Source organism: Mesorhizobium sp. WSM4884, from assembly GCF_029625675.1.
Lineage (GTDB): Bacteria > Pseudomonadota > Alphaproteobacteria > Rhizobiales > Rhizobiaceae > Mesorhizobium.
The window spans coordinates 1-113678 of the sequence record NZ_JARTVO010000003.1 but is presented as its reverse complement, the minus strand read 5'-3'; the positions used below and the strand labels follow the sequence as shown (position 1 = coordinate 113678).

Here is a 113678-nt window from a genome sequence, read left to right as displayed (position 1 = left end):
GAGCGTAGGACTCGCGCGAACCTTTGCGGGACTGGATGGCCTTGACCGTGGGCGTGAAGGCAACATCGCTGGTGAAAGCGTTCATGGCGGCACTCCTCGGACGAAGTAGCACCTTATCTAATCCCTTCCGAAATCCGGAGGAAGAAGGCATATCTGCAATCTAAGCTTCCATTTTCTGGAAGAATGGATGGACCGCCTCGACGCCATGTCCCTGTTCGTCGCTACGGTGGAAGCCGGCAGTCTTTCCGCTGCGGCGCGGTATGCCGGCGTGCCGCTGCTCGAGCCGCCCTGACCGGTCAGCCTCGTTCATGCCGGCCGGGGCCTGCTGCCGGTGAAATTGCGCGCCTTCCTCGATTTCACCGCGCCGCGCCTGGAGGAGCGGCGCGGTTCGACCACGGCGCCGTTTTCTTTTTGGCCGCGCTTGGTGTAACCAACGCACACCTCCACACCGGGCCCTTTCCCGCATGCTCTATATCCGCTCACTGGCGTTCAACCTTGCCTTCTATCTCAGCCTGGTCGTCCAGATGATCTTCTGGACACCCTTCTATTTCCTGTCGCCGCGTCACCGCGCCTGGTTCGTGCCGAAATTCTGGTCGCGCACCTCGATGTGGCTCTACGACAAGATCGCCGGCACCAGGAGCGAGATCACGGGCGTCGAAAACCTGCCGGAAGGGTCGTTCATCCTGGCGCCCAAGCATCAGTCTTTCTGGGACGCGATCGCCTTTTTTCCTTATCTCGATGACGCCTTGTATATTCTGAAGCGGGAGCTGACCTGGATCCCCTTCTTCGGCTGGTACATCATGAAGATGCGCATGATCCCGGTCGACCGCGGCAGCCGCTCGAAAGCGTTGAAAGCGGTCGTCGCCGCGACCAGGCAGGAGATGGCGCGCAATCCTCGTCAGCTCATCATCTATCCGGAAGGCACGCGCCGCCCGCCGGGCGCCGAGCCGTCCTACAAATACGGCATCGTCGAGCTTTATACCCAGCTTGGCGTTCCCGTGGTGCCGGTCGCCCACGTCGCCGGCCTCTACTGGCCGCGCCGCAAATTCATGCGCTATCCCGGCACCATCAAGGCCCGCTTCCTGCCGCCCATTCCTCCGGGCCTCGGCAAGGACGAATTCATGCAGCGGCTGATCGGCGAGACGGAAGCCTCCTGCGACGAGCTGCTCGTCGAGGCAGCGCGCGCGCCGAACCCGCCGCCTCTGCCGCCGACGGCGATGAAGCGGCTAGCGGAGCTCGGCGCTGCGTCAACGACAAAGGCTTGATCCTGCTCACGGCAGTGCCGCGAGCGCGGTGGTCAGCACCAGCGTCGCCGCGAAAACCAGGTTGATGATCCGCGACGCCAGCGGATTGCCCAGCAATCGCGCGAAAACAGTGCCGGCGAGAAGCCAGATCGCATGGATGGCAACGATCATCGCTGCCAGCACCAGCAGCCTGGTTGGCACGCCGAGCGCATCGGCCTGTGCCGAGGCGCCGGCAAACACGGCGCCGATCGCCACATAGGCCTTCGGATTGGCGACGGCGAGCATCAAGCCGCCGAGAAAAGTAGGGCGCGCCGCCTTGTTCTCGTTTTCCGCAAGAGGCGGCGCCGTCGCGATCCTGAAGGCGAGGTAGAGGATGTAGGCGGCCGAAGCGACCGTCAGCAGCGGCGCCAGCCCCGGCATCGAGGCGAGCACAGCGACCAGGCCGGCGGCCACCACCAGAAGCACGACGGTCGTTCCAAGCACGACGCCCAAAGTATAGCCCAACGAAGGCCGCAGCCCGAAGGCGGCGCCGATTGCTGTGACGCTGATCGTCGCCGGACCGGGACTGCCCATGACGACGGCCGCCGCCATGACCAGCGCCAGCAATTGCTGCCAGGACTGCGCGCCAATTCCTCCGGCCATGCCGAACCTCAATTCCTGCCGCGATGCGGCTAGGAACTATCGCGGGGCACCAACAAGGTCTTGGACGATCGTGCGCCGCCTTAGACGCCTAGGCGCTGGCCCGGTCCAGGGCTGCCATATCGTCGGCGGAAAGCTTGAGCGAGGCGGCGCGGATCAGGCTGTCCATATGAGCGGGCGTCGTGGCACTTGCGATCGGCGCGGTGATGCCCGGCCGCGCCATGATCCAGGCGAGCGCCACTTCCGCCTGCTTGGCCGAATGGCGCGCAGCCGCGGCATCGAGCGCGGAGAGGATGCGCATGCCGCGCTCATTGAGATACTCGGCCACATCTTCACCGCGTTCGCTCTGGCCGAGATCGGCCTTGCCGCGGTATTTGCCGCTCAAGAATCCCTTGGCGAGGCTGAAATAGGTGATGACGCCAAGGCCCTCCGCCTTGCAGAGATCGAGCAGCGGGCCGTCCAGCGAAGCGCGGTCGTACAAATTGTATTCCGGCTGCAGAACCTCGTACCGTGGCAGGCTTCGCAGGCTGGCGACATCGAGAGCAGCGCGCAATTGCCCGGCATCGAGATTGGAGCAGCCCGGATAGCGGATCTTGCCTTTCTCGAGCAGGCGCTGATAGGCGCCGAGCGTCTCCTCGTAAGGCGTGGTCGGGTCCGGCCAATGTGACAGATAGAGGTCAATGACGTCGGTCTGCAGCCGCTTCAGCGATTGATCGACCGCCTTTTCGATATAGGCCGCGGAGAGGTCTTTCTTTCCCTGGCCCATATCGGAGCCGACCTTGGTGATGACGACGATCCTGTCGCGGTTGCCGCGGCTTTTCATCCAGTTGCCGATGATGGTTTCGGATTCGCCGCCCTTGTTGCCCGGAGCCCAGCGTGAATAGGCATCGGCGGTGTCGACGGAATTGAAGCCGGCTTCGACAAACCGGTCGAGCAGGTCGAAGGAGGTCTTCTCGTCGGCGGTCCAGCCGAAGACGTTGCCCCCCAGAACCAGCGGCGCGATGGAAAGGTCGGTGCGACCGAGACGGCGTTTCTGCAAGATTGATCTCCGTGATGCTGGGATGGGCCGCGACGCCCGGGAATGGATTGCCGGTAAGCTAGGTCGTGCCTTGCCGAGGTTAAAGGCATGGTTTTGCTTTTTGATCGGGCCAGGCCGTCACGAAGGCGCGACCTGCCGCCCCACCTGTTCCAGCCAATGGTCGCGGATGCCGAGCGCCTTCAGGTGCTCGAGCGTGCTGAGCACATAATCCTCGTTCCTGCCCGACTGGCCGACGGCGCCGCGAACGACTGCCGCGGCATGGCCGGCGTCGAGCCCGCCGGCATATTGCTCATGCGCGCGGTCGACGATGTAGGCGACCGCCTCGACCGTTCGGTCCCCTCCCGCCCCGTTTCCGTCGAGCCGGACATCGAGCATGCGTTCGAGATAGACGTTGGTCACCAGCTCGCGCTCGCGCAGATAGGAAAGCACTTCGTCCCGCAAATCGCCTGGCACGCGGAAGGCAAGGCCGATGCATGAGCCGCCGCGGTCGAGGCCGAGCACCAGTCCCGGCCGCTCTCGTGTGCCGCGATGCACGAAAGAATAGACGCAAAGCGACCGGCGATAGCCGTAAAGACGGGCTCGCCGCGTCTCGACATGTGCGAATCCCGGCCGCCAGATCAGCGACCCGTAGCCAAAAACCCAAAAATCGCCCATATCGCCAAGCCTGATCGCGCTCGAGTGACGACGTCGCACCGTAAGGTGTTTCTTCCGTCCCCGCTTGTTGTGCGTGAGATTAACAGCCCGCTCGCCGCAGCGGGTTAACGAGAGCCGCAGCATGACGTCAAGTGACGAGCCATCGCGCAAACCTAGCCGCCGGCTGTTCTGGCTTGCCGCGTTCATTGTCGCGCTGTTTGCCATCTATAGCGCCGGCTGGTTCTATCTAGCCGGCCGCCTCAAGACGGAGGCCGACCAGGCCGTGGCCAACCTCGGCACCAAAGGCATCGCCGCCGGCTGCGCCAACCTTACCGTCAGCGGCTATCCGCTGAGCTTCGCCGTTTCCTGCGACAGCCTGGCCTATCAGGATGACGCCAAGAGCATTGCCGCCTCCACCGGCAGCTTCAACGCCGTCGCAGGGATCACACAGCCTCTGTCGCCGGTGGCCGATGTGCGGGGCCCGCTCCGAACCTCGGTGCCGGGCATGCCGCCGCTTTGGGTCGACTGGGACAGGCTGAGCGCGACGGTCAAACTATCCTGGCCTTTGCCGCGGCGCGTTTTGCTGCAAGCCGAAGGCCTGTCAGGCCAGACCGATCCGGCTGACGATTCCGATCCGGCTGAATTGTTCTACGCGGCAAACGCGGCTGGGCAGTTGGAACCCAAGGAGCAGGACGTCGTCTATACCGGCAGCGTCGGCGATCTCGAGATCAACGCCAACGCGATCGGCGGCCGCGAGCTGCCGGCGCTGGACGGCGGCGGCGAGGCCACGGTGAAGAACGGTGTCGCGCTGATCGCGGCGCCGCCGAAAAGCCTGCGCGGCCAATCGATCGATATCGCCAAGCTCGACCTGTCGGCGGGAACGGCGCGCGTGACCGTGTCCGGACCGATCTCGGTCGACGCGGACGGCCTGGTCGACGCCAATCTGACGATCAAGCTCAAGGATCCGAAGGCGGTGGCGGCCATCCTTGGCGGCGCCATTCCCGAGCACAAAAGCGAGATCGAGCAGGGTTTTGCCGGCCTGGCCATGCTCGGCAACGAGCCGTCCATGCCGCTCAGGATCGTCAAGGGCAAGGCTTCGCTCGGCTTCATCCCACTGGGCAAGATCAAGCCGGTCGATTAAGAGCAGGGTCCCGAACCGGGAGGTCAGCGCAGCAAAAAGTGGGAGCCGATTTTCGGACAAGACCATGCTCACCCAAAAAGACGGCTGCCATTAGATGTCGGAGCCGGTCAGGCTGCTCAGCGTCGGCGCGTTCACCCTCGACACGATCCTGCGTGTCGACACGCTGCCCACGCATCAGGGCAAGTTCATCGCCGGCGACGGCGTCCAGATCGCCTCGGGCATGGCGACGAGTGCGGCCTGCGCCGCGCACCGCCTCGGCGCTGAGGTATCGCTTTGGGCAAGCGCGGGAGACGACGCGGTCGGCGACCGGCTCATCGCCGAGATCGAGGCGGAAGGCGTCGATTGCAACCTGATCCGCCGCGTCGCCGGCGCGCGCTCGGCGCTGGCCGCGATCCTGGTGGACGCTCATGGCGAGCGCGTCATCGTACCGTTCTATGACAGACAAGCGCAGGCCGATCCCGAGACGCTGCCGCTTGCCGATCTTTCCGCCTTTGACGCCGTGCTGGTGGACGTGCGCTGGCCAGGCGCCGCCGCGCTCGCCTTGACGGCCGCCCGAGACGCGGGTCGCCCGGCGATCCTCGACGCCGACACCGCACCGGTCGAGGTGCTGGAGCGGCTTTTGCCTTTAGCCTCGCATATCGTAGCCTCGGAGCCGGCGGCGCGTATCGTCTGCGGTCATGCGCTCGACCCGGAAAGCGCCTGCGCCGACCTCGCTTCGCGCACCGACGCCTTTGTCGCGGTGACGGGAGGCGCCGCCGGAACCTGGTGGCGCGACCGGGAAACAGGCCGCATCCGCCATGTCGAGGCGCCGAAGGTCAAGGCGGTGGACACGCTGGCGGCCGGCGACGTCTTCCACGGCGCCTTTGCCGTTGGTCTTGCCGAAGCCATGCCGCCCGAGCAGGCGCTGCGTTTTGCCAGTGCCGCCGCCGCGCTCAAATGCCTGCGCTTCGGCGGCCGGCTCGGCGCGCCGAACAGGGCCGAGACGCTGGCGATGATGGCGGCCCACTGGCCGTCGTCGTAACGGCCACGCGAATGGCTTAGGATTTGACTCCGGGATGCTCGACCGCCTGACGTCCGAAATCCGGCACGTCGATGTCCTGGCCGGCCTCGATGATCGAGCGGCGGATGGCGCGTGTGCGGGTGAAGAGGTCGAACAGCTTTTCGCCGTCGCCCCAGCGGATCGCCCGCTGCAGCGAGGCAAGATCCTCCGAGAAGCGCGCCAGCATCTCCAGGATCGCGTCCTTGTTATGCAGGCACACGTCGCGCCACATGGTCGGGTCGGAGGCAGCCAGTCGGGTGAAGTCGCGAAAGCCGGAAGCGGAGTATTTGATGACTTCCGTCTTGGTCACCGATTCCAGGTCGTCGGCGGTGCCGACGATGTTGTAGGCGATGATATGCGGCAGGTGGGAGACGATGGCCAGCGTCATGTCGTGATGCTGCGGGTCCATCGTATCGATGTTCGAGCCGCAGCGCCGCCAAAATTCGGACAGCTTCTCCAGCGCTTGCGGATCGGTGCCCGGCAGCGGCGTGAAGATGCACCAGCGGTTGTCGAAAAGATCGGCGAAGCCGGCATCGGGGCCCGATTTTTCCGTGCCCGCCAGCGGGTGGCCGGGGATGAAATGCACACCCTCCGGCACGTGCGGCAGCATTTGCGCGATGACGGAGGCCTTGGTCGAGCCAACATCGGTGAGGATGGCGCCCGTCTTCAGTGTCGGCGCGATCTCGGCGGCGACCTCGCCGGACGAGCCGACCGGAACCGAGACGATGACGAGATCCGCATCGCGCACCGCTTCCTTGGCCTCGGTCGTGTAGGAATCGCCCAGACCGAGTTCCTCGGCCCGCTTCAGCGTCGATGTGCTGCGCGTCGCTATGGCGATATGACGCGCCAGGCGCTCGCGGCGGATGACGCGGGCGAGCGACGAGCCGATCAGGCCGATGCCGACCAGCGCTATTTTCTCGAACATCGGTGACGTCATGGTGCTCTAGCTTTTCAGGAAACTCGTCAGCGCTTCGATGACGCCGCGATTGGCCTCTTCGGTGCCGATGCTCATACGCAGCGCATTTGGGAAGCCGTAGCCGGTGACGCGACGCAGGATGTAGCCGCGTGCACTCAAATAGTCGTCCGCGGCCGCCGCCGAATGCCGCTTGTCATCGGGAAAATGGATCAGCACGAAATTGCCAACGCTGGGCGTGACGCGCAGCCCGAGCAGGGTCACCTGCTCGCTGACCCAGGCCAGCCATTTCTCGTTGTGCGCCACGCTGCGCTCGACATGGGCGCGGTCGCGAATGGCCGCGATGCCCGCCTCGATCGCGGTTGCGTTGACGTTGAAGGGACCGCGCACCCGGTTGATGGCATCGACGATATGCGCCGGCCCGTACATCCAGCCGACGCGCGCCCCGCCGAGGCCGAGCTTGGAGAAGGTGCGCGTCATGACGACGTTCTCGGAACTGCCCGCCAGCTCGATGCCGGCCTCGTAGTCGTTACGGCGTACATATTCGGCATAGGCGGCGTCGAGCACCAGAAGCACGTTCTTCGGCAGTCCGGCATGCAGCCGGCGCACCTCCTGGAACGGCACGTAGGTGCCCGTCGGATTGTTGGGATTGGCAAGGAACACGATCCGCGTCGCCGGCGTCACAGCGGCGAGGATCGCGTCGATGTCGGCGCGCTCGTCAGTTTCCTTGACCGCCACCGGCCTCGCGCCGGCCGCCTGGATGTAGATCTTGTAGACCATGAAGGCGTGTTCGGTGAACACGGCCTCGTCTCCCGGCGCAAGATAGGTCTGCGCCAAGAGCCCCAGGATCTCGTCGGAGCCGTTGGAGCAAACGATGTTTGCCGGGTTGAGGCCGTGCACTTCGGCGATCGCCTCGCGCAGCCGGCGGGCGCTGCCGTCGGGATAGACGTCGAGCCTGGCAGCCACGTCCCGCGCGGCCTCGATCGCTTTCGGCGAGGGCCCGAGCGGATTCTCGTTGGACGACAGCTTATAGACCTTCGTCACGCCGGCCGGCGCCGTGCTCTTGCCCGGCACGTATGCCTCGATGTCCATGATGCCCGCGCGAGGTGTTGGACGTGCCTGATCCTGCTTCATATTACAAATCCGTCGAGAAGGCCTTCGAGGCCGCAGCGGAAATACAGGCCGTGGCCCCGAATGTCGAGTGCCGGTGCTTGCGCTACGATGCCGATCTCAGGTTGCTGCCCGTTGACGAAGCGCGGCGCTGGTCCTAGAAGAGCAGCCGGACTTCCCGTGGTGATTTGGCCGGTCGGCTTGCAGCCACGTTAAACAATTCGCTAAAGGGCCGTTTGCAACCTGTAACCGGCTTTGCGAAGGCAGGCCGGTTTTTTGTTGTCCGCCGCCGGCCGGACTGGATGGGGAATGCAAATGTCCGCTCAGCGCGTTGCAAGGACCAACAACGAGGCCGACCATCCGTCGAGCCCGGTGCTGCAGTTCGGTCCCGACAAGCCGCTGAAGCTCGATGCCGGCACGATCCTGTCGCCGTTTCAGGTCGCCTACCAGACCTACGGCACCCTCAACGACGCCCGCTCCAACGCGATCCTCGTCTGCCATGCGCTGACCGGCGACCAGCATGTCGCCAACACCAATCCGGTGACCGGCAAGCCGGGCTGGTGGGAGGTGCTGATCGGCCCCGGCAAGATCATCGACACCAGCCGCTTTTTCGTCATCTGCGCCAACGTCGTCGGCGGCTGTCTCGGCTCCACCGGTCCGGCCTCGACCAATCCGGCGACAGGCCGGCCCTATGGCCTCGACCTGCCGATCATCACCATCCGCGACATGGTGCGCGCGCAGCTGATGCTGGTCGACCATTTCGGCATCGAGAAGCTGTTTTGCGTGATCGGCGGCTCAATGGGCGGCATGCAGGTGCTGGAATGGGCCGCAAGCCACTCGGAGCGCGTCTTCTGCGCGCTGCCGATCGCCACCGGCGCCCGCCATTCCTCGCAGAACATCGCCTTCCACGAGGTCGGACGGCAGGCCGTCATGGCAGATCCGGACTGGCACGGCGGTAAATATCTCGATTTCGGCCGGCGTCCGGAAAAGGGGCTCGCGGTGGCCCGCATGGCCGCCCATATCACCTATCTGTCGGAGGCGGCCCTTCACCGCAAGTTCGGCCGCAACCTGCAGGACCGCGAGGCGCTCACCTTCGGCTTCGATGCCGATTTCCAGATCGAAAGCTACCTGCGCCACCAAGGCATGACTTTCGTCGATCGCTTCGACGCCAACTCCTACCTCTATCTGACCCGCGCGATGGATTATTTCGACCTCGCCGCCGACCATGGCGGACGGCTGGCCGATGCCTTCGCCGGAACCAGGACGCGTTTCTGCCTGGTGTCCTTCACAAGCGACTGGCTGTTCCCGACGGAGGAAAGCCGCTCGATCGTGCATGCGCTCAATGCCGCCGGCGCCTCCGTCTCCTTCGTCGAGATCGAGACCGATCGCGGCCATGACGCCTTCCTGCTCGACGAGCCGGAACTGTTCGCAGCCATCAACGGCTTCATTGCCTCTGCCGCCCGCGCCAGGGGGCTCAGCCTATGAGTGGCTCGCGATCTCTGAGACCCGAGGTATGCGCATGAGCGTCAACCGCGCCCAGCGTGTCGACCTCGAGGTCGTCACCGATCTCATCCCTTCGCATTCGCGCGTGCTCGATGTCGGCTCGGGCGATGGCGTGCTTTTGGAACTGCTGCAGGAGACCAAGCAGGTCGACGGCCGCGGCCTGGAATTGTCGCAGCGCGGCGTCAACGAATGCGTGGCGCGCGGCCTCTCCGTCGTCCAGGGCGATGCCGACAAGGACCTCGAGTTCTATCCCGACAAGGGTTTCGACTTCGTCGTGCTGTCGCAGACCCTGCAGGCGACCCGCAATCCGAAGCTGGTGCTCGACGAGCTGCTTCGGATCGGCAACCGCGCCATCGTCTCTTTCCCCAATTTCGGCCATTGGCGGGTGCGCTTCTCGCTGCTGATCAAGGGCAGGATGCCGGTCACCAAGGACTTGCCCTATTCCTGGTACGACACGCCGAACATCCACTTCTGCACCATCCGCGACTTCGTCAATCTGTGCGAGGAGCTCGGCGCGACGGTCGAGAAGGCGACCGCGCTCGACGCCAACGGCCAGAAGATCGGCCTGTCGATGCCGTGGTGGTTCTGGAACTTCTTCGGCCAGCAAGCGGTGTTCTTGCTGCGGCGATAGTAGCGCTCGAATCTGTTCTCCTCGCTCGCAGCACAGCCGCGAACGTCGGTGAGCACCAAATATTTGCATTGTTGTTTCTCTCATTTGACAGCGAATTGAGACGGCTATACTGACCTCAATCAGGCAACATGGTGGGTGAACAGTGATGGTCGGCGATCTCCCGACTTATTCAGTCGTCGTGGAAATGGAAAATGCCAAGTCGATCGACTGGGACGAGATCGGCGTTGGGCTGACCATCCTGGCGGATGAAATCGCCTCGGTTTCGGCGGCCGGTCTCGCAAGCCCGAAAGTCGTCATCTCGCACGCTGGGCACGACGCGGACACCCCGTCGCTGCAGGACCACGTCAATAGGGAAGCACCACGGCTGAAAGAGGTGGCCGAGCTTCGCTTCGCCGCCTGTCCCGGCGGCCGCTATTACGAACTCAAGAACAACGGAGTCTTGGCAACCGACACGGACATCGTGATCTTCATGGACTCAGACACGGTTCCGGAGCCGGGCTGGCTCTCGATCCTGCTCGGCCCGTTTCAGAAACCGGGGACCGTTTGCGTCAACGGCTATACCTACCTTTTCTACGATGATTTCTTCTCGCGAACCTTTGCGCTGATCTGGTTCTTCCCTATGGCTCGGGGAGACGAGAAATTCGCCGCGAAACGGGCGATCAACGCCAACAACGTCGCCTTCCGGCGCGACTGGATTGCCAGCCATCCCTTCCCGCAGAACAACGGTTTCAAGGTTTCCTGCACGCTGCTAATGCATCAGCTTCGCCGCGAGGGTCACGAAATCGTCCATGCCGGCGCACGCGTCTATCACTATCCCCCGCGCGGTTGGCGTTTCTTCTTGTGGCGCGCACTGGTGACCGGCAGGGATGCCGACAGGAAGTTCGTCGAGATCAAGTCCCCCAGTCGCTCTCGACGCATCGCCAAGTCGTTCAGCCGATGGGTGACCAGTTCGTGGCGCGTGGTACGACGGGTGATACGCCATGCGCCGCAGACAGGCATGTCGCTCTGGCAAATCCCGTTGTCACTGATTGTCGGGCTGGCCTTCTACACTCTGGCGTTTTTCGGTCATTTCGGCCTGGCGACGGGCCTCGTTCGCGACGAGATCGAAATCTTGCCCGACTATGTCGACCGCAGTTAGCCTATCTGCAATTGTAGCCACGATCGCTCGGACTCGCCGCTAATCGTCCGCATCCTCGCCGCCTCATTCAGCCCAGCACATCGGTAGCCTTGTGCGGATGCTCGACGCCGTCGACGAAGATGACGTCGGATTCGGAATTGCCGGTGCGCAACGGGAGGATCTGTTGATATGCGGGCGACCGGTACCAGTCGCGCACATGCTGCCTGTCCGGGAATTCGATGACGATCACATGGCCCGGCCAGCTGTTTTCGACCACCTCGACTTCACCGCCATGGACGACGAAGCGCCCGCCGAAAGGCGCCAGCGTGGCGTCGATCCTTTCGAGGTACTCGACCATCCACGGGCCGGGCGTGACGTGGCGCATGTGGGCAACGGCGTAAGCGGTCATGATGTGCTCCTTCCTTTGATCGAAGCCGGCCGGCCGGCTTCTTGGAGCAGTTTGCACAAGGATAGGTATTCCGGTCGATTACCTTCGAGGTCATCAAGGAACGTCGCCGATGGCTTGCGCCGCGAGGCGTGGGTTGACCGGCCAGCGAACTGCCTGGCAAGACGGACAGACGCTGGTGTTGCCTTCAGACCGCAATGGCGCGGAAACCGACCGGAATCCGTCTCCTCTCCCGCTGCGCTTGGGTGACACGGAGACCGCTTTTTAGTAGCTTGGCTGCGATTCCGGGGGGAATGGTAGGTAGCCATCAGACCCTTAGAACAAACGCCGGGCGCGACCGGTGGCAGCGGCAGCCGGATGTCGAGCGAAATCGCTCCGTTGATTAGCGTGATCACGCCGACGCACAATCGGCGCCATCAGGTTGTGCGTGCGGTAGAAAGCGTTCTTGCCCAGACACTTACCCGCTTCGAGCACATCGTGGTCGATGACGGTTCGACCGATGGAACGGCCCTGGCCCTGGCCGAGATTCGCGATCCCAGGCTGATCTATGTCGGAGCGAAATGGCGAGGCGCCAATGCCGCGCGCAACGCGGGCATCGAGCGCGCGCGGGCGCCGATCGTGACCTTCCTTGATTCGGACGATGTTTATCTGCCGGACCGGTTGGAGCGGACGCTGGCGCGGTTCGACAAGAACCCGTCGCTCGAAGTGCTGATCAGTTCCTACGTCTCGGTGAAAGGCCAGCGCAGCACTAAATGCATCAACCGCGAGGCCTTGCTCGACAAGAGCACGCTGCAGCGCGCCCTGGTCTCGCAAACGATCTTCATTGCCGGCTCGGCGATCACCGCCCGGCACGAATCGCTGCTTGCGATCGGCGGCTATGACAGCGACATCACGCGCATGCAGGATCGCGAATTGCTGCTGCGTTTTGCCCGCCGCAGCGGTGCCTTGCTGTCGGAGGATATCGACTGGAAGAAGTACAATTCGGAGAATTCGATCTCCGGTCGTCGCGACGGCTATGTCGAGGCCTATGCCAACCTGATCGGCAAACACCCTTATATAGCCGACCGCTATCCCGACGTTCCGCCCTATATGATCGCCCGGCAGATTATCGCCGATATACTGAAGGGCAGGCTGCCGCAGGCTTTTTCCGGCTATCTCGCCAACCGGTCGTCCAAGGCGCTCGGCTACTCGCTGCCCGAATTGCTGCGCGGTTACGTCGTCGGGCGCCGCTGGCGTCGTGACTGTTATGGCGAGTTCCGCGCCAAATATGGCGCCCGGGCGGTCTGAGACGGACTGCTATCTGTCGAGTTCCGGAAAATAGGGATCGGAAAACCGCTGCCGAAGGCGTTCGCCCAGCAGGCAATCGACGGGCGCCGCATCCTCGACGCGGATGGATCTGGCGTCGGTGAGGCCGCTCACCTCCTGGATCAGCTTGCGGCGGATCGCGGTCGAGAATTCGGACGCCGCATAGATCGGCAGCACGAACGAGCCGGGACCGCCGGTGACACAGTCGGCATAGTAGCGATCGAGACGGCTGACGCTCGGCGAGGGACTGATCAGGATCGGCAGGCCGTTGATGACTATGCCCTTGGCCAAAGCCGCGTCGCGGGTCATAGCGACAGGTAGTCCTGCGTTGTTCGGCCCGTCCCCCGATATGTCGATGACCCGGCGCGGCGCCGAAAAGCCGTTTTTCTCCAAAAGCCCCGCACCGAAGCCGAGAGCGCCCGAGATCGACGTGCCGCGAAAGCTCCGGAACGGCCGGCCGGCGATCTTGTCGGCAAAGGCGTTGGCGCTGTCCGCGCCGTCGATGAGCTGCCAGGCAATCACGCCGTCGTCGCGCACGACCCCCGCCCATTCGAAATAGGCGAGCGCGATGCGGCCTTTCGGGCCCGAGCGCACAGCACTGATGAAGTCGCGATGGCGCAGCGCCTCGACATAGCCGGCACGCTGCAGGGCGAACTCCTCTTCGTCCATCGATTGCGAGATGTCGACGGCTAGCACGAGTTCGACATCGACAGGGGTGCCGTCGCCGATTGCAGGCATTGGCGCTGCCACGGCGCAGGCAAGGCATGCAAGCAGGCTGAGCAGCTTGAGCATGGCAGGCTCCGACTGATGCATGTCGCCCAAAAGTGCGCAGCGGTTTTGGGGAACGACATGCATCAAGACAAAGATTTAAAGCGCGTCGCCTGAATGCGTTTCAGCGCGACACGCTTTAGGCCGAGATTCTTCCCGGCGATCGCGGCGAAATAAAGCTATTTCTTGGCGCGCACCGCACGCGGTGGCGGTTCGATCGCCCCGGCGCGGAGACGGGCCGGCTTAAGCGCCGATCGGCCGCTGTCCTTGACGATGGTGAGAGCGCGCGGGAAGAACTGGATGTTGTGCAGGCCGCGCCCGATATTGAGGATGGCTGCATCCGGCAGCCTGGCCTGCAGCATCGCCAGCACGCGCCGCAGCGTGGCGCCGTCAAAGGTGTCCAGCGCTTCGTCGATGATCACCCATTTCGGCTTTCGCAGCGCCAGCCGGGCAAAGGCGAGCAGCCGCTGTTCGTCGTCGGCCAGCTCGTGCTCCCAGCGCGCCGAGCGGTCGAGCTGCGACGACAGGCGCTCCAGCCCGACTTCGCCGAGCACCGCGGAAATCTCGGCGTCCTCGATTTTACCGCCTTCGGTATGGTTGAGCACATCGCGCAGCGTGCCGAGCGGGAAATAAGGCATGCGCGGCACGAAGAACGGCTTCTCCCCGGCCGGCATGCCGATGCGCCCGCCTCCCCACGGCCAGAGGCCGGCGATGGCGCGGAAGAACAGCGTCTTGCCGGCACGCGGATCGCCGGTGATCATGACGCGCTCGCCGGCCTTTATCTCGACATCTGTCTCGGCAAGCCTCGTGCACCCATCGGGCGATGCGACTTCGAGCTTTTCGAATGTCAGCGTGCCATTCGCGTTCTCGCTCAACTCGATGCGCCTTTCCTTGGCATGCAGGATGTCGGTTTCGCCAAGCGCGATGCGGAAGTCGGCGACGCGCATCAGCGTTGCCCGCCAATCGGCGATGGCGCCGATATTGTTGATGAACCAGCGCAGCGAGGAATTCACCTGGTTGAAGGCGCCGACCGCCATCATCAACCCGCCGAAGCTGATATCGCCCGCGAAATAGACCGGCGCGGCGACAAGGATCGGCGCCACCACGGTGATCCAGCCATAGGCATCGGTGACCCAGGACAGGTTGATCTGGGCGCCGTAGATGCGCCGCATGGCGCCGAGCACGTTGCCGAGGTCGAACTCCAGCTGCCGCCGAGCGTCCGCCTCGCCATGGGCGAGCGCGATGGCGTCGACATTCTCGTTGACGCGGACCATGGAGAAGCGCAGCTCCGCCTCGCGCGTGTAGCGATCGCTGTTGAAGAGGATCAGCGGCCGGCCCACCAGCCAGCTCAGCCAGGAGGCGATGCCGGCATAGAGGAGCGCCGCCCAGACCATGTAGCCCGGTATTTCCAAGGAGCGGCCGCCGACATGGAAGACGAAGCCGGAGGAGAGCTCCCACAGCACGCCGATGAAGGACACAAGCAGAATGAAGGATTGCAGCAGGCCGACGGCGAGATCGGTCGACAGGTCGGAAAGATGCCCCGCGTCCTGCTGCATGCGCTGGTCGGGATTGACGCCGATGGCGCCGGCGTGGGTGAGCCGGAAGGCGCGCGCCGGCCGCATCCATTCATCGATCAGGTCCAGCGTCAGCGCCTCTCGCAGCTTCAGCCGGATCGTCTGGTTGAGCCAGGTCTGGCCGATATTGAGCACCAGCAGGCTGCCGGCGATCACGGCAAACACCATCAGCTGGTGCAGGAATCCCTGCAGGTCGCGCCGCGCCAGAGCGTCGTAGAACGGCTGGTTCCAGCGGTTGAGCAGCACCTGCCCGATCGAGGTCGCGACGATGACGCCGACAATGCCGATCGAGACCCACAGAAGCTGCCTGCGCACCGGCGACGTCTTCAGCGCCAGCCTGATCGTCGTCACCTGGTCCGAGAGGCTGCTCGACTCGATCGAGAACGCGGCCTGTTCTATGCTGGGCGTGTCATCCATACGCTAGATCCCTGCTGCCGGGAACGGTCATCGACGACGATGCCGCATCCCGCCGCCCCTGAGATAGGGTGACGATCGCCATGCGGCGCAAGGCTTGTCCCCGATCACGAACGCGTCATCCGCCTGGCCGGCGTCACCGGGCTGGCGGCGCGGCGCCCGAGCGTTGTCGCGCCCTGCGGCGAGAAGACCGGGACGAAGACCCGGCGCGACGCGCGCTGCGCGACTGGCACGCCCTGGTAGAGCCGCTTCTGCGCCTCGACGACGATAACGCCGGAAAAGATCGGCCAGAGGCGCCGGCCGGCGCGCTCCAGCACGTTGTGGAACTGCATCATGAAGCGTCGCGGCGATGGCGGGAAGAACAGCGCGTCCGACCATGCGGCGGGCGTGAAATTGGCCTCGCGCAGCAGTTCGGTGAGCTGCCCGCGCGAGAACGGCCGGCCGTTGCCGAAGGGCGTGTGCTCGAAGCGTGCCCAGACGCCGCGCCGGTTGGGCACGACGATGACAACCCTGCCTGCAGGCGACAGCACGCGCCAGATCTCGTTCAGCGTCTCGCGCGGATTTTCGACATGTTCGAGCGAATGCACGAGCAACATGCGGTCGATGCAGGAATCGACCAGCGGCAGTTCCTCGTCGAAGACGAGCGCCGTCGCCGTCGGCCCGGTCGCCGGCCACACGACCGCCCCCTGCGTCGCCGGCATGAACGCAAAGACCCGCTCGGCATCGCTGCCGAACCGCTCCAGCCAGGGCAGCGTATAGCCGAGGCCGACCAGACGTTCGTTCGGAACGGTTGCCCATATCGACGACAGCGCCATGGTGATCGCGCGTTCGGCCAGGCGGCCAAGTGTGGTCGAATAGAAGGAGCGGAGGTCGACGATATCCGAATGCATGCGCCGGACGGTAGCCGCGATAAATGTCGAGTTCAACAAAGGCGGATGACATCGGCGGCTGGCCGCCCTATGTCTGCGGTGATAACGGAGAGCGACGAGATGCCGGTCGAAATCGAACAGTTCATGTGCCGCACCGACAATTTCGGCGTGCTGGTCCATGACCCCGAAAGCGGTCAGACCGCGATCATCGACGCTCCGGAGGAAGCTCCGATCCTGGCCGCGATCAAGCGCACCGGCTGGACGCCGACCATGATCCTGACCACGCATCATCATGGCGACCATGTCGAGGCCAATCTGGCCCTGAAGGAGCGCTTCAAGCTCACCATCATCGGGCCGGAGGCGGAAAAGGCAAAGATCCCGGGCATCGACGAGACCGTCAAGCAAGGCTCCGTCATCCGCCTTGGCGAGGAAAGGATCGACGTCATCGAAACGCCCGGCCACACCGCCGGCCACGTCTCCTACCATCTGCCGGCCTCGAAAGTGGCCTTCACCGCCGACACGCTGTTCGCGTTGGGCTGCGGCCGGATCTTCGAGTGCAAGCCGCCCGTGATGTATGAATCGCTGAAGAAGCTCGCTGCTCTTCCAGCCGAGACGGTGATCTATTGCGGCCACGAATATACTTTAGCCAATGCCCGCTTCGCGCTGACCGTCGACCCCACGAATTCGGCCTTGAAGGAGCGCGCCGCCAGGATCGAGGCGCTGCGCGCCGACAACAAGCCGACCCTGCCGACGACGATCGGCGAGGAACTGTCGACGAATCCGTTCCTGCGCTGGCATGACCCGGCGATCCGCAAGCATCTCGGCATGGAGAGAGCGAGCGACGCAGAGGTGTTCGCCGAGGTTCGCAAGCGCAAGGACCATTTCTGATGCATGTCGCCCAAAAGTGTGCAGCGGTTTTGGGACAACGACATGCATCAAGCTCAATGCATGTCGCCCAAAAGTGCATGGCGGTTTTGGGCAACGGCATGCATCAAAATAGAGATTTCCCTGCATGACCGGCGCCGCTGAAATCATCGCAACGTTGGGTCTCCAGCCGCATCCCGAAGGCGGCTGGTATGCCGAGACTTTTCGCGACGGCTCAGGAGGCCCGCGCGGCCATTCGACCGCGATCTATTTCCTTTTGGAGCATGGCCAGCTTTCGGCCTGGCACCGGGTGAAGGACGCGGCTGAGGTCTGGCATTTCTATGCCGGCGCGCCGCTGGCGCTCGCCATGCATGAGGAAGGCGCCGGCGCCGTCATCGAACAGGTGCTGGGCACGGCCCTTGCCGCGGGCGAGCGGCCGCAGATCGTCGTGCCGGCCGGCTGGTGGCAGTCGGCGCGCAGCCTCGGCGAATGGACGCTGGTCGGCTGCACGGTGGCGCCTGGCTTCGACTTCGCCGCTTTCGAGCTGGCCGAGCCCGGCTGGCAGCCGAAAACCGCTTAACTCAAGAGAAAACCAAGCGTGATCGCCAGCTGGGCCGCATAATAGAGCACCCAGACCGCGTAACGCATCCAGACGCGATGCGGCGAGATCGCGGCAAGCAGGAAGCGCTCGGCCGCCAGCAGCCCGTCCGAGGCCATGAACAGCACCGCGCCGGCAACGACCCAGGGATGGAAGGTGGTGAGCGCCGCAATGCCCATGGCAAGGATCGCCGCGACATAGACGGCGATCGGAACGCGCAAGGCGGGACCGACGCGACGCCACAGCGTGGCGAGCATCACGACAGCGAACACAGCCATCGCCAGCGCGACCGCGCCGCGCCACGGCTCGGCGGCGAGCAGCCCGATCCCGCCACCCACCTCCAGGAACAGGGCGACGTAGGCGACATGCGCGACGAGGAAGCTCGCCAACCCGCCAAGGAAGGCCTTCTCGCCGTCGCGCGACAGGAACGCGTCACCGACCGAGCTGAGCGCCAGCGCCGCGACGAGCAGCAGCGGACCGCCCTGCATGACGGCGAGCGCCGCCAGCAAGCCTACGGCCAGAGTCTTGGCGGCGGAGCGGGCGATGCGGGGCGACAGCTCGAGCGCCAGGGCATAGATCGCGGCGGCGGCGACCGAGAACAGAAGCGTCGCATTCGGGTTGGCGTCGATGCCGCCCGGAAACGGCATCATGCGCTTGCTCCGCCGGTCGCCGGCTTGTGCAGCAAGAGCGACTTCGCGGCGAGCGCCGCCCCGCCGGTTATGAGCACGCAGGCCGCGAGGATGCGCAATGACGGCTCGGCCACGCCCGCGGCGATCAGCACCAGCGTCGACAAAAGCGGTGCGGCATAGCTTGCCGCCCCCAGGACCTGGATGTTGCCGCGCTTGACGCCAACATCCCAGGCGTAGAAGGCGGCGCCGACCGGCATCAGGCCGAGCCCGACGACCGCCAGCCACTGGCCCGGACCATCCGGCAGCACGGTCTTTTCGAGCAACAGGTGGCAGACGAACGAGAGCACCGACGTCGCGGCGCAGAACCATGTGACGATCGAGGTCGGCACCGATGGGAAGCGCCGCGACAAGAGCGAGTAGGACGACCACAAAAGTGCGCAGACGCCCGCCATCGCATAGCCGAAGGCGTAGCGCGCGTCGAAGGCGAGCCCGCCGCCCTTGGTGACGATGAGGACGGTGCCGGCAAGACCGAGCAGCGCGCCGACGACATGGTTCCAGGCCAGCCGCTCGCCCGGCATCAGCGCCGAGCCGAGCACTATCAAGAGCGGCCACAGATAGGCGATCAGGCTTGCCTCGACCGCCGGCGCGTTGCGCAGCGCCGTGAAGTAGAAGAAATGGTAGCCGAACAGGCCGGCAATCCCGATCAGCCACACCTGCGGCGGAATCTTCTGGTTGTTGTCTGGCGAAGGCATCACCAGCCTGGCGACAAGCCCGACGCAGGTGCCGATGGCGAAGGTGATGGCCGACAAAAGGAACGGCGGCACCTGCCCGGAGGCGTCGGTGAGCAGTGCAAGCAGCGCCCACATGGCGACCGCCGAGAAACCGATCAGTGTTGCGCGCCCCATACCTGTCCCCGGCGGCGCGCCGTGCGCCTAGTCTACTGCTTCGAAACGTCTCGCGCTGATGGTCAGCGGACCGATCTGAGTCCCGACCGTGGCGCGGATCGGCGCATATACGCCGGATTGGCCGAGCGGTGCAAATGTCACCATCATGCGGCTCTTGTTCTTGAGGAACTCCAGCGCCTTGCGCCCCTTGCGGTAGCCCGCCACCGGCTCGAAGCCCATCTTGCAGGTGACGGTGTCGCCCTTGTAGCCGGGCACCGAGATCGAGCCTTTCGAGGCGTAGGTCAGCGACAGGTTGGCGCGCATCTCGCCGTCGTAGAACTTGACGGTCCGCCCGCAGACCTTGTCCAGGCTGTCGGCGTGGACGACGGTCGCCGCCATCGGATCGAGCACCGATTTCAGATCGCCGTCGCCGACCGGCACCCAGCTCTTCGGATCGCGCTTGCCTGGCTCCGGGACGACCTTCGTCGAAGCGACCCCGCCATTGGCGAAGCGTATGTCGACCGCCGAGGCCTTCTTGCCGGAAATGTAATCGGCCCGGAAGGCCTGGGGCCGCATCTGCTGGCCCGAAATCGTGCCTTTCGATGAGATCGTGCCTTTCGTGTCGTCGAACAGCTTGGCGATGCCGGCGGCCGAGACCGTGCCGTTGATGGCATAGGTGTCGCCGTCGTAACGGCTCGAAAACGTCGCCTTGGCGACCGAAAGGCCAAGGAAGGAGACGGTATATTCGCCTTTGAAGGCTTGCGGCGCGGCCGCGGCGAAGCCTGTCGAGGGCACGGCGACGACGAGAAGCGCGGCAAGGGCGTAGGATGATCGAAGCATGGCGGCGGCGAATCCTTGATACTGGCCGGAAATGCAATGGTTCCAGCCTGGCAATCCCTTCGCGAAGGGCTTATAGGGCGAAATCCGACCTTTATATGGAGCGCGCCATGTCGCAGCGCACGTGCCGGAGCTTGACGTAGTGGCGAAATGCAACTATGGAACGCCAACTTTTCCAAAGGCCGCCTGACCGAGACCGCGCGCCGCCTGGCGCGAGCAGAATGGTTTGGCAGGTTTAGAACTGAAGGTTAGACAAGATGTCCCGTACCTGCGAGCTCACTGCCAAGGCAGTCCAGACCGGCAACAATGTGAGCCATGCCAACAACAAGACCAAGCGTCGCTTCCTGCCGAACCTGGTCAATGTGACGTTGATTTCCGAAGTGCTGAACCAGAACGTGCGCCTGCGCATTTCGGCCAACGCGCTGCGTTCGGTCGAGCATCGCGGCGGTCTCGACGCGTTCCTGGCCAAGGCCGACGCTAAGGAACTGTCGCAGCGCGCCCGCCTCCTGAAGAAGCAGATCGCCAAGAAGCTGGCCGAGCAGTCGGCCGCCTGAAGCGCCTTTGAGGCGGGGGACGACCGCCTCGAGCACCGGACCGAAAGCCGCGATGCGGCTTTGGGATCAATCCGGTTCTCGAACAGAGCGAGCGTCCGCTTGGACGCTCAGCTGGTTCCATTACCCAGGATAAAAAAATGAACTTCCTTACGCGATACCTGCCCTTCGTGGCCGCCATGGCGCTTGTTGTCGTGGCGTCGAACATCCTCGTCCAGTTCCCGATGCAAGGTCAGATCGGCGGCCTGTCGCTGGCCGACCTGCTCACCTGGGGCGCCTTCACCTATCCCTTCTCCTTCCTGGTCACCGACCTTGCCAACCGCCGCTACGGTCCCGCCGTGGCGCGCAAGGTGGTGTTCGTCGGCTTCATGACGGCGGTGACCTGCTCGATCCTCGTTCCGCCCTTCCTGTTCCGTCACGGCCTGATCGAATTCGAGACCGCCGCGGACCGGCTGGTGCGCATAGCGGCCGCTTCCGGCGCCGCTTTCCTCATCGCGCAACTGCTCGACGTGACCGTGTTCAACCGGCTGCGCCGGCAAAGCTGGTGGCGTGCGCCGATCGTCGGCACCCTGGCCGGTTCTATCTTCGATACCGTCGTTTTCTTCGGCGTCGCCTTCTCCACCGCCTTCGCCTTTGTCGGGCCGAACGACAGCTTCGCGCTGGAGACGGCGCCGCTGATGGGCGTGCTGCCGGTCGAGACGATGCGTTGGGTCTCCTGGGCACTGGGCGATCTGTCGGTCAAGCTGATCATTGCGGTGGTGGCGCTGATCCCCTACCGGCTGCTCGCCGCCCGCTGGAGCCAGCCGGCACTCGCGGTCTGAAAGCATGATCCCAAAAAGTGGGAACCGGTTTTTGGAACAGATCATGCTCCAACAAAAAGAGAGAGCATGATCCCCTGGGTTCAGCTTGCTTCAGCCCGCACGCCCGATGGCGCTCAGGAACTTCGCCTGAAACGGCGCGGCAATGAATTCTCGATCATGCTGGGCACCAATGAGCTGATGAACAGCCGCCTGAGCGGCTCCGAGGAGGCACTCGCCAGACTTTCCTGCGAACGGATCGCTGGCCGCAAGCAGCCAAGACTCCTTATCGGTGGGCTCGGCATGGGCTTCACCTTGCGCGCCGCTCTCGCGGCGCTTGATGGAGACGCGGCCGTCACCGTCGCAGAACTTGTCCCAGAAGTCGTCGCCTGGGCACGCGGCCCGATGGCCGGGATTTTCGACGGCTGCCTCGACGATCCCCGCGTCACCATTCGCGAGGCTGATATCGGTCAACTGATAAAGGCGGACGCAGCCGCCTGGGACGCCATCCTGCTCGACGTCGACAATGGTCCCGAAGGCATCGTCTACAAGGGCAATGACTCGCTCTATAGCGCGGCCGGCCTCGCAGCCGCGCGTGCCGCGTTGAGACCCGGCGGCGTGCTGGCGGTCTGGTCGCAGGGACCGAACAGCGGCTTCACGCGGCGGCTGAAGCAGGCCAGCTTCGTGGTCGAGGAGATCAACACGCGCGCCAACGGCAAGCGCGGTGCCCGCCACGTGATCTGGATCGCGGCCAGCGAACGCTGATCCCCCAATGCGTGTCGCCCAAAAGTGCGCAGCGGTTTTGGGAGAACGACTGCATCAAAACAGAGACTTGAGCGCATCGCTTGAATCCGTTCCAACGCGACGCGCTTTAACGCCGGCCATCGCCAGCGGCTTTACGCTTTGTTACGGCCGATGATGCAGGATTGCGAAAACGATCCAGGACATCGCGACGGCATGGCCATCCAGGGCACCGGTTGGAAACATGATCTCCTGCTCGCGCTCTGCGCGATGCTGGTCGTGTTTGCGATCAATGCGGTCTCCGGCTTCCCGACGATCGCGGACCTTGGCGCCGACAACGACAGCATGCTGAGGCTGGTCGAGGTTCGCGACCTCTTGGCGGGGCAGAGCTGGTTCGATCTTCACCAATACCGGATGGGCCTGACCGGCGGCTTCGTCATGCACTGGTCGCGGCTGGTCGACACGCCGATCGCGCTGATCATCCTTGCCTTCCAGGCGGTGGGCACCAGCACGGCAGCCGCTGAAAAAGCCGCGCAGATCATCTGGCCGCTCTCGCTTTATGGACTAACCATATTCGTCATCGTGCGTGCCTCGCGGCGTTTCGCCGGCGCGGACGTGGCGATGCCGTCGGTGGTGCTGGCGACTGCGGCGCTGTTCTTTCTCGGCATTTTCAACCCCGGCACGCTCGACCACCACAATGTCCAGCTCCTTTTGACGGCGGCCAGCCTTTACCTTTTGATGGAGGCTCCCTTCTGGCGGCCCGCGGCCCTCCTGTCCGGCCTGTGCGCTGGCCTCACCCTTGCCGTCGGCATGGAGACCGCGCCTTATGTGGCCACACTTGGCGCCTGTGCTGCCGTGCTCTTCATCCTTGACGAAAGGGAGCGCCAGACCGCGCACGGCTTCGGCATCGGATTTGCTGCAATGGCCTCGGTCGTCCTTGTCGCCACTATACCGCCATCGGCATGGGGCGTAACCCAGTGCGATGCCTTCTCGGCCTTCCAATTTGTCATAGCGGCGCTGTCGGGCTTCGGCGTGGCGGCGGTTGCGGGCCTGTCCAGACCGTCGACGGCTAGGAAGCGGTTTGTCTGGATGTCGGCTTTGGCATTGGCGGTCGCGGCCGTTGCGATCGTCTTCTTCCCGCAATGCCTGGCATCGCCCTATGCCGGCATGGACGAGCGCGTCCGCACCTATTGGCTGAACGACGTCGTCGAGGCGCAGCCCTTCCTCAGCGTCGCCGTCAATCAGCCGAAGCTGATGGCGGCGCGCTATGTGACGCCTTTCATCGCGATCCTCTTGATCGGCCTTCAGCTGCGCGGCCGCCGCCTGCGCCGCGAGGAAGTCCTTGCCGCTGCATTGCTGATCGTCGCTTTCGTCGTCAGCCTCTGGCAGGTGCGCGGCTCGACCTTCTCGGTCGCCTTCGCGGTGCTGCCTCTCTCGACCTGGATCGCCGGGATTCGCCTGCAGGCAAACGCCGCCCAGTCATGGCGCGTCTCCACCCGCATCGCGGCGGCATGGCTGGTGTCGCTCAACGCGACCTGGGCCGGCGTCGCGGTCGCGGCGCAGTCCGTGGTCCAGCGGGCGCCCACGGGCATCAATTCCGACGCGGATCATGCGCTGACCTGCGGTAAGGCCGAAGACTTCAGCGATCTTGCCGCCATGCCGGCGACGACGGTGCTTGCGTCTTCCAATCTCGGCTCCGCCATAGTGATGTTTACCGGCCACCGGGCATTGGCCGGCCCCTATCATCGCAATGTCGGCGGCAATCTCGCCATGCTTGACGCCTTCATGGGAACGCCGGACGCGGCCCGCGCCATCGTCCAGCGCGAACATGTCGGGCTGGTCGCCATATGCCGCGGCAATTCGGAAGAGCTGTCGCTCGCCGTCGAGGCTCCCACGGGCCTGGCCGCGCGGCTGCTGAAGCGAGACGTCCCAGACTGGCTGGAATTGGACGGCACGACGGCGAACAAGCCGGTCGAGATTTACAAAGTCCGCTGAGGATCAATTCCAGGAAAACTGTGTAACGGTTTTTGCGTCCGCCTCAAAAAGAAGCTGAGCGCTGGTCAGTCCTGATGCAGGATGAATTCCAGATAAGCTACGCCGAAATCTCTATTGCCTCGACCGGAGCTCGCTGGTCCGCAATCGCCGCCCCGCGAAAAGATCATCCGGCGCGCCGCAAGCCGCCGCGGCGCATGTCGCGCGCGCTCTCCTCGTCGAACAGCGAGGCCAACTGCTCGGTCATGGCGCCAGCCAATTCCTCGGCATCGACGATGGTGACCGCGCGGCGATAGTAGCGGGTGACGTCATGCCCGATGCCGATGGCCAAAAGCTCGACCGGCGAGCGCGTCTCGATGAGATCGATCACCGCACGCAGGTGCCGCTCCAGATAGTTGCCGGGATTGACGGACAAGGTGGAATCGTCGACCGGCGCGCCGTCCGAGATCATCATCAGGATCTTGCGTTGCTCCGGCCGGCCGATCAGCCGATTGTGCGCCCACAGCAGCGCCTCGCCGTCGATGTTCTCCTTGAGCAGGCCCTCGCGCATCATCAGGCCGAGATTGCGGCGCGCGCGCCGCCACGGATGGTCGGCGGACTTGTAGATGATGTGGCGCAGATCGTTGAGCCGACCGGGATTCGGCGGCTTGCCGTCCTTCAGCCATTTCTCGCGTGCCTGCCCGCCCTTCCAGGCGCGGGTGGTGAAGCCGAGGATTTCCACCGAAACGCCGCAGCGCTCCAGCGTGCGCGCCAGAATGTCGGCGCAGGTCGCGGCCACCGTGATCGGCCGACCGCGCATCGAGCCCGAATTGTCGAGCACCAGCGACACCACCGTGTCGCGGAACTTGGTGTCGCGCTCCTGTTTGAAGGAGAGCGGCTGCATCGGGTCGATGACGACACGGACCAGCCGCGCCGGATCGAGATAGCCCTCCTCCAGGTCGAAATCCCAGGAGCGGTTCTGCTGCGCCATCAGGCGGCGCTGCAGCCGGTTGGCCAAGCGGCCGACGACGCCCGAGAGATTGGCAAGCTGCTTGTCGAGGAAGGCGCGCAGCCGGTCGAGCTCCTCTTCCTCGCACAGGTCCTCGGCGCCGACCGTCTCATCGAAAGCGGTGGTGAAGACCTTGTAGTCGATCTCCTTCGGCAGGTTGAGGAACGGATTGTCGTTGCGGCGTGCCTCGCCAGGCGTCTCGGCGTCGGAATCGTCCTCGTCGGAGAGGTCGTCCGATGTGGCGTCGGTCGCTTCCGTCTCGGCGGACTCTTCCTCATCGGCCGAAGCTTCGGCGTCCTCCGACTGCGACTGCTCCGAGCCGGAATCGTCCTCGCCGCCTTCCTCGCTCTGCTGCTCGCCTTGCTGCTCGTTCTCTTCGTTGTCCTCGGAGTCCTCCGTCTCCTGGTCGTCGCCGAGCTCCTCGGCCATTTCCATGGAGACGAGCATGTCGCGCACGACGCGCGCGAAAGCCTGCTGGTCGTCGAGCTTGGACGACAGGCCGTCGAGATCGCCGCTAGCCTTTTCCTCGACCCAGGGGCGCCACAGATCGACCAGCCGCTCTCCGCTCTTCGGCACTGGGCGGCCGGTGAGCTTCTCGCGCACCATCAGTGCCACCGCCTCCTCGAGCGGCGCGTCGGCCTTGTCCTTGACGTCGACGAGGTTCGCCCTTGCGTATTTGTCCTCGAGCATGGAGCCTATATTGTCGGCCACGCCCTGCATGGCGCGGCTGCCGATCGCCTCGACGCGCGCCTGCTCGACGGCGTCGAAGATCGCCCGGGCTAGCTTGCCTTCCGGCGCCAGCTTGCTGTGGATGCGTTGGTCATGGCAGGCGCGCTTCAACGCCATGGAATCGCCGATGCCGCGGGTGACCGCGATGTCGTTGCGCGAAGCCTTTTTCGGCAGTTCGGGCAGGCGGGCGCGATTCCCGGCCAGCGCCGGCCGATCCTTGGCGAAGCTTACCTCGAGGTCCTTGTCGCCGGCGACAGCGCGCATGCAGACGGTGACGGCGCGCTTGAAGCTGTCCGCTTCAGACCCGTTCTTCGGCTTGTTGCGCGTGTTGTCGCCCGGACCCGCCATCGATCATTCCCTGCGCGGTTTGGTCCGAAAGGCCAGGCCTTCCGGCACGCGCCTACCCCAGCACCACGTTGGCGGCGCTCTCCGGCAGATCCTCGCCGAAGGCGCGCTGGTAGAATTCGGCGACCACCGAACGCTCCAGCTCGTCGCACTTGTTGAGGAAGGTCAGCCGGAACGCCATGCCGATGTCACCGAAGATCTCGGCATTCTCGGCCCAGGTGATGACGGTACGCGGGCTCATCACCGTCGACAGGTCGCCGTTGATGAAGGCCGAGCGCGTCATGTCGGCGACGCGCACCATCTTGTTGACGATCTCCTTGCCTTTGCTGTCGCGATAGTGCTTGGCCTTGGCCAGCACGATGCTCACCTCGTTGTCATGCGGCAGGTAGTTGAGCGTCGTGACGATCGACCAGCGGTCCATCTGCGCCTGGTTGATCTGCTGCGTGCCGTGATAGAGGCCGGTGGTGTCGCCGAGGCCGACCGTGTTGGCGGTGGCGAACAGCCGGAAGGCCGGATGCGGGCGGATGACCCGGCTCTGGTCCAGCAGCGTCAGCCGGCCCGACGATTCCAGCACGCGCTGGATGACGAACATCACGTCCGGGCGGCCGGCGTCGTATTCGTCGAAGCAGAGCGCCACATTGTGCTGATAGGCCCAGGGCAGGATGCCGTCGCGGAACTCGGTGATCTGCAGGCCTTCCTTGACGACGATGGCGTCCTTGCCGACGAGGTCGATACGGCTGACGTGGCTGTCGAGGTTGACGCGCACGCAGGGCCAGTTGAGCCGCGCGGCGACCTGCTCGATATGGGTCGACTTGCCGGTGCCGTGATAGCCGGACACCATGACGCGGCGGTTGTACGCGAAGCCGGCGAGGATCGCCAATGTCGTCGCCTTGTCGAACAGATAGTCCGGGTCGATGTCGGGCACATGCTCGGTCGAGACCGAATAGGCGGGAACCACCATCTTGGAATCGAAGCCGAATTTCTCCTTCACCGACACCGTCGTGTCCGGCAGGTTGGCGATGTCGCGATCGACCTTGTTCATCACTATCAACGTCTCCACGGGCGAAACGCCGCGTTTCGCCGGCAATCGATTTTGTCCGGGGGCGGTCTTAGAGCCTTTTCCAACCTTATGAAAGTTGGAAAACGACACGGACCGTAGGGCCGCTCAGCACAATCCTGCTTGCTTGAGCACGCGATAGGCCTGCAGCACATCGCGGAACCGGTCTTCCGAACCTCTGTCGCCGCCATTCGCATCCGGATGGTGGCGCTTTACGAGTTCCTTATAGCGCGCCTTGATATCCTTGCCAGTCGCCTTTGTATCAAGGCCAAGCGTTTCCAGCGCCTTGGCCTCAAGCGGCTTTGCCTTGCGCTCGCGCACCTCCCGCGGGCCGCCGCCGAACAGGTTGAAGGGGTCGCGCATGCGATTGTAGTAGCCGGCGCGCCCTGAACGGAGCTGCGCGAAATCGGGCGCCGAACGCATTCCGCCGCCATTGGCGCCCATGCGCCAGGTCGGCCGGTGGCCGGTCAGCGCCTCCTTCTGGAAGCGGGCGATCTCGCTGTCCGACACGCCCGAGAAGTAATTGAAGCTCTTGTTGTATTCACGCACGTGATCGAAGCAGAAGCGGAAATACTCGCCCTCCTTCAGGCGTCCGACCGGCGCGCGATGCGTGCCGGCCTCGCTGCAGCCGTCCCACTGGCAGATCGGGGCGCGCGACTTCAGCTCCGCGTCCTTTTCCGGCCGGATACGGATTTTCTCGAAATATTTGGGATACGGTTTCATCTCACCCATTTATGGGCTGTTCGCTAGTGCGAAACAAGAATTGACATTTCGCCGATGATCGCCCTAACCGCTGAATCGCGGCTTAAAAGCGGTCGAAAATGCAGATTTTGCGGCAGTGCCGCAGATGTGGTGAAGGGAACCCCCGATGTCCATACAGTCGACGATGGAAAACAAGCTGAAGGCGGCATTTTCGCCGGAGAGGCTCTCCGTCATCAACGAAAGTCACCTTCACGCCGGCCATCATCACGTCGAGTCGGGTCACGAGGCCGTCTTCGACGGCACCGGCGAGACGCATTTCCGTGTCCGCATCGTCTCCCCGGAATTTGCCGGCATGAGCCGCATCGACCGCCACCGCGCCGTCAACCAGCTGCTTGCCGACGAACTGAAGGCCGGCGTGCACGCGCTGGCGATCGAGCCGGCCGCGCCCGGCGAGAAGACCCCCTGGTAGCAGCGAACCTTGTCATCGACGCTTCGGGACAGGCGCAGCAAGCTGCGCCGGCCGTTCGATCGTAAAGTACAGCACGATCGACTGGGCAACTGAAAGCACGCAGGGCGGCACCGCCCAGTCAGCACCAGGCTGTTCTTAGGCTCGGCGGCTTCGCCGTAGCCTCCGTCTGGAATTGCTTCAAAAACAAAGGGATAGAGCGGTTCAGCGTTTCCGCGAAACGATGAATCGCCCCAGATCACCGCTTCCCCAGGCGCGGCAGCGCGCTGTCGAGCACCGCCTCGAAGCGTTCGCGTGTGTCGGCGCAGCCGCTTCCACCGAACTTGACGTGATCCAGTTTCGCCGGCGATCAGGCGACCGTTGCCTTCAGGAAGGCCATAACCGCTGCAGTCAGCGCATCGCCGTCCTCACCGACGCGGCGGTTGATCGCCATATGCGAATAGGCGCTGCCGTCGAACAGCGTGACCTTGGTGCCCCCTGCCCGCAGCCGGTCCGCGAGATCATGGGCCATGGCCGCGCGGATCGACGCGTTCGAATAGGCGATGAACACGGGCGGATGCTTGCCCTTGCCGATATAGGTTGCTGGCGACAACGCACGCCATTGGCTCGGATCCGAAAACGCCTGCGCGTAGATCGGCCGCAGCTTGCCGCCCTGCGCCTTGGCCAGGGCCTCGATGTCATAGGCTTCGGTGTCATCGAGCACCAGCCCGGCAACGCCGGGCAAGCCGCCGCGAAACCCCGTCAGTGCCGCGAGATGGCAACCGGCCGAGTGGCCCATCACCACGATGCGGTCGGGATCGCCGCCATATTTGGCGATGTTGGCCCGCACATAGCCGTAGGCCTTCTCGACGTCGCTTGCCTGGGTCGCGACATCGGCCGTGGGCAGCATGCGGTAGTCGATCGAGACGAACAGGAAGCCGTCGGCGAGCAGGAAGCCCGGCTTGGCATTGACATTGGAGCGGTTGCCGATCCGCCAGGCGCCGCCATGGATGAAGAATACGACTGGATTGCCCTTGGCATCCTCCCGCGCGTAGACATCGAGCTTGGCCGGTCCATAGTCGAGCGTCCGTGGCGCCGGCTGGCGCAAGCGCCAGGCTGCCGACGCAGCCATCGGCATGAGCGCGGCAACGGACGCAAGGACAAAGTGGCGCCGATCGATCATCATCATCTCCTGACTGCCCCTCTGCCCCGACCGCCTCGGCCCCACCCAGACAAGGCCAGAGTGCATGCAAGCTCGGCGAGCGTCCAGTTAAGGATTGTTCATCGGCCGCATGGCCGGCTCGTCAGCGGTGGGCCGGCACCCCTTTCGCACCATCAAATGCGCCGGCGCGCAACCCGGCCGCCCGAGCACGACCATGGAACATTTCCCCGGTCCGGCAGTTTGATTGCCGGGCGGATTGCTAGTCAGACCGGAGAGCCGATGCCCTCGGCCGGCGCTTCCGAACGGTGACCACCAATGATGAAGACGTATCGAGTTCCAGCCGCGCACAGCAACGGGCGCCGAGGCGGCTTGCGGCTTCTGCGGCTGCTTGCGGCAATTGCGCTCGCGGCCTTCCTTTCGGCTCCGGCGACCGCGCATCAGTCGCCCAAGGGCTGGCAATACGACAGCTCATGTTGCTCGGGAATGGACTGCTACCAGGCACCCACGTCCGATGTTAAGGAAACGAAGTATGGATACCAGCTCTCTACCGGAGAGCTCATCCCCTACTCCGACAGCCGGATCAAGCGCTCGCGCGACGAGTTCTTTCACGAATGCAAGCCAGGCGGCGACGCGAAGTCGCAGCATTCGTTCTGCCTCTATGTTCCCGATCACGACATGTAAGTTCAAGACCGATCAAGATCCTCCTTGAAGCTCTGGGTGGGCATGCCGTTTGCATCGGTGCTTTGCCAAAACCTCGGGTGCCCGATCGAACCTCCGCATCGTTGGCTCCGGCAGCCGTCAGGCGGTCGATGCGGCAGCAGTCAGCATCGCACCGCTGGCGATCCATAACCAGTTTTCCCCAGGCGCCGCGCGGCGACAATGCACCGCAGCGTCGACGCGTCCGTTATGGGTTGGCAAATGGGTCGACCGAGCGCACACTGATCTTGGCTGTTGATTCGGGTGGGCGATTTTAGTCTGCATCGGGACGCGCAACGCGGCGCTTCTTTCCGGCCACGCGGCGCGGTTCCTCAAACCTCAGTGATCGCAGCTGGCTTATTGCGTTTGTCGGGAACAAACGGCGCTTTCCGACAGTTGAAGGAACGATGAGCCGATTGGCAGCCTATCGGCTCCGAGGCAAAACATCATGCGCGAGAACCAATCAGACGTCTTCGATCTGTTTTCGGAGATTTACGCCAACGCGGCCCAGGAAGAGATCAGCCTCCAACAGTATCTGCTTGGATGCCGAGAGGACAAATCCATGTATGCCTCGGCACCTGAGCGTATGGTCGAGGCTATCGGCGAGCCGAACCTGATCGACACCAGCAAGGACGAGCGACTCGGCCGCATCTTCTCGAACCGCACCGTCAAGATTTACCCCTCCTTCTCAGACTTCTACGGAATGGAGGATACGATCGAGCGCATCGCCGGATATTTCCGCTATGCCTCGCAGGGTCTCGAGGAGCGCAAGCAGATCCTCTACCTCCTCGGCCCGGTCGGCGGCGGCAAATCCTCGCTCGCCGAACGGCTGAAGAAGCTGATGGAGCAGCGTCCTATCTATACGCTGAAGGTCGGCAACCAGATCAGCCCGATTTTCGAATCGCCGCTCGGCCTTTTCCATCCCGACCGGATGGGCGATTTGCTGGAAGATAAATACGGGATAGCCCGCCGTCGCTTGTACGGCCTTATCTCGCCTTGGGCGGCCAAGCGCCTCGACGAGCTTTCCGGCGACATTTCCAAATTCAGCGTGGTCAAGCTGTCGCCGTCGCGTCTGCGTCAGATCGCCATCGCCAAGACAGAGCCTGGCGATGAGAACAATCAGGATGTTTCCGCCCTGGTCGGCAAGGTCGACATCAGGCAATTGGAACACTTCAGCCAGTCCGATCCGGATGCCTATTCCTACAGCGGCGGCTTGAACCGGACCACACAGGGCCTGCTCGAATTCGTCGAAATGTTCAAGGCGCCGATCAAGGTCCTGCACCCGTTGCTGACGGCAACCCAGGAAGGCAGCTACAACGGCACCGAGAATTTCGGCTCCTTCCCCTATCAGGGCATCGTCGTAGCGCACTCCAACGAATCGGAATGGCAGCAATTCAAGAACAACAAGAACAACGAGGCCTTCCTCGACCGTATCCTGGTGGTCAAGGTGCCGTATTGCCTCCGCATCACCGAGGAAAGGCACATCTACGAGAAGCTGCTGCGCGAGAGCGAGTTGGCGAACAGTCCCTGCGCGCCCGAGGTGCTGGACATTCTCAGCCGCTTCACCGTCTCGACCCGCCTTGCCGAGCACGAGAATTCGCCGCTCTACACCAAGATGCGCGCCTATGATGGCGAGAACCTCAAGGAGATCGACCCGAAGGCGAAGTCGGTCCAGGAATATCGCGATGCCGCCGGTGTCGACGAAGGCATGACCGGGGTCAGCACGCGCTTCGCCTTCAAGATCCTGTCCCAGACTTTCAACTACGACACCAAGGAGGTTGCCGCCGATCCCGTGCACCTGATGTACATCCTCGAGGAGGCGATCAAGCGGGAGCAATTCCCGAAGGAAACGGAAGCCGCCTATCTCGAATTCATCAAGTCGGAACTGGCGACACGCTATGCCGAGTTCATCGGTCATGAGATCCAGAAGGCCTATCTGGAATCGTACAGCGAATACGGCCAGAACCTTTTCGACCGCTATATCGCCTACGCCGATGCCTGGATCGAGGATCAGGACTTCAAGGATCCCGATACAGGCCAGATCCTCAATCGCGAGGTCCTGGAAAAGGAATTGTCGCAGGTCGAGAAACCGGCCGGCATCGCCAATCCCAAGGACTTCCGCAACGAAGTGGTCAAATTCACCTTGCGCGCACGCGCGCGCAATCACGGCCGCAACCCGTCCTGGACGAGCTATGAAAAGCTTCGCGAAGTCATCGAGAAGCGCATGTTCGGCCAGGTCGAAGATCTGCTGCCGGTGATCAGCTTCGGTTCCAAGCAGGACAGCGTCACAGAGAAGCGGCACAACGAGTTCGTGCAGCGGATGGTGGAGCGCGGCTATACCCAGCGGCAGGTGCGCCGGCTGGTCGACTGGTACATGCGCGTGAACAAGGCGGGCTGAGCAAGCCCGAACGGTTCCATGCCGATCTTCATCGACCGCCGCCTCAACCCGAAGGACAAAAGCCTGGGCAATCGTCAGCGCTTCCTCAGGCGCGCCCGGGAGGAGCTCAAGCGCAGCATCCGCGATAAGGTTCGCACGGGCGGCATCGCCGAGATCGACCGCGAGCATGCCGTGCCGATGCCTCGGAAGGGCACCGGCGAACCAACCTTCAACAACGCCAAGGACAGCGGACAGCGCCAGCACGTCCTGCCCGGCAACAGGTCGTTCAGCCCCGGCGATCTGATCCCCAAGCCTGGCGGCGGGGGCGCTGGCTCTTCGGGTCCGGGGACCACGGAATCCGAGGACGACTTTCGCTTCATGCTGTCGCGCGAGGAAGTGCTCGACCTCTTCTTCGAGGACCTCGAACTGCCCGATCTGGTCAAGCTCAATCTCAAGCAGATACTTAGTTTCAAGCCAAGACGGGCAGGCTTCACGGCAAGCGGGGCGCCGACCAATATCAATGTCGGACGCACGATGCGAAACAGCCATGGGCGCCGCATCGCGCTCAGGCGTCCCAAGCAGGCGGAGCTGGACGCGATCGCCAAGCAGATTGCCGAGTTGGGATCGAAGCCGCCAAGCCCGGCGATACGAGAACGCCTCGCGGCTCTACGCAAGGAATTTGACTGGCTCGAACGCCGGCGCAAGCGAATTGCCTATGTCGACCCGGTCGATATCCGCTTCAATCGCTTCGATCCTCAGCCGGTGCCGAATGCCAGCGCGGTCATGTTCTGCCTGATGGACGTCTCGGGATCGATGGGAGAGCGCGAGAAGGATTTGGCCAAACGCTTCTTCGTGCTGCTGCATCTGTTCCTGACGCGGCGTTATGAGCGCACCGAGATCGTCTTCATTCGCCACACCCACGAGGCGAAGGAGGTGGACGAGCATACGTTCTTCTACCACACGCAAAGCGGTGGCACCGTGGTCTCCACGGCGCTCGAGGAAATGCACCGCATCATCGAGGAGCGCTACCCGGTCGCGGAATGGAATATCTACGCTGCCCAGGCTTCCGACGGCGATAACTTCGCCACCGACTCCGAGCGCTGCATAGAACTCCTCGACCGCAAGCTCATGCGCCTTTGCCAGTATTTCGCCTATGTGGAGATCATTGACGAACGGGAAAGCCACATTTTCGGCTCGACCGAGAACGGGACATCGCTCTGGCGCGCATACAACGCTGTCGACGGCAAATGGCCGAATTTCCAGATGCGGCGCATCGCTGCTCCGGCCGATATCTATCCGGTCTTTCGTGAGCTGTTCGCCAGGCAGCCCGACCTGCGCAAGAGCGCGTGAAGGCGGACAGCCGATGGTCAGTCAGGCGCGCAAATCCGAGCTGCTGTTTTCCGGGTCGGACTGGGATTTTGCCAAGTTGTCGCGCGTCTACGACGAGATCGAGGCGATCGGCAAGGAAGAGCTTCGCCTCGACATCTATCCGGTGCAGATGGAGGTCATTTCCTCCGAGCAGATGCTCGACGCCTATTCATCGGTCGGCATGCCGCTGATGTATCGACACTGGTCGTTCGGCAAACGCTTCCTCTATGACGAACTTCTCTACCGCAAGGGCGCACGCGGGCTGGCCTATGAATTGGTCATCAATTCCAATCCCTGCATCGTCTACCTGATGGAAGAGAACACCATGGCCCTGCAGGCTCTGGTGACCGCCCATGCCGCGCTTGGGCACAACCATTTCTTCAAGAACAACCATCTTTTCCGGCAATGGACGGACGCCGGGGGAATCCTGAGCTATCTCGATTTTGCCAAGGGCTACATAGCCCGATGCGAGGAACGGCATGGCCTGGCAGCGGTGGAGGCGATCCTCGATTCCGCCCATGCGCTGATGGAGCAGGGCGTCTTCCGCTACCATCGACCCCCGAAGCTGTCGTCGGAGCAGCAGCGCGAGGGGCTCCGCGAGCGCCTCGAATACGAGGAGCGGTCCTATAACGACTTGTGGCGCACGCTGCCGCCTTCGCATGAGGCCGACAAGATCGGAACGCGCGGCGACGGCGTGGCGGAGCGGAAGAAATCGCTCAACTTGCCGGAGGAGAACCTGCTCTATTTCCTCGAGAAGAACAGTCTCGTCCTAGAGCCCTGGCAGCGCGAGATCGTCAGGATCGTCCGCGTCATTGCGCAATATTTTTATCCGCAGCGCCAAACCCAGGTGATGAACGAAGGCTGCGCCACCTTCGTGCACTACACGATCATGAACACGCTTTTCGACCGTGGCCGCATCAGCGAAGGCGCCATGCTCGAGATCCTGCGCAACCATTCGAACGTGGTCTTCCAGCCGGCCTTCGACGACCCGCGCTTCTCCGGCATCAATCCCTATGCCCTCGGGCTCGACATGATGCAGGACATCCAGCGCATGTCGACCGAACCGACGGCGGAGGACCGCGACTGGTTTCCGGACATCGCCGGCCGTGGCGACTGGCGCGACACACTGCTCGATGCCTGGGCCAATCACCGTGACGAATCCTTCATCCGCCAATATCTGAGCCCGGCCCTGATCCGCAAATGGCGGCTCTTCGTGCTGGCCGACGGCGCCGACGAGCCGCACTACGAAGTCGCCTCGATCCATAATGAAAGCGGCTACAGCAAGATACGGTCCGCGCTGGCCCAAAGCTACGACGTGGGAGCGAGCCGGCCCGACGTCCAGGTGGTTGACGTGGACCTCTTGGGCGACCGGCATCTGCGGCTGCAGCACAATGTCAAGAACGGCATCCTGCTCGAAGACGAAAGCCGTGACGCGACCCTGCGCCATATCCGAACCCTGTGGGGCTACGACGTCAGCCTGGCGGCGATCGACACTGAAACGGGTGCGATGCTCAGCGAGCGCTCGACAAAGGATCTCTGATCTCGACCCCTACGGCAATTCCGGGAAAAGCGCGCAGCGGTTTTGGTAGAACGACATGCATCAATACAGAGACTTAAAGCGCGTCGCATGAATCCGTTTCAGCGCGACGCGCTTTAAAGCATGTCTCCCGAAAGTGGGACCGGTTTCGGGACAAAGACATGCGTAGAATCAAAAACCTAAAGCGAAGGGAGCGAATCTGAAAGATCGCGACGCGCTTTAGCCGTCGCCGGCGGGCCGAATCCTCAACCTTGCGATACGGTTTTTGTCGCGCTTCATCACGACGAAGCGCTTGCCGTGGAAGGTAAAGGCCTGCTTCTCCTCGGGGATGGTCTGCGTCTCGTGGATGACGAGGCCGGCGATCGTCGTAGCCTCCTCGTCCGGCAGGTCCCAGTCGAGCGCCCGGTTGAGATCGCGGATCGGCACCGTGCCGTCCACGACGACCGAGCCGTCGGCCTCCTGCTTGACGCCCTGCATGTCGACATCGTGCTCGTCGGCGATCTCGCCGACGATCTCCTCGATGATGTCCTCCAGCGTCACCAGCCCTTCCATCTCGCCATATTCGTCGACGACGATGGCGAAATGCGCCTTGCGGCGCAGGAAGGCGTTGAGCTGCTCCTGCAAGGTGGTGGTGTCGGGCACGAACCATGGCTTCGACGCGATTTTTGTCACGTCGATCTTGGAAAAGTCGTTGCCGACCTCGTTGAGCGCCCTCAGCAGATCCTTGGCGTGCAGCACGCCGACGATGTTGTCCAGCGAGCCTTTCCACAGCGGCATGCGTGTATGCGGGCTCTGCAAGATCTCGCGCACCACCATTTCCGGCGGATCGTCGGCGTTGACCGAGCGCATATTGGTGCGATGGACCATCACGTCCGACACTTCGAGCTCCTCGAGTTCGAAAAGCTCGCCCAGCCGGTTGCGGTCCTCGCGCGTCTGCCCGTTGCGGCGGGTATCGTCGCCGTTCTCGTCCGATTCATCGTCCTCGGGCGCCATCGGCTCGATCGGTTGCAGACGGTAGCCTAGCGCGGCGAGGAGGTGCGTGCGCAAAAGTAACGCCAGCAGGATGACGGCGGCAAGGACGGCTGCGGCGATCCAGCCGGCGTCGATCATCTGGAATGGCTCATCTTGAGCCGTTCGGGATGGCTCGCCTTCAGGAACGCCAGCACTTCCGAGGGCGGTACGTCCTTGGCGATGAAGGCCTGGCCGACGCCGCGCGTCAGGATGAAGGTGAGCGCGCCGCGCGAGACTTTCTTGTCCTGGGTGATAAAGCCGAGCAGCGCTTCGGCGTCCGGCAGATCGCCCGATATGTCGGCCATCCGCCAGGGCAGGCCGACGGCGCGAAGATGCGCTTCCACGCGCTCGGCATCGTCCGGGCTCGCCAGGTTGAGGCGCGCCGAGAAACGGTGCGCCAGCGCCATGCCGATGGCGACGCCCTCGCCATGGACGAGGCGGGTGCCGTCATAATTCGTGGCCGCTTCGAGCGCATGGCCGAATGTGTGTCCGAGGTTGAGCAGGGCGCGGTCGCCGGTCTCGAATTCGTCGCGCGCAACGACGTCGGCCTTGGCGCGGCAGGCCTCGGCGATGGCTTCCGTCCGCTCCTGGCCGCCAGCGAACACTTTTTGCCAGTTCTCCTCCAGCCAGGCAAAGAAGCCGGGCCGGTCGATCAACCCGTATTTGGCAAGCTCGGCATAGCCGGCGCGGAACTCACGGATCGGCAGCGTGTCGAGCACGCCGGTATCGGCCAGCACCAGCTTGGGCTGGTTGAAGACGCCGACCAGGTTCTTGCCGCGGGCGCTGTTGATGCCGGTCTTGCCGCCGACGGAAGAATCGACCTGCGCCAGCAGCGAGGTCGGCACCTGCACGAAGTTCATCCCGCGGCGCACGATGCCGGCGGCGAAGCCGGCAAGGTCGCCGATGACGCCGCCGCCGAGTGCTATCACCACGTCGCGTCGTTCGAGCTTGGCAGCAAGCACGCCGTCGACCACTTCTTCGAGATAGGCGAAACTCTTGGTCTTTTCGCCGGCCGGGAGCGTGATGACGGCTGCCTGGATGCCGCTTTTTTCCAGGCCGAACCTCAGCGTTTCGAGATGCGCGGCGGCGACATTCTCGTCGGTGATGATGGCCGCGCGCGTGCCGGGAAGACGGCCGGCAATTTCCGCTCCGGCGCCGGAGAGCAGGCCAGGCCCGATCAAAATGTCGTAGGCACGGTCGCCAAGTCCGACCTCGACCTTTACCGGTTCGGTCTGGCTCACTGTTCCACCTCGTCGCTGGTCGCGATCGCGGCGACACCGAGATAGGTGCAAACCGCACACACCACCTCGCCGGCGATGACTTCCTTGCGGTCGTCGCGGGTCGGAACCGTGATGTCGGCCGCGGCGTAGACCGGATAGCGCTCGTCCATCAGCTTCTCCAGCACGCCGCGCGGATCGGGATTCTTCAACAGCGGTCGGTTCTGCTTCTTCGAGACCCGCTCCATCAACAGATCGAGATCGGCCTTCAGCCAGACTGAGACGCCGTGAGCGGCGATCGCCTCTCGCGTCTGCGCGTTCATGAAGGCGCCGCCGCCGGTCGACAGCACCTGCGGTCCGTTTTCGAGCAGACGCAGGATCACTCGCTGCTCCAGCGCCCGGAACTCCGGCTCGCCATAGCGGTCGAACAGCTCCGGCACCGTCATGCGCGACACGCTTTCGATCTCCTGGTCGCTGTCGATGAAGGGCAGCGAAAGCATCGTTGCCACCTTGCGGCCGATCGCCGTCTTGCCGGCGCCCATCAGGCCGACAAAGACGATGGAACGGCTGCCGAGCCGCTCGAGCAGAGCGACACGGCCTTCGTCCGGCGGATTTGCTGGCAGCGCGTTCATGCGGAACCCTCTTTGCGCCGTATCGACATCAAAAGCCAGTTTGCGTCAAGCACGGCGCCGCGAGCGGACCGCATCGTACGCTTTTCACCGGGAACCTTTCTCGACCAAATCCTTCGTCCTTGAATTGGCCGGATTGGCGTCCCATAAGGGCACAGGGGTTGGAATCGCAGAACAAGAAGACGGGCGAAGACTTTAATGCCGACATTGTTTCGCTTTGTCGTGACGCTGGCGGTTCTTGCAGGCATTGCCTATGGCGTGATGTTCGCCCTGGCGGTGTTCGTGGAGCCGAAGCAGGCGGAAATGAGCGTGCGTATTCCCGCCGAGAAGCTCAATCCGAAGAAGAACTGATCCCGGCCAGATGAACAGCGCCGCCCGCATCGAAGCCTTTCTGGAGATGATGAGTGCCGAGCGGGGGGCGGCCGAGAACACGCTTTCCTCCTACCGCCGCGACCTCGAGGACGCCTCCGAAGCCATCGGCGGCGGGCTGGCGCGAGCGGGCGCGGCCGACATCCGTGCTTATCTCGACGACATCGCGGCGCGCGGCTTCGCTCCGACCTCGCAGGCGCGCAAACTGTCGGCGATCCGCCAGTTCTTCAAGTTCCTCTATGCGGAAGGCTTGCGCGGCGACGACCCGACCGGGACGCTGGACAGCCCGAGGAAGGGCCGGCCGCTGCCGAAGACCATGACCGAGGCCGAGACCGGCCGCCTGCTCGACCGCGCGGCGGAAGAGGCGGGCGTCACCGCGCCGGATGAGGACCGGCTGGCGGCGCTGCGCCTGCATGCCCTCGTCGAGGTGCTCTACGCCACTGGCTTGCGTGTTTCCGAGCTGGTCGGCCTGCCGGTGACGGTGGCGCAGCGCGACGACCGTTTCTTCATGGTACGCGGCAAGGGTGACAAGGAGCGCATGGTGCCGCTGTCGGCCAAGGCACGCGCCGCGATGCGGGCGTGGCTTGAAGTCAGGGCCGAGCGCCCGGCCTTTGCCGAGAGCTCCTATCTGTTTCCGGCTTCTTCCGAAAGCGGCCATCTCTCCCGGCAGGTCTTTGCCCGCGACCTCAAAGGTCTAGCGGCTCGGGCCGGCATCGCCTCGGCCAAGATCTCGCCGCATGTGCTTCGCCATGCCTTCGCCAGCCATCTGCTGCAGAACGGGGCCGATCTGAGAGCCGTCCAGCAACTGCTTGGCCACGCCGATATCTCCACCACGCAGATCTATACCCATGTGCTGGAGGAGCGGCTGGTGCGGCTGGTCAACGATCATCACCCGCTTGCCGACTAGGCCTCATATCGCTATGTGAGGGCGACGTTCCACCGCCCGGAGCCAGCATTTCCAGGGTTCCGCCAGCCATTGCCTTCCGACGGATCGGTCCGCCCAAGCATGTACAATTACCTCGATTTCGAAAAGCCGGTGCAGGATCTGGAACTCAAGATCCTCGAGCTGAAGAAGCTCGCCGAGAACGGCGAGGCGGTCGATGTCGCCGACGAGATCAGCCGACTGGAAAAGCGGTCGCGCGATGCGTTGCGCGACCTCTACAAGGCGCTCACCCCCTGGCAGAAGGTGCAGGTGGCGCGCCATCCCGACAGGCCGCACTGCGTCGACTACATCAAGGGCCTGTTCAGCGATTTCACGCCTTTGGCCGGCGACCGCAATTTCGGCGACGACCAGGCGATCGTCGGCGGCTTCGCCCGCTTCCGCGGCGAGCCGGTGGCGGTGATCGGCCAGGAGAAGGGCTCGGATACGGCGAGCCGCATCAAGCACAATTTCGGCTCGGTGCGGCCGGAAGGCTACCGCAAGGCGGTGCGCCTTATGGAGCTTGCCGACCGTTTCAAGATCCCGCTTCTGACGCTGGTGGACACCGCCGGCGCCTATCCCGGCGTCGGCGCCGAGGAGCGAGGCCAAGCCGAGGCCATCGCGCGCTCCACTTCCGCCTGCCTGGCGCTCAGGGTGCCGTCGATCTCGGTCGTCATCGGCGAGGGCGGCTCGGGCGGCGCCATCGCCATCGCCACCGCCAACCGCGTCTATATGCTGGAGCATGCCATCTATTCGGTGATTTCGCCGGAGGGCGCCGCCTCGATCCTGTGGCGCGACACCACCCGCTCCAAGGACGCGGCGACGAGCATGAAGATCACCGCCCAGGATCTTCTCGAGATGAAGATCATCGACGCTATCGTTCCCGAGCCGATGGGCGGCGCCCAGCGGGCACCGGAAAAGGTGATCACCGCCACCGGCGACCTCATCGCCAAGACGATGAAGGACTTTGCCGGCGCCAACATCGATTTCCGCGAACAGCGCCGCGAGAAATATCTGGCGATGGGCCGCAGCCTTTAGTGCATGTCGCCCAAAAATGCGCAGCGGTTTTGGGAGAACGACATGCATCAAGACAACAACTTAAAGCGCGTCGCCTGAATCCGTTTCAACGCGGCGCGCCTTAATCGGGTTGCCCGCGGTAAACTGTGGCGGCAATGAACAATTTCGCCACAAAAATGCCGCTGGATTCGGCTCAATGAAAATCGCCGTGAGGGGTTTGTCGAAGCTTGCGGTAAGGAATTTTCAAGGTTAACGGGCTTACGGTCCATTGGTGTTCAGCCTGCGGGGCCGGCCAAGTCGAAGCCGTTGACCCGAGAGAAAAGACATAGCCGTATCGATGTTTGCCAAGCTTGCCCGCACCGGAGTCCTGATCGCCGCGATAGGCGTCGCCGGCTGCAATGATTCGTCGATGAAGGATTTCGCGCCGGAGGCCAACAAGCCGCTGCCGGACAAGATTCTGGCCGACATGAAGGCCAAAGGCATGGTGCGCACCTCCTCGGTGATGGCGCGCATCTTCAAGGAAGAGGGCAAGCTGGAGATCTGGAAGGCCAAGACCAACGGCCGCTACGATCTCGTCGCCACCTACGACATCTGCAAATGGTCGGGCAAGCTCGGCCCCAAATACACCGAGGGCGACCGCCAGGCGCCGGAAGGCTTCTACACGGTGCGTCCGTCGCAGATGAATCCGCGCTCGAACTATCATCTGTCCTTCAATATCGGCTTCCCCAACGCCTATGACCGCGCCAACGGCCGCACCGGCGCCAATCTGATGGTGCATGGCGCCTGTTCGTCTTCCGGCTGCTATTCGATGACCGACGCGCAAATCGAGCAGATCTATGCCTTCGGCCGTGACGCCTTCCAGGGCGGCCAGACCGAGTTCCAGATCCAGGCCTTCCCGTTCCGCATGACCGCCGCCAACATGGCGCGCTATCGCAACGACCCGAACTACGAGTTCTGGAAGATGCTGAAGGTCGGCTATGACAATTTCGAGATCACCAAGGTGCCGCCCAAGGTCGACGTCTGCGAGAAGCGCTACGTCTTCAACCAGGTGGCGCCCGAAGGCACGACCTTCGACCCGACCGGCCCCTGCCCGGCAACGACGCAGCCCGACTCGCTGAAGACGGCCTATGCCAACTATGAGAAGAGCTACGACGCGGCCTTCAGTTCGGCAGTGAAGTCGAGCTCGGTGGCGCCCAAGCCGACCATTGCCGGCATCAAGGAAGCCAGCCTCGTTTCCGATTGGTCGAAGCGCCGCGCACGTGGCGAGCGGGTGCCGATCGAACCGCCGTCGATGAATGCCGACGGCTCGGTGACCGAGACGGTGCGCATGGGCCGCATCGATTCGCCGCTCGGCCGCAAGATGGCGGCGCTCGACGCCGAGAAAGAGGCCAAGCGCAAGGCCGAGGAACAGCGCCTGGCGGCGATCGAGGCGGCCAAGGCCGCCAAGGAGCAAGCCAAGGCGCAGGCTCTGGCCGAGAAGGAAGCCGCCAAGCAGGCAGCCCAGCAGCAGGTGGCCACGGCGGGCGTCGAGGCGGCGCCGACCCAGCCGGCTGAGACACAGGCGGCAAGCGCCGATGAGGGCACGGTCTCGAAGCTGAAGAAGAAGCTGCTCGGCATGTTCGGCGGCTGAGAGCTTTCGCCTTGCCCAGGCCCGTCATTTACGATCTCAAGGGATTGAACTGCCCATTGCCGGTGCTGAAGGCGCGCAAGCGCCTTGCCGCGATGCGGCCCGGCAGCCGGCTGTGGCTCGAAACCACCGACCCGCTGGCCGTGATCGACATTCCGGCCTTCTGTGCCGATGCCGGCCATCGGCTGATCGAGACGGCCGCGGTCGCCGGCGGCCATCGCTTCCTGGTCGAGCGCGGCGGCGCGGCCTGAACCTGCCTGCTTCTTTTGTCTACAGCCCGGCGATCGCCAGCGGATTGGCTTCGAGCGCCGCCCGGTCGGGCGTGTCGATAGACGGCTTGTTGGTGAAGGCGGAAAACAGCCGCTGGATATAGTCTTCCGGCATATCGAGCGTGATCAGCACCAGTCGGGTACCGCGCTGGCCATCCGGCCATGTCGGCAGCCTTGCCGGCGGATGCAGGATCTTCTGCACGCCATGAATCACCAAGGGCCGTGACGGATCTTCCGCGAGCTCGATGACGCCCTTCATGCGCAGCAGCTTGTCGCCGTGCGTCGAGCGTAAGAGATCGAGGAACATCTCGATCGCCGAGAACGGCACCGGTCCGTCGTGGATGAGCGCGTGGGAGCGCACGCGGCTGTCATGGCGGTGGTCGTGGTGATGATGATGATCGTGGTCCTCATCATCGTGGTGATGATGATCGTGATCGTGCGTGGCCTCTTCGCCGAGCCAGCGCCGCACGTCGGCACTCTTGGTTTCGGGATTGTAGAGGCCGCAATTGAACAGTGACCCGGCACCCGTAGCAGGATCGTTGACGTCGAGCAGCACCGCGCCCGGATTGATCTGCCTGAGCCTCGCCCGCAACGCCTCGACATCGTTCGCATCGGCAAGGTCGGTCTTGGTGAGCACGATGCGGTCGGCGACCGCCGCCTGCTTCACCGCCTCGACATGGCCATCGAGCGCAGCCTCGCCGTTGACGGCATCGACCAGCGTGACGACGCCGTCGAGCCGGAAAGCCTCCACCAGCGCCGGATGCGCCATGACCGACTGCAGCACCGGCGCGGGGTCGGCAAGTCCGGTGGTTTCGATCACGACGCGGGCAAGCCTGGCGATACGGCCGGTCTGCAGCCGGTCGACGAGATCGGCCAGCGTATCGACGAGGTCGCCGCGCACGGTGCAGCAGAGGCAGCCGTCGGAAAGCTGGATGATGCCGTCGGAGGCCTGCTCGACCAGCAGGTGGTCGATCGCCACCTCGCCGAACTCGTTGATGATGACCGCCGTGTCGGCAAGCTGCGGATGCTTGAGCAGCCGGTTGAGCAGCGTCGTCTTGCCGGCGCCGAGAAAGCCGGTGAGCACCGAGACGGGAATGGGAAAGCCGCTCATCCGCCCGGTCACCGGCTAGTTGGCGGCCTTGGCCGGCTGGTCGCCCTGCGCGGCGGCGGCGGCCGTCGGGGTCGACGCGGGCGCGGCGCCGGCCGGCAGCGGCATGTCGGGCCGCCAGGTCGGCAGCGGCACGTCGGCGTAATTCTGATCGGTCTGGTCGACGAAAGCCTTGGGCGCCGGTCCGGTGGCGCCGCCGAGGCCGACCGCGATCAGCGTCGGGTGGTCGAGCTTCACCTGATAGGGTGATTTCGGCTTCTCCTTGGCTTCCACGGTGGGTGCGGCCTCGGACTGCTCGTCCTTCGGCTTCTTCTTGCAGATCTCGTCATGCAGGTCGTTGGGCGACAGCGTGTCGCCATAGGGCTTGAGCGCCGCAAGCGTCGTCGAGCCCGCCGCCGGTGTGTCAAAACCCTGGTCGAGCAGCTTCGCCGCCGTTTCGGCGCGGCTGATGGCGGATTTCTCGCCGAGCACCACGGCGACCAGCGTGCGGCCATTGCGCGTCGCCGAGCCGATCATGTTGAAGCCCGACGAACAAACGAAACCGGTCTTCATGCCGTCGGCGCCGGGATAGCGGCCGATGAGCAGGTTGTAGTTCGGGATCGCCTTCTTGCCGACGGCGAGCCCCTCGATGGAGAACCACGGCGCATATTGCGGAAAGTCGTTGCGGAGCGCCGTCACCAGCACCGCGAGGTCGCGCGCGGTCGTGTACTGGTCCGGCGAATAGAGACCGTTCGGATTGACGAAATGCGTTCCGACCATGCCGAGCCTGGCGGCCTCGGCATTCATGCGGTCGGCGAAGGCCGCCTGCGACCCGCCGATGTTCTCGCCGACCGCCATGGCGATGTCGTTGGCCGATTTGACCAGCATCATCTTCAGCGCATTGTCGAGCCGCATCACCGAACCCGGCTTGAAGCCCATCTTGCTCGGCGGCTCGCCGGCCGAATGCTTCGTCATCTTGATCGGCGAATCGAGCGCCACCTCGCCGGCGGCGATCGCCCGGAACGTGACATAGGCCGTCATCAGTTTGCTGAGCGAGGCCGGATACCAGCGCTTGAAGGCATCCTGGTGCTCGAGCACCTTGCCGCTCTTCAGGTCGAAGAGCACGACCGGATTGGCGCGCGCCGCGCCGCAAAACATCGGTAGCGCCAGTGCCCCCGCAAGCAATAGGTTGAGGAAATGCCTTTGCCGCATGATCTATTCCGAAATCGCCTCTTGCCGTAATCGCCGCTGGCTCCGTAAGATTTCGTTACGCGATGGCCAGCATGGTGCGGACCGACCCTCGACCCCGGACCGCATTATGCGGTGCTATTTACCCTATGTGACGCCAAAATGGCAAAACGCCAGGCAATCACAATCGCTGAGCACGCGGGCCTGAACCGCCTGCCCCAACAAAGAAATGGACCGATTATGCCAATTCTCAACCGTGCCGCGGAAATGCAGGAAGAAGTCGCCGGCTGGCGACGCCATCTGCACCAGACGCCGGAACTGAACTTCGACGTCTTCCAGACCGCGGCTTTCGTCACCGGCAAGCTGGAGGCCTTCGGCTGCGACGAGGTTGTGACGGGGCTTGGCAAGACCGGCGTCGTCGGCATCATTCACGGCCGCAAGGGCGAAGGTCCGACCATCGGGCTGCGCGCCGACATGGACGCGTTGCCCATCAACGAGATCACCGGCAAGCCCTATGCGTCGACCGTTGTCGGCAAGATGCATGCCTGCGGTCACGACGGCCACACGGCCATGCTGCTCGGCGCCGCCAAATATCTTGCCGAGACGCGCAATTTCGCCGGCTCCGTGGCGGTGATCTTCCAGCCGGCCGAGGAAGGCGGCGGGGGCGGCAACGAAATGGTCAAGGACGGCATGATGGAGCGCTTCGGCATCTCGAAGGTGTTCGGCATGCACAACATGCCCGGCCTGCCCGTCGGCGAGTTCGCCATCAAGCCCGGCCCGATCATGGCCGCGACCGCCGAATTCACCATCACGGTCACGGGGCATGGCGGCCACGCGGCCATGCCGCACGGCACCATCGACCCGATCGTCATTACCAGCCAGCTGGTGGGCGCCCTGCAGACCATCGCCTCGCGCAGCACCGATCCGGTCGAAGCCGTCGTGGTGTCGGTGACCAAATTCCACGCCGGAGATGCCTACAACGTCATTCCGGAGAAAGCCGAGATCGCCGGCACCGTGCGCACGTTGAAGAAAGAAGTGGCCAGGAAGGCGGAAGAGCGTATCCGCGCCATCTGCGCGGGCCTTGCGTCGGCCTTCGGCGCGACGATCGAGGTCGACTACGACGCTAACTATCCGGTCACCTTCAACCATCCGGAGGAAACGGTCTTCGCCAGCGATATCGCCGCCGCCGTCGCCGGCGACGCCCATGTTCACCGCGCCATCCAGCCGGTGATGGGCGGCGAGGACTTTTCCTACATGCTGGAAGCGCGCCCCGGCGCCTTCATCTTCATCGGCAACGGCGACTCGGCCGGCCTCCATCATCCGGCGTACGACTTCAACGACGAGGTCATCCCGCACGGCATGAGCTACTGGGTGAGGCTGGCGGAGACGGCGCTGGCCGCCTGACCGCCTTTTGCAGCGGCGAGCCTTCGTCTCGCCGCCCCGTCTGGCTAGCGTCGCGCAGCAAGGCGCCGCGCGACCGGGCAGCATCACCCCTTGGCGAACCGGCCCGAAGCGGCTATGTGTCTGGCCGCGTGGTCCCGTAGCTCAGTAGGATAGAGCGGCAGATTCCTAATCTGTAGGTCACAGGTTCGATTCCTGTCGGGATCACCATTCTTTCAATGGCTTAGCGGGCCACCGTTACTTTTTCTGAAGGCTGGTACGGCGAAATTCGCGGATCACGCCGCTCGGGCACAATGGCCGCGAATTAAGCCGACATGAAAGCTTAAAGCCGATCGGCAGCAATTCCGAACGCATGCCGGGGCAACAAGCATCTCGCCAAGTCTCCACGCTGACGTACACGCTTTTGTGCAGGAGCGCTTGGGGAAGGCCTCTTTCCAGAGCCCTGAACTCTTTGACCTAGAGCAAATTCCTGCCCGGGTCTCTGGGATATGATTAGCTTCGAGATGGTGTTCGGCACCACGAGGAGAAGGGTTTGATCGTGGATCGGAATGGCATCCGATCAAGGCTGGGCCGTTCGATGAAGCGCTCGTCAGGATTCGGCGGGCCGCGTTGGCTCGCCGTCTGCCTCGCCCTGCTGATGGCGTTCGGCACGGTCCTTTATGGCCATGCCAACGCGGCAGCGGCTCCGCGTGCCCAGTGGGCCGCGGACCACAACCATGGCTCCGCGGCGATACGACATGATGGTCATCAAGCTCCCTGCAAGGACGTTGGCCAGATGCATCATCAAGGAACATGCGGCATCTCGGCTTCAAGCTGCTCCTTCTGCGTTCCGGTCGACGGCCATCTCTTCGTCGCGGTTTCGGGAAGCCACCCCGTCGCGACCGCGCCGTCCTTCGTATCCTCTCCCGGCGACCTGCCGATCCGGCTGCGTCCTCCCAAGCTTGTCGTGACTGCCTGAGCGCACGCGACATCGCGTCAGTGCGCTTCGTCATCGGCCGTTACGGCCCGAAGTCACGAACATGAGAGCTATGCAATGCAACCTATATCCCGTCGCCAGTTCCTGGCGTCCACGGCGGCTGCCGGCGCTGCGAGCGCTGTCCTGCCGCTAATCATTCCTCATGCCGCGCGAGCGGCCGCCCCCAATATCATCCGGGCCGATACCCGCGTCATCGACGTTGCCGGCCGTGCCGCCAAGGTCTTCGGTCTCGTCCGGCCCGACGGCACGCATGGGCTTGTCATGCCGGCGGCCGACGGCTTCCGGGTCCGGCTCGAAAATGCGCTGGACGCGCCAACCTTGATCCATTGGCACGGCCAGACACCGCCATTCGGACAGGACGGCGTGCCCGACCTGCCGCAGCCGTTGCTGCGGCCAGGCCAAAGCTACGACTACGGCTTCCCCATCTCGACACCCGGCACTCATTGGATGCACGCCCACACGCTGCAGGAGCAGCAGTTGCTTGCCGCACCGCTGATCATCACAGACCCCACGGAAGATAGCGCAGACGAGCAGCCTGTCGTGGTGCTGTTCCACGACTTCAGCTTCAAGACTCCCGAGGAGTTACTTGTCCGACTGACCGGATCAGCGCCTGCATCGGGAAACGGTGGCATGGCCGGACATTCGATGTCGGGCATGTCAGGCATGGACATGCAAGGCATGTCTGGCGGACAGGGCATGGCCATGCCGATGGACGTCAACGACATCCAATACGACGCCTACCTGGCGAACGACCATACGCTGGACGATCCGCAAGTGTTCGCAGTCGAGCGGAACGGCACGGTTCGGCTCCGCCTCATCAACGGAGCGACTGCCACGGCATTCTGGATCGACACCGGATCAATCGAAGGCGAAGCAATCGCCGTCGACGGGAATCCTGTCATTCCCGTGCGCGGCTACCGCTTTCCGCTCGCCATGGGCCAGCGCCTCGACATCCGGCTGCGTATTCCGCACGAGGTGGGAGCCTGGCCGATCCTCGCGCTGCGTGAGGGCAGTGTCGAGCGCACTGGTTTCGTGCTGGCGACCAGGGGCGGCGCGGTAAAGCGCATTGCCCCGGCTGGCGACCAGGCGACAACCGGGTTCGACCTCGCATTCGAGTCCGGCCTCGCCGCCGCCAAACCCCTGGCGATGGCGCCTGCGGACCGCAATCAGCCCGTCGAGATCGGCGGCACGATGCAGGGCTACTCCTGGACGCTCAATGGCAGGACATGGGGCAACCATCAACCGATCTCGGTCAAGAAGGGTGAGCGCATCGAGCTCACGCTGCGCAACACCAGCATGATGGGCCATCCCATGCATCTGCACGGCCACCATTTCCAGGTCGTCGCCATCGACGGCCGCCGCCTCGCGGGAGCCGTGCGCGACACTGTCTGGCTGCCGCCGATGCGCGAAGTGACGGTGGCGTTCGACGCCGTCAACCCAGGGACATGGGCGCTCCACTGCCATCACCTCTATCACATGGCGACCGGCATGATGACCGTCGTCGACTACTCCGCGTGACCAATTTCGAGGATAGCACCATGAGAAACAATCGCAGAAACAGTGCAGTCGCCCTGGCGGTCGAAAACCGCTCGGGCGTCAGCCGACGCACGACATTGTCGGCCCTGATGGCAGCCGCTGCCGTCGCCACTGCTATCCACTTCGTCAGGCCGGTGGGAGCAACAGAGCCCACTGCTTCAGGCTTCGTCTACACTGCCGACGAGCAGGGCGGCTCCATCAGCCAGATCGACCTTTCAACCGGGAAGGTCGACTCCATTCCGGTCGCCGTCATGCCGCACAACGTCCAGTTCGTCCCGAGCACCGGCCGGTTGCTTGTGGTAGGGATCCCGCACTCCGCGCACGATCACGGTGGCACCGACCAGAGCACCGAGCACGGCAAAATGGGCGGCATGGGCAAAACGGGCATGGATGCCGGGGGCAAGCTCATCGTCCTCGACACGGCCAACCTCGCCACGGGGCCGATCGCTTCCATTCCTGCTGGCGCACATCCGGCCCATGTCATCGCCGACCCCGATGGCAGACGGGCCTTCGTGACAGATTCCGAACACAATATCGTTTCCGTGATCGATCTCGAGAACGGCGCGGTTATCGCGACGGTCCCGACCGGCGACTATCCGCATGGGTTGAGAATGAGCCCTGACGGAAAGTTCATCTACGTCGCCAATGTCAAGAGTGGCACCGTGTCCGTCATAGACGCAGCCGAGCTCGAGGAAGTTGCGCGGATCAAAGTCGGCCGAGCTCCCGTGCAGGTCGGCTTCACGCCCGACGGCAGCCGCGTCTATGTTTCGCTGCGGGACGAGAACAAGGTGGCGGTGATCGACACGTCCACCCGCAAGGTGATTGGACGGATCGAGGTCGGGCATTCACCCATCCAAGTCCACGCCACACTCGACGGTCGCTTCGTCTACGTTGCCAACCAGGGCACCGAGGTCGCACCTGACAACACAGTCTCGGTGGTCGACGTCGCTAGCGGCAGGGTCGTCAAGACGATCCACACCGGCGCCGGAGCGCATGGCGTTGCCGTCAGCGATGATGGCACCTTCGTCTTCGTGGCCAACATCGTCGACGGCACCGTGTCACTAATCTCGATCAAAGACCAGTCGGTCCTGAAGTCCTATCAAGTCGGCAAGGGACCGAACGGCGTCACCTTCCGGTCCGCCAGCCCGGCCTTGGGCGGTGCAGGCTGAAGCAAGCGCCAATGAAGTTGCAAGACCAACAAGGAGAAGCAGCCTGAGAACCTCTTCCTAAAGACCTGGCGATCGGAGTTCTCGCCAGCGTGCCGCGCCATGTGCGCGTCGCCCGCAAGGTTCTCTTTCGTTCGCGCCACGTTCCACCATGAGCGACCGCTAATGTTTTTGTTCACGGTCATTTGGATGAGGCCAGGGCTCACTCGAAAGGGGTAGGGAACATTCTTCCTCGTCAAGGTATTCTCTAGCGCCAGCCTGCGCTCCTCCCCTTTGCGCAGGCTGGCCAACTATTTACCCCAAAAGCTGCCCCCAGCTTTGCTGGTGGGCTTTTTTGTTGCCAAACTGGCTCGCGCCTGCTTCCACAAGACGCGAGCCAGCCCGACCCGGTGCTGTAGTGTTGGGTGGGTCCACCAGGGCCTCTGCCGCGTGCCAAGAGAGCATACGGCATGGCTGGCATCGCGCTTCGACTGGATACTTTCGTCAATGCGATAATTTAGCTACAGCTAATCCAAACGAGTTAGGGGCCTGTCAACGTTCCGAAGGAACCGTCATCCGACGGTACTGCCTTGAAAAATGCGGGCCGGCGGTGCCGGGCCGGTCCCGCAATCGGCGCATCGGTCTGGAGGGGCCGATACGCGGCAAAGAGACTCCGCCCTCAAGCAACCTTGCGATCGGACCGGCGCGCGAATATCTCCTGGACCTTAGCGGCTATCGCCTTGCCGAGGTCGTGGTTGTTCTGCGCGGTGAAGTGGATGCCGTCGCAGCCGTCGGTGGTGATGAAATCTCCGGCGTTGAGGAAATCGACCTTCATGAAATCGGCCATGGCGCGATACTCGGCCGCGAGCGCCGCGGTCTTCTCATGGCCGCCCGCGAACATGCCCTGGAAGAAGGGATGAGGCATCGGGGTCAGCGGCGGCGGCGCGACCACCAGCGCTTGCGGCGCCGGGTAAGGCGTGCCGACGCCGCCGGTGCTGGTGAGGATCTGGCCGACGAGCTTGGCCATGCCGTTGGCGACCTCGTAAGGCGTGCGGCGGAAGAACGACTTGGTGTCGTTGGTGCCGAGCATGACGATGACGAGATCGAGCGGCAGGTGGCTGGCAATGGCCGAGGGCAGATAGGCACTGCCGTTGAGGCGCGGATCGTTGGGATCGTCGAGGCTGGTGGTGCGGGCGCTCAAGCCTTCCTCGATCACATGGTATCCGTCGCCAAGATGCGAGGCCATCGCACCCGTCCAGCGGTCCTGATAGGCGTAGCGATGCGTCGGCGATCCCTCGATGACCGGGATCCATCCCCAGGTCAGTGAATCTCCAAAGCACAAAATCGATCTCTTGGTCATGTCTCCAATCCATTTTCCCGTATGCGATTGATCATTGGCCGTTCCGGCCTCGTCCCCTCAACAATGCCGTCACGTCGACCTGCTCCTGATCCCGTAGAGGATCGCCGCAAGCAGGATGATGAGGCCCTGCGCGATCAGCTTGCCGGGCTCGTCGACGCCAAAGGTGGTCATCACGACGAACAGCAGCGCAAACGACAGCACGCCGAAGAAGGGACCCCAGACGCCACCTTCCCCGCGACCGAAGACGACGCCGCCAAGGATAGTTGCGGCGACCGCCAGGATCGGCAGGTCGAGACCGACCCTGACGCTGCCGACCGCGATCGACGCCGTCTGGACCAGCGCCGCAACCCCCGCGAACAGGCCGGCGAGCGTGTGCGCAAGCACCACGGTGCGAGCCACCGGGACGCCGGAGTAATGCGCCGCCTGCACGCTCTCGCCGACCGAGGTCACGTAGCGGCCGAAGACCGTGCGTGACAGGAACAGCGATAGCGCGGCCGAAACCGCCACCCAGAAGATCACGGGCGTCGGCACCGGGCCGAGCTTGGTGTTGTAGATGTCGCCGAACATGCCGGGCACATCGCCGGGCGGCTTGCCGCTGGACAGATACTGCACGATCCCGACGAGAACGATGCCGATCGCAAGCGTGACGATGACGGCCGAGACCCGCCTGACCCCGACCATCAGGCCGTTGAAGAACCCGACGGCGAGGCCGATGGCCAACGCCAGGACAATGAAGAAAATCATGGAAGCACCCGGAAAGACGCCGGACGAGATGGTGTAGTTGATGAGCAGGATGACGCCGCCGCCCGACAGGTCGATGCTTCTCACCCGCATCACCAGCAGCTGGCCGAGCACCAATATGCCGAGGGGCACGATCTGGCGCACGAATATGCCGATGACATTGAGGTTGAGCATGTTCGGCCGCGCGATCCACAAGACCAAAAGCAGCACGGCAAAGACGTAGTAGGCCGGCGGGATGCGAAGCAGGCGGCGCATGACGGGGTTGGCGAGAGCGGCAGCCACTTACAACCCCATTTTCTTGCGCGATTGCAGGGCGACCACCAGAAGCAGGATCGCCCCCTTTATGGTGGTCTGGATGAAGGGCGACACATTCGTCAGGTTCATGCCGTTGGCGAGCAGCGCCATGACGAGCGCGCCGATGACCGTGCCGTGCAGGCTGCCGATGCCGCCGGAAAGCTGGGTGCCGCCGATAGCAACCGCCGTGATAGCGTCGAGCTCGAAGAGCAGCCCGACATTCGGGTCGCCCGAGACGATGCGCCCGGCCAGGAAGACGCCGGCAAGGGCCGCGAAACATGCGCAGATTACATAGGCGAGGATGATGTTGCGCCTGTCGGCAATGCCGAAATTATGCGCCGCATCCTCCACGCCGGACGACACGCCGCCGCCGATCGCGAAAAGGTGCAGCCCGAAGCGCGAGCCGTAGACGAGCTTCCAGGCAACCGCGAGGGCGAAGATCCCCCAGAATACCGGCATCGGCACTCCGAGGAACGAGCCGGCGACGGCGCTGATGACGATATCCGGCACCGTGCCGCCGGACACTGGCCGCAGCACCCGCGTGATGCCGAGCAAAATATACTGCATCGACAGGGTCGCGATGATCGGATGCACGTTGAAGCGCGTGATGATGAAGCCGTTGGTGAAGCCGACCAGCGCGGCCAGCACGAACACGGCCGGGATCAGCAGCCAGGCGGGTCCGCCAAGCGCAAGCACCGCCGTCGTGAAGCTGATCATCGAGCCGACCGAAAGATCGAGCCCGCCGAGCAGGATGACGAACATCTGGCCGACCGCGGTAATGACGAGCGGCATCGCCTGCGGCACCAGATTGAGCAGGTTCTCCCCATTGAGGAACTGCGCGGTCTCGAGGCCCAGCCAGAGCGCGATCGCCAGCGCGATCAGCAAGGGCAGCATCCACATGCCCTGGCGCGATCCCCTTGCGCCCGTCAGGCGTTTGCTGATGGCTGTCATCGGCGCTCCCCTCGTTCACTATTGGCCTCCCCGTTGGCGCTGAGCGCCGCGTCGAGGATGTTGTGCTCCGTGGCGTCGGTCGCAGGCATTTCCCTCACGATCGTGTCGTTGTGGACGACGCAGATGCGGTCGCAGAGCCCGATCAGCTCGACCGTCTCGCGCGACAGCACCAGCACCGCGCCGCCCTTCTGCGCAAAGTCGCGCAGCAGCCGGTAGATCTCGGATTTTGCGCCGATGGCGACGCCGCGCGTCGGCTCCTCGACGAGCAGGATGTCGATGTCGGCGGCGAGGTAGCGGCCGAGCAGAACCTTCTGCTGGTTGCCGCCGGACAGCGTGCCGACGGCTGCGGCCGGGCCGCTCGCCTTCACCGCAAGGCTCGACATCGTGTCGGCGATCAGACGCTGATAGCCGGCGGCGAGCGCCAATTCCGACCGTTTCGAATGGAGCGCGGAGACGATGTTGTGCGCGACGGAGAGGCCGAGGAACAGCCCGTCCTCCTTTCGGTCCTCCGGCACGAAGCCGACGCCCATCGTCTGCAGCCGGCGCACCCCGCCGCCAGGCGGCACCGGCAACGGCAACGACTTGCCCTTGATCGTCACACGGCCGGCGAAAGGATGGTATTGGCCGACCAGCGAGCGCAGCAGGCGCTGCTGGCCCTGCCCCTCCAGGCCGGCCAGCGCGACGATCTCGCTGCGGCTGAGCGACAGCGAGAACGGCCTGGAACGCTCGGTGATACGAAAATCCTCGACCGAGAGCACAACGGGTCCGGGGGCATTGCCGCGTTGCGGGAAGAGGTCGGCGAGCTCGCGGCCGACCATCATCGCGATCAGCGAAGCCGGAGTCATCTCGGCGATCGGCCTGGTGCCGACGAGTTCGCCGTCCTTGAGGACGGTGATGGTATCGCAAATGGCGAAGATCTCGTCCATGCGGTGCGAAATGTAGACCACCGCCTTGCCCTCATCCCTCAGCCTGCGGATGTGGTGGTTCAAAACTTCGACGTCGGCCGCATTCAGCGCCGCCGTCGGCTCGTCGAGGATGAACACGCTGGCATCTGTCATGATGCCGTGCGCGATTTCGACGAATTGCCGTTCGGCGATGCTGAGCCTCGAGACCAGCGTGCCCGGATCGAGCGCGAGGCCGAGCTCGGCAAGCGCCCTGCCCGCCTCGCGCCGCATGCGCCGGCGGTCGACACCGCCGAAGGCAGTGGTCGGCTCACGGCCGAGAAACATGTTCTCGGCGATCGTCAGGTTGGGCAGCAGCGACAGTTCCTGGAACACGGTCGAGATGCCGGCTTCCAGCGCGTCCTTCGGCTTGTGGAAGACGACCTGGCGCCCGTCGCGAACGATGGCGCCGCTGTCCGGCTGATGGACGCCGGCGAGGATTTTCATCAGCGTCGACTTGCCGGCGCCGTTCTCGCCCATAAGCGCGTGCACGGAGCCGGATTGGAGCGTCATCGAGACACCCTTCAGCGCCGCCGTACCGGCGAACGCCTTGCGGATATCGAACATTTCGACGAGGGTTTTCACGAAGCAAGCACCGCTGCATTCAGGAGATTTCCGTGGCGTGGGCGGCATCGCCGCCGTCCACGCCACGATGGCGCCACCCTTTACTTCTTGGCGTAGAACTCCTTGAGCTTGTCTTCCGGCAGCTCCGAGGGCCACCAGACATTGGCCGAGAGATCGTCGCGATAGTATTTCTTGACCTTCTCGAGATCCCAGCCGGGCGGGTTGTAGTCGTAGTGCTTCTTCAACTCCTTGCCTTCGAGCAGGGCAACGGCGGCGCGGATGCCGGCGGCGCCCTGGGCCGGGCTGTATTCCGCCGAGATCGACTTGAAGCCGTCAGCGATCCATTGGCCGAAGAAGCCGTTGTTGCCCTCGCCGGTGATCGGCGGGATCTTGGCGCCGAACTGCTTGAAGACGTCGACGCAGGCGCGCGTCATGTCGGCGCCGGAGGACCAGATGCCGTCCACCTCGGGGTTGTTCAGGTAGAGTGTCTCGCAAAGCTTCTTGGCCTTGTCGTACTGCCAGTCGCCATGCTCCTCGGCGACGATCTTGACGTCAGTTCCCTTCAGCGCCTGCAGCAGGCCGTTGTAGCGGTTGGTGTCCTCCGGATGGCCGGCGAGCCCGCGCAGCACCCAGATGTTGCCCTTGCCGCCGAGGTCCTTGACCAGGAAATCGCCCATCACCTTGCCGAAATGCTCGGCGCCGCCCTGGATCTCGGTCGTGAAGGCGTCGGATTCGATACGGCCGGTGTGCACGATGACAGGAATGCCCGCCGCGACGGCCTTGGCGATGCTGGCGTCCGCCGAAGTGGACGTGACCGGCTGGACGATGATGGCGTCGACCTTCTGCGCGATCAGGTCCTCGATGTCGGCGACCTGCTTCTTCTGGTCGAAGCCGGCATCGAGCAGGATGAACTTGGCGATACGCTTGTCCTTGGCGGCGGCAGCCTCGGCTTCATGCGCGACCTGCACCGTCCAGGTGTTCGCGTTGACGCCGAAATGGCTCATGCCGATGACCCAGGGCGCATCCTTCTTGAACCTGCCGGCCTCGACCGTCGGATTGTCGCCCGCGCGGGCCGTCACGCCATCCAGCAGCGATACCTCGTCGGCGAACGAGGGAGCGCACAACATCGTTGTCGCGATCACCGCCGCTGCGATTGATTGGATAATCCGTCTCACTGAGCCATCCTCCTTCTCAAGCTCCACCGACCCTGGATGTCAGGGTCGCGACTTCCCCTTCGGCGTCCGGCCATGGCCGAACGCCGCATCTGCCGGAGTCTCCGGCACTGCTGCAGTTCATTGCTCAACCTGCGCGCCAGGGCGGCTGGAGACATGGCTCCAGCGTTGCCGCCATGCGTCATGGCGGCCCGTCGGCGCAAAAGGTTCGGGGCATTCCTCCCAGGCTCACTTCAACCATCGATCCGAACGGCTGTCAATAATTATTCAGAGTGATGGATTATCTTTGCGGGTTGCGCTACCTTTCCGCCAAATGGCAGGGTCGCTGAATGACGGACGACGGACCCTCGTCCGATTAACCTCTGCAAATCAGAACCTTGGCAGCATCGGAGGAGGAGCATGCGATCGGTCTTGTGCTACGGCGACTCCAACACGCATGGGCAGGTACCCGGCGGCACGCCGCTGGACCGTTATGGTCTTTCGGAACGTTGGCCCGGCGTCATGGCAAAGGAATTGGGCGCCGGCTGGCATGTCATCGAGGAAGGCCTGAGCGGCCGCACGACCGTGCGCGATGATCCGATCGAGGGTGCCCACAAGAACGGGCGCACCTACCTCAAACCCTGCCTGCAGAGCCACGCCGTTCTCGATCTGGTTATCATCATGCTGGGCACCAACGACCTCAAGGCGCGCTTCAACCAGCCGGCCTCGGAAGTCGCGATGGCCATGGGCTGCCTTGTCTACGACATCAAGGAGCTGAAGCCCGGCCCGGGCGGCAGCGTGCCAGAGATCATGATCGTCTCTCCGCCGCCGATGCTGGACGACATCAAGGAATGGCGGTCGATCTTTGCCGGCGCGCCGGAGAAGTCGCGGCAGCTGGCGCTCGAGTTCGAGATCATCGCTGATTCGCTCGAAGTGCATTTCTTCGACGCGGGTTCGGTCGTCACCTGCGACCCGCTCGACGGGTTCCACATCAACAGGCAGGCGCATGCGTTGCTGGGCAGCGCGCTGGCCCGCGAGGTCGAGGCAATCGGGTGGCCGGATGAGAAGTGACCGCGGCATAGGGGTGTCCCCCACGACCGATTGCGAGAGGACGCACAATGCCTGATATGCGCTTTGCGCCGCCCAACCCGCTTCGCATCGCGGACCGCGCCAGTGGCCTCAATGCCGTCAGCGTGCGCGGCTACAACGAGCGTCTCGTGCTGTCGCTGCTGCTCCAGAGCAAAGGCATCACCCGGCTCGAAATCGGCGAGCGGACCGGCCTGTCGGCGCAGACGGTGTCCGTCATTGTCCGATCGCTCGAGCAGGAAGGGCTGATCGCCAAGGGCGAGGCCCAGCGTGGTCGGGTCGGGCCGCCGACGGTGCCGATCTCCCTCAACCCGGAAGGCGCCTACTCCGTCGGCATCAGCGTCGGCCATCGGCAGGTGGAGGTCGTACTCGTCGACTTCGTCGGCTCGGTCCGCTCGCGCACGGTGCTGCCGTTCTCGGCGGCCGCGCAGGACACCAACCATCCGCAATTCATGAGCGCCATCGCCACGGCCATCGCCAATCTGCCGCAGCACCTTCACCCGCGCATCGCCGGCATCGGCCTTGCCTTGCCCGGCGATCAGGCCGAGCTCGAGCTGACGCCGAAGGCGGCCCGCGAGCGGTTCGACGCCCTGCAGGAGGAGGTCGAAAGGGAAATCGGCTACCCTGTCTATGTCCAGAACGACATCACCGCGGCGGCCGGCGGCGAAAGCATGTTCGGCGTCGCGAAACACCTTTCGGACTACCTTTTCTTCTATCTCGGCGCACGCCTGCACAGCCGCCTGATCCTCAATCATCAGATCTACAACGCCGCCGCCGCGGTGAGCTTCGACGTCGGCATCCTGCGTCTGGAGGAGGAGATCCGGAAGACAGGCGGCTCGCCCTCCGAGCTCTGGGAACGAGGCGCCGACTGGCCGTCGTTTGGCGATGCCGAGACCGCATGGCAACGCGACCTGGTGGAGCAGATGAAGTTGTCGATAGCGGCGCTGAAGCAGTTCGTTCCCGTAACCTCGGTCGTCCTGTCCTCCTACGCGCCGCAGGCGGTCTGCAAGGCGATCTGCCGCGAGCTGGAGCAGGCCATGCCCGGCATAACCGCCATCGCCGGCAACATCGAGCGTTCGCCCAAGGCGGTAGGAGCGGCGAGCCTTCCCTTCAGCTCACGGTTCATGGTCGAATAGACGTCTACAGTGGTCGAAGGCTGCCGACCGGGCGACGCGTCCCTGTCAGGCCGCCGACGCGCACCACCGTCACCTTTCGCTCGGCGGCGTATAGCGAAGATAGCGCGTCCTGCGACACGCCCTCGTCGGTGATCACCTCGTCGATCTCGGAAATGTCCGAAAGCGTGCAGAAACCGGCGTTTTGAAGCCGGTCGCGGCTAGAGCAATTCCAGGAAAAGTGTGTAGCGGTTTTCCGTCCGGAATTGCGTGAATGCTCCACCGCCTACAAGGCGGTGGCTTCAGGTTACGGCTTAAAGCCGGATCAGTCCGCCCGCCGGCGGACTGGCGCCAACTCATGTCACGTTGAAGTTGTCGTCAGGCTCAGGTGGTGTCTGGTTCTTGATGTACTCAACCCACATCTCGTCGGTAACGTTCCCGCTCGTCGCCGCCCAATAGCCCCTCGCCCACAGATGCTGGCCCCAGTAGCGCTTGCGCAATATCCCGAACTCGCTCAGCAGCTTATGCGAACTGCGCCCCTTCAGATATTGCACGGCACGCGATACCGACAGGCCGGGCGGGATCGATACAAGCATGTGCACGTGGTCTCGGTTGATCGACCCGGCGTGCACCACCATCTCGTGCGCTTGCGCCGTCTCGCGCAACAGTTCCCGGCATCGATTTCCAACGTCGCCGCCAAGCACCGCGTAGCGGTACTTCGTCACCCACACCAGGTGATACTTGCAGTCCCAAACCGTATGGCTGCCGCGCTTGTACGCTTCCATCCAGCCAATCTACACTGCAAACGTCGCAATCCCAGCCGCCTAAAGGCGTGGGGTTTCCTGATCCCCTATCGGGGACTCTAAAAACAAATAGTTGGAGCGGTTCAGCGTTTCCGTGAAACGATGAAATGCTCTAACGAGCCGGCCGGGTCAGCCTGAGATAATCTCGTAGTGAAGTATCTGGGCGTCGCCGAGAGACGATCTGCGTCCAGGCGAGATCACGCCGGAGCCGAAGAGGAGAATATCTTCGCGGCGCACGAATACTTCATGGCCGGGTCCCATCGACACAAATGTGCCCGACGAGCTTCGCTCGATAAGCCGGGCCTTGCCATTCGAAATGGTGAAGGTCGCGTGGTGCCTTGAGACCCATGGCCGCTGGACGACGATATCGCATTCCGGAGATCGGCCGATCGTCACGAATTCGTTGTTTCGGCAGGATCCCAACTGATCTCCATAGCGGATGACCAGATTGATCTGCCGCGGCGGCGCGGAGCGCCTTTCGATAATGGTGCCCCGGCTGGCGATGTGCGTGCTGAGGGCCCCATCGTCGCTCCCCAGGGTATAGACATCGAAGAGTTCCTGCTTCCCCTTGAAGGCCATTTTGTCGAGGAGCCGCAAGGCACCGCGGCTGCCCGCGGAAAGCGCTTCGAAGAAGCTCTGGCTGATCAGCACCTCCCCGGGGTTGGCCGTGGTGGACAGCCTTGCGGTGACATTGACAACGTCGCCGAACACCGCGCCCCGCGCGCGGATGACCGCCCCGAAATGCAATCCGATCCGGGCGTTCAACGGCGCTCTCGTCATTTGGCTGTTGATTTGGCAGACGGCCCTCAGCGCCGCCTCCGGACTCTCGAACAGGCTGAGCACGTCATCGCCTTTCGAGTAAATGAAGTCACCGCCGTGCTGGGCGACGATCTCGCGTATCGCGTCGAGGCAATCCGAGACCTGCCGTAGAGCGGCATCGTCGCCGATGCGCTCATAGAGCGGCGTGCTGCCCACGACATCAGCCAAGAGGACTGCGGCTAGAAGTCTTTCCTGATCCATCGCCTCGTATCCGCCCCGAGAACGCAGCGTGTATAACATACCAAAGTCGACCTCGACTTATCTACTTGCGCACCAGGGGGCCGGCGCAACGGGGCAAGTGCTTTGGCGCGATTGTCTCGGACGGACAGGCATCTGCCTTCCCGCCAAACGGTTATGGGCCTCGAAATAGGAGGCGATAAAGAAGTTCCCCTAACCCGGGCTGCCCGCCGCCGGATTGGCGATGATCGCCGCCCGGAAGCGGGCGACGAAGTCGTCGAGCGCCGGGCGTTCGGCATCCGAGATCGCCCAGTAGGAGAAGGCATCGTCGGTCCAGTGGACCAAGAGGAAGCCGCCGGCCGAGAGGTTGTCCGCCACCGGCACGGATTTGGCTTCGTTCTGCCGCGGCGCCGCCACCAGGGTGATCAGGTGCTCGTGATGGCGGTAGACCAGAGCCGGCATCGGTCTGTCGCCAATGACCTCGACCCGTCCGCCGAGCAGCGCATAGCCGTCCTTGGCCATGTCGGGCGCCGGCGGCGATACGCCGATGCGGCCGTCGAGCCACGGCTTCACCGTATGCCGGTCGGATGAGACGATATCGACAGGCGTCGCTGCAAGCAGGCTGCGGCGATGGCCGTTGGCGACGTCGACCGCAAAACTGTCGGTCGCATTCTCCACCATCAGCCATTGCGTCGCGCCGCTGGCGAGAAACGCCGTCAGCACGATCGAGGCCGCCATCTGGCGCCAGTCGAAGGAGTTGAACCAGCGTGACGCGCGCGGCCGCATCTCTACGACATTGCCTTGCTGCTGTTGCCGCGCGGACGGCTGCACTTGCTTCGTCGCTGATTGAGCCTGCGCCGCCTCCGCGACCTCGGGATCCTTCACCTCGGCGATGGCCGCGATGCGCGCCAGGAAGTCGTTGCTGACCGCCGGACGCGGCATGCTGGCGACAGCGTTGCGCAGCGCCACAAGACGCGCATGTTCGGCGGCAAGCTCGGGATCGGCGGCGATACGCCGCTCGACTGCAAGGGCCGCCGCGGCGTCGAGCTCGCCATCGACAAGGGCGTGGATCATCAGCTTCATATCCTGCGGGTCTTCCGGCAATCCGTCCTCGCGCGGGCGATTTTCATGCGGGCTCATCGTGGCGCCCTCCAATATCCGTCATCAGCAGGCTGCGCGCCCGCGCCAGCCGCGACATCACCGTGCCTTGCGGCACGCCGAGCATGGCCGCGATCTCGCGGTAGCTGAGGCCGTTTATGTCGCGCAGCACGAGCGTTTCGCGAAACGCCTCCGGCAGCCTGGCAATCGCCGCCTCTATCGCGGCCGAGTTCGCCTTGGCAATCAGCGCCGCCTCCGGGCTGTCTGAGCTGTCCGGCGGCGACACGTCGTCGAGATCGGCGAGATCGCCGACGGCGACCACGGCGCGCGGGCGGTTGCGTGCCATCCACGTGTAGGAGGCATTGCGCACGATGGTGAGCAGCCAGGCGCGCGGATTGCCCCCGGCGAAACCGGCAATACCGGCATGCGCCTTGAGGCAAGCCTCCTGCACCACGTCCTCGGCGTCGGCGGCATTGCCGGTCAGCCAGCGGGCGAGCGACAGCGCATCGCTAAGATGCGGCAGCACCACCTCGGCAAAACGCGCGGCCAGCATTCTTTCGCTCAACACCGTCCCACCGTCAGGCGCTCCCGCCAGGGCTTTGCGACCACCCTCAACGGGAGGCGATGATCCGTCCCTGCTTGCGCGGGAGAAGATCGCGATCGCAGGCGAAGGCGCCTGCTTTGGTGGAGGTGAAGGCATTGGCGTCACCGGAGTCAAGCGTCTGACAACGGAACGGCGCATCGCCGCGTCAGGCCCGGAGGCATGACGGTGAGGCCAAAAGCATTTTGGTCCGGCTCAATCGCTCCAGGGGCCGGCGGCGGCTTATGCCCTTTCCCTGCCTTCCGGCATTCGCATCGTCACGATAGGTCATCTCGGTCTCCTGCAACGCCGTGAGCGGCATCTGCCCGGAAGACCGGTGGAACCGTCGGTTTATTCCCGAACGATCGCCAGTTTCGATCACGCTAACGTGATCGATGTCGCCTGGCCTTGCCAAGTGGACAATCCGGGACGGCCAAGCGCCGCCCGTCCAGCTTAGAGCGATTCCAGGAAAAGGCTGTAACGGTTTTCCGTCCGGAATTGCGTAAAAACAAATACTTAGAGCGGTTCGGCGATTCCGTGAAACGCTGAACGCTCTGGTCTGCGAGACCGGCCGCGATCACATGCGTTGGCCGGTCTTGGCGTCGAACAGGTGCGCCGAGGCGCGGTCGATTTCGATCCGCACGGCCTCGCCCTGCTTCAATGCAAGCCGCTCGCGGAAAAGGCAGGAGATCATCTCCCCGCCGCAGTCGACGGCGGCGAATATCTCCGAGCCGGTCGCCTCCAGAAGCGTGACGGTGCCGGCAAGGCCTTGGCCGGTCGCGCGGATATGTTCGGGGCGAATGCCGTAGACCAGTTCCCTCCCCGCGGCCTCGGTCGGCTGGATGCCTTCCGGCAGCGGCAGCGTCAGCCCGCCGGCACTGCGAAAGATGCCCTCCTCGATGCGGCCGTGGATGAAGTTCATAGCGGGCGAGCCGATGAAGCCGGCGACGAACAGATTGGCCGGGCGGTCGTAAAGATCGAGCGGCGCGCCGATCTGCTCGACAAGGCCGTCATGCAGCACGACGATCTTGTCGGCCATGGTCATGGCCTCGATCTGGTCATGCGTGACATAGATGGTTGTGGTGCCGAGCCGCTGATGCAGTGCCTTGATCTCGCCGCGCATCTGGACGCGCAATTTCGCGTCGAGATTGGAGAGCGGCTCGTCGAACAGGAACACCTGCGGATCGCGCACGATGGCGCGGCCCATGGCGACGCGCTGGCGCTGGCCGCCCGAAAGCTGGCGCGGATAACGGTCGAGCAGCTTCTCGAGGCCGAGAATGCTTGCTGCCCGTTTGATCCGGCTCGCGGTGTCGGCCGGGTCGGCTTTCTTGATCCTGAGCGCGAAGCCCATATTGTCGGCCACCGTCATATGCGGGTAGAGCGCGTAGTTCTGGAACACCATCGCGATGTTGCGGTCTCGCGCCCTCAGATTGTTGACGACGCGCTCGCCGATCGCGATCTTGCCGGCCGAGATCGTTTCGAGCCCTGCGATCATGCGCAGCAGCGTCGACTTCCCGCAGCCCGACGGTCCGACCAGGATGACGAACTCGCCATCGGCGATGTCGACGCTGACATCGTGAATGATCAGGGTCGCTCCGAAGGCCTTCTGCACATTGTCGATGGTTACCGATGCCATTGCGTCTCTCCAAAGGAATGAGGGCGGATGGGGCGCTCAGCCGCCCTTGACTGCGCCGGCGGTCAGCCCGGCGACGATCTGCCGTTGCGCGAACATGGTCAGGACCAGCACCGGCAGCGTCACCACGAGTGCCGCGGCGGCGAGCGGTCCCCAGCTCACCTGCTCGTAGGACAGCATGTTGTAGACGGCGACCGGCAAGGTGCGCGTCTCGCGGCTGGCGAGCACCACGCCGAAGACGAAGTTGTTCCATGAGAAGATGACCGACAGGATGAAGGCGACGACGATGCCCGGTTTGGCGATCGGCAGCGCCACCAGCCGGAACACCTGCCAGGAGGTGGCGCCGTCGATGTTGGCGGCCTCCTCCAGCTCCATCGGCGTCGTCTCGAAATAGCCGATCATGACCCAGACCACGATCGGCACCGTCACCACCAGATGGATGATGATCTGCGGCCAGAGCGTGCCGAGGATGCCCAGCCACTGGAACAGGAGGAAGAGCGGGATGAGATAGGAGAGCCCCGGCGTCATGCGGGCGATCATGATGACGACCGCCGAGCGCTCCGCCTTGAGCCTGGCGATGCCGTAGCCGGCCGGCACGCCGATCAGCAGCGCCAGCAGCGTCGCCGTGCCGGTCACCAGCACCGAGTTCCAGAGATAGAGCAGGAAATTGTTCTCCTCGAACACTTTCGCGTAGTTCGACCAGGCGAAGCGCTCGGGGATCAGGATCGGCGGGTAGGCGCCGTTGTCGATCTCGAATTTGAGCGACAGCGAGATCATCCAGAGGAAGAACAGGATCGCCGGCGAGACGAGCACCAGTGCCGCGAAGAACAGGCCCAGCTTGTTGAGCAGCCGCGAGCTCATCTATTTGCCCCCCGCGTCGATCCATTGCGAGCGCTGGCGCAGCATCAAGAGGATGAAGGACAGCGCCACGATGACGATGAAGAAGACCACGGCCATGGCCGAGCCATAGCCCATGTCGTAATAGGAGAAGGCGGTGTTGTAGAGATAGATGTTGATCGTTTCCGACGCCGTGCCGGGCCCGCCCTGGGTCATCGCGTAGATGATGTCGAAGCTCTTCAGCGCATCGATCGTGCGGATGATGACCGCGATCATCAGGAACGGCGCGATCATCGGCAAGGTGAGGTAGCGGAACTGCTGCCAGGCGTTGGCGCCGTCGATCTCGGCGCTCTCGAACGGCTCGCGCGGCACGGATGCCAGGCCGCCCAGCACAATCAGCATCACCAGCGGCGTCCACTGCCAGGTCTCGACCGCGACCAGCGAAGGAATGACCGTGTTGGCGTTGAATATCCACTCCTGCGCCGGAATGCCGACCAGCGACAAGAGATAGTTGAGCACGCCGAGCTGCGGATGGAACATCATGGTCCAGACCAATGCCACGGCAACGGGCGTGGCCATCATCGGCATCACGAAGATGCCGCGCAGCAGGCCGCGCAAGACAAACCTGGCGTCGAAGATCAGGGCAGCGACGGTGCCGAGGAACATCGGCGCGACCACCGACAGGAAGGTGTAGGTCAAGGTATGCCAGAGCGATTCCCAGAAGCGCGGATCGCTCGCCAGGCGCAGATAGTTTTCCATCCCGGCGAAGCTTCGCGACTGGCCGAGCGTCCAGCTGTTGACGCTCATCCACAGCGTGAAGGCCCACGGAAAGACGATCACCGCGCCGACGACGACGAGCGCAGGGACGACAAAAGGCCAGTAGTTGGGAGCCAGCCGGACCGGCTGGCTCTCCTCGATGGCTTGCGTCGTCACCCCCGCGCGTTCTGGGGCGATGGCGGACATCAGCCCTGCTCGCTCCTGTCGAGAACCGGCTGGAACTGCTCGGTGGCCTTCTTCAGCTCCGCGGCGGGATCGGCGCCGGCAATCATGTTGGTCAGCGCCACGCCATAGATATCGCGGAACTCGGTGACGGGGATGATGACCGGCAGCGCCAGCCGGCTGATGTTGCCGGAGCCGATCACGGCGTCCAGCCAGCTCGACGGCATCGTGACGCCCTCACGCACCTTGCGGTCTTCGAGCACGGATTTGCGGAACGGCACGCCGGCGCCGGCCTGCAGCAGGCGCGCGCCCATGGCCGGCGATACCGCCCACTGGCAGAACAGATAAGCCGCTTCTTTCTTCGAGCTGGCGGACGTCACGCCGATGCCGTCGCCGAACGTACCCGAGGCATGCGCCTTCGGCCCCTTTGGCATGACGCCGTAGCCGACCTTGCCGACCACCCGCGATTTTTCCGGATTTTCCATGGGCGGCGCGAAGCCGACGCCGTCGAACCACATACCGATCTTGCCCTGCAGGAAGGCGGATTGCGCCTCGGCCCAGTTGAAGCCGGTGACGCCGGGAGGCGCGGCCTTGGTCATCAGCCGCTGGTAGAGGCTGGCGGCTTCGACCGCTTCCGGCGATGTCGTGCGCAGCTTGCCGTCGCTGCCGAGCGGCGTCATGTCATAGCCGAGCATCAGCGACGTCCAGACCGGCGTGTTGGCGTTTTTGAGACCGCGGGCGACGAAGCCGAACGTGTTGCTCGACGGGTCCGTCAGCGCTTCGGCGGCGGCCACCAGCTGCTCGAAGCTCTCGGGATATTTCAGCCCCTTGGCGTCGAACAGCTCCTTGTTCCAGTAAAGGATCCAGTAGTCGACGGAGAACGGCAGCGAGCGCAGCACGCCCTGGCTGTCCTTGGCGAATTGCATGCCGGCCTCGGCGAAGTCGCTTGCGACCAGCCCCGGATCGGTGAGGCCCGGATCGGCAAGATAGCCGGAAATGTCGGCCAGCCAGCCGCCCTTCTCGAACTGCCGCTTCTGCACATGATAGCTCAGATGCACGACATCGAAGCTGGGCTTGCCGGAGCTGAGCTCGATCACGGTCTTCTGGCGCTGCTGCTGTTCGGGCGTGGCCTCGGCATTGACCTTGATGCCGGTCAGATCCTCGAACTCGGCGAGATTCTTCAGGATGGTGTCGCTGCGCGGGCTCTTGACCAGATTGACGTCGAGCGTCGTGCCGGCAAAGCGCTTCCAGTCGACGCCCGCGGCGAGGCCCGGACGAAGACCTGCAAGGCCGGCCGCGGCCAGTGCGGCTGTTCCTTGGAGCAGCTGCCTCCTCGTTGGGCTGAATGGATTGGACGACATTTCTTCCTCCCGGTTGTCGTTGTCGATAGCGCCGCGACGATTGCGGCGCGGGTCTTCCTCAAATCTGGAGCGCCAGCCGGCGCGCATTGTCGATGTGCTGGCTGATAGCCTCGACCGCCTTCTGCGGATCGCGTTTCTCCAGCGCGTCGATCACCGCCAGATGCTCGCGCATGACAGGCACGACGCGACCGTCGATGCGAAACCGCTCCTGGTGGATCAGCCTGATCTTCACCGAATTGACCAGATAGGCCTTGGCGATGATCTCGTTGCCCAGCGCGCTGATGAATGTGTCATGCATGGCCCAGTCGATGCTCTGCGCCTTGGCTTCCATTTCCGGCGTCGGGACCTGCGCCAGCGCCTGCGCGAGCATGTCCTCGTGTTCGCGCCGCAGCCGGGCAATCTCGGCGTCGGAAGCGTTGACGGCAAACAGCGCGACCGCCTCGCGCTCCATGAACAGGCGGAACTGGAAGGCCTCACGGATCAGGCTGATGTCGATATGCGCGATCTGCATGCCGCGCTGCGGAATCGTGGTCAGCAGCCCTTCCGCCTCGAGCCGCGGCACGATCTCGCGGATGGCTCCGAGCGGCAGGCCGGTGAAGGCGACCAGTTCGCGCTGCGACACGAATTGACCCGGCCTGAGATCGCGGGCCAGCAGATGCCGTGTGAAACTGGCATAGGCCTTTTCCCTCAGGGTTGCCGGCTCGCTCGTGTCGTCCATGCCGATCAGCGCCCTCCGCCGCTCATGCCGCTTGCGTCGAGAACAGCCGGTCGTAAGCGGCGCCAAGCTGCTGCCGCTCCGGTGGGGCGACCGGCTCGAGCGGCGGCCGGACCGTCAGCCAGCGTTCGTCGCCGGTCTGGCGCGCCACCATCGCCTTCACCGCCGGGATGACCGGATGCGTGAGCAATTCGAGGACGAAGCCCTCCACGCGGGAATCGTCGCGACCGCTGTCGATCATTGCGCGAAGCTCGCCGGCGGCGAAATTGGCCATGCCGGAAATCGCGCCCTGGCCGCCGATCCGCACCGCCGGCGCCAGATGCCGTTCGTCGCCGATCAGGATTATCAGGTCGCCATGCGCCTTGAGCAGCGCTTCGCTGTACGTCCAGTCTCCGCCGGAATCCTTGACCCCGGCGACCACGTCCGGATACGCCTTGCGCAGCCGACCGATCAGGTCGAGCGACAACTGCACCGTCGTGACCGGGGGGATGTTGTAGAGCAGCATGCCGCGGGCGAGCGGACCGAGCGCGGCGAACACGGCCCCGAACCAGCCGAACAGCCCATCGTCGCCGACATTCTTGAAGTAGCTCGGCGGCGCGAGCAGGATGTTGCGGGCGCCACGCTGCAAGGCCTGTCGGCACTGCTCCGCGGCATCCTCCGCCGCATCGACCAGCACGCCGGCGACAAGCTGGTCGGCCGCAATACCCGCCGCAAGCATGGCATCGATGACCGCCTGCCGTTCCGCCGTGCCGATGGAAGCGCCTTCGCCGGTGGTGCCGAACAGCGTCACGCTGCTGCAGCCGGCATCGAGACAAGCCCGAGCATGCGCGGTCATCAGCGGGACGGCGATCCGACCGAATGCATCAAAGGGCGTTGTGAGCGCAACCGACAGACCAAAGCGCGAAGCCACCTGCAAAGTCTCCAATTCATCAATCTGCAGGCAGCAGTATCATGCTAACATGTTAGTTGTAAACAGAGTCCCTCGATCACGCTTGGCTGCGGCCTGAAACAGTTCACAGTGCTTGCAAGGCCAGTCCCGCCAGCGCCGATGCCGCGAGCGTCGGCAGCATGCCGACTTTCAGCTTCAGCATGGCGACCATCGCCGCCGCCGACAGCAGCGCCGCGCGCCAGTCGAGCGAGGGGACGACCGGGACCTCCACGCCCCAGCCGATACTCGCGACCTTGCCGAACACGACATGCAGCGCGAACCACAGCGCAAGGTTCATCACCACGCCGACGACCGCCGCCGTGATCGCGCCGAGCGCCGCCGACAGCGCCTTGTTCTGCCGCAACTGCTCGATGTAAGGCGCGCCGAGGAATATCCAGAAGAAGCAGGGCGCGAAGGTGGCCCAGAGCGTCAGCGCCGCCCCCAGCGATCCCGCAAGCAACGGGCTGAGCGTGCCGGCATGGCGATAGGCGGCGGCGAAACCGACGAATTGCAGCACCAGGATCAGCGGGCCGGGCGTCGTCTCGGCAAGCCCGAGCCCGTCGACCATTTCGCCGGGCGCCAGCCAGCCGAACGAGGTCACCGCCGCTTGCGCGACATAGGCCAGAACCGCATAGGCGCCGCCGAAGGTGACGACGGCCATCAGACTGAAGAAGCCCCCCATCTGCGCCCACACGCTTCCCGGTCCCGCCAGCGCGGCGATCAGTGCCACCGGTCCGAGCCAGAGCGGCAGCCAGATCGCGATCGTGCGAGCCGCATGCCACCTGGTCGGCACGGTGTGGCCGAGCTCGCCGCGTTCGAACATCAGGTCGACCACGCCCCGGCTGTCGGCGGTGGTTTTGCCCTTGCCGTGCGCCGAGCCGGAAAACAGCCCTGGTGCAAAACGATTGCCGATCCAGCCGACCAGGCCTGCCGCAAGCACGATCAGCGGAAACGGTAACCTCGCAACATAGATGGCGAGGAAGGCCGCCACCGCTATCGCCACCATGACCCGGTTCTTCAGCGCCCGCTTGCCGATGCGGATGACAGCCTCGACGACGACGGCCAGCACCGCCGCCTTGACGCCGAAGAACAACGCCTCGATGACCGGCGCGTCGTTGTAGAGCATGTAGAAGCTGCTCAGGCCGAGCATGACCAGCGCGCCCGGCAGCACGAACAATGTTCCGGCGACGAGGCCACCTGCAGTCCGGTGCAGCAGCCAGCCGACATAGATCGCAAGCTGCTGCGCTTCCGGGCCTGGCAGGAGCATGCAGTAGTTGAGCGCGTGAAGGAAGCGCTCCTCGCCGATCCAGCGTCGCTCCTCCACCAGTTCCTTATGCATCAGCGCGATCTGTCCGGCCGGCCCGCCGAAGGAGAGCAGGCCGATCTTTGCCCAGAGCCGTGTTGCCTCGCCGAAGCTCGGCACGGCGGGAACCTCGGCCGGCCGGCCGGCGCCGTCCTTGGCAAGCACGGTCATTGTGCCTTGCCTCCGACCGGCCAGTTATGCGTCTCGTCCGTGGCGTCGCGGCACCAGCGGAAAAAGGCGTCATAGAGGAGCATGCCGGCTTCGAGCTGCTCGAGATCGTCGCGGAACATGCGCGACAGGCCGAGCGAGGCGGCGAGGAACCCGGCCGCCTGCGGAACGAGGTCGAGCCGCGCCGTATCGGCTCCGCGCACGATCAGCGCCAGGCGGTCGAGCGCATCGACGCGCAGGCCGAACTCCTCGATCATCGTGTCGAAAGTGCAGCGATCGCCGCGATGGCTCCAGAACACGCCCTCGACATCGAAGGGAATCGCCGCGAAGCGGTCCGCCACCAGCGGCACCTCGGCCGGGTCGACGAACAGGAACACCGCATCGGGATCGACGAAGCGGCGGATCAGCCAGGGGCAGGCGATGCGGTCGACCTTCGGCCGGGAACGGGTGACCCACATGGTGCGGCCCTTCTCGTCGCGGGGCGGGACCGCGCCGGCCGCGATCAACGGCGCCTTGGCGGCGGTCCAGGCCTCGAAGCCGCCTTCCAGCGACTCCGCCTGAATACCCTCATGGCGCAGCCACGCGGCGACGCCTTGCGAGAGCTTTTGTCCCTTCTGGCAGATGACGACGACCTTGTATCCGGAGAACTCGGCCGCCCAGGTCGAGACGGTTCTGAAATCGCGCCGGCGGGAAGCCGGCAGCAGCCGCGGATCGGCTTCGTAATCCTCATCGACGCGCACATCGATAAGAACCGGCGCATCCGGCAAGCCGACGAGACGGGAAAGTTGCGGAATGGTGATTGCGGTCGTTGATGGCATGGCGTCCACCTCCTGTACAAAGAGAGCCTGGACGCGATCGTTGGGCTGACGCCTCACGGGGTCGTCGCGGGGAACCCCTTGCAATAATGCTGGAATGATCCCCGCCGATTGTCAAGGAAGAGCTTCTACGTTCGTCCGGTCAGAGCGATGCCGTGATGCCGCCGTCGACATAGAGGACGTGGCCGTTGACAAAGCTTGATGCATCGGAAGCCAGGAAGACCGCCGCCCCGATCAGTTCCTCGACCTCTGCCCAGCGGCCGGCAGGCGTGCGTTTTTCCAGCCAGGCGGTGAAGTTGGCGTCGACGACCAAGGCGGCATTGAGTTCGGTGTTGAAATAGCCTGGACCGATCGCATTGACCTGCAGGCCATATCGCGCCCAGTCGGTCGCCATGCCCTTGGTCAGCATCTTCACGGCACCCTTGGTCGCCGTATAGGGCGCGATGCTCGTGCGTGCCAGCTCGCTCTGCACGGAGGCGATGTTGACGATTTTGCCGTGTCCGCGCGGGATCATGCGGCGTGCCACAGCCTGGCCGACATGGAACACGCTGTCGATATTGGTCGCCTTGAGCCTTTCCCAGGCATCCAGCGGAAATTCCTCGAGCGGCGCGCGAAACTGCGTGCCGGCATTGTTGAAGAGGATCTCGATCGGACCGATTTCGCTCTCGACGGCATCGACCGCTGCCGTCACGGCGGCCGCGTCGGTCACGTCGAAGGCGCGAGCGTGAACCTTATGGCCTTCGGCGGCGAGCCGTGCCCGCGCCTCCTCCAGCACGCTTTCGTTGCGCGCGTTGAGCACCAGCTCCGCGCCTGCTTCGGCCAAGCCGCGGGCGATCGCGAAGCCTATCCCCTTCGAGGATCCGGTAACCAGCGCGAGTCGGCCGGAAAGGTCGAAGCGCTTGATGGCAGTTTCACTCATCGTCACGTGCATCACCCCGGAAAGATCGTGAAGCCGCCGTCCACGCGGATCACCTGGCCGTTGATGAAGCGCGCGCGCGATCCAGCGAGAAAGGCGACAGCCTCGGCAATCTCTTCAGGCTCGGCATAGCGGTTCAGGGAACGCTTCGACGAATCCATCCTTGCCGGATCGACGACGCGTGTCGCCTGGAACCGGGCGGTTTTCGTCGCCCCGGGGCTGACTGCATTGACCCGCACGCCTTCGTCGATCAGTTCCTTGGCGAGGCAACGGGTGTAGTGGACGACAGCAGCCTTGAGCGTCGAATAGACGACCTCCGGCGAGCAGCCGAGGTGAGCGGCCGCCGAGGCGATGTTGATCACCGACCCTGATCCGCGCTTCACCATCGGCGGCACGAAGGCCTGGCAAACCAGCATGGTGCCGATCAGGTTGTTTTCGGTGAGCACCTTTATGTCCTCGTAATCGATGTCGAGGGCATTGTTGGGGTTGGGCTTGGTTCCCTTGGCGCCGATGTCGCCGCCCGCGCAGTTGACGAGCACATGCACATCGCCGAGTTCCGCCTCGATCTTGCGCTTCATCTCGGCAACGGCGGCACGGTCGCCGATATTGCCGGTGACCGCGGTCACCCGGGTGCCGTGTCGTCCCAGGTGCCTTGCCGATTCACCGAGGTCGGCGAACTCGCCGTACTTCGCCGGTTGGGTCCAGTCCAGGTCGTGGATTGCAACGTCCGCCCCGAGTTCCGCCAGCCGGTCCGCCATGACGTGGCCGAGGCCGCGTCCGGAACCGGTGACGAAGGCGGTGACGCCGCTGAGTTCGCGAGTTGTCATGAGGGGTTCTCCAGGGTCATGAGGCCGAGCTCCTTCATGTTGGCGGCGCTACGCCGGATCATGTCGAGCTCGTAGGAAACCAGGACGCCGTCGTCCCCGCGCTCCCAGGGAGTGCGGAAATCGGCATCGTCGGGCAGGCGATTCTTTTGCGCGGCGGCAAGGCAGGCGGCGAATTCTCGCGCGGTTTTCGGCGGATAGCCGTTCCACCAGTCGTCGAGAAGAAAGCGCACATGGCGCGCCTCGAGCGCACCCGGTTCGAGCACGGCGGTGAGTTCGTCGTGCATGTCGCCGAGCAGGGCCGCGAGGTCGCTGAAGGGCACGGCGCCGTCGCCGATGGCGCACCGCACGAGCCGATATCCTTCGCCCGTGAACTGAACGCGGTAGTCCTTCAGGTGGACATGTCGCACATAGGGCGCGATGCGGCGGGTGAAGTCGAGCGGCGCCTCGGCGACGGGAAACGTATTGCCGGTGTCGAACGTGATGCCGACCCCTCGCCCGCCCGTCTCGCAGAACGCCACCAGCTCGGTGCTGCCGAAATCCTGATGGTTCTCGATCGCGAGCACGCGGCCTTCGGCTTCGGCCCGCGGCCCCCATTGCTGAAGCGCCGACCTGATCGAGGCGTTCAGCTCGCCCCATTTGTCGCCCCAGGCATTGCGGTCACCGCACAGAACCGATGTCAGGCCGAGCCGGATGGTCTTCGCGCCGAGCGCGCGGGCGGAACGGAACGCGCTCTCCAGCGGCCCCATCATGTTGAGCCCGGCGCTGACGACGGGCGTCATCCCAAGCCCATCGAGCCGCTCCTTCAGGTCGGTCAGCCCGGAATCGGACATTTCCGCCAGCCATGGATCGTAGATCTCGAGCGTGCGTGCGCCGAGCTCCTCGGCCAGGGCGATGAAGCCTTCGAGCCCCGCGCCCTTGGGGTTGGCGCGCGGCGTACCGCGGCCCTGCAGCCCGAGATGATAGGTAAGTCCATAGGGGTTCAAACCAACGCGGAGCATCAGGCCAGCCGATCAAACGAGGGGAAATGGAGAACCTGCATCAGCGCAGGCCCGCATCGACGGTGATGGATTGCTTGGTGATCATGCGGCTGTCGTCGGCGGCGAGAAAAAGCGCCGTGCGGGCGATCTCGTCGGCCAGCAGAACCCGCCTGATCAACTGGCGCCCGACCATCTGATCGACGGACTCCGGCGTCGTGTACCAAAGACGGCGCTGCCGCTCGGTGATCACGGCGCCCGGCTCGATGGCGTTGACGCGGATATTGTCGGGACCGAAGGCGCGGGCCAGCGACCGCGTCATGCCGATGATCGCGGCCTTGGCCGTAGCATAGGCGGTCATCTGGTCGGCGCCGAAGCGCCAGGAGGTCGAGGAAAGGTTGATGATGGAGCCAAAGCCCAGCGACTTCATCTGCGGATGGACGGCCTGGGCGGCGAAGAACTGATGCTTTAGATTGACGTTTTGGGCATGATCCCAGTAGTCCGGCGTCACTTCAGCGACTGCGTGGCGGTCATCATTGGCGGCGTTGTTCACCAGGACAGCAACCGGCCCGGCCTTTTCCCGCACCTTCTCGATCGCTGCACGTAGGGCCGCGATGTCGGTCACATCGCATGGCAGGAACAGAGGCGCGTGGCGCGCGGCGTCTGCAAGCTCCGCCTTCAGTTCCAGGCCGGCCGCTTCCTGAATGTCGAGAAAGGCCACTCGCGCCGCGTTGGCCGCGAAGGCGCGAACCATTTCGGCGCCGATCCCAGAGGCTCCTCCGGTGATCAGCACGACACGGTCTGCGAGGCTTGGATAGGTGGCGAATGTCAAAGGCTGAGCTTTCAAAGAAGGGATTGGGTCGTCGGATCGAAGAGGCAAGCCCGCGCCATGTCGATGCCGAGCGTCATTGTCTCGCCCATCCGGGGGGCGCCGTCCGGGTCGAAACGGCCGGTGACTTCGAGATCGCCGAAGCGAAGCACCGCCAGGGTCTCGGCACCCGTGGGCTCGACCAGCTCGACCGGGGCCTTCACCGCCGCGATGGCGCGCTTGCGGTTCTTCAAGTCGTCCGAAAAGCGGTAAATATGTTCCGGCCGCACGCCAAGCACGACGTTCCTCGGCGCGCCGGCCGGCACCGGCTGGGCAAGTTCCAACGCTGCGGTGCCGCCATCCGCGGTCCGAACCGTGACGCAGGGCCGGCCCGCCCCGTCGCCGAGCTCGGCGGGAATGAAATTCATCGCCGGCGAGCCCATGAAGCCCGCGACGAACATGTTGGCGGGGCGGCTGTAGATCATCTGCGCAGCGTCGAACTGCTGCACCGACCCCTGATGCATGACGGCAATGCGCGAAGCGAGCGTCATCGCCTCCACCTGGTCGTGGGTGACATAGACCGTGGTCTTGCCGACACGGTTGTGCAGCTTCTTGATCTCGGTGCGCATGTCGACGCGCAGCTTGGCATCGAGGTTGGAAAGCGGCTCGTCGAACAGGAAAAGCTTCGGGTCCCGCACCAGCGCCCGGCCCATGGCGACCCGCTGGCGTTGACCGCCGGAGAGTTGCCCGGGCTTGCGGCCAAGCAGCGCCTCGATCTGCAGCAGCGCCGCGACGCGCTTGACGGCTTCGGCCTGATCGGCCTTCGGCACGCCGCGGCTCTCCATCCCGAAGGTGATGTTCTGGCGCACGGTCATGGTCGGGTAGAGCGCATAGGACTGGAACACCATGGCGATGTCGCGGTCCTTTGGCGGCACGGAATTGACGAGCCGGTTGCCGATCCGGATTTCACCCGACGTCACGCTTTCAAGTCCGGCTATCATGGCAAGCAGGGTGGACTTGCCGCAACCGGAAGGTCCGACGAGAGCGATGAACTCTCCCGGCTGCGCTTCGAGGTTGATGCCCTTCAAGACGTCCACGGCGCCGTAGCTCTTGTAGAGACTGCGAATGGTCAGGGCGGATAGGGATTGGCTCGTCATTTGATGGCGCCCTGTGTCAGACCGCGAACGAAGTATTTGCCGCCAAATAGATAGATCAGGAGCGGCGGCAGCGCGCCGATCAGCACGGCGGCGCTCATCACGTCGTAGCTGCGGGCGGTCGTGCCGCTCGCCGTCAGCGCGACGAGCGCGGCTGTGATCGGCTGCGCCTGGCCGGACGTGAAGACCACGCCGAACAGATACTCGTTCCAGATGCCGGTGAACTGCCAGATCACGGTCACGATCAGAATGGGCGGCGACAGCGGTATCATGATCTTCCAGAAAATCCGCCAGAAGCCGGCGCCGTCGATGCGAGCCGCTTTGATCAGGTCGTCGGGGATGCCGACATAGTAGTTGCGGCAGAACAAGGTGGTGAAGGAAATTCCCTGGACGACATGCACCAGGATCAGGCCGTAGGTCGAGTTGGTCAGACCGAGCTTTCCAAGAACGAATGCCCAGGGCATCAGCGCGATCTGCCCCGGCATGAAGACACCGAGCAGCATCAGGGTGAACAGGACCTCCGAGCCCTTGAAGCGCCATTTGGACAGCACGTAGCCGTTCACGGCGCCGAGCAGCGTGGAAATGATCGTCGCCGGAATGGTCATCCACAGCGAGTTCAGGAAATTCCGTTGCATCCCCTGGCAGGTGCCGGCGATGCAATAAGTGCTCCAGGCCTGCGCCCATGCCTCCAGCCGGAAGGTCTTTGGCAGCGAGATGAGCCCGTCGCGCGCGATCTCCGCCTGCTCGCGGAAGGAATTGAAGACGACCACGAGCAGCGGGATCAGATAGATTGCAGCGAAGACCGTGAGCAGGCCATAGATCGCGAACCGGCTCCAGAAGTGCCTGCGGCTCGCTGCAGCCGCTTCCAGGTCGATGGCGGCGGCAAGTTCAGCCATTTCCTGCCTCCGCCCGGCGGCGCCACACCACCCACAGCGAATAGGGCACCAGCACCACGGCAAGCGCCGCCAGCATCATGACCGCGGCCGCCGCGCCCTCGCCGATCTCGCCACGCTGGAACATCAGATCGTAGACGTAGATGGCGGGGAACGTGGTCGAGATGCCCGGCCCGCCGCGGGTCAGGGCGGCGACGAGATCGAACGTCTTGATGGCGAACTGGATCTGGATGACGGCGACCGCAAGGAAGATCGGCGCGATGGTTGGCAGAATGACCTTCCTGTAGGTGCGCACGACCGATGCGCCGTCGATCTGCGCCGCCTTTACCAGATCCGGATCGACCGAGCGTAGGCCGGCCAGAAAGAGCGCCATGGCGAAACCGGAAGACTGCCAGACGCCGGTGATGATCACCGCATAGATCGCGTGGTTGCGATCGCTGGTGAGCGCGAAGCTGAAGTCGCTCCAGCCCAGCCCGCGCACCAGCGCCTGGATGCCGTCGACCGGATTGTAGAGCCAGCTCCAGACGGTGCCGGTGACGATGAAGGAAACCGCCAGCGGGTAGAGGAAGATCGTCCGCCACACCGCCTCGCCGCGCACGCGCTGGTCGATCAGGATGGCCAGCAGCAGCCCGACTGCCATGGAGCCCACGATATAGAAGCCGCTGAAGAGGAAAAGGTTGGTGTAGGCGATGTTCCAGCGCCGGTTGGACCAGAGCGATACGTAGTTGTCGAGGCCCGTAAGGCCGTAGCTCGGCAAAAGTGTCGAGTCGGACAGCGACAGATAGAGCGTCCAGCCCGTGAACACGAAGACATAGACGAAACTCGCCGCGAGCGAAGGGGCGAGCACGAGGATCGGCACGATCGATCCCAGACGATCCCGCCACGAGCGGGCGGGCACGGCTATCGGAACGGAAAGGTCGTGGATGGACATTGGGCTTCCTGTCGGCCGGGCGCCGGCGCGATGTCGCGCCGGCGCTCTCCGCACGTCATTCCTGCGCTTCGGCGGCGTCGGCCATGGCGTTGGCCGCATCCTTGGCGGGCATGTCCGGCGTCGCGACGAATTCGGTGATCGTGTCCATGATGGCGCCGCGGACCTTTTGCGGGATGGTCATGTTGTGGGCCATCGAGCGGACCAGCGTGCCCGCCTCGATCGAGGCCTGCAGGTCCTTCTGGGACTTCTGCTGGCAGGGATTGAAGCCCTTCGACAGATCGACGTCGAGGCGCGCCGGGATCGAGCCCTTGGCCTGGTTGAAGACGGTCTGGAACTCCGGCGACAGGATGGTGCTGGCGAGCAGTTTCTGGCCCTCCACATAGTCGGGATCCTTCTGCTGGAAGAACACGACGGAATCGGAGTTCAGGATGAAGCCGGGCTTGCCCCAGTCGGTCGGCGCCTGGGCGCAGACATAATCCGTGCCCTCCTTGAAGCCGGCGGCGGTGAGCAAGCCGATCGTCCAGTCGCCCATGATGTGGAACGCCGCCTCGCCGCGCCCGACGAGAGCCGACATCGAATCCCAGTCGCGGCCGTTCATGCCGGGGTCCATGTACTTGGACGTCATGATGCGGAATTGCTCGAAGGCCTTGACCATGCCGTCGCTGCGCATGGCGTCGACGTTGCCTTCGACGAAGGCCTTGCGATAGAGGTCGAGGTCCTGGCCGTAGACGACGACTTCGAAGACGGTAGAATCGGTCCAGTCGGCGGTCGAGTGCGAGATGCAGATCTTGCCGGTAGCCACGATCTTGTCGCAGGCTGCGTTGAATTCCGCCCAGGTCTTCGGAACTTCCGTCACGCCGGCGGCCTGCATGACTTTTGGCGATGCCCATATCCAGTTGATGCGGTGGATGTTCATGGGTGCCGCCACCCACTTGCCGCTCGGCTTCATCACCGGCAGCAATTCCGGCGCCACCACCTTCTCCCAATTCTCCGCCTTCGCGAGATCATCCAGATCGGCGGTCATGCCGGTCTTGTTCCATTCAGCGATCTCGGGACCCTTGAGCTGAACCGCCGGCGGAGCATTGCCTGCGATCACGTCGGCGCGCAGCTTGGCAAGCGTGTTGGCAGTATGGCCGGCGATCGAGGTCTGCTGCCACTTTCCCCCCTTCGCCTCGAACATTTCGCCAAGCTTGGCGATGGCCTGCGCGTCCGATCCGGTCGCCCATTGGTGGAGCAGATTGGTCTTCGGCTCGGCGAGTGCTGTGTTTGCGAGAAAGGCAAATGCCGCCGTAGCGACAAGGGTCGCCCTCAGATATCTCATCGTCTCACTCCCATTTGATTTCAGCACGGTTCATCACGACCGTTTCGTCGAGACCACCCGCGGATCGCAGAAGGTCTCTAGTTTTTTCTAGAATGATCAAATACGATCGGCAGTCAAGGAGTTTTAAGACAAAAATGACAAAAAGCCTGCTCAGATCGCTGCTGGACGGTCAACCTCCGGGCACGCCTGAAAGTCTGATTGTCCGCTGTCTCAGCCAGCGCGGCGCCATTTCCGCCGCGCAGATCGCCCGGCTCACCGGCTTGGCCCGCTCGACCGTCTCGACGGCTTTGACTGGCTTGAGGAAGTCAGGAATCGTGGTGGAACTGGCGGCGGCTGACGAAACGGCCAAAGGCGTCGGTCGGCCGCCGGCAACGCTGACGCTCAATCCTGAAGCCGGCACCTGCGTCGGCGTTCATCTTAGTCTCGACGAGATTCGGGTCGCTGTGGCCGACGTCTCACATTCATTCATTTCTGAAAAAACTATCCCCCTCGGCCTGGATTATCCTCCGGACCGGGCGGCAAAGCTCACCAAGGCGGCGATCGCGCAATGCTACGAGGAGAACAGCTTGTCTGCGTCCGGCCTCCTGGGTGTCGGGGTTTCTGTGTCGGGACCGGTCAGCCCCGAAGGCTTCGTCCAGCGGGCCAGCATCGTTCCCACTTGGGCTGGCGTCAACATCCGACATGTCTTTGGGCCGGTGCTGGAGCAGCCGATCTTCGCAGCCAATGAAAGCAACTGCGCCGCCATTGCCGAGATGATGTGGGGCGCCGCCGTCGGTTACGAGGACTTTGTCCTGTTCAAGATCGACCTCGGGGTCGGCGGCGCGATCGTCCAACACGGACGCGTGGTGACCGGTATTGCCGGCGGCGCGGGCGAATTCGGTCACATGAGCATCGATCCATCGGGCGATCTTTGCCGCTGCGGCAATCGAGGCTGCCTGGAACTCTACGCCAGCTTCAACCGGCCATTGGAGCAGATCGCGCGCGTGACGGGCCGGCGCGTCACGATGGACGACGTGATCCGCATGGCCGAGCAGGGCGATGTCGGAGCATTGCGCATGATCGAGGATACGGCCGAAATGGCGGGCCGCGGCCTGGGCATGATTGGATCCGTTCTGAACCCGCCACTCATCGTCATCGGAGGACGCATGGCGCTCGCCGGCGACATCCTGCTTACGCCGCTCATTGCAGCCTATGAACGGCACACCCTAATCAAGGCGCGGGACGTCGCCCCCGACAGGCGCACGCGAATAATCATCGGCAAGCACACCGAAAACGATGTGCTGCTTGGAGCCGTCGGCCTCGTCCTGAGCCATTACGGGCGACTTCAATAGCCATGGGGACCGGCAAGGACTGCGCCAGGGGAAGGATAGTACGAAGCAGCGAGTTAAGCCTTGCGCCGCGACAGCGCCCCCTTTAAAGCAATTTCATGAAAAGTGTATAACGGTTTTCCCTCCGGAATTGCGTAAAAACAAATAGTTAGAGCAGTTCAGCGTTTCGGTGAAACGCTGAACTGCTCTAGGGAAGCGCGCTTACTGCGCCGTCCAGCCGCCATCCATCGGCAGGGTCGTGCCGGTCATCTGCTTGGCGGCGTCCGAGCACAGGAAGAGCGTCAGCGCCGCGAGTTCCTCGACGGTGACGAATTCCTTGGTCGGCTGCGCGGCTAAAAGCACATCGTGCTTGACCTGCTCCTCGGTCATGCCGCGCGCCTTCATCGTATCAGGGATCTGCTTCTCCACCAGCGGCGTCCAGACATAGCCGGGGGCGATCGCATTGACGGTGATGCCGTCCTGCGCCACTTCCAACGCCACCGTCTTGGTCAGGCCGGCAATGCCGTGCTTGGCCGAGACATAGGCCGATTTGAACGGCGAGGCGACCAGCGCGTGCGCCGAGGCCGTGTTGATGATGCGGCCCCATTTGCGGCGCTTCATGCCGGGCAGCACCGCCTTGATGGCATAGAAGGCGGCGAGCAGGTTGATGCGGATGATGGCTTCCCACTTGTCGTCGGGAAACTCGTCGATCGGCGCGACATGCTGGATGCCGGCATTGTTGACCAGGATGTCGAGGCTGCCGAATGCCTCCTCGGCCTCGTTCACCATGGCGGTGACCGCGGCCCCGTCCATCATATTGGCGCTCGAATAGCGGCATTTCACGCCAAAATCCTTCTCGATGCCGGCGCGCTCCTGCTCGATCGCCGCGGCGTCGCCCAGGCCGTTGATGGTGACGTTGGCGCCCTCGGCGGCAAAGGCGCGGGCGATCGCCAGGCCGATGCCGCTGGTCGAGCCGGTGACGAGCGCATTCTTCGAAGACAGGGAACCCATGGGAGATCTCGCAAGAAGGTGGGAGGGGATTTAAGGCACATAGTTTGTGCGCCGCAGCATGACAATGCCATGGCCATATGTCGTTGCGATTACAATGTTGTGATGCCGTGCGAGTGCCATGAAGCTGGCACTCGGGGACGATGACATGGCACTGTCATGGTGCCGTGCAACATACTCACCTGCGCATCTCGCGCATGTCATTCCTGACCCGATAGGTGAACAGCTTGGAAATCGACGATGTCGTGAAGCGCGCCTATGCGATGCCGCTCACCAACCCTTCCTTCCCGCCTGGTCCCTACCGTTTCTTCGACCGCGAATACATCATCATCACCTACCGCACGACGCGCGAGGCGCTGGAAGCCGTGGTGCCGAAGCCGCTCGAGATCGACGAGCCGCTGGTGAAATACGAGTTCATCCGCATGCCGGATTCGACTGGCTTCGGCGACTATACCGAGACCGGCCAGGTCATCCCCGTGCGTTTCGGCGGTCAGCATGGCGGCTATGTCCATTCCATGTATCTCGACGACGACGCGCCGATCGCCGGCGGCCGCGAGTTGTGGGGTTTTCCGAAGAAGCTCGCTAGCCCCAAGATCGTGCATGAGGGCGAAGTGGTGGTGGGCACGCTTCACTATGGCAGCGTGCTGTGCGCCACCGGCACCATGGGCTACAAGCATCGCGAGGCCGACCACGATTCCGTGCTCGCCTCGCTCGCCGCGCCCAACTTCCTGATCAAGATAATTCCGCATGTCGACGGGAGCCCGCGCATTTGCGAGCTGGTGCGCTACTACTTGACCGACGTGACGCTGAAGGAAGCCTGGACGGCGCCGGCCGCGCTCGACCTTCGGCCCCATGTCATGGCCGACGTGGCCAAGCTGCCGGTGCTCGAGGTCGTCTCGGCCGTCCACTTCACCGCCGACTTGACGCTCGGATTGGGCGAGGTCGTCCACGACTATCTCGCCGATCGCAACTCGACCGCGACCAGCTCACTCCAGCCGGAGAAGGCTCGTGCTTGAACGCACCCGAAACAAGGCTACCGCCGCCACCATCCAGGAAATCTCGCAGCAATATGATCGCGTCGCCCTGGTCTTCCAGGGTGGCGGCGCGCTGGGCGCCTATCAGGCCGGCGTCTATCAGGCGCTTTCCGATGCCGGCTGCGAGCCGACCTGGCTCTCCGGGGTCTCCATCGGCGCCATCAACGCCTCGATCATCGCCGGCAACGAGCCGAGCCGCCGCCTGCAGCGGCTGGAGCAATTCTGGCAGATGATTTCGGGCCGCAAGATCTGGGCCTATACGCCGGAAGGCGACATCTATCGCGACATCCGCAACCGCACCTCGTCATGGATGACGATGATGATGGGCCAGCCCGGCTTCTTCAAGCCGCGCAATCCCAATCCATGGTTCGAGCCGCCCGGCGCCGAAGGAGCCACCAGCTTCTACGACACGGCCGAGCTGAAGGAGACGTTGGAAAGCCTGATCGACTTCGACGTGCTCAACGACGGCAAGAAGCGCTTGAGCGTCGGCGCGGTCAATGTCAGGACCGGCAACTTCGTCTATTTCGACACCGACAAGGTGCGCATCGGGCCGGAGCACATCATGGCGAGCGGCGCGCTGCCGCCGGCCTTCCCGTCGATCCGCATCGAGGGCGAGTATTATTGGGACGGTGGCATCGTCTCCAACACGCCGCTGCAATACCTGCTCGACCAGGAGGAGGACCGTTCGTCGCTGGTGTTCCAGGTCGATCTGTTCAGCGCCCGCGGCGCGCTGCCGCGCGGCATGGCCGACGTGCTATCGCGCCACAAGGACATCATGTATTCGAGCCGCACGCGCCAGAACACCGACAATTTCCAGCGCATCCATGCGCTCAAGATGAAGTTGCTCGATGCGCTCAAGCGCGTTCCGGCAGAACTTTTGAAAGAGGGCGAGCAGGAACTGATGGCCGATTATTCCGATGCCGGCGTGGTCAACATCGTCCACTTGATCTACCAGCACAAAGGCTATGAAGGCCACGCCAAGGACTATGAGTTCTCGGGCACCTCGATGCGCGAGCACTGGGAGATGGGCCTCGAGGACACCGAGCGCACGCTGCGCCACAAGCAGTGGCTGATGCTGCCGACCAATGTCGAGGGCGTCGCCATCCACGACCTGCACCGCGAAGACCCGACCTGACATTTGCGTCCGGCACTGCGAAGGCGAACCCTTCGCCGATTTCTGTCGGACTGACGTCGCGCGTTTCAGCTGCGCCGCCGTGGCAAGATGGAGGTTTCGCGGCGATAGGTGTCCTCGGCAAAAGCCGAACCGCTTCGAGGGCGCACTCGCCGGGAGAAGGCGCCTGCTCGGTTCCTTGAATGGCCTTCCCAGGATTGGCCAAAAAAGAGACGGCGCCGCAAACGGCGCCGCCTCTGATTTTCCGCTCGAACGCTAGAACACCTGGCGGAAGAGCACGAAGAGCACGAAAGACAGCGCGATCGAGCACGGCAGCGTCAGCACCCAGGCGAGCAAAAGGTTGCGCACGGTCGCCCACTGCAGGCCGGAGCCGTTCGCCGCCATCGTGCCGGCAACGCCGGACGACAGGACGTGGGTGGTCGACACCGGCAGGCCGAGACGGTCGGCCGCGCCGATCGTGATCATCGCGACCAGTTCGGCGGCGGCGCCCTGGCCGTAGGTCAGGTGGCTCTTGCCGATCTTCTCGCCGACGGTGACGACGATGCGCTTCCAGCCGACCATGGTGCCGAGGCCGAGCGCCAGAGCCACGGCGATCTTGACCCAGAGTGGGATGAACTTCGTCGCGTTGTCGACCGCCTTGTGATAGTCCGTCACCGCCTTCAGGTCGGCATCCTGCATCGGCAGCAGCTTCTTCTTGTCGATCAGCTTCAGCGCTTCGCCGATCAGATAGATGTCGTTGCGGGCGTTGCTGACCAGATCCGTCGGCACCTTGTCGACGGTGGCGTAAGGCTGCAGCCCGGCCGTCGTGTTGTGGATGTAGCTCTGCAGCGCGACAGTCGTCTGGTCGTTCCAGGTCTTCGAGCGCACCGCCTCCTGAACCGCAGCCTTGGCATCGGCGACGGTGACGCCCGGCTTGACATATTTGCCCAGCGCCTGCTCGACGGAGGCCGAAGCCGACTTGTAGGCCTCGAGATAGTTGATGTCCGGCGTGCGGTTGAGCGCATAGGCGGTCGGCACCACGCCGATCAGGATCAGCATGATCAGGCCCATGCCCTTCTGGCCGTCATTCGAGCCGTGGGCGAAGCTGACGCCGGTGCAGGTGAAGATCAGCAGCGCGCGGATCCACCACGGCGGCGGCGTCTTGCCCTTCGGCGCCTCGTAGAGCGCCGGATTGCGCACCAGAAGCTTCATCGCATAAAGCAGGGCGGCGGCCGCGAAGAAGCCGACGAGCGGCGAAACCAGCAGCGACATGCCGACATTGGTCGCCTGCCCCCACTCGACGCCGCTGGTGGCGCTTCCGGCCGGCGCCATGAACTGGTTGGCGAGGCCGACGCCGATGATCGAGCCGACCATTGTGTGCGAACTGGACGCCGGCAGACCGAGGAACCAGGTGCCCAGGTTCCACAGGATGGCCGCGACCAGCAACGCGAACACCATGGCGAAGCCGGAAGACGAGCCGACCTGCAGGATCAACTCGACCGGCAACAGCGACAGGATACCGAAGGCCACGGCGCCGCTCGAGGTCAAGACGCCGAGGAAATTGAACACGCCCGACCACATGACGGCGAATTCCGCCGGCAGCGAGCGCGTGTAGATAACGGTCGCCACCGCATTGGCGGTATCGTGGAAGCCGTTGACGAACTCGAAGCCCAGCGCAATCAGGAGCGCGATGCCGAGCAGGATCCACGGCACCGTCTTGGCGATCGCCAGATCCTGGCTCAGCGCATAGCCGACATAGATCAGCCCGACCAGGACCAGCACGCCGAATGCCGGCAGGAACCACTTCGCGCTGCTCGATTGCTCCAGCGGATGATCCGGTCTCGGAATCCCCGCCTCACTGGAAACCACGTCCACCATTGTCCCACTCCGTTTGCATTGCAGCAAAGAACCGGGAAGAACGCTATGTCCCCAGGATGAAGCTGGTGTGACGCCCTACAACCTATCCGGCTATCTTTAGAAGCGCGGAAACCAGAAGCTTTTGCTCCTCTGGCGAGAGCACGTCGGAATCGAACAGATTCATGCTGCGGAGGCCTTCGATGGCGAGAAAGCAGATCAGCAGCGAGCCGAGGTCATCCGTTTCCCCCTTCAACCTTTCGAAGAGCTGCCGCTTGAACGCCTTGATCGGCGTCAGGAAATCCGGATCCTCGGCGATCGCGGAGAACATCCAGGAAGCTGAAGGCTTTGGCTTCTCGCAATCATCGGCCGAAAGCTGGATATAGGCCGAGAGCGCGCTTTCGTGACCGCCTTCCGCGATCCGCGTTTCGAGCGCCTGCTCGAACTCCCTGAGGTAATTCTCGACCAAGCCCTGCATCAGCTTGGCCTTGGTAGGGAAATTGTAGAGCAGGCCGCCCTTGGAGACACCGGCGCGGCTGGCAACGGCGTCGAGCGACAGGCTTCCGGGACCCGCCTCACGCGCCACGTCGGCGGCGGCGGCCAATATTCTGTCGCGCGAGTTTGCCCTGCGAGCCTTCATCACGCCTCCCCTTACATTAGCTTATGCAGAATTGACAAGACCGTCCAGACGGTACAGTAAGGCGCCGCCATTTGAAATCGGGATGCGGCATCGATATGTGTCCCGGCATCGATTGTTTTGCCGGTTGCCGGCTTGAGGGGACTGTCCGTGAAACGCTTCTTCATCATCACCGGAATCCTGCTGCTGCTTGTCGTGGCGTGCGTGGGAATCGTCGGTTTCAACCTGTTTCGCGACAATGCGATCAAGCAGTTTTTCGCCACCATGAAGCCGCCGGCCGCGACCGTCTCGACCGTCGAGGTGAAGCCGTCGGACTGGACGCCCGGCATCGAGGCGATCGGCACCGTCAACGCCGTGCGCGGCGTCGACCTGACCGTCGAGACGGCAGGCATCGTCAAGGACATCCTCTTCCACGCCAACCAGAAGGTCGCGGCCGACGCCGTGCTGCTGCAGCTCGACGACGCCGTCGAGAAGGCCGATCTGGTGGCGCAGAAGGCGCAGGCCGCCTCCGACCAGGCGGCGTTGACCCGCGCGCTCGAATTGCAGCGGCGCGGCGTCGGCACCGACGCGACGCTCGATGCCGCGCGCGCGGCGGCGGACGCTTCGGCCGCGCAGGTGAACAAGCTGCAGGCCGTGCTCGACCAGAAGCAATTGGCCGCTCCCTTCAACGGAACGGTCGGCATTCCGAGGATCGACATCGGCCAATATCTGGCCCCAGGCAACTCGGTGGTGACCCTCCAGGATCTGGACACGATGCGGGTCGACTTCACCGTGCCCGAGCAGCAGCTCCCATTGCTGAAGATCGGCCAGACGGTGCGGATCGGCGGCAGCGTGGCCGACATGCCCTTTGCCGGCTCCATTCGCGGCATCGATCCCAAGATCGACCCGGCGAGCCGGCTGGTGTCGATCCGCGGCGAGGTCGCCAATCCGGAGGGCAAGCTGACGCCTGGCCAGTTCGTACAGATCCGTGTCGAGCTGCCGGAGGAGCGTAACGTCATCTCGGTGCCGCAGACGGCGGTGACGTCAAGCCTGTATGGCGACTTTGTTTTCGTCGTCGTGCCGGCGAAGTCTGCCGGCAGCGGCGCTGGCGCGCCGGCGAAACCGGAAGAGCAGAAAGCCGGCGCAGAGAAGCCTGCCGGCGATGCCGCCAAGCCGCAAGCCGATGCCTCCAAGCCGGCCTCCGATGCGGCAAAGCCCGCCGACAACGCCGCAAAACCGGCTGACAACGCCGCCAAGCCAGCCGAAGCCGGGCAGCAGCCGGCGCTCGTTCTGTCGCAGGTGTTCGTCAAGCTCGGCCGCCGCAACAATGGCATGGTCGAGATCGTCGAGGGCCTGAAGGCCGGCGACCAGGTCGTCACCGCCGGCCAGAACCGGCTCTTCAACGGCATGCCCGTTGCCGTCGACAACACCATCGATCCCAGCAAATCGGCGAACAAAGAGGTTCAGCAATGAGCTTCTCCGATATCTTCATTCGCCGCCCCGTCCTCTCGACGGTGCTGGCCTGCATGATTCTGCTCCTGGGCTTCCAGGCCATCTTCAACCTGTCGATCCGCCAATATCCGAAGGTTGACGAGACGGCGATCACCATCACCACGGCCTACCCGGGGGCGAGCGCCGACCTGATCCAGGGCTTTATCTCCGCGCCGATCGCGCGTGCCGTCGCCTCGACCGAGAACATCGACTACGTGACCTCGTCGAGCCGGCCGTCTTCCAGCACCGTGACCGTGCAGATGAAGCTCGGCTCCAATCCCGACGTCGCGCTGACCGAGGTGCTTTCCAAGGTTCAGGGCGTGCGCGGCACCCTGCCGGATGCCGCCAAGGACCCCGTGATCGTCAAGGGCACCGGCCAGCAGTTCGCGATGATGTATATCTCGATGCAGAATCCGAACATGACCAAGGAGCAGCTCACCGAGTATATCGAGCGCGTCATTCGGCCTCGCATTTCGACGGTGGAAGGCGTCGCCGACGTGCAGATCTTCGGCGCCGAGGAATATTCCATGCGCGTCTGGATCGATCCGATCAGGCTTGCCGCCCGCGGCGCGACCGCCGCCGACGTGCTGACCGCGATCAACAACTCCAACTTCCTGTCCGCGCCCGGCAACACCCAGAACGAGTATGTGGTCTCCTCGATCACCGTGCATTCGACCTTGCAGACGCCGGAGGCGTTCTCGCAGCTCCCGATCCGCTCGACCGACGGTCAGGTCGTGCGCCTGCGCGACGTGGCGCGCGTCGAACTCGGCGCCGCAAGCACCGACACCAGGGTGAGCTTCAACGGCAAGCCCGGCACCTTCCTGGCCATCTTCCCGACGCCGGCGGCCAACCCGTTGACGACCGCGGCGGCGGTCACCAAGCTCGTGCCGCAGATCCAGGAGACGCTGCCGAAAGGCATGACGATCGAGGTCGTCTACGACGCCACCGAGCAGATCAGCGCCTCGATCGAAGAGGTGTTCAAGACCATCGGCGAGGCGGTCGCCATCGTCATCGTGGTCATCCTCCTGTTCCTTGGCTCGTTCCGCTCGGTGATGATGCCGATCGTCACCATCCCGCTGTCGCTGATCGGCGTTTGCTTCATCCTTTTTTCGGTCGGCTACTCGATCAACCTCTTGTCGCTGCTCGCCATGGTGCTGGCGATCGGCCTCGTCGTCGACGACGCCATCGTGGTGGTGGAAAACATCCATCGCCACATGGAAGAGGAACACATGTCGCCCATGCAGGCGGCCTTCAACGGCATGCGCGAAATCTTCTCGGCAATCATCGCCATGACCATCACGCTGGCCGCCGTGTTCGCGCCGCTTGCCTTCACCGGCGGCCTGACCGGCGCACTGTTTCGCGAATTCGCGGTCACGCTTGCCGGCTCGGTGGTGCTGTCCGGCCTGATCGCCGTCACCATCACGCCGATGATGTCGGCGCGGCTCCTGAAGGCGGGCGCGCACGGCCGCTTCCAGCGCATCGTCGACGGCACGTTCGGCCGGGTCGAGCGCGTCTATGAGCGCGCGGTCACCGCCTCGCTCAGAAACCGGCCGGTGACGCTGATCATCGTCGTGGCGCTGGTCGCGCTCACCGGCTTCATGTTCACCAAGACCTCCACCGAGTTGGCGCCGGAAGAAGACCAGGGCTTCCTGCTCTCGTTGGTGACGGCGCCGCGCTATGCGACCTCGGACTACACCGAGACCTACGTCAACCAGATCCTCGGCCTCGTGAAGGACATCCCGGAGACCAGGGCGCAGTTCTCGGCCGTCGCCTTCGGCGGCCAGACCAACAGCGCCTTCGTCGGCTTCGCCTTCAAGGATTGGGCCGACCGCAAGCGCGGTTCGAAAGAGCTGCAGGCCGACATTACCGGCCGGCTCGCCAAGGTGGCAGGCGTCCAGGCCTTCGTTTTCGCGCCGCCGACGCTGCCGGGCTCCGGCGGTGGCTTGCCTATCTCCATGGTGGTGCGCTCGACCGGCGATCCCTCCGAGGTCTTCGACGAGGCCGAGAAGATCAAGAACAAGGCGCAGGCTTCCGGTCGCTTCATCGTCGTGCAGAACTCGATGGCCTATGACGCGCCGCAGGTGACCGTGACCATCGACCGTGAGCGCGCGGCGGCGTTGAACCTGCCGATCGCCGATATCGGCAGCACGCTGACCCTTTTGGTCGGCGGCGCCGAGGTGGCGCAGTTCGACCGCGACTCCAACAGCTACGACATCATCCCGCAGGTGCCGCAGGAGTTCCGCGACAATCCGGAGAAGCTAGGCGAATATTTCGTGCGCAGTGTCGACGGCAAGATGGTGCCGCTGTCTGCGGTGGTGAGGATCTCGACCAACGCCTCGCCGGCGGCGATCGAGCAATTCAACCAGTTGAATTCAGCGACGATCACGGCCCTGCCGCTGCCCGGTGTGACCACCGGCGACGGGCTGAAGGTGCTGGAGGACCTTGCCAGGGAAACGCTGCCCGACACCTTCTTCGTCGACTATTCCGGGCAGTCGCGGCAGGAAAAGGAACAGGGTAACACCATCCTGATCGCCTTCGCGGCCGCCGTGATCGTCATCTATCTGGTGCTGGCCGCGCAATTCGAGAGCTTCCGCGATCCACTGATCATCATGATGGCTGTGCCACTCTCGATCTTCGGCGCGATCGTTCCGCTCAACATCGGGCTGGGTACACTCAACATATACACGCAGGTCGGGCTGATCACGCTGATCGGCCTCATCACCAAGCACGGCATCCTTCTTGTGGAATTCGCCAACCAGCAGCGCGAGATCCACGGCATGCGGCGGCGCGATGCCATCATCGCCTCGGCCAAGGTGCGCCTGCGGCCGATCCTGATGACGACGGCGGCGATGGCGCTCGGTGTCGTGCCGCTGATCATCTCCAGCGGCGCCGGCGCCGCGGCCCGCTACTCGATGGGTCTCGTCATCTTCACCGGCATCCTGGTCGGCACCATGTTCACGCTGTTCGTGGTGCCGATGTTCTACACCTTCATCGCCAGCAAGGATCTGCCGCATCTCGCCGAAAAGCCGGATCCGAAGCTGATGCCGGCGCTCCCAACTTAACTCCAATATGGAAAGAGGCCGGAAAAATTCCGGCCTCTTTTTTTGGCGGTCGCCTCACGGCTTCGGCGCCAGAGCAATTCCGGGAAAAGTGTGGAACAGCCTTCCGGGAATTGCGCCAAACCAGCCCGAAGGCGGCAACCCGCCTGCTACTTGATCCAGCCCGTCACTTGACGATGACGATGCTGGTGTTGGCGGGGCCGAAGGCCTCGACGAGCTGGTAGAAATCGGCCGCGGCATCGGGATGCAGGCGCACGCAACCATGCGAGGCAGGCCGGCCGAGGCGGTTGATGGCGTAGGTCGCATGCACGGCATAGCCGCCGCTGAAGAACACCGAATGCGGCATCGGCGCGTTGTCGTACTTTTTCGAGTACCACATCTCGTGCAGGCGGGTCGGCTTGAACGACCCCGTCGGCGTGACATGCGCTCTGTCGCCGGTCGAGACTTTCCAGGCGAAGGTCGGGCGGCCGTCGACCATCACTTCCATGGTCTGCTGCGACAGCGAAACCCGGGCGACGATCTGGTTGGCATGAGCGACGTTGCCGCCGAAAAGCAGTGCCGCGCCAGTGAGCGCGGCGGCGGTGATGTTGATGAGCTTGGCTGAAATGGCGGTATGCATGACGATCCCTCTCTCTGTCCGGTCTGGCCGGCTTCAATTTCGATCGCCGTCTTATCGAGGGCACCTGTTTCAAGTCTATTTCGCTTGGTACTCGTTTCTGTTTCGAATCTGTTTCCCCAAGTTAACGGCTCCGACCGAAGGAACCTGCCCATGGCGTGCGGGATGGTTAACGGCAAAAGCAGGGGAAACAGGCAAGCGAAAGCGCATATGGCCTTGATACGAAAGCCATTCCCACGGCTTCGAAACCAATCTGCAACAAAACGCGGCTCGCGCGGCATGATGCGGATACAGGCGGGCGGCAAGTTTGACGCAACGGGAACAGACATCAGCAAACGAAAATGGGCAGGAAATCGAAACTCCGCCCCTGGCTTCTTAGGATCAGCGTCGCGGCCGTCATCCTCGGTGGCGCCGGCTCGGTCGCCGGCAACCCTGTGGCAACGCTCGGTGCCATGAATTCAGGCGAGGGTTTCGACGCTGCACGCTGCACTGTTCATCGCCACGGTCTGGATTGTTTCCAGCCTGCGCATCAACCGGCTGAGGGCCCTCTGGCGGGTCGGCCTTCGGCTGATGAGGATGCGCGGCCCCTCCGGCTACTTGCTGCCGAGAGGACCGAAGGCCCGCGCCGCAGCGGGGGGCTCCGTCAGCGGCGCGGGCGCTTCGGGAGTTTCCTGAAGTATCGACGACTTAGCGAATTGGGGATTGAGCGATGAAGACGAAATTTGCCGCCTCGGTGCTGTCCGCGCTGCTTTATGCACAAGGGCTGCTTGGCTTTGCCGCGCTTGCAACGGTGCTGCTTAAAGAGCGCGCCCATGCCCAGCTCACTGCCGCCGCCGACGCGCCGTCAGGCCCCTCGGTCCTCGTGGTCCGTTGAGCATCGAGCATCATTGGGCCCGAAAGTGAAGACCGGTTTTGGGAAATCCGATGCAAGAGCAAGGAAAGGACCTGCTGGCTATCGCCTCAGTCGGTGCGCGGCGTCGGCGGATCGAACCGATAGCCGGCACCCCTGATCGTGGTGATGGTCTCGGTATCGAGCTTGCGGCGCAGCCTCACGATGCGCGAATCGATCGAGCGGTCGAAAGCATCGGCATTCTCGGCGGGCGCGGCGGCGATGATGTCGTCGCGCGTCAGCACCTTGCGCGGGCTCGCCAGAAACAGTCTCAACAGCGCCACCTGTCCCGGCGACAGCTGATCCTCGGCGCCGGAGCGATGCATCACCATCGCCGACCTCAGATCGACGGTGGCGTTTTCCAGGACGATCAGTTCCTGGGTATTGCGGCCGCGCCGCGTCAGCAGGCCGCCGATGCGTGCCGCGAGCTCGCGCACGTTGAGGGGGCTTTCCACCACGTCTGCGGCGCCGAGCTCCAGCGCCAGCACCTTGTCGACGAGATCGGCCGGACGGCAGATCAGGATGAAGTCGGAACCGCCCTCGCCGCCATAGCGCTTGAGCAGCTCGCGCCCCTCCGCCTGGCTCACATCGTCTCCGACGACCACGACGTCGATGCCCCCTGCCGAAAGCAGCGACTCCGCCTCCCAGTGCTGGCGCGCCTGGCGCACATCGTGCCCGCGCCGCTCGAGATGGTCGGCAAGGTCACCGGCCACTACCTCGGCAACGGACACAAGCGCGATGACGGATCGTGCTGCCATTTTTCTCCACCTCGCCACAGACAACTCGAGATGAGCGCTGGACATCATGTTTATACCCAATCTACTTTCCGCTGAAAGCGGGAGCGAGACCATTGTGAAGGCACGCATCATCGTCGTCGAGGACGAGCCGGATCTGAGGGAGGCGGTCGCCGAATATCTCGGCGCCAGCGGTTATGACGTCGCCACGGCCGAGAATGCCGCGGCGGCGCGCAGCCTCATCGAGGCGCAGTCCTTCCATCTCGCCGTTCTCGACATCGCCATGCCCGGCGAGGACGGCCTGTCCCTCGGCCGCTGGCTGCGCTCCAAGACCCAGATCGGCATCATCTATGCCACCGCGGCCGGCACCGCGCTCGACCGCATCGTCGGGCTGGAGCTCGGCGCCGACGACTACATCGTCAAGCCCTATGAGTTGCGCGAGGTGCTGGCGAGGGTCCGCAGCGTGCTTCGCCGCGTGCCGCAGCCGGCGGCACCTCAGGCCGCGAAAGCCGAGACCGGCACACGCCGCTTCGTGAATTTCGGTGGCTTCCAGGCCGATTTCGACGGCAGGCTCGTCATTGGCGCCAACGGCGCGGTCATCGAGATGGCCAAGAGCGAATTCGATGTGCTGGAGGTTTTCCTCACCCGCGCCAACCGCCTTCTGACGCGGGCGGCGATCTCGGAAGCGATCGGCTTCGTGGAAGACCCCGAATCGTCGCGCGCGGTCGACATCCGCATCATGCGTCTCAGGAAAAAGATCGAGGCGGACCCCGCCAATCCGAAATTCCTGCGTACGGTGCGCGGCGAAGGCTATATCTTCTCGCTGCCGACCAGCGACAGCAACTGACTCCGGCGCCGCGCATCCTTTCGGATACGCGATAGACGCTGTAGCATTCCATCCAGCGCATGTTCCCCGGAAACCGTGGCCGATTTTCGGGGCTTGTGTGCCGGATTTCATGGTTTACCGATATCGCCCGGGGATGACGTTCGACGATGACAGTTGAGGCCGCACGGATGGACATGCACGGCTCCCGTCAGGGCGCCGCGATGGCGGCCGTCCATGTCGTTCGCCGCCTGCGCGAGGCGGGCGACTGGCAGCGCGAGATGGACGGCATACTGGAGACGCTCTGCCGCTCGATGGATTGCCAACGCGGCATTCTTTTTCGCCTGCGCGAGCTCCCGGGCCAGGGCTTTGCGCAATCCGTTTCAGCCTACTGGATCGACCCCGCCTTCGGCGGCGAGCTCGCATCGCCCACGGTGATCATGCAGTCGATCATCAACTCCGATCCGCTGCTGGAGCGGCTGCAGGAAGACGAGCGCCAGGGCAAGGTCTTTGCCGGCCACACCCGCAACCTGGAGGGTTTCCTGCGGGCCGATTTCGAGAAGCAGAGCATAAAATCCTTCATTTCCGTATCTGTCTTTGCCCATGGCCATCTTTGGGGCACGCTCGCCGTCAACGACTGCGTTGCCGAACGCGAATGGACCGACGAGGAAGAGGCAACGCTGCACATCATCGCGCTCGCCATCGGTGATGCCATTGAGCACTCGCCTTCGGAGGCTCACGCCAGCGAGGTCATCCGCCGCACCATGCTGCAAGCCTCGCTCGACGCCATCATCGTCATCGACGAGGCGGGCTCCATCATCGAGTTCAATCCCGCCGCCGAGAAGATGTTTGGCTTTCAACGCAGCGACATCCTCGGCAAGGACCTGCTCGACACCATCGTGCCAATCTATTACCGCAAGGGCTATGCCTCGGGTGCCGACTATATGGCCGGCCGCGGCGCGCCGATGGTCAACCAGCGGCTGGAGACCGTGACCCAGAACGCAGCCGGCGAGATCTTTCCGATCGAGCTGACCGCGACGGAGATGCGGGTCGCCGACCGCCGGCTGATCTTCGGCTCGATCCGCGACCTGCGCGAAAAGCTGCGCGCCGAGGAAGAGATCAACCGCCAGCGCGAGAAGCTGCATCAGAACGAGAAGATGGCGGCGATGGGCTCGCTGCTCGCCGGCGTCTCGCACGAGCTCAACAATCCGCTCGCGGTGGTGGTAGCGCAATCGACGCTGCTGCATGAATTCGCTGCCGATCCGCAGACCAAGGTACGCGCCGAGAAGGTGCGCGCCGCCGCCGAGCGCTGCGGCCGCATCGTCAAGAGCTTCCTGTCGATGGTGCGCCTGCATCCGACCGAGCAGGCCGAAACCGACCTCAACCAGGTGATGCGCGCGGCGCTCGAGGTCACCGCCTACGGCGCGCGCTCCAGCGGCATCATCATCGATACCGATTTTGCCAACGGTCCGCTGCTCGCCATGGCCGACGCCGATCATGTCACGCAGGTCGCGGCCAACTTCCTCATCAACAGCCAGCACGCGCTGGCCGGCGTCACCGGCGAACGGCGCATCAAGGTGCGGACTTTCCTCAGCGACCGCGGCAACCCCGGCTTTTCGGTCGAGGACAACGGTCCAGGCATTCCCGAGGCGATCCGCTCGCGCATCTTCGAATCCTATTTCACCACCAAGCCGGTCGGCGTTGGCACGGGCATCGGTCTGTCGATCTCCAAGTCGATCGTCGAGCGCCACAACGGCAACATCTGGTTCGAGGAGGCTGAGCCGCACGGCGCGCGCTTCGTCGTGCAGCTGCCGGCGATCACCGGCGATGCCGCGAAAGCCGGCGAAGGCCCGGCGCGCTCCAGCGGGCTGCGCCATGCGCTGATCATCGACGACGAGCCCGACGTCGCCGCTTCGCTCTCCGACATACTGGAGCTGATGGGGGTGAAGTCGCGAATCGTCGTGAGTTGGAGGTCCGCCGGCGAGGTGCTGGGCGGGCACGTGTCGCCCGACATCGTCTTTTCGGACCTGCGCATGCCGGGCACCAGCGGCATATCGATCTATCGTGAATTGCTCGCCGAGCAGCCTGTGCTGGCCAAGCGCTTCGTGCTCGTCACCGGCGACATGATAGGCGCCAAGGCGGAAATCGAGTCCCAGCCGCCGCAGCAGCGCCCGCACATCCTGGAGAAACCGTTTTCGACACTCGACGTGCGGGGCGTGCTCTCAGCTATCGCCGATCAAGCCGTCTCAATCATTTAGCGAATTGGGACCGAGCGACAATATTTGCCAGCCGCCATGTCGTCCTTGCGATGCGCGACAGTCGCGCATGCTCCAAGCGACAGTCGTGCTGGGCCCAAGACACGCCAGCACCCTCCTGTATTTTGTGACCTGCGGTTTTAACGTTGGAGCGGGTACGGCATGCATTTCTCGCACAGGGGTGTCGGTCTCGCCATCGGGATGGCGCTAATCGCGACAGCAGCTCAGGCCGGTGACGACAGATCGAACCCCACCGCTCTCGGGGAGCCGAGCTGGCGCGGCTTTTATCTCGGTGCAAATCTCGGTTACGGCTGGGCCTCAACAAACGCTCACCAGTTCGATATGAACAATCCGGCGCAACCCATCGATGTTGGTGGGGTCACGATATCGCCCCGTGGCGCAACTGTGGGAGTTCAGGCGGGCTACAATTATCAAGTTGGGAATTTTGTCCTTGGTGGCGAAGCCGACTTCGGCTATCTGGCTGCAAGCAAGAAGGACACCGAGCTCTTTCAGGGCTTGGCTACGATCCATCTCGACACGATGTACAAATCGATCGCTACCGCGCGTCTGACGGCCGGATACGCTATCTCCAGCCTTCTGATTTACGCGACAGCCGGTCCGGCTCTTGCCGATATCGAAGACAGCTATCACAACACGAGCGGCTTCATACCAATGGATTTTCGCGCGACTGCATCACGATGGACCCCTGGCGCGGCCTTTGGCGGTGGCCTCCAATACGCGCTCGATGACCATTGGTCGGTCAAGTCTGAATATTTATACGCGAGATTTCGAGATTTGAAGACGCCGTTCACTCTTAGCGGCGAAAGCTCCTCCATCACTTACAAGCACGAGCTTCAGGTCGTGAGAGCAAGCCTCAATTATCGCTTTTAGCGTTCGCGCATTCTTTGAGCGCTCTCCAAGAAAAGCCGGAGGCCCTCGGCACAGAAAGTAATTCAAACAAACCGGGTTTGGCCGAGGCTTGCGCGGCACTGCTGTCACTCAGCTTAACCGCGAGGCCTGCCGTATATCCGACGGAGTCGCCCCGAACCGTCGGCGAAAGCAACGGTTGAAATAGGAGATGTCGCCGAAGCCCGCGTCATAAGCGATCATGCCGATAGGGCTGGCCGGCAGACGTGGGTCGCGGAGCGCTTTGTGGACGCGCAGCAGCCGCTGCTCCAGGATGTAGTCGGCGAAGCTCGTCCCCTCCAGCCGGAACAGCTTGCGGACATAGTCCGGAGAGACACCCTGGCGCTGCGCCACATCCTCGGCGCTGAGCGCGGACAGGTGAAGGTTGGAGCCTATGTCCGCCTTCACTGCCCGCAACCGCGCCGTACGCAGCCCCGGGCCTGCAATCTCGGCCGCCTCCCCTTCGGCTACCAGCGCCAGGAGCAGAAGATCGAGAATATGCGCGGCAACGCCGCGCTGGACCTGCTCGGTCGTGAGCGGCCCGGTTTCCTGAACCAGGCGCACATAGTCGATGAGCAGGCGTAGCGCTTCGTGTTCGCATGGTATGGGCTGCACCAGATGCCGGTCGAGCCCCGGCACGAGCGGCGCGAGCGGCGCCCGCGGAACATAGACGCCGACATAGCGCCCGCCTTCGGTCAGCGTCATGGTGGCGACTTCGCTCGTCAGCATCAGCACGGCCTGGCCCGACCCGATCGTCACCTCGCGGTTCCGCTGCGTCGACCAACAGCGTCCCGCCAGCACAGCGATCAGCATCACCATGTCGCTCGCATGGCTAAGGTGATGCTTGCGGATGCGATAGTGGGTAGCGCTCCGGCTACCCGCCGACAGACTGACGCCAGGCAGGGCTCGCAACGTGACCTCAGCGCGGAACGGCTCGGAGCCGAACGGCTCGATCTCCAGGTTGAAAAGCTTGCGGGCGTAGAGTTCAAGCCACACGCCCATTCGCTCCCGTGCGCCCATGCCCTCCGTTGAAAGATGCAATGGCGCCCCGAGAGCGATCGACTCGATATCCGGCAAATGAACCATGCCCCACCGCAAGCATTTGATGAAGGAGAATGATCCTGCGCAAAGCAGCGCCTTGTCAAATAGGATGGCAAAATGACGCCGTCCCCCCGCAAGCCGCAGGCTGTGTTGCGCTGGCGCAACACCCTCACGCGAGGCGCGGCTAGTCGCGCCAGGTCCAAGTCAAGTCGCGCTCGCTCCAAGCCAAGGCCCGGCCATTCCTACTAGCGTGGGGAAGCCTCTCAAATGGCAGGACATGATGCAGATTCGCTTGCTATCCGCGCTCCTGAGCACAGTCCTCTGCTTCGCGCTTTCACCAACCACGGCGGGAGCCGAGGACAGCGGTTCCCAGCCGGCCGCGCGCCCGGCCACGACCTCTCTCCCATTCGATTGGAGCGGCTCCTACGCGGGCGTGACCGCCGGCGCGGCGTTCGGACGGTCGACGGCGACAGATGTCGGGGACGGCTTGAGCCCGGCATCGGCTTGGTATCTCCTTGGCGGTCAGTTTTCGAACCATGCTGGAAGCTTTTCGGCCGCCGCGCAAGCCGGCTACAATTTCCAGGCAGCCCAGTTCGTTTTCGGCGCTGAGGCCGAAATCGGCTATCTCGGCAAACACCGCGTTGGCAACTACGCGCCGTTAGACGCCGACACACTGATCAAGACACGTGGCGGTCCGTTCGGCACCCTTCGGGGGCGGCTTGGGTTTGCCATGGACCGCGCCCTGTTCTACGGCACCGCCGGCGCAATCGTCGCCGATGTCGGCAGCAACGTGTCGCGTCCATCCACCGATTTCTTTACCAGCAAAACCGGTACTCAATTCGGCTGGACGGCGGGTGTCGGCGTGGAATATGCGATGCGATCCAATTGGTCGATCAAAGCTGAATATTTCCACTACGATCTTGGCAGCACTAGAGTAAAGAGCCCGCCAATGTTTGTCGGCGGTGTCCAAGTCATGGGGCCACAACCTTTCGACATTCGCAACACCGGCGGTATTGCGCGGATCGGCCTGAACTACCGCTTCTAGTTCAAGGCGAGACTTGCATCGGCTCGAATGGAGCGGTGTCCGTAGCTCACCTTTTCGAAAAAAAAGGCTCCCGACCGACGTCGCGGCGGGAGCCTGACTGGAGCGCTGGAGGGAGCGCTCAGGGGAGCTCTAAAAGACGTTCGGCGTGTTGGTGAGCGGCTGGGCGTTGGCGATCATGCGCACCGCGCGGGCCCTGTGCTGGCCCGACTGCTCGGCGATGGCGCGCAGGCATTCGGCGTTCTCGGCGCCCCAGTTCTGGCCCTTGCAGGCAAAATCGATCGCCGGCTCCGGTAGGCGCGCGGTCTTGAGCGTCGTCGGCGCGCCCTCCACGACATTGGCCGGCGGGCTGAGCGAAGCGAAGGCCGGACCGGCTGCCGGAGCGGCCACCATGCTGATGAAAGCGCAGGCGCCGATCAGCATGAACATCGCCATCGGATGGTCGCTGGCGCGCTGGCGCAACGACAGCTTCGGCCGGCGATCATTACGCTCCGGGCCGTGCGCGCGGCGATTGGTGTCGGCGGTCTGGACTTTCGCAAACATCGGGTGCTCCCTTCGTTATCTTTCTTTTCCTTATGAAACGAACATAAACGCGCCACGTAACAAGCGAATGGTCGACTGCGATTGCCTGTGTAACAGGATTGAAACAGGGATTTGGATAGCCACGCCTGTTTCCCTTCTTGCCGCCGGCTGAGGTTCACCGCACTGGTTTGCGGATAAATGCGCCTGTCGGACGCCGGAGACTGTAAGCAACCTCACACAGCCGCCGAATTGGTGTGACTGTTGTGATTGTCGGATGCGCCCCAGACCTGCCGGAACGAAGCTCTCGCAACGCCCGAATCCGCGACCGGAACCGCTGCTCTGCATCCCTGGTTAACGCTCGGATTTTCCGGGATTTTTCTGGCTCAGGCGGCGCTAAACCCGCCGCCATGAAATTTCCATATTCTCACAAGCCATTGCATTTCAATGAAAAATATGATTTTATTGAATGAGTATTCAACAAAAAGAAGAGCATTTTTATGAACCCGCATCTCCGTGACGTGGCGATCCCCAACGATTGGGACCGGCGGGGGTTGCCGGGGTGGAGTTATCACTCCAATGCCCTTCTCGAGCTCGAGAAGGAATACGTTTTCCGCAATCATTGTTCCGACGTGCCGAACCCCGGCGATTATCTGACCATGGACGTCATCGGCGAGCGCGTGCTGATCGTGCGCGGCAAGGATGGCGTCGTGCGCGCCTTCAACAATATGTGCCGTCACCGCGGCAGCCGCGTCGTCGCCGACAGCCAGGGCACCTGCAAGAACGCGCTGGTCTGCCCGTTCCACGGCTGGGTCTACAATCTCGACGGCACCCTGCGGGGCGCGGCGCGGCCGCGCTCTTTCCCCGAGCTCGACAAGACCGAGTTCGGCCTGATGCCGCTCGACCTCGAAATCTGGATGGGCTTCATCTTCATCCGCTTCCGCAAGGGCGGCCCGCAGCCTTCGGTGGCCGAGCTCTTGAAGCCGATCGAGGCCGAGATCGCCAACTACCGCGTCGCCGACATGGTGCCGTCCTGGGGTATCTGGACGCAGAAATCGCCGGTCAACTGGAAGTCGGTGCGCGACGTCGACAATGAAGGCTACCACGTCGCCATGGCGCATCCGGCGCTGCAGGACCTCTATGGCGCGACCTATTTCGACGAGCCCTTCATCAATGGCGTGTCGCGTTCCTTCGCCACTTACAACCCGCATGCCGGGCGGCGCTGGAGCGTCGGCCAATACGTCAAAATAGCGCCCGAGCCCACGCATCTGCCGGAGCACCTGCGCAAGGCCTGGATCTATTACGGCATCTTCCCCAACAACGCGCTGTCGATCATGCCGGAATCGGTGCAGTTCTATCAGGAGTTCCCGCTCTCAACCGGAGAAACGCTGCTGCGCGGCGCAGTCTATCGCTACCCGGACGAGACGAGAGAGCAGGCGGCGGCCCGCTACCTTGCTTATCGCATCGACCGCGACACGATGAATGAGGACGTGCAGCTTTCGGTGTGGTCGAACGAATCCATGCTGTCGGAAGCCTTCGAGGGTTTTTATCTCTCAGACCTCGAATATGGCGTGCGCACCCACCACGACCATCTGCGCAGGCAAGTTCCGGTGCTGAACCTGGAGACGGCGCCCGAGGAAAAGGACATGTGGGGATTGAACGACGCGCTGCGGTCGAGGGGTTAGGCAGGGCGGGGGAGATGCCAATCTCCCCCACAAGGGGAGATCAGCCGTCACCCCCGCCAGACCCCTTCCTTCCTCAGATCATCCATGGTGCGCGAAATCCCCTCGCGCAGGATCGCCACCATGTCGTCGACCTGCTCACGGCTGATGATCAGCGGCGGCGACATCACGCACATGTTGATCAGCGGTCTGACCAGCAGGCCGAGCTCGTGGCAATGCGCGTCGATGCGTTTGCCGACATCCTTGTCGAGCTGCAGCGGGTCCTTGCTCTCGCGATCGGCGACGCATTCGACGCAGGCCATCAGGCCGACGCCGCGCACTTCGCCGACCAGCGGCAGATCCTCCAGCGTCTTCAGCCGCGCCTGGAAATAGGGCGCGATCTCGCGCGCATGCTGAAGCACGCCCTCTTCCAGTAGGTCGAGGTTCTTCAGCGCCACGGCGCAGCCGATCGGATGGCTGGTGTAGGTCAGGCCATGGCCGAACAGCGCGTCGGGATGATTGGAGCGGCGCAGCTGCTCCAGCAGCCGCTCGGAGATGATGACGCCGCCGAGCGGGAAATAGCCTGATGTCACGCCCTTGGCGAAAGTGATCATGTCCGGGTCGATGCCGAAGACGTCGCCCGAGGCAAAGACATGGCCGAGCCGACCGAAACCTGTCACCACCTCGTCCGAAACATAAAGGATGTCGTTCGCGCGGCAGATCTCGCGGATACGCTTAAGATAGCCGTCCGGCGGCACGATGACGCCGCCCGAGGCCTGTACCGGCTCGCCGACAAAGGCGCCGATCCGATCGGCGCCGACGCGCGCGACGGTGTCGCGGAACTGGTCGACCAGAAAGTCGGTGAAGGCGGCGATGCTCATCTCCTTTGGCCGTCGGAACGGATCGGGCGACGAAAGCTTCATCACCAGCTCGTCGGCGCCGTCCATCCAATCGCGGTCGCGCGGGCGGCCGTTGAGGGAGGCCGACAGATAGGTCGAGCCGTGATAGGCGCCGCCGCGGCTGAGGATGAGCTTCTTTTCCGGTCGGCCGCGCACATTGTTGTAGAACTGCATGAAGCGCAACGCCGTCTCCACCGCCGACGAGCCGCCAGTGGTGAAGAAGATATGGTTGAGATCGCCCGGAGCGGCATCCGCGATGCGCCGGGCAAGCTCGGCCGAGGGCGCATTCATCGTGTACCAGGGCGTGTTGTAGGAGAGCGCCATCGCCTGGTCGTACATCACCCTTGCCAGCTCCTCCCGGCGATGGCCGACATTGATGCACCACATGCCGGCCGGACCGTCGATCAGCCGCTTGCCGGAGGCGTCGGTGATGTAAATGCCGTCGCCCTCGCCGATCAGCGCCCGCGCCTCGGTGCCTACCGAGCCGGCATATGGCCAGGGCTGGACGAGATGGCGTTTAGCGAGTTCGACCGCGTCGTCATCGCCGGGCTCGATGAGTTCGCTTGCCTTGGTCTTGCTTTGAGCCGCCATGTTAGCCTCGCGTCGTCCGGTTGCGGAATATTCTTGGACACAGAACGAAGCGAGAAACCGTGGAACTCCGGCTTTTTTTCACTTCATTTTGAATGTCCGTTCAATCAATATTGCAGAAATAGCGCTTGATTTCAATCGGCGGATGCGCTCATGATGAAAGAAAGCCGGCAAGCCAGCGAGCGATGCTCGGGGCATAAAAATCGGGAACAGGCGTCGGCGCCGATCAATGGGAAGGCCGCATGGCGGGACAGTCCGAGCCAGCAACTGAAATCACGCCCGGAGCGCTGCAATGACAGTGGCCGCGGAAGGGTCGCCCCCGCTGCGCGAAGCGGGAGCCAGACGAAGTCCCCTTCTGCAATCGGAAGCCGCTCAAGGCTTCGCGCTGATCAGCCCGACCTTCCTCTACGCGCTCTTCCTTCTCGTCCTGCCGATCCTGGTCGTGATCGCCCATTCCTTCTGGACGCAGGACTACCTCACCATCGACCACACCTTCACGCTGGAGAACTACCGGATCGCGCTGACTGAGCCGATCTACCGCGACCTGCTCTGGCGTTCGCTCTACATCTCGCTGACGGTCAGCCTGCTCACCGTGGCTCTCGCCTATCCGATCGCCTATTTCATTTCCTTCCACGGTGGTCGCCACAAGAGCCTGTGGCTCTTCCTCATTACCATCCCGTTCTGGACGAGCTACCTTTTGCGCGTCATGTCGTGGAAAGTGATCCTCGGCTATAACGGCGTGCTCAATTCCGGCCTGATGGGCCTCGGCATCATCGACGAGCCGTCGACGGCGCTGCTCTACAATTCCAGCGCCGTCATCATCACGCTGACCCACGCCTGGGCGACCTTCGCCGTCCTGCCGATCTTCGTGTCGCTGGAAAAGGTCGACCGTACGCTCGTCGAAGCGGCGACCGACCTCGGCGACGGGCCGCTGCGCTCCTTCCTGCGCGTGACCTTGCCGCTGTCGGCGCCCGGCGTCATCTCGGCCGCGCTTATCGTCATGATCCCGACCGTCGGCGACTACGTCACGCCGAAGCTGGTCGGCGGCAAGGACGGCGTCATGATCGCCAACGCCATCCAGGCACAGTTCGGCAAGGCGTCGAACTGGCCGCTGGGTGCTGCCCTCTCGGTCACCACCATGGTCATCGTCTCGCTGATGGCCGGCGCCACGGTGCTGGTCATCCGCGCCCTGCAGAGGCTGGCGCGATGACAGCGATCAGACGTTTCCTGCCGGGCTGGCTGTCGAGCTACGCCGCCCTCTACATCCTCTTCCTCTACCTGCCGGTGATCTTCCTGCCGATCTTCTCGATCAACACGGCGGCGACGCCGAAATTCCCGCTCTCCGGCGTCACACTGCACTGGTACGGGGACCTGCCGAAAACGCCGGCGCTGATCGATGCCACCTGGAACAGCCTGATCGTCGGCGTCTCCGCCTCGATCCTGTCGACGGTGCTCGGCATCCTCGCCGCCCGCTCGATCACCCGCTACCGCTATCCCGGCCGCCGCACCATCAACGGGCTGATCATGGCGCCGCTTGTGCTGCCCGAGGTGATCGTCGCCATCTCGATGCTGCTGGTGATGCTGCAGCTCGGCCTGAGCCTGTCGCTGTTCACCGTCGTGCTCGGCCATGTGCTGGTCTGCATCCCCTATTCGATGACCGTGCTGACCTCAGGCTTCGAAGGCTTCGACCGCAGTCTCGAGGAGGCCTCCGCCGATCTCGGCGAAAGCGCCTTCGGCACCTTCCGGCGCGTGACGCTGCCGATGGTCGCGCCGGCGATCATCTCCAGCCTGCTCGTCTGCTTCACCATCTCGCTCGACGAGTTCATCATCGCATTCTTCCTCACCGGCACCGAGGCGACATTGCCGATCTACATCTGGGGCCAGCTGCGTTTTGCGGCCAAGCTGCCCGGCGTGCTGGCGCTCGGCACCTTGCTGCTGGTGGCGTCCTTCGTGCTGATGACGATCGCCGAAATCCTGCGCCGCCGCGCGGCGAGACGCACCCAGAACGAGGGAGGCCTCTATGCTTGAGCGGGTCCAATCGGAGCGCACGATGCCGGATCGCACCATGATCGAGATCCGCGACGTCACGCGCAGCTATGGATCGTTCAAGGCGCTGGACAATGCATCGCTGGCGATCAGGGAAGGCGAGTTCTTCTCGCTGCTCGGCCCTTCCGGCTGCGGCAAGACCACGCTTTTGCGCATGATCGCCGGCTTCGACACGCCTACCAGCGGCATGATCGCCGTCGACGGCCAGCCGATGGACGGCATCCCCGCCAATCGGCGTCCGACCAACATGGTCTTCCAGAGCTACGCGATCTTCCCGCACCTCAATGTCGAGCAGAATGTCGCCTATGGGCTGAAGCGGCTGAGGCTCGAAGCCGGTGAGGAAAAACGCCGCGTCGAGGAGGCGCTGGCGCAGGTCTCGCTGACCGGGCTCGGCAAGCGCCGAGCCACCGAGCTTTCCGGCGGCCAGCGCCAGCGCGTGGCGCTCGCCCGCGCGCTAGTGATGCGGCCCAAGGTGCTGCTCCTCGACGAGCCGCTCTCGGCGCTCGACAAGAAGCTGCGCGAGCAGATGCAGGTTGAGCTGCGTCGCCTGCAGCAGGCGGTCGGCATCACCTTCGTGCTGGTCACCCACGATCAGTACGAGGCGCTTGCCATGTCGGACCGTATCGCCGTGATGTTCGGCGGCCGCATCGCGCAGGTCGCTTCGCCGAAGGAAATCTACCAGCGCCCGGTCAATCGGCAGGTCGCCGACTTCCTCGGCGGCATGAATTTCGTGAAAGCTCAGATCATTGAGGAGAACGGCGCTTCACTGGTGCTCGACACGCTGGGTTTCGGCCGCGTCAAGACCGACAAGCCGAAGGCTTTCGTCCGCAATGGCGGCGGCGCGGCGACGCTCGGCATCCGGCCGGAGCGCCTGCGCGTTTTGTGGGACGATGCGACGGCGAAGTTCGAGGTCGCCGGCAAGGTCGTCGAGCGCCATTATTTCGGCGAGATCACGCATCTGATTGTCGAGATACCGGGATTGGAAAAGCCGCTGTCGGTGACCGAGACCAATGATTTCGGCGCCGACGACATCCCGGTCGGCGCGCCGATCCGCCTCGCCTACGATCCCGAAGCGCTGGTGGCGATGGCCGACTGAATTTTCCTGGCGGCGACACGCCCTGCCACGATCGCGCCTTCGACATAGCCTGGAAAAGACGGCGAGAGTTCCGAAGCCGAGAAATAGACCGGCGGCGCGCCGGCAAGGATGGCGCGCTCGGCGTTTCTCGCCGTCACGTCGACGATCAGATCGCTGTAGGCGCCGCCGCTCCAGCGATCATGCGTCCAATCGCGTGAGCTGAAATCGACAATGTCGGCAGCTTCCGGGCCGAGTGCTTGCTCGAGCCTTGCCGTCAGTTCCGCGCGCAACGCCGCATCGCCGAGCCGGTGCCAGCGCAGCGCGAGAGGCCCGCCGATGAAGACGATAAGCGCGGCATGGTCGAGATCCTTGCTGGCGTCGCAGGCAAACAGCCCTGGCTGATCGCGCCACATCACCATGCCGCGCAGACCCCGCTCGCGCCAGAATGGCCTGGCATAGCGCACCAGGATCTTGATCACCGCGCCGCTTTCCCAGACGCCCAGAGCCTTTGCAAGCTCCGCCGGCAAGGCGGGCGCGAATTCGAGCTTTGCCGCCGTCGCCGGCGGCAGAGCGATCAGCGCCTTGCGTGCTTCGATCACACCGCGGGCCGAGACGATACGAACGCCTTGCTGCCCGTGCTCGATCCGTGTCGCCGGTTCGCCCAGCCGCAGCCGATCGCCGAGGTCACACGCCAGATCGTCGGCCAGCGACTGCATTGTATCGCGCAAGAAATACTGCAGCTCGAACACCTCGTTGGTGATGCGGCGATCGTTGTCGATCAGGTACCAGAACGGCACCTTGTCCAACGCCAGGCACCACAGGCCTTCGATCATCGAGCGGAAAGCGGCCTTGGCGTCGGCCGCGTCCTTCTGGCGCTCGAGCCATGTCGCAACGGTCAGCCCGGCGATCGAGGGATCGTCCGGCTCGATCCCGTTCATGCGCTCGCGGATCGCCATCGCGATCTGATAGGTCCGCTCGGCTTCCTTGGCGGGCATCGACGGATGGGTGATGAACTCGCCCTCGACATAGGTCTCGACCAATGTCCTGCCATGCGCCTTTGCCAGCGCCATCACTTCCGGCATGTCATCGCACAGAAACTGGCCGCCGCTGTCGATCAACTCGCCGAGCCCGTTCGGCATGGCCTCCACACGCCCGCCGACACGATCGCGCGCTTCCAGCACAAGGAAATCGACACCCGCGCGCTTCAATTCGAGCGCGGCCGACAGGCCGGTGAAGCCGGCGCCGACGATTGCAACGTCGGTTTTTTCTGATTTTCTGCTCAATAGCCGGCCTTGATCTTCTCGAACTCGGCGACCATGCGCTGCTTGAGCTCAGGCGCGACCGGCTGCTGGAACAGCGTCTTGTCGAGGAACTTGTCGAGATTGTCGAAACCGCGATCGGTGAGCAGCTTCTGGTCCATCGCCGCCATGCCGGCGCTGTTGCCGTGGCCGTAACCGAAGGTCTTCACCATGTATTCCGAAACGTCGGGCGCGTTGACGGCGTTCAGGAAATCATAGGCCTGGTCGAGCTTGCCCGGCGCATCCTTCATCAGCACGTAGCCACACACCCAGGTCGACAGGCCCTCCTTGGTGTTGCGGTTCATCTCGATCGGCAATCCTTGTCCTTTCAGCGTCACATAGGTCTCGTTCCAGCCCCAGACCAGATCGACCTCGTTGCCGATGAAGGCCTGGTTGAGGTCGGTATCGTCCGTCCAGTAGAACCGGATGTTCTTGTGCACGTCGCGCAGGAAGGCGGAAGCTTGGCTGAACTGCTCATCTGTCATCTTGGTCCAGTCCTTCAGTCCGATGACCAGGCTTGCCAGCGCATAGGCGTCATCGACATTGTCGCCGATGGTGACGCGGCCCCTGAACTTGGGATCGGCGAAGATTTTCAGCGACTGCGCCTCTTCCGCCGTCACCTTGTCGGTGCGGTAGAGAAGCGAAGTGTTGCCCCAATCGAAGGGCATGAACCAGGCCTTGCCGTCGGCGGTGGTCGCCAGATCCTTCATTGCCATGATGCCCGGATTGAGGTCCCTCCAGCCGGTGATTCTTGAGGTGTCGAGCGGCTGCAGCAGCCCGGTCTCGCGCCATTTCACCACGCTCTGCGAGCAGGGATGCGCGATGTCGGCCTTGAAGCCGGCCCGCATCTTCTCGAAGGCTTCGTCCTCGTCACCGAAGAAGGAGAAGGCCGGCTCGGCGCCATACTTGGCGGTATAGGCCGAATGCAGCAGCGGATCCTCATAGCCCGACCAGTCGAAGACCACGAGATCGCCGCCGCCTTCGGCGAGCGCATAGGCGGCGCCGGCGCCAACAGTGACGGCGGCGGCCAAGGCAAGGCTGCGAAGCATGGATATCATGGCGCGAGAAACTCCCCCGTCGCGAACGCGTTCGGCGAGGTTAGGAGAATTCCGGGCATTTGGCGAGCCTGCCTGCCCCGCTGTGCAAGCGGAGCAGGCAACGACCGGAGAGCACTCAATAGCCCGCTTTGATCTTCTCGAACTCGGCGATCATCTTGAGCTTGAGCTCGGAAGGCAGCGGCTGCTGGAACAGCGTCTTGTCGACCCACTTTTCCACGTTGTCGTAGCCCTTTTCCTTCAGCACCGCCTGGTCGACGCCGGCCATACCCTTGGCGTTGGCCTGGCCGTAGCCCCAGTCCTTGACCAGCACCTTGGCGACTTCCGGATCGTTGACGGCGTTGAGATAGTCATAGGCCTTATCGACGTTGTCGGGCGCGTCCTTGAACAGCACACAGCCGCACACCCAGGTCGACATACCCTCGTCGGTGTCCTTCTTGGACTTGATCGGCACACCGGCCGCTACCGATTGCACGGTGGCATCGTTCCAGGCCCAGGCGAGGTCGACCTCGCCGCCGCTCAACAGCTGCACGATGTCGGTCGTGTCGGTCCAGTAAGAGCGGACGTTCTTGTGCACCTGGCGCAGGAAGTCGGATGCCTGCTTGAACTGCTCGTCCGTCATCTTGGTCCAGTCCTTGAGCCCGATGGCGAGGCTGGCCAGCGCATAGGCGTCGTCGACATTGTCGCCGATCGAGACGCGGCCCTTGTACTTCGGATCGGCGAAGGCTTTCAGCGACTGCACGTCCTTCTCGGCGATCTTGTCGGAATTGTAGGTGAGCTGCGTGTCACCCCAGTCCCACGGCATGAACCAGGCCTTGCCGTCGGGAGTGGTGGCAAGATCCTTCATCGCCATGATGCCCGGGTTGAGGTCTTTCCAGCCGGCGATCTTCGAGGTGTCGAGCGGCTGCAGCAGCCCCGCCTCGCGCCATTTCACCACGCTCTGCGAGCAGGGATGGCCGAGATCGGCCTTGAAGCCGGAGCGGATTTTCTCGAACGCTTCGTCTTCGTCGCCGAAGAAGGCGAAGGTCGGCGAGTCGCCGTTCTTCTCGACATACTTGCCGTGGAAGCTCGTATCCTCATAGCCGGACCAGTCGAACACGATCAGGTCCTTGTCGGCGGCAACGGCGAACGCCGCCGCCGAAGCCGCAAGCGTCCCGGCGAGCGCCAATGTCAGTGTCAGGCGTCGGCTGAGTTTCTTCATGCTGTTCCATCCTCTTTTGGTCTTGCCGGTCTTGCTGGCCGGCTGCTGCTAACCTCGGCTGTTCGCTAACCGTAGTGTTTCGGGAAGGCGGCCGCCAAAAAGGCATTGGCCGCCTGCAGCGCGGTTTCGCGCGTCGTGTCCTCGGTGCCCATCATCAACCGCAGCCATAGGCCCTCCAGCATGGCCGAGAGCGCCAGGGCCATGACCTGCGGCTCGTAGGCGTAACCGCCGCTTTGCTTCAGCGTCGCGCAGAGATCTATGAAGACTTGTTGATAATAGGCATCGCGCGAGCTGCTCAGCGCCTGGTAGGTCGGCCGCGACTTGGCCTCGCCCCAGAAGGCGCACCAGGCGGCGAGCTTGCGCTTGTTGCAGATCGAGCGATCGAAATCCGCCCACACCAGCGCCTGCAGCTGTCTCGCTGGATCGTCGCCTGCCTTCTGCAAGGCGGTGCGCCAATGCGCCGAATACTCGTCATACATGTGCTGCAGCGTGGCGACGAGCAGCTTTTCCTTGCTCTCGAAATGGAAGTTGACGATGCCGCGCGAGAGACCCGCGCCGTCGGCGACGTCGGCCATCGTCGTTTCGGCGTAGCCGCGCTTGGCCAGTGAATCGATCGTCGCCTCGATCAGCTGCAGCCGCCTGACCTCTTTCGAAGCCTTGCGGCCGCGCTTCTCGCCGTCGGCTTTTCCCGGCTCGGCGATGGTGTCCCTTGCCTCTGTGCTCTTCATGGGTGTGGCGGTCTCCAGCATCGCCGGTTATCCGACCGGCTTCCAACCGCGCAGATGAGTGGGGCGGTGCTCACCACTGTCAAGCACCTTCTGCATCGCCTCCCAGGTCCGGATGTTCTTGTCGACATAGGCCGCGCCGACCGCGGCGGCGACGAGTTGATAAAGCGGCCTCTTGAGGCGGACCAGTTCCTCTCGCGCGACCTAGCGGTACCACGCGTTGCGGTCGCGAACGGCGACGTCGATGAAGCCGGCTCGGCGCATCGCTTCGGCGTAGCGCGCCGGCGAAGCCATGGCGAAGGACAGGCCTTCCGCCGCGACATAGGCCTTCATATCCGCGAACGGCTCGCCGTCATGCGAGATCATCCAGTTCGACGCGGCGAAGACGCCACCGGGTTTCAGCACGCGAAAAATCTCGGCGAAAAGCGCCTCCTTGTCCCGCACGTGCAGCAGCGCGTCCTTGGAGAAGACGACGTCGAAGGAGGTGTCGGCGAACGGCAGCGGCCCCGGCGGCGCCTGGACGAAACGGACGCGGTCCTGGAGACCTTCCAGGATCGCCTTTCGCCTCGCCATCTCGATCACCGGCCCTTCGACGTCGAAGCCTGTGGCTGGAGCAGCGCCATGCCGCGCGACCAGATGCAGCGTGATGCCGCCGGCCCCGCAGCCGATATCGAGGATCGTCTTGCCCTTCAGCGACAGGCCTTCGACCACGCGGTCGACCTCGTCGGGGCCGCCCGGCGACAGGTAGCCGTCGCCCCAGAGCGCTTCGAGGAAGCGAATGGCGGCATCGTTATATTCCGGCTCGGCGTCAGCCGTTTCGATCATCGGATCTTCAGCCCCAACTGCCGATCTGGGTCGGTCCAGAGATACGGGCAAAGCCTAGCGCATTAACCAGAAAACGCAACATCATTTGTTGAACATTCATTCAATATACTGGACAAAAAGCCGTTAGCCGTGCCAAATTCCGCGCATCGGGAACAACCAGCCGCGAGCAATCCCAGGAAAAGTGTGAAGCGGTTTTCCGTCCGGAATTACGTAAAAACAAGAAGATAGGGGCGGCCGAATGGAGGTTGAGCGCACATGAAGGCGTGGGACGCGATCGTCATCGGCGGCGGCCATAACGGGCTGGTCAACGCCTGTTACCTGCAGCGCGCCGGCCTCGACGTGCTGGTAGTCGAGAAGAACGACTGGATCGGCGGCGCCGCGACCAGCCGCGAGTTGACGCCGGGCTTCCTCTACTCCAACTGTTCCTATGTCTGCTCGCTGTTCCGACCCGAGATCATGCGCGACCTGGAGCTGCCGCGCTTCGGCCTGCAGGTCATCTCCTATGAGGGCGGCGCGGTGTTCACCCGCGACGGCGACTACCTCGCCAACTACCGCGATCACGACGCGCATCGGCGCGAGTTCGCCCGCTTTTCGAAGCGCGACGCCGAGGCCTATGACCGCTACTCGCGCGACGTCACGAGGCAGTGCCGCTTCATCCAGCCGCTTTTGATGCGCACAGCGCCCGATCCGACCAGCTTCAAGCCGCGCGATCTCGGCGAGTTGCTCTATCTCGGCAAGAAGTTCGCCGGGCTTTCGGCCGAGGAGATGGCGCTGACCCTGCGCTTCTGGACGATGTCGATCTCCGAGTTCCTCGACGAATATTTCGAGACCGACGTCATCAAGGCGAACTTCGCGCTCTCCGGCATCATCGGCACCGCGCTCGGGCCGATGTCGCCCGGAACCGCATACGTGCTGCTCCACCACTATATGGGCGAGGTCGACGGCTCGGTCGGCGCCTGGGGCTATGCGCGTGGCGGCATGGGCGCCGTCACCCGGGCGCTCGCCGCCTCCTTCAAAGCCTCGGGCGGCACCATCCGCACGGGCGCCGAGGTCGATCATGTGCTGATCAGGAATGGCAAAGCCAGGGGCGTCGTGCTTGCCGGCGGCGAGGAAGTTTACGGCAAGCTCGTCGTCTCCAACGCCGATGTCAAGCGCACCTTCCTGAAGCTGGTCGAGGGGAAGGAGCTGCCCGAAATCTTTCTCAGGCGCGTCAGAAATTTCAAGATCCGCGGCTCGTCCGGCAAGGTCAACATCGCGCTGGATTCGCTCCCCGAATTCCCGGCTCTGCCGAAGGACTCGCCGGTCTATCGCGCCGACATGCATTTCACCGATTCCATCGAGCGCATGGAGCGCGCCTATGACGACTGGAAGGCAGGGCGCTGGTCGGCCGATCCCTTCCTCGACATGATGATCCCGACCACGCTCGACCCGACCATGGCGCCGCCGGGCAAGCACTTCATGAGCTGCTTCGTGCAATACGCGCCGCCGAAGATAAACGGCCGCGACTGGACGGACGCCGACCGCGACGGCTTCGCGGAGAGCGTGATTGCGCAGATCGCCGAATATTCGCCGGGCTTCCACGACCGTATCGTCCATATGGAAGTGCGCACGCCGCGCGAGATCGAAGCCGAGGTCGGGCTCACCGAAGGCAACATTTTCCAGGGTGAGCTCACCTTCGACCAACTGCTCTTCAACCGTCCGGTGCCGGGCTACGCGCAATACCGCTCGCCGGTCGGCGGGCTCTATATGTGTGGCTCCTCCACCCATCCTGGCGGCGGCGTGATGGGCGCGCCCGGACGCAACGCCGCCGCCGAGATCCTGCGCGACCTCGCCAAGCCAACCCTGCATATGAGCCTCGCCCATGACCTCATCTGAAGCGAACTGGGACGTCATCGTCATTGGCGGCGGCCACAACGGCCTTGTCGCCGCCGCCACGCTGGCCAAGTCCGGCCGCAAGGTGCTGCTGCTCGAGGCCGGCAGCGAGGTCGGCGGCGCGGCGCGCACCGAGGAATTCGCGCCCGGCTTCCGCGTCTCGGCAATCGCGCATCTGCTCAACCGGCTGCATCCCGATGTGGTGAAGACGCTTGAGCTGGAGCGCCATGGTCTCAAGGTCGAGCGCTCGGACTTCGTTCCGTCGGTCGCGCTGTCGAAGAACGGCCCGCTGGTGCTGCACGGCGCCTATGGCGAGGTGCTGACGGGCGCCAGCCCTTCGGAGCAATCCACCTGGAAGGACCTGCGCGCGCAGCTGTTGCGCTACGCCGGCATCCTGAAACCGTTCCTGTCGCGCCGGCCGCCGGACCTTGCCGGCATGTCGCTCGCCGAAATGACCGGGCTCGGCCAGTTGGCGCTGGCTCTGAGGAAGCTCGGCAAGGAAGATATGCGCGACTTTCTGCGCGTGCTTTTGATGAACGTCTCTGACCTGCTCGACGAGCAGCTTGAGGATGACCGGCTGAAGGGCCTGCTCGCCTTCGACGCAACGCTGGGCAGCCATCTCGGGCCGCGCTCGCCGACCTCGCTGCTTGGCCTCTACTACCGGTTGGCCGGCGAGATCGGCGGCCTAGCCGGCGCGCAGATACAGCCCAAGGGCGGCATGGGCGCCGTCGTTGCCGCCATTCGCTCGGCGGCGGAGAAAGCGGGGGCTGCGATCCGCCCGGCCTCGCCGGTCGCCAGGGTGATCGTCGAGAAAGGCCGCGCCGTCGGTGTCGTCATGCAGAGCGGCGAGACGCTGCGCGCACAGACCGTCGTCTCGGCCATCAACCCCGCAACGACGATCCTCGATCTGGTCGGCCCGGGCGAGGTCGATACCGGCTTGGTCCGCAAGGTGAAGAACATCCGCATGAAGGGCGATGCGGCAAAGCTCCATCTCGCGCTCGACCGGCCGCCGCAATTCGAAGGCGTCGACGCCGCCGGCCACAAGGGCCGTCTCGTCATCGCGCCTTCGCCCGACCATGTCGAGCGGGCCTTTAACCCGTCGAAATATGGCGAGTTTTCGCCCGAGCCGGTGATGGAGATTACGCTGCCCAGCCTCGCCGATCCTGCGCTGGCCCCCTCCGGCGCCTGCGTGCTCTCGGCGGTGGTGCAATACGCCCCCTATGCGCTGAGGCAGGGCTGGACCGCCGGCAAGCCGCAATTCCTCAAGGCGATCATGGCGCAACTCGAAGCCTATGCGCCTGGCATCGGCGCGACCGTGCGCCATGCCGATTTGCTCACACCGGCCGACATCGAGACACGTTACCGCATGCCCGGCGGCCACTGGCACCATGGCGAGCTGCAGGCCGACCAGATGCTGATGTCACGGCCGGTCTCCGGCTGGTCGGGCTACGACACGCCACTCGAAGGACTGTTCCTTGCCGGCGCCGGCTCGCATCCGGGCGGCGGCGTCTCCGGCGCGCCCGGCCTCAACGCCGCGCGCCGCATCATTGCGATGAGGGGGTGAGATGATTTTGCAAATCGCCGAAGCTGCGCTCTACCGCGCCCCCCTCTGGCCTGCCGGCCATCTCCCCCACGCGGGGGGGGATCGGCAGTTCGCGCGCCCGGCTTACCTCTTGGAACGTTGGCGATTGGCGAAAGCCGACGCGACGTCCGATCTCCCCCCTCGTGGGCAGGGGAATCGCACATGAGTAGAAAAGGACTCTTGTGCGGTATGTGGAAATCGATTCTGAGAGACCTCTGGATGATCGGAGGTCGCGATGGTGTTTCTGGATGTATTCGGCGAGGTCCCGGACCCGCGGGACTTGACCGCGCAGCACCCGTTGCCGGAGATTT

106 protein-coding genes, 1 tRNA gene and 1 riboswitch (1 of these 108 running past the window's edge) are annotated in these 113678 nt (G+C 63.9%); of the genes, 46 read left to right on the top strand and 61 right to left on the bottom strand.

The window, feature by feature from the left end; translation table 11 throughout:
* A protein-coding gene (locus tag P9236_RS05780; protein ID WP_278073654.1) for a pyridoxamine 5'-phosphate oxidase family protein crosses the window boundary here: on the bottom strand, positions 1–85 show its beginning. 533 nt of this gene lie to the left of the window's left edge; the window shows 85 of its 618 coding nt (coding positions 1–85); its start codon is at positions 83–85; its stop codon lies off the left edge, out of view.
* A 379-nt stretch (positions 86–464) separates the two neighbouring features.
* Here P9236_RS05780 and P9236_RS05775 point away from each other — a divergent pair, with 379 nt between their 5' ends.
* Positions 465–1265 (top strand): 1-acyl-sn-glycerol-3-phosphate acyltransferase, encoded by an 801-nt coding sequence (locus P9236_RS05775; RefSeq protein ID WP_278073653.1) that lies wholly within the window; start codon positions 465–467, stop codon positions 1263–1265.
* 6 nt (positions 1266–1271) lie between these two features.
* Here P9236_RS05775 and P9236_RS05770 read toward each other — a convergent pair whose 3' ends face one another.
* From P9236_RS05770 to P9236_RS05760, 3 genes are all read right to left on the bottom strand, one after another.
* A complete protein-coding gene (locus tag P9236_RS05770) occupies positions 1272–1886 on the bottom strand; it encodes a LysE family translocator (RefSeq protein WP_278073652.1) in 615 nt (204 codons plus the stop codon).
* A gap of 88 nt (positions 1887–1974) precedes the next feature.
* Positions 1975–2922 carry an aldo/keto reductase gene (locus tag P9236_RS05765; protein WP_278073651.1) on the bottom strand — a complete coding sequence of 316 codons (948 nt, stop codon included), beginning with the start codon at positions 2920–2922 and terminating at the stop codon, positions 1975–1977.
* Between the two features lie 117 nt (positions 2923–3039).
* Positions 3040–3576, bottom strand: a complete 537-nt coding sequence (locus tag P9236_RS05760) for a gamma-glutamylcyclotransferase (RefSeq protein ID WP_278073938.1) — start codon at positions 3574–3576, stop codon at positions 3040–3042.
* A gap of 121 nt (positions 3577–3697) precedes the next feature.
* Between P9236_RS05760 and P9236_RS05755 the strand changes: the two genes are divergently transcribed.
* Positions 3698–4696 (top strand): DUF2125 domain-containing protein, encoded by a 999-nt coding sequence (locus tag P9236_RS05755; protein WP_278073650.1) that lies wholly within the window; start codon positions 3698–3700, stop codon positions 4694–4696.
* 94 nt (positions 4697–4790) lie between these two features.
* A complete protein-coding gene (locus P9236_RS05750; protein WP_278073649.1) occupies positions 4791–5717 on the top strand; it encodes a sugar kinase in 927 nt (308 codons plus the stop codon).
* A gap of 16 nt (positions 5718–5733) precedes the next feature.
* On the opposite strand, the gene P9236_RS05745 is transcribed toward P9236_RS05750, so the two are convergent.
* Together P9236_RS05745 and hisC are read right to left on the bottom strand one after the other, a co-directional pair.
* Positions 5734–6672 (bottom strand): prephenate/arogenate dehydrogenase family protein, encoded by a 939-nt coding sequence (locus tag P9236_RS05745; protein WP_278073648.1) that lies wholly within the window; start codon positions 6670–6672, stop codon positions 5734–5736.
* 6 nt (positions 6673–6678) lie between these two features.
* Positions 6679–7740 carry a histidinol-phosphate transaminase gene (hisC, locus tag P9236_RS05740; protein ID WP_278073647.1) on the bottom strand — a complete coding sequence of 354 codons (1062 nt, stop codon included), beginning with the start codon at positions 7738–7740 and terminating at the stop codon, positions 6679–6681.
* A gap of 188 nt (positions 7741–7928) precedes the next feature.
* Positions 7929–8006, top strand: a riboswitch (SAM riboswitch).
* A 67-nt stretch (positions 8007–8073) separates the two neighbouring features.
* On the opposite strand from hisC, the gene P9236_RS05735 reads away from it, so the two are divergent.
* The 3 genes from P9236_RS05735 (at position 8074) to P9236_RS05725 (ending at position 11030) form a co-directional block, all read left to right on the top strand.
* Entirely contained in the window at positions 8074–9243 is a 1170-nt protein-coding gene (locus P9236_RS05735; protein ID WP_278073646.1) for a homoserine O-acetyltransferase, read from the top strand.
* Positions 9244–9277: 34 nt separating this feature from the next.
* Positions 9278–9892, top strand: coding sequence for a methionine biosynthesis protein MetW (gene metW, locus P9236_RS05730; protein WP_278073645.1), 615 nt, complete (start codon positions 9278–9280; stop codon positions 9890–9892).
* Between the two features lie 145 nt (positions 9893–10037).
* Positions 10038–11030: a glycosyltransferase gene (locus tag P9236_RS05725; protein WP_278073644.1), complete on the top strand. Its 993-nt coding sequence runs from the start codon at positions 10038–10040 to the stop codon at positions 11028–11030.
* A gap of 67 nt (positions 11031–11097) precedes the next feature.
* Here the strand turns inward: P9236_RS05725 and P9236_RS05720 are convergent, their stop codons facing one another.
* Positions 11098–11418 (bottom strand): DUF1330 domain-containing protein, encoded by a 321-nt coding sequence (locus P9236_RS05720; RefSeq protein ID WP_278073643.1) that lies wholly within the window; start codon positions 11416–11418, stop codon positions 11098–11100.
* Positions 11419–11772: 354 nt separating this feature from the next.
* On the opposite strand from P9236_RS05720, the gene P9236_RS05715 reads away from it, so the two are divergent.
* Complete coding sequence (locus P9236_RS05715) at positions 11773–12702, top strand: glycosyltransferase family A protein (protein WP_278073642.1); 930 nt, start codon at positions 11773–11775, stop codon at positions 12700–12702.
* A gap of 9 nt (positions 12703–12711) precedes the next feature.
* Here P9236_RS05715 and P9236_RS05710 read toward each other — a convergent pair whose 3' ends face one another.
* The 3 genes from P9236_RS05710 to P9236_RS05700 all read right to left on the bottom strand — a co-directional run bounded on the left by P9236_RS05710 (position 12712) and on the right by P9236_RS05700 (position 16366).
* Positions 12712–13512: a DUF1194 domain-containing protein gene (locus tag P9236_RS05710; RefSeq protein ID WP_278073641.1), complete on the bottom strand. Its 801-nt coding sequence runs from the start codon at positions 13510–13512 to the stop codon at positions 12712–12714.
* Positions 13513–13667: 155 nt separating this feature from the next.
* Positions 13668–15479, bottom strand: coding sequence for an ABC transporter ATP-binding protein/permease (locus tag P9236_RS05705; RefSeq protein ID WP_278073640.1), 1812 nt, complete (start codon positions 15477–15479; stop codon positions 13668–13670).
* A 104-nt stretch (positions 15480–15583) separates the two neighbouring features.
* Entirely contained in the window at positions 15584–16366 is a 783-nt protein-coding gene (locus P9236_RS05700) for a methyltransferase domain-containing protein (protein ID WP_278073639.1), read from the bottom strand.
* A gap of 99 nt (positions 16367–16465) precedes the next feature.
* On the opposite strand from P9236_RS05700, the gene gloB reads away from it, so the two are divergent.
* Both gloB and P9236_RS05690 read left to right on the top strand, forming a co-directional pair.
* The gene (gene gloB / locus P9236_RS05695; RefSeq protein WP_278073638.1) at positions 16466–17233 is read left to right on the top strand and encodes a hydroxyacylglutathione hydrolase; all 768 of its coding nucleotides are present in this window, start codon (positions 16466–16468) and stop codon (positions 17231–17233) included.
* Between the two features lie 124 nt (positions 17234–17357).
* Positions 17358–17789, top strand: coding sequence for a cupin domain-containing protein (locus P9236_RS05690; RefSeq protein ID WP_278073637.1), 432 nt, complete (start codon positions 17358–17360; stop codon positions 17787–17789).
* Here P9236_RS05690 and P9236_RS05685 read toward each other — a convergent pair.
* From P9236_RS05685 to P9236_RS05675, 3 genes are read right to left on the bottom strand one after another with little or no spacing between them, the layout of a single operon-like run.
* Entirely contained in the window at positions 17786–18457 is a 672-nt protein-coding gene (locus P9236_RS05685) for a lysoplasmalogenase (RefSeq protein ID WP_278073636.1), read from the bottom strand. The two genes, P9236_RS05690 and P9236_RS05685, sit on opposite strands and share 4 nt — an antisense overlap.
* Positions 18454–19341 (bottom strand): EamA family transporter, encoded by an 888-nt coding sequence (locus P9236_RS05680; protein ID WP_278073635.1) that lies wholly within the window; start codon positions 19339–19341, stop codon positions 18454–18456. The genes P9236_RS05685 and P9236_RS05680 overlap by 4 nt, the downstream gene beginning before the upstream one ends.
* A 27-nt stretch (positions 19342–19368) precedes the next feature.
* Positions 19369–20160 carry a DUF3108 domain-containing protein gene (locus P9236_RS05675; protein WP_278073634.1) on the bottom strand — a complete coding sequence of 264 codons (792 nt, stop codon included), beginning with the start codon at positions 20158–20160 and terminating at the stop codon, positions 19369–19371.
* Positions 20161–20414: 254 nt separating this feature from the next.
* Between P9236_RS05675 and rpmB the strand changes: the two genes are divergently transcribed.
* From rpmB to P9236_RS05655, 4 genes are all read left to right on the top strand, one after another.
* Positions 20415–20711: a 50S ribosomal protein L28 gene (gene rpmB / locus P9236_RS05670; RefSeq protein ID WP_192251560.1), complete on the top strand. Its 297-nt coding sequence runs from the start codon at positions 20415–20417 to the stop codon at positions 20709–20711.
* Between the two features lie 137 nt (positions 20712–20848).
* Positions 20849–21529, top strand: a complete 681-nt coding sequence (locus P9236_RS05665; RefSeq protein WP_278073633.1) for a queuosine precursor transporter — start codon at positions 20849–20851, stop codon at positions 21527–21529.
* Positions 21530–21595: 66 nt separating this feature from the next.
* Positions 21596–22270 (top strand): hypothetical protein, encoded by a 675-nt coding sequence (locus P9236_RS05660; RefSeq protein WP_278073632.1) that lies wholly within the window; start codon positions 21596–21598, stop codon positions 22268–22270.
* Between the two features lie 192 nt (positions 22271–22462).
* Positions 22463–24241: a GtrA family protein gene (locus P9236_RS05655; RefSeq protein WP_278073631.1), complete on the top strand. Its 1779-nt coding sequence runs from the start codon at positions 22463–22465 to the stop codon at positions 24239–24241.
* A gap of 163 nt (positions 24242–24404) precedes the next feature.
* On the opposite strand, the gene cobT is transcribed toward P9236_RS05655, so the two are convergent.
* The 3 genes from cobT to P9236_RS05640 form a co-directional block, all read right to left on the bottom strand.
* Positions 24405–26303, bottom strand: a complete 1899-nt coding sequence (gene cobT / locus P9236_RS05650; RefSeq protein WP_278073630.1) for a cobaltochelatase subunit CobT — start codon at positions 26301–26303, stop codon at positions 24405–24407.
* Between the two features lie 52 nt (positions 26304–26355).
* The gene (gene cobS / locus P9236_RS05645; protein ID WP_278073629.1) at positions 26356–27342 is read right to left on the bottom strand and encodes a cobaltochelatase subunit CobS; all 987 of its coding nucleotides are present in this window, start codon (positions 27340–27342) and stop codon (positions 26356–26358) included.
* Positions 27343–27465: 123 nt separating this feature from the next.
* On the bottom strand, positions 27466–28089 hold the full coding sequence (locus tag P9236_RS05640) for a J domain-containing protein (RefSeq protein ID WP_278073628.1): 624 nt from the start codon (positions 28087–28089) through the stop codon (positions 27466–27468).
* A 136-nt stretch (positions 28090–28225) separates the two neighbouring features.
* On the opposite strand from P9236_RS05640, the gene P9236_RS05635 reads away from it, so the two are divergent.
* Positions 28226–28528, top strand: a complete 303-nt coding sequence (locus tag P9236_RS05635; protein ID WP_278073627.1) for a BolA family protein — start codon at positions 28226–28228, stop codon at positions 28526–28528.
* A 346-nt stretch (positions 28529–28874) separates the two neighbouring features.
* Here the strand turns inward: P9236_RS05635 and P9236_RS05630 are convergent, their stop codons facing one another.
* Positions 28875–29687 (bottom strand): alpha/beta hydrolase, encoded by an 813-nt coding sequence (locus P9236_RS05630; protein ID WP_278073626.1) that lies wholly within the window; start codon positions 29685–29687, stop codon positions 28875–28877.
* Between the two features lie 294 nt (positions 29688–29981).
* On the opposite strand from P9236_RS05630, the gene P9236_RS05625 reads away from it, so the two are divergent.
* The 4 genes from P9236_RS05625 (at position 29982) to P9236_RS05610 (ending at position 35647) form a co-directional block, all read left to right on the top strand.
* Positions 29982–30347 (top strand): hypothetical protein, encoded by a 366-nt coding sequence (locus P9236_RS05625; RefSeq protein WP_278073625.1) that lies wholly within the window; start codon positions 29982–29984, stop codon positions 30345–30347.
* Positions 30348–30810: 463 nt separating this feature from the next.
* A complete protein-coding gene (locus P9236_RS05620) occupies positions 30811–32760 on the top strand; it encodes a PrkA family serine protein kinase (protein WP_278073624.1) in 1950 nt (649 codons plus the stop codon).
* Between the two features lie 18 nt (positions 32761–32778).
* A complete protein-coding gene (locus P9236_RS05615; protein WP_278073623.1) occupies positions 32779–34089 on the top strand; it encodes a YeaH/YhbH family protein in 1311 nt (436 codons plus the stop codon).
* Between the two features lie 13 nt (positions 34090–34102).
* Positions 34103–35647, top strand: coding sequence for a SpoVR family protein (locus tag P9236_RS05610; RefSeq protein WP_278073622.1), 1545 nt, complete (start codon positions 34103–34105; stop codon positions 35645–35647).
* Between the two features lie 216 nt (positions 35648–35863).
* Here the strand turns inward: P9236_RS05610 and P9236_RS05605 are convergent, their stop codons facing one another.
* From P9236_RS05605 to P9236_RS05595, 3 genes are read right to left on the bottom strand one after another with little or no spacing between them, the layout of a single operon-like run.
* Positions 35864–36754: a transporter associated domain-containing protein gene (locus tag P9236_RS05605; protein ID WP_278073621.1), complete on the bottom strand. Its 891-nt coding sequence runs from the start codon at positions 36752–36754 to the stop codon at positions 35864–35866.
* The gene (gene aroB / locus P9236_RS05600; RefSeq protein ID WP_278073620.1) at positions 36751–37896 is read right to left on the bottom strand and encodes a 3-dehydroquinate synthase; all 1146 of its coding nucleotides are present in this window, start codon (positions 37894–37896) and stop codon (positions 36751–36753) included. Before aroB ends, P9236_RS05605 begins: the two co-directional genes overlap by 4 nt.
* A complete protein-coding gene (locus P9236_RS05595) occupies positions 37893–38504 on the bottom strand; it encodes a shikimate kinase (RefSeq protein ID WP_278073619.1) in 612 nt (203 codons plus the stop codon). Before P9236_RS05595 ends, aroB begins: the two co-directional genes overlap by 4 nt.
* Positions 38505–38699: 195 nt before the next feature.
* Between P9236_RS05595 and P9236_RS05590 the strand changes: the two genes are divergently transcribed.
* The 5 genes from P9236_RS05590 to P9236_RS05570 all read left to right on the top strand — a co-directional run bounded on the left by P9236_RS05590 (position 38700) and on the right by P9236_RS05570 (position 42684).
* Complete coding sequence (locus P9236_RS05590; protein ID WP_278073618.1) at positions 38700–38852, top strand: histidine kinase; 153 nt, start codon at positions 38700–38702, stop codon at positions 38850–38852.
* 10 nt (positions 38853–38862) lie between these two features.
* Complete coding sequence (locus P9236_RS05585) at positions 38863–39777, top strand: site-specific tyrosine recombinase XerD (RefSeq protein WP_278073617.1); 915 nt, start codon at positions 38863–38865, stop codon at positions 39775–39777.
* 99 nt (positions 39778–39876) lie between these two features.
* The gene (locus tag P9236_RS05580) at positions 39877–40827 is read left to right on the top strand and encodes an acetyl-CoA carboxylase carboxyltransferase subunit alpha (protein WP_278073616.1); all 951 of its coding nucleotides are present in this window, start codon (positions 39877–39879) and stop codon (positions 40825–40827) included.
* Between the two features lie 316 nt (positions 40828–41143).
* Entirely contained in the window at positions 41144–42436 is a 1293-nt protein-coding gene (locus P9236_RS05575) for a murein L,D-transpeptidase family protein (RefSeq protein WP_278073615.1), read from the top strand.
* 11 nt (positions 42437–42447) lie between these two features.
* On the top strand, positions 42448–42684 hold the full coding sequence (locus P9236_RS05570) for a sulfurtransferase TusA family protein (protein WP_278073614.1): 237 nt from the start codon (positions 42448–42450) through the stop codon (positions 42682–42684).
* 19 nt (positions 42685–42703) lie between these two features.
* Here the strand turns inward: P9236_RS05570 and P9236_RS05565 are convergent, their stop codons facing one another.
* Both P9236_RS05565 and P9236_RS05560 read right to left on the bottom strand, forming a co-directional pair.
* Positions 42704–43813 (bottom strand): GTP-binding protein, encoded by a 1110-nt coding sequence (locus tag P9236_RS05565; protein ID WP_278073613.1) that lies wholly within the window; start codon positions 43811–43813, stop codon positions 42704–42706.
* 15 nt (positions 43814–43828) lie between these two features.
* On the bottom strand, positions 43829–45001 hold the full coding sequence (locus tag P9236_RS05560) for a D-alanyl-D-alanine carboxypeptidase family protein (RefSeq protein WP_278073612.1): 1173 nt from the start codon (positions 44999–45001) through the stop codon (positions 43829–43831).
* A gap of 216 nt (positions 45002–45217) precedes the next feature.
* Here P9236_RS05560 and P9236_RS05555 point away from each other — a divergent pair, with 216 nt between their 5' ends.
* The 3 genes from P9236_RS05555 (at position 45218) to P9236_RS05545 (ending at position 47336) form a co-directional block, all read left to right on the top strand.
* Positions 45218–46381 (top strand): M20 aminoacylase family protein, encoded by a 1164-nt coding sequence (locus tag P9236_RS05555; RefSeq protein WP_278073611.1) that lies wholly within the window; start codon positions 45218–45220, stop codon positions 46379–46381.
* Positions 46382–46511: 130 nt separating this feature from the next.
* Positions 46512–46588: transfer RNA gene (locus tag P9236_RS05550), tRNA-Arg, on the top strand.
* Positions 46589–46910: 322 nt separating this feature from the next.
* Entirely contained in the window at positions 46911–47336 is a 426-nt protein-coding gene (locus P9236_RS05545) for a hypothetical protein (protein WP_278073610.1), read from the top strand.
* A 147-nt stretch (positions 47337–47483) separates the two neighbouring features.
* On the opposite strand, the gene P9236_RS05540 is transcribed toward P9236_RS05545, so the two are convergent.
* Positions 47484–47606, bottom strand: coding sequence for a hypothetical protein (locus P9236_RS05540; RefSeq protein ID WP_278073609.1), 123 nt, complete (start codon positions 47604–47606; stop codon positions 47484–47486).
* 9 nt (positions 47607–47615) lie between these two features.
* Here P9236_RS05540 and P9236_RS05535 point away from each other — a divergent pair, with 9 nt between their 5' ends.
* Positions 47616–48872: a multicopper oxidase family protein gene (locus tag P9236_RS05535; protein WP_278073608.1), complete on the top strand. Its 1257-nt coding sequence runs from the start codon at positions 47616–47618 to the stop codon at positions 48870–48872.
* Positions 48869–50059, top strand: a complete 1191-nt coding sequence (locus P9236_RS05530; RefSeq protein ID WP_278073607.1) for a cytochrome D1 domain-containing protein — start codon at positions 48869–48871, stop codon at positions 50057–50059. Before P9236_RS05535 ends, P9236_RS05530 begins: the two co-directional genes overlap by 4 nt.
* Before the next feature lie 655 nt (positions 50060–50714).
* On the opposite strand, the gene P9236_RS05525 is transcribed toward P9236_RS05530, so the two are convergent.
* From P9236_RS05525 to P9236_RS05505, 5 genes are all read right to left on the bottom strand, one after another.
* A complete protein-coding gene (locus tag P9236_RS05525; protein WP_278073606.1) occupies positions 50715–51395 on the bottom strand; it encodes an SGNH/GDSL hydrolase family protein in 681 nt (226 codons plus the stop codon).
* Positions 51396–51464: 69 nt separating this feature from the next.
* Complete coding sequence (locus P9236_RS05520; protein WP_347405173.1) at positions 51465–52391, bottom strand: ABC transporter permease; 927 nt, start codon at positions 52389–52391, stop codon at positions 51465–51467.
* 27 nt (positions 52392–52418) lie between these two features.
* Positions 52419–53381 carry an ABC transporter permease gene (locus P9236_RS05515; protein WP_278073604.1) on the bottom strand — a complete coding sequence of 321 codons (963 nt, stop codon included), beginning with the start codon at positions 53379–53381 and terminating at the stop codon, positions 52419–52421.
* Positions 53378–54907, bottom strand: coding sequence for a sugar ABC transporter ATP-binding protein (locus P9236_RS05510; RefSeq protein WP_278073603.1), 1530 nt, complete (start codon positions 54905–54907; stop codon positions 53378–53380). Before P9236_RS05510 ends, P9236_RS05515 begins: the two co-directional genes overlap by 4 nt.
* Positions 54908–54987: 80 nt before the next feature.
* On the bottom strand, positions 54988–56013 hold the full coding sequence (locus P9236_RS05505; RefSeq protein ID WP_347405172.1) for an ABC transporter substrate-binding protein: 1026 nt from the start codon (positions 56011–56013) through the stop codon (positions 54988–54990).
* Positions 56014–56457: 444 nt separating this feature from the next.
* Here P9236_RS05505 and P9236_RS05500 point away from each other — a divergent pair, with 444 nt between their 5' ends.
* Positions 56458–57108 (top strand): SGNH/GDSL hydrolase family protein, encoded by a 651-nt coding sequence (locus P9236_RS05500; protein WP_278073601.1) that lies wholly within the window; start codon positions 56458–56460, stop codon positions 57106–57108.
* A gap of 47 nt (positions 57109–57155) precedes the next feature.
* Positions 57156–58259, top strand: a complete 1104-nt coding sequence (locus tag P9236_RS05495) for an ROK family transcriptional regulator (RefSeq protein ID WP_278073600.1) — start codon at positions 57156–57158, stop codon at positions 58257–58259.
* Positions 58260–58591: 332 nt separating this feature from the next.
* Here P9236_RS05495 and tnpA read toward each other — a convergent pair whose 3' ends face one another.
* From tnpA to P9236_RS05395, 20 genes are all read right to left on the bottom strand, one after another.
* Positions 58592–59020 (bottom strand): IS200/IS605 family transposase, encoded by a 429-nt coding sequence (gene tnpA / locus P9236_RS05490; RefSeq protein ID WP_278073599.1) that lies wholly within the window; start codon positions 59018–59020, stop codon positions 58592–58594.
* A 147-nt stretch (positions 59021–59167) separates the two neighbouring features.
* Positions 59168–60058, bottom strand: a complete 891-nt coding sequence (locus tag P9236_RS05485; protein WP_278073598.1) for an adenylate/guanylate cyclase domain-containing protein — start codon at positions 60056–60058, stop codon at positions 59168–59170.
* A 189-nt stretch (positions 60059–60247) separates the two neighbouring features.
* Positions 60248–61174: an anti-sigma factor gene (locus P9236_RS05480; protein WP_278073597.1), complete on the bottom strand. Its 927-nt coding sequence runs from the start codon at positions 61172–61174 to the stop codon at positions 60248–60250.
* Positions 61161–61685: a sigma-70 family RNA polymerase sigma factor gene (locus P9236_RS05475; RefSeq protein WP_278073596.1), complete on the bottom strand. Its 525-nt coding sequence runs from the start codon at positions 61683–61685 to the stop codon at positions 61161–61163. Before P9236_RS05475 ends, P9236_RS05480 begins: the two co-directional genes overlap by 14 nt.
* A gap of 604 nt (positions 61686–62289) precedes the next feature.
* Complete coding sequence (gene ugpC / locus P9236_RS05470; RefSeq protein ID WP_278073595.1) at positions 62290–63348, bottom strand: sn-glycerol-3-phosphate ABC transporter ATP-binding protein UgpC; 1059 nt, start codon at positions 63346–63348, stop codon at positions 62290–62292.
* A gap of 36 nt (positions 63349–63384) precedes the next feature.
* Positions 63385–64206, bottom strand: a complete 822-nt coding sequence (locus P9236_RS05465) for a carbohydrate ABC transporter permease (protein ID WP_278073594.1) — start codon at positions 64204–64206, stop codon at positions 63385–63387.
* Complete coding sequence (locus P9236_RS05460; RefSeq protein ID WP_278073593.1) at positions 64207–65145, bottom strand: sugar ABC transporter permease; 939 nt, start codon at positions 65143–65145, stop codon at positions 64207–64209.
* The gene (locus P9236_RS05455; protein ID WP_278073592.1) at positions 65145–66482 is read right to left on the bottom strand and encodes a sugar ABC transporter substrate-binding protein; all 1338 of its coding nucleotides are present in this window, start codon (positions 66480–66482) and stop codon (positions 65145–65147) included. Before P9236_RS05455 ends, P9236_RS05460 begins: the two co-directional genes overlap by 1 nt.
* 58 nt (positions 66483–66540) lie before the next feature.
* The gene (locus P9236_RS05450; RefSeq protein WP_278073591.1) at positions 66541–67200 is read right to left on the bottom strand and encodes a GntR family transcriptional regulator; all 660 of its coding nucleotides are present in this window, start codon (positions 67198–67200) and stop codon (positions 66541–66543) included.
* Between the two features lie 22 nt (positions 67201–67222).
* Complete coding sequence (locus P9236_RS05445; protein WP_278073590.1) at positions 67223–68107, bottom strand: dihydrodipicolinate synthase family protein; 885 nt, start codon at positions 68105–68107, stop codon at positions 67223–67225.
* A 103-nt stretch (positions 68108–68210) separates the two neighbouring features.
* Positions 68211–69599, bottom strand: a complete 1389-nt coding sequence (gene chrA, locus P9236_RS05440; protein WP_278073589.1) for a chromate efflux transporter — start codon at positions 69597–69599, stop codon at positions 68211–68213.
* Positions 69596–70414, bottom strand: coding sequence for a sulfurtransferase/chromate resistance protein (locus tag P9236_RS05435; protein ID WP_278073588.1), 819 nt, complete (start codon positions 70412–70414; stop codon positions 69596–69598). Before P9236_RS05435 ends, chrA begins: the two co-directional genes overlap by 4 nt.
* A gap of 139 nt (positions 70415–70553) precedes the next feature.
* Entirely contained in the window at positions 70554–71330 is a 777-nt protein-coding gene (locus P9236_RS05430; protein WP_278073587.1) for an SDR family oxidoreductase, read from the bottom strand.
* A gap of 11 nt (positions 71331–71341) precedes the next feature.
* A complete protein-coding gene (locus P9236_RS05425) occupies positions 71342–72154 on the bottom strand; it encodes an SDR family oxidoreductase (protein WP_126091611.1) in 813 nt (270 codons plus the stop codon).
* Positions 72151–73152 (bottom strand): sugar phosphate isomerase/epimerase, encoded by a 1002-nt coding sequence (locus tag P9236_RS05420; protein ID WP_278073586.1) that lies wholly within the window; start codon positions 73150–73152, stop codon positions 72151–72153. The genes P9236_RS05425 and P9236_RS05420 overlap by 4 nt, the downstream gene beginning before the upstream one ends.
* Positions 73153–73192: 40 nt before the next feature.
* Positions 73193–73960 carry an SDR family NAD(P)-dependent oxidoreductase gene (locus P9236_RS05415; RefSeq protein ID WP_278073585.1) on the bottom strand — a complete coding sequence of 256 codons (768 nt, stop codon included), beginning with the start codon at positions 73958–73960 and terminating at the stop codon, positions 73193–73195.
* An 11-nt stretch (positions 73961–73971) separates the two neighbouring features.
* A complete protein-coding gene (locus tag P9236_RS05410; RefSeq protein ID WP_278073584.1) occupies positions 73972–75093 on the bottom strand; it encodes an ABC transporter ATP-binding protein in 1122 nt (373 codons plus the stop codon).
* The gene (locus P9236_RS05405) at positions 75090–75986 is read right to left on the bottom strand and encodes a carbohydrate ABC transporter permease (protein ID WP_278073583.1); all 897 of its coding nucleotides are present in this window, start codon (positions 75984–75986) and stop codon (positions 75090–75092) included. The genes P9236_RS05410 and P9236_RS05405 overlap by 4 nt, the downstream gene beginning before the upstream one ends.
* Positions 75979–76914: a sugar ABC transporter permease gene (locus P9236_RS05400; protein ID WP_278073582.1), complete on the bottom strand. Its 936-nt coding sequence runs from the start codon at positions 76912–76914 to the stop codon at positions 75979–75981. The genes P9236_RS05405 and P9236_RS05400 overlap by 8 nt, the downstream gene beginning before the upstream one ends.
* Before the next feature lie 55 nt (positions 76915–76969).
* Entirely contained in the window at positions 76970–78235 is a 1266-nt protein-coding gene (locus P9236_RS05395; RefSeq protein ID WP_278073581.1) for an ABC transporter substrate-binding protein, read from the bottom strand.
* A gap of 92 nt (positions 78236–78327) precedes the next feature.
* On the opposite strand from P9236_RS05395, the gene P9236_RS05390 reads away from it, so the two are divergent.
* Positions 78328–79566, top strand: a complete 1239-nt coding sequence (locus P9236_RS05390) for an ROK family transcriptional regulator (RefSeq protein ID WP_278073580.1) — start codon at positions 78328–78330, stop codon at positions 79564–79566.
* 198 nt (positions 79567–79764) lie between these two features.
* Here P9236_RS05390 and P9236_RS05385 read toward each other — a convergent pair whose 3' ends face one another.
* Entirely contained in the window at positions 79765–80553 is a 789-nt protein-coding gene (locus P9236_RS05385; RefSeq protein WP_278073579.1) for a 3-hydroxybutyrate dehydrogenase, read from the bottom strand.
* A 224-nt stretch (positions 80554–80777) separates the two neighbouring features.
* Here P9236_RS05385 and P9236_RS05380 point away from each other — a divergent pair, with 224 nt between their 5' ends.
* Together P9236_RS05380 and P9236_RS05375 are read left to right on the top strand one after the other, a co-directional pair.
* Complete coding sequence (locus P9236_RS05380; RefSeq protein WP_278073578.1) at positions 80778–81566, top strand: acetoacetate decarboxylase; 789 nt, start codon at positions 80778–80780, stop codon at positions 81564–81566.
* Positions 81559–82719, top strand: coding sequence for a patatin-like phospholipase family protein (locus tag P9236_RS05375; RefSeq protein ID WP_278073577.1), 1161 nt, complete (start codon positions 81559–81561; stop codon positions 82717–82719). Before P9236_RS05380 ends, P9236_RS05375 begins: the two co-directional genes overlap by 8 nt.
* A 252-nt stretch (positions 82720–82971) precedes the next feature.
* Here the strand turns inward: P9236_RS05375 and P9236_RS05370 are convergent, their stop codons facing one another.
* A complete protein-coding gene (locus P9236_RS05370) occupies positions 82972–84573 on the bottom strand; it encodes an inorganic phosphate transporter (RefSeq protein ID WP_278073576.1) in 1602 nt (533 codons plus the stop codon).
* Between the two features lie 82 nt (positions 84574–84655).
* Positions 84656–85189 (bottom strand): TetR/AcrR family transcriptional regulator, encoded by a 534-nt coding sequence (locus P9236_RS05365; RefSeq protein WP_278073575.1) that lies wholly within the window; start codon positions 85187–85189, stop codon positions 84656–84658.
* A gap of 147 nt (positions 85190–85336) precedes the next feature.
* Here P9236_RS05365 and P9236_RS05360 point away from each other — a divergent pair, with 147 nt between their 5' ends.
* A complete protein-coding gene (locus P9236_RS05360; RefSeq protein ID WP_278073574.1) occupies positions 85337–86638 on the top strand; it encodes an efflux RND transporter periplasmic adaptor subunit in 1302 nt (433 codons plus the stop codon).
* Entirely contained in the window at positions 86635–89718 is a 3084-nt protein-coding gene (locus P9236_RS05355) for an efflux RND transporter permease subunit (protein ID WP_278073573.1), read from the top strand. Before P9236_RS05360 ends, P9236_RS05355 begins: the two co-directional genes overlap by 4 nt.
* A 163-nt stretch (positions 89719–89881) precedes the next feature.
* Here P9236_RS05355 and P9236_RS05350 read toward each other — a convergent pair whose 3' ends face one another.
* Positions 89882–90334: a L,D-transpeptidase gene (locus P9236_RS05350; RefSeq protein WP_278073572.1), complete on the bottom strand. Its 453-nt coding sequence runs from the start codon at positions 90332–90334 to the stop codon at positions 89882–89884.
* 706 nt (positions 90335–91040) lie between these two features.
* Here P9236_RS05350 and P9236_RS05345 point away from each other — a divergent pair.
* On the top strand, positions 91041–91205 hold the full coding sequence (locus tag P9236_RS05345; RefSeq protein WP_278073571.1) for a hypothetical protein: 165 nt from the start codon (positions 91041–91043) through the stop codon (positions 91203–91205).
* 86 nt (positions 91206–91291) lie between these two features.
* Here P9236_RS05345 and P9236_RS05340 read toward each other — a convergent pair whose 3' ends face one another.
* Entirely contained in the window at positions 91292–91978 is a 687-nt protein-coding gene (locus P9236_RS05340) for a response regulator transcription factor (protein WP_278073570.1), read from the bottom strand.
* 94 nt (positions 91979–92072) lie between these two features.
* Between P9236_RS05340 and P9236_RS05335 the strand changes: the two genes are divergently transcribed.
* From P9236_RS05335 to P9236_RS05325, 3 genes are all read left to right on the top strand, one after another.
* Positions 92073–92801 carry a response regulator transcription factor gene (locus P9236_RS05335; protein WP_278073569.1) on the top strand — a complete coding sequence of 243 codons (729 nt, stop codon included), beginning with the start codon at positions 92073–92075 and terminating at the stop codon, positions 92799–92801.
* 146 nt (positions 92802–92947) lie between these two features.
* Positions 92948–95035 carry a hybrid sensor histidine kinase/response regulator gene (locus P9236_RS05330; RefSeq protein WP_278073568.1) on the top strand — a complete coding sequence of 696 codons (2088 nt, stop codon included), beginning with the start codon at positions 92948–92950 and terminating at the stop codon, positions 95033–95035.
* A gap of 159 nt (positions 95036–95194) precedes the next feature.
* Positions 95195–95923 (top strand): outer membrane beta-barrel protein, encoded by a 729-nt coding sequence (locus P9236_RS05325; protein ID WP_278073567.1) that lies wholly within the window; start codon positions 95195–95197, stop codon positions 95921–95923.
* 108 nt (positions 95924–96031) lie between these two features.
* On the opposite strand, the gene P9236_RS05320 is transcribed toward P9236_RS05325, so the two are convergent.
* Entirely contained in the window at positions 96032–96940 is a 909-nt protein-coding gene (locus P9236_RS05320; RefSeq protein ID WP_278073566.1) for an AraC family transcriptional regulator, read from the bottom strand.
* Positions 96941–97256: 316 nt separating this feature from the next.
* On the opposite strand from P9236_RS05320, the gene P9236_RS05315 reads away from it, so the two are divergent.
* Positions 97257–98024: an outer membrane beta-barrel protein gene (locus P9236_RS05315; protein WP_278073565.1), complete on the top strand. Its 768-nt coding sequence runs from the start codon at positions 97257–97259 to the stop codon at positions 98022–98024.
* 129 nt (positions 98025–98153) lie between these two features.
* Here P9236_RS05315 and P9236_RS05310 read toward each other — a convergent pair whose 3' ends face one another.
* Positions 98154–98564: a hypothetical protein gene (locus tag P9236_RS05310; RefSeq protein WP_278073564.1), complete on the bottom strand. Its 411-nt coding sequence runs from the start codon at positions 98562–98564 to the stop codon at positions 98154–98156.
* Positions 98565–99040: 476 nt separating this feature from the next.
* Between P9236_RS05310 and P9236_RS05305 the strand changes: the two genes are divergently transcribed.
* Positions 99041–100225: an aromatic ring-hydroxylating dioxygenase subunit alpha gene (locus P9236_RS05305; RefSeq protein ID WP_278073563.1), complete on the top strand. Its 1185-nt coding sequence runs from the start codon at positions 99041–99043 to the stop codon at positions 100223–100225.
* 47 nt (positions 100226–100272) lie between these two features.
* Here the strand turns inward: P9236_RS05305 and P9236_RS05300 are convergent, their stop codons facing one another.
* Positions 100273–101691 carry an aminotransferase gene (locus P9236_RS05300; RefSeq protein WP_278073562.1) on the bottom strand — a complete coding sequence of 473 codons (1419 nt, stop codon included), beginning with the start codon at positions 101689–101691 and terminating at the stop codon, positions 100273–100275.
* A gap of 289 nt (positions 101692–101980) precedes the next feature.
* On the opposite strand from P9236_RS05300, the gene P9236_RS05295 reads away from it, so the two are divergent.
* The 3 genes from P9236_RS05295 to P9236_RS05285 are packed head-to-tail and all read left to right on the top strand — an operon-like array spanning position 101981 to position 104830.
* Positions 101981–102898 (top strand): ABC transporter permease, encoded by a 918-nt coding sequence (locus tag P9236_RS05295; RefSeq protein WP_278073561.1) that lies wholly within the window; start codon positions 101981–101983, stop codon positions 102896–102898.
* Positions 102895–103716, top strand: a complete 822-nt coding sequence (locus tag P9236_RS05290; protein ID WP_278073560.1) for an ABC transporter permease — start codon at positions 102895–102897, stop codon at positions 103714–103716. Before P9236_RS05295 ends, P9236_RS05290 begins: the two co-directional genes overlap by 4 nt.
* A 37-nt stretch (positions 103717–103753) precedes the next feature.
* A complete protein-coding gene (locus P9236_RS05285; RefSeq protein ID WP_278073937.1) occupies positions 103754–104830 on the top strand; it encodes an ABC transporter ATP-binding protein in 1077 nt (358 codons plus the stop codon).
* Here the strand turns inward: P9236_RS05285 and P9236_RS05280 are convergent.
* The 5 genes from P9236_RS05280 to P9236_RS05260 all read right to left on the bottom strand — a co-directional run bounded on the left by P9236_RS05280 (position 104794) and on the right by P9236_RS05260 (position 109913).
* A complete protein-coding gene (locus P9236_RS05280) occupies positions 104794–106092 on the bottom strand; it encodes a flavin monoamine oxidase family protein (RefSeq protein WP_278073559.1) in 1299 nt (432 codons plus the stop codon). The two genes, P9236_RS05285 and P9236_RS05280, sit on opposite strands and share 37 nt — an antisense overlap.
* Entirely contained in the window at positions 106089–107165 is a 1077-nt protein-coding gene (locus P9236_RS05275) for an extracellular solute-binding protein (protein ID WP_278073558.1), read from the bottom strand. Before P9236_RS05275 ends, P9236_RS05280 begins: the two co-directional genes overlap by 4 nt.
* Positions 107166–107280: 115 nt before the next feature.
* Entirely contained in the window at positions 107281–108363 is a 1083-nt protein-coding gene (locus P9236_RS05270) for an ABC transporter substrate-binding protein (protein WP_278073557.1), read from the bottom strand.
* Between the two features lie 65 nt (positions 108364–108428).
* Complete coding sequence (betI, locus tag P9236_RS05265; protein WP_278073556.1) at positions 108429–109091, bottom strand: transcriptional regulator BetI; 663 nt, start codon at positions 109089–109091, stop codon at positions 108429–108431.
* A gap of 201 nt (positions 109092–109292) precedes the next feature.
* On the bottom strand, positions 109293–109913 hold the full coding sequence (locus P9236_RS05260; protein WP_278073555.1) for a class I SAM-dependent methyltransferase: 621 nt from the start codon (positions 109911–109913) through the stop codon (positions 109293–109295).
* Between the two features lie 255 nt (positions 109914–110168).
* Between P9236_RS05260 and P9236_RS05255 the strand changes: the two genes are divergently transcribed.
* Together P9236_RS05255 and P9236_RS05250 are read left to right on the top strand one after the other, a co-directional pair.
* Positions 110169–111788 (top strand): NAD(P)/FAD-dependent oxidoreductase, encoded by a 1620-nt coding sequence (locus tag P9236_RS05255; RefSeq protein ID WP_278073554.1) that lies wholly within the window; start codon positions 110169–110171, stop codon positions 111786–111788.
* Complete coding sequence (locus P9236_RS05250) at positions 111775–113349, top strand: NAD(P)/FAD-dependent oxidoreductase (protein WP_278073553.1); 1575 nt, start codon at positions 111775–111777, stop codon at positions 113347–113349. Before P9236_RS05255 ends, P9236_RS05250 begins: the two co-directional genes overlap by 14 nt.
* Positions 113350–113678: the final 329 nt, after the last annotated feature.

What these genes read in the sequence shown, in the direction of transcription:
- P9236_RS05775 (WP_278073653.1), top strand. Translation starts at nt 465, where the DNA reads ATGCTCTATATCCGCTCACTGGCGTTCAACCTTGCCTTCTATCTCAGC.
- P9236_RS05770 (WP_278073652.1), bottom strand. Translation starts at nt 1,886, where the DNA reads ATGGCCGGAGGAATTGGCGCGCAGTCCTGGCAGCAATTGCTGGCGCTG.
- P9236_RS05760 (WP_278073938.1), bottom strand. Translation starts at nt 3,576, where the DNA reads ATGGGCGATTTTTGGGTTTTTGGCTACGGGTCGCTGATCTGGCGGCCG.
- P9236_RS05755 (WP_278073650.1), top strand. Translation starts at nt 3,698, where the DNA reads ATGACGTCAAGTGACGAGCCATCGCGCAAACCTAGCCGCCGGCTGTTC.
- P9236_RS05750 (WP_278073649.1), top strand. Translation starts at nt 4,791, where the DNA reads ATGTCGGAGCCGGTCAGGCTGCTCAGCGTCGGCGCGTTCACCCTCGAC.
- P9236_RS05745 (WP_278073648.1), bottom strand. Translation starts at nt 6,672, where the DNA reads ATGACGTCACCGATGTTCGAGAAAATAGCGCTGGTCGGCATCGGCCTG.
- hisC (WP_278073647.1), bottom strand. Translation starts at nt 7,740, where the DNA reads ATGGACATCGAGGCATACGTGCCGGGCAAGAGCACGGCGCCGGCCGGC.
- P9236_RS05735 (WP_278073646.1), top strand. Translation starts at nt 8,074, where the DNA reads ATGTCCGCTCAGCGCGTTGCAAGGACCAACAACGAGGCCGACCATCCG.
- metW (WP_278073645.1), top strand. Translation starts at nt 9,278, where the DNA reads ATGAGCGTCAACCGCGCCCAGCGTGTCGACCTCGAGGTCGTCACCGAT.
- P9236_RS05725 (WP_278073644.1), top strand. Translation starts at nt 10,038, where the DNA reads ATGGTCGGCGATCTCCCGACTTATTCAGTCGTCGTGGAAATGGAAAAT.
- P9236_RS05720 (WP_278073643.1), bottom strand. Translation starts at nt 11,418, where the DNA reads ATGACCGCTTACGCCGTTGCCCACATGCGCCACGTCACGCCCGGCCCG.
- P9236_RS05715 (WP_278073642.1), top strand. Translation starts at nt 11,773, where the DNA reads ATGTCGAGCGAAATCGCTCCGTTGATTAGCGTGATCACGCCGACGCAC.
- P9236_RS05710 (WP_278073641.1), bottom strand. Translation starts at nt 13,512, where the DNA reads ATGCTCAAGCTGCTCAGCCTGCTTGCATGCCTTGCCTGCGCCGTGGCA.
- P9236_RS05705 (WP_278073640.1), bottom strand. Translation starts at nt 15,479, where the DNA reads ATGGATGACACGCCCAGCATAGAACAGGCCGCGTTCTCGATCGAGTCG.
- P9236_RS05700 (WP_278073639.1), bottom strand. Translation starts at nt 16,366, where the DNA reads ATGCATTCGGATATCGTCGACCTCCGCTCCTTCTATTCGACCACACTT.
- gloB (WP_278073638.1), top strand. Translation starts at nt 16,466, where the DNA reads ATGCCGGTCGAAATCGAACAGTTCATGTGCCGCACCGACAATTTCGGC.
- P9236_RS05690 (WP_278073637.1), top strand. Translation starts at nt 17,358, where the DNA reads ATGACCGGCGCCGCTGAAATCATCGCAACGTTGGGTCTCCAGCCGCAT.
- P9236_RS05685 (WP_278073636.1), bottom strand. Translation starts at nt 18,457, where the DNA reads ATGATGCCGTTTCCGGGCGGCATCGACGCCAACCCGAATGCGACGCTT.
- P9236_RS05680 (WP_278073635.1), bottom strand. Translation starts at nt 19,341, where the DNA reads ATGGGGCGCGCAACACTGATCGGTTTCTCGGCGGTCGCCATGTGGGCG.
- P9236_RS05675 (WP_278073634.1), bottom strand. Translation starts at nt 20,160, where the DNA reads ATGCTTCGATCATCCTACGCCCTTGCCGCGCTTCTCGTCGTCGCCGTG.
- rpmB (WP_192251560.1), top strand. Translation starts at nt 20,415, where the DNA reads ATGTCCCGTACCTGCGAGCTCACTGCCAAGGCAGTCCAGACCGGCAAC.
- P9236_RS05665 (WP_278073633.1), top strand. Translation starts at nt 20,849, where the DNA reads ATGAACTTCCTTACGCGATACCTGCCCTTCGTGGCCGCCATGGCGCTT.
- P9236_RS05660 (WP_278073632.1), top strand. Translation starts at nt 21,596, where the DNA reads ATGATCCCCTGGGTTCAGCTTGCTTCAGCCCGCACGCCCGATGGCGCT.
- P9236_RS05655 (WP_278073631.1), top strand. Translation starts at nt 22,463, where the DNA reads ATGGCCATCCAGGGCACCGGTTGGAAACATGATCTCCTGCTCGCGCTC.
- cobT (WP_278073630.1), bottom strand. Translation starts at nt 26,303, where the DNA reads ATGGCGGGTCCGGGCGACAACACGCGCAACAAGCCGAAGAACGGGTCT.
- cobS (WP_278073629.1), bottom strand. Translation starts at nt 27,342, where the DNA reads ATGAACAAGGTCGATCGCGACATCGCCAACCTGCCGGACACGACGGTG.
- P9236_RS05640 (WP_278073628.1), bottom strand. Translation starts at nt 28,089, where the DNA reads ATGGGTGAGATGAAACCGTATCCCAAATATTTCGAGAAAATCCGTATC.
- P9236_RS05635 (WP_278073627.1), top strand. Translation starts at nt 28,226, where the DNA reads ATGTCCATACAGTCGACGATGGAAAACAAGCTGAAGGCGGCATTTTCG.
- P9236_RS05630 (WP_278073626.1), bottom strand. Translation starts at nt 29,687, where the DNA reads ATGATCGATCGGCGCCACTTTGTCCTTGCGTCCGTTGCCGCGCTCATG.
- P9236_RS05625 (WP_278073625.1), top strand. Translation starts at nt 29,982, where the DNA reads ATGATGAAGACGTATCGAGTTCCAGCCGCGCACAGCAACGGGCGCCGA.
- P9236_RS05620 (WP_278073624.1), top strand. Translation starts at nt 30,811, where the DNA reads ATGCGCGAGAACCAATCAGACGTCTTCGATCTGTTTTCGGAGATTTAC.
- P9236_RS05615 (WP_278073623.1), top strand. Translation starts at nt 32,779, where the DNA reads ATGCCGATCTTCATCGACCGCCGCCTCAACCCGAAGGACAAAAGCCTG.
- P9236_RS05610 (WP_278073622.1), top strand. Translation starts at nt 34,103, where the DNA reads ATGGTCAGTCAGGCGCGCAAATCCGAGCTGCTGTTTTCCGGGTCGGAC.
- P9236_RS05605 (WP_278073621.1), bottom strand. Translation starts at nt 36,754, where the DNA reads ATGATCGACGCCGGCTGGATCGCCGCAGCCGTCCTTGCCGCCGTCATC.
- P9236_RS05595 (WP_278073619.1), bottom strand. Translation starts at nt 38,504, where the DNA reads ATGAACGCGCTGCCAGCAAATCCGCCGGACGAAGGCCGTGTCGCTCTG.
- P9236_RS05590 (WP_278073618.1), top strand. Translation starts at nt 38,700, where the DNA reads ATGCCGACATTGTTTCGCTTTGTCGTGACGCTGGCGGTTCTTGCAGGC.
- P9236_RS05585 (WP_278073617.1), top strand. Translation starts at nt 38,863, where the DNA reads ATGAACAGCGCCGCCCGCATCGAAGCCTTTCTGGAGATGATGAGTGCC.
- P9236_RS05580 (WP_278073616.1), top strand. Translation starts at nt 39,877, where the DNA reads ATGTACAATTACCTCGATTTCGAAAAGCCGGTGCAGGATCTGGAACTC.
- P9236_RS05575 (WP_278073615.1), top strand. Translation starts at nt 41,144, where the DNA reads ATGTTTGCCAAGCTTGCCCGCACCGGAGTCCTGATCGCCGCGATAGGC.
- P9236_RS05565 (WP_278073613.1), bottom strand. Translation starts at nt 43,813, where the DNA reads ATGAGCGGCTTTCCCATTCCCGTCTCGGTGCTCACCGGCTTTCTCGGC.
- P9236_RS05560 (WP_278073612.1), bottom strand. Translation starts at nt 45,001, where the DNA reads ATGCGGCAAAGGCATTTCCTCAACCTATTGCTTGCGGGGGCACTGGCG.
- P9236_RS05555 (WP_278073611.1), top strand. Translation starts at nt 45,218, where the DNA reads ATGCCAATTCTCAACCGTGCCGCGGAAATGCAGGAAGAAGTCGCCGGC.
- P9236_RS05540 (WP_278073609.1), bottom strand. Translation starts at nt 47,606, where the DNA reads ATGCGTGCCGTCGGGCCGGACGAGACCGAAGACCTTGGCGGCACGGCC.
- P9236_RS05535 (WP_278073608.1), top strand. Translation starts at nt 47,616, where the DNA reads ATGCCGGCGGCCGACGGCTTCCGGGTCCGGCTCGAAAATGCGCTGGAC.
- P9236_RS05525 (WP_278073606.1), bottom strand. Translation starts at nt 51,395, where the DNA reads ATGACCAAGAGATCGATTTTGTGCTTTGGAGATTCACTGACCTGGGGA.
- P9236_RS05520 (WP_347405173.1), bottom strand. Translation starts at nt 52,391, where the DNA reads ATGCGCCGCCTGCTTCGCATCCCGCCGGCCTACTACGTCTTTGCCGTG.
- P9236_RS05515 (WP_278073604.1), bottom strand. Translation starts at nt 53,381, where the DNA reads ATGACAGCCATCAGCAAACGCCTGACGGGCGCAAGGGGATCGCGCCAG.
- P9236_RS05505 (WP_347405172.1), bottom strand. Translation starts at nt 56,013, where the DNA reads ATGTTGTGCGCTCCCTCGTTCGCCGACGAGGTATCGCTGCTGGATGGC.
- P9236_RS05500 (WP_278073601.1), top strand. Translation starts at nt 56,458, where the DNA reads ATGCGATCGGTCTTGTGCTACGGCGACTCCAACACGCATGGGCAGGTA.
- P9236_RS05495 (WP_278073600.1), top strand. Translation starts at nt 57,156, where the DNA reads ATGCCTGATATGCGCTTTGCGCCGCCCAACCCGCTTCGCATCGCGGAC.
- tnpA (WP_278073599.1), bottom strand. Translation starts at nt 59,020, where the DNA reads ATGGAAGCGTACAAGCGCGGCAGCCATACGGTTTGGGACTGCAAGTAT.
- P9236_RS05485 (WP_278073598.1), bottom strand. Translation starts at nt 60,058, where the DNA reads ATGGATCAGGAAAGACTTCTAGCCGCAGTCCTCTTGGCTGATGTCGTG.
- P9236_RS05480 (WP_278073597.1), bottom strand. Translation starts at nt 61,174, where the DNA reads ATGAGCCCGCATGAAAATCGCCCGCGCGAGGACGGATTGCCGGAAGAC.
- P9236_RS05475 (WP_278073596.1), bottom strand. Translation starts at nt 61,685, where the DNA reads ATGCTGGCCGCGCGTTTTGCCGAGGTGGTGCTGCCGCATCTTAGCGAT.
- ugpC (WP_278073595.1), bottom strand. Translation starts at nt 63,348, where the DNA reads ATGGCATCGGTAACCATCGACAATGTGCAGAAGGCCTTCGGAGCGACC.
- P9236_RS05465 (WP_278073594.1), bottom strand. Translation starts at nt 64,206, where the DNA reads ATGAGCTCGCGGCTGCTCAACAAGCTGGGCCTGTTCTTCGCGGCACTG.
- P9236_RS05460 (WP_278073593.1), bottom strand. Translation starts at nt 65,145, where the DNA reads ATGTCCGCCATCGCCCCAGAACGCGCGGGGGTGACGACGCAAGCCATC.
- P9236_RS05455 (WP_278073592.1), bottom strand. Translation starts at nt 66,482, where the DNA reads ATGTCGTCCAATCCATTCAGCCCAACGAGGAGGCAGCTGCTCCAAGGA.
- P9236_RS05450 (WP_278073591.1), bottom strand. Translation starts at nt 67,200, where the DNA reads ATGGACGACACGAGCGAGCCGGCAACCCTGAGGGAAAAGGCCTATGCC.
- chrA (WP_278073589.1), bottom strand. Translation starts at nt 69,599, where the DNA reads ATGACCGTGCTTGCCAAGGACGGCGCCGGCCGGCCGGCCGAGGTTCCC.
- P9236_RS05435 (WP_278073588.1), bottom strand. Translation starts at nt 70,414, where the DNA reads ATGCCATCAACGACCGCAATCACCATTCCGCAACTTTCCCGTCTCGTC.
- P9236_RS05430 (WP_278073587.1), bottom strand. Translation starts at nt 71,330, where the DNA reads ATGAGTGAAACTGCCATCAAGCGCTTCGACCTTTCCGGCCGACTCGCG.
- P9236_RS05425 (WP_126091611.1), bottom strand. Translation starts at nt 72,154, where the DNA reads ATGACAACTCGCGAACTCAGCGGCGTCACCGCCTTCGTCACCGGTTCC.
- P9236_RS05420 (WP_278073586.1), bottom strand. Translation starts at nt 73,152, where the DNA reads ATGCTCCGCGTTGGTTTGAACCCCTATGGACTTACCTATCATCTCGGG.
- P9236_RS05410 (WP_278073584.1), bottom strand. Translation starts at nt 75,093, where the DNA reads ATGACGAGCCAATCCCTATCCGCCCTGACCATTCGCAGTCTCTACAAG.
- P9236_RS05405 (WP_278073583.1), bottom strand. Translation starts at nt 75,986, where the DNA reads ATGGCTGAACTTGCCGCCGCCATCGACCTGGAAGCGGCTGCAGCGAGC.
- P9236_RS05400 (WP_278073582.1), bottom strand. Translation starts at nt 76,914, where the DNA reads ATGTCCATCCACGACCTTTCCGTTCCGATAGCCGTGCCCGCCCGCTCG.
- P9236_RS05395 (WP_278073581.1), bottom strand. Translation starts at nt 78,235, where the DNA reads ATGAGATATCTGAGGGCGACCCTTGTCGCTACGGCGGCATTTGCCTTT.
- P9236_RS05390 (WP_278073580.1), top strand. Translation starts at nt 78,328, where the DNA reads ATGATCAAATACGATCGGCAGTCAAGGAGTTTTAAGACAAAAATGACA.
- P9236_RS05385 (WP_278073579.1), bottom strand. Translation starts at nt 80,553, where the DNA reads ATGGGTTCCCTGTCTTCGAAGAATGCGCTCGTCACCGGCTCGACCAGC.
- P9236_RS05370 (WP_278073576.1), bottom strand. Translation starts at nt 84,573, where the DNA reads ATGGTGGACGTGGTTTCCAGTGAGGCGGGGATTCCGAGACCGGATCAT.
- P9236_RS05365 (WP_278073575.1), bottom strand. Translation starts at nt 85,189, where the DNA reads ATGAAGGCTCGCAGGGCAAACTCGCGCGACAGAATATTGGCCGCCGCC.
- P9236_RS05355 (WP_278073573.1), top strand. Translation starts at nt 86,635, where the DNA reads ATGAGCTTCTCCGATATCTTCATTCGCCGCCCCGTCCTCTCGACGGTG.
- P9236_RS05350 (WP_278073572.1), bottom strand. Translation starts at nt 90,334, where the DNA reads ATGCATACCGCCATTTCAGCCAAGCTCATCAACATCACCGCCGCCGCG.
- P9236_RS05345 (WP_278073571.1), top strand. Translation starts at nt 91,041, where the DNA reads ATGAAGACGAAATTTGCCGCCTCGGTGCTGTCCGCGCTGCTTTATGCA.
- P9236_RS05340 (WP_278073570.1), bottom strand. Translation starts at nt 91,978, where the DNA reads ATGGCAGCACGATCCGTCATCGCGCTTGTGTCCGTTGCCGAGGTAGTG.
- P9236_RS05330 (WP_278073568.1), top strand. Translation starts at nt 92,948, where the DNA reads ATGACAGTTGAGGCCGCACGGATGGACATGCACGGCTCCCGTCAGGGC.
- P9236_RS05325 (WP_278073567.1), top strand. Translation starts at nt 95,195, where the DNA reads ATGCATTTCTCGCACAGGGGTGTCGGTCTCGCCATCGGGATGGCGCTA.
- P9236_RS05320 (WP_278073566.1), bottom strand. Translation starts at nt 96,940, where the DNA reads ATGGGCGTGTGGCTTGAACTCTACGCCCGCAAGCTTTTCAACCTGGAG.
- P9236_RS05315 (WP_278073565.1), top strand. Translation starts at nt 97,257, where the DNA reads ATGATGCAGATTCGCTTGCTATCCGCGCTCCTGAGCACAGTCCTCTGC.
- P9236_RS05310 (WP_278073564.1), bottom strand. Translation starts at nt 98,564, where the DNA reads ATGTTTGCGAAAGTCCAGACCGCCGACACCAATCGCCGCGCGCACGGC.
- P9236_RS05305 (WP_278073563.1), top strand. Translation starts at nt 99,041, where the DNA reads ATGAACCCGCATCTCCGTGACGTGGCGATCCCCAACGATTGGGACCGG.
- P9236_RS05300 (WP_278073562.1), bottom strand. Translation starts at nt 101,691, where the DNA reads ATGGCGGCTCAAAGCAAGACCAAGGCAAGCGAACTCATCGAGCCCGGC.
- P9236_RS05295 (WP_278073561.1), top strand. Translation starts at nt 101,981, where the DNA reads ATGACAGTGGCCGCGGAAGGGTCGCCCCCGCTGCGCGAAGCGGGAGCC.
- P9236_RS05290 (WP_278073560.1), top strand. Translation starts at nt 102,895, where the DNA reads ATGACAGCGATCAGACGTTTCCTGCCGGGCTGGCTGTCGAGCTACGCC.
- P9236_RS05285 (WP_278073937.1), top strand. Translation starts at nt 103,754, where the DNA reads ATGATCGAGATCCGCGACGTCACGCGCAGCTATGGATCGTTCAAGGCG.
- P9236_RS05275 (WP_278073558.1), bottom strand. Translation starts at nt 107,165, where the DNA reads ATGATATCCATGCTTCGCAGCCTTGCCTTGGCCGCCGCCGTCACTGTT.
- P9236_RS05270 (WP_278073557.1), bottom strand. Translation starts at nt 108,363, where the DNA reads ATGAAGAAACTCAGCCGACGCCTGACACTGACATTGGCGCTCGCCGGG.
- betI (WP_278073556.1), bottom strand. Translation starts at nt 109,091, where the DNA reads ATGAAGAGCACAGAGGCAAGGGACACCATCGCCGAGCCGGGAAAAGCC.
- P9236_RS05260 (WP_278073555.1), bottom strand. Translation starts at nt 109,913, where the DNA reads ATGATCGAAACGGCTGACGCCGAGCCGGAATATAACGATGCCGCCATT.
- P9236_RS05255 (WP_278073554.1), top strand. Translation starts at nt 110,169, where the DNA reads ATGAAGGCGTGGGACGCGATCGTCATCGGCGGCGGCCATAACGGGCTG.
- P9236_RS05250 (WP_278073553.1), top strand. Translation starts at nt 111,775, where the DNA reads ATGACCTCATCTGAAGCGAACTGGGACGTCATCGTCATTGGCGGCGGC.